The 115,343-nt window shown below is 54.2% G+C and carries 95 protein-coding genes, 1 tRNA gene and 1 pseudogene (2 of these 97 only partly in view); 33 read left to right on the top strand and 64 right to left on the bottom strand.

Translation table 11 applies throughout. The annotated features are described in order from the left end of the window. The 9 genes and pseudogenes from ACNT1W_RS11030 to ACNT1W_RS10990 all read right to left on the bottom strand — a co-directional run. On the bottom strand, positions 1–409 hold the start of the coding sequence (locus tag ACNT1W_RS11030) for a type VI secretion system Vgr family protein (protein WP_419246768.1). The gene continues 1,967 nt to the left of window position 1, outside the view; the window shows 409 of its 2,376 coding nt (coding positions 1–409); it begins with the start codon at positions 407–409; the stop codon falls past the left edge of the window. Further along, positions 406–3,075 (bottom strand): type VI secretion system ATPase TssH, encoded by a 2,670-nt coding sequence (tssH, locus tag ACNT1W_RS11025; protein ID WP_419246767.1) that lies wholly within the window; start codon positions 3,073–3,075, stop codon positions 406–408. Before tssH ends, ACNT1W_RS11030 begins: the two co-directional genes overlap by 4 nt. A gap of 172 nt (positions 3,076–3,247) precedes the next feature. Next, the gene (gene hcp, locus ACNT1W_RS11020) at positions 3,248–3,739 is read right to left on the bottom strand and encodes a type VI secretion system effector Hcp (RefSeq protein ID WP_419246766.1); all 492 of its coding nucleotides are present in this window, start codon (positions 3,737–3,739) and stop codon (positions 3,248–3,250) included. Positions 3,740–3,742: 3 nt separating this feature from the next. Next, positions 3,743–5,451: pseudogene (locus ACNT1W_RS11015) on the bottom strand (OmpA family protein). Then, positions 5,448–6,137: a type VI secretion system protein TssL, short form gene (tssL, locus tag ACNT1W_RS11010; protein WP_419246765.1), complete on the bottom strand. Its 690-nt coding sequence runs from the start codon at positions 6,135–6,137 to the stop codon at positions 5,448–5,450. Before tssL ends, ACNT1W_RS11015 begins: the two are co-directional and overlap by 4 nt. After that, positions 6,134–7,474 carry a type VI secretion system baseplate subunit TssK gene (gene tssK / locus ACNT1W_RS11005; RefSeq protein WP_419246764.1) on the bottom strand — a complete coding sequence of 447 codons (1,341 nt, stop codon included), beginning with the start codon at positions 7,472–7,474 and terminating at the stop codon, positions 6,134–6,136. The genes tssL and tssK overlap by 4 nt, the downstream gene beginning before the upstream one ends. Positions 7,475–7,490: 16 nt before the next feature. After that, positions 7,491–9,038 carry a type VI secretion system contractile sheath large subunit gene (tssC, locus tag ACNT1W_RS11000; protein WP_112362720.1) on the bottom strand — a complete coding sequence of 516 codons (1,548 nt, stop codon included), beginning with the start codon at positions 9,036–9,038 and terminating at the stop codon, positions 7,491–7,493. 34 nt (positions 9,039–9,072) lie between these two features. Further along, positions 9,073–9,570, bottom strand: a complete 498-nt coding sequence (gene tssB / locus ACNT1W_RS10995; RefSeq protein WP_017892319.1) for a type VI secretion system contractile sheath small subunit — start codon at positions 9,568–9,570, stop codon at positions 9,073–9,075. A gap of 820 nt (positions 9,571–10,390) precedes the next feature. Beyond that, positions 10,391–10,478 (bottom strand) — tRNA-Ser (locus tag ACNT1W_RS10990). Between the two features lie 228 nt (positions 10,479–10,706). Here ACNT1W_RS10990 and yccA point away from each other — a divergent pair. Both yccA and tusE read left to right on the top strand, forming a co-directional pair. Further along, positions 10,707–11,366, top strand: coding sequence for an FtsH protease modulator YccA (gene yccA / locus ACNT1W_RS10985; RefSeq protein ID WP_004942825.1), 660 nt, complete (start codon positions 10,707–10,709; stop codon positions 11,364–11,366). Between the two features lie 111 nt (positions 11,367–11,477). After that, complete coding sequence (gene tusE, locus ACNT1W_RS10980; RefSeq protein ID WP_012006193.1) at positions 11,478–11,807, top strand: sulfurtransferase TusE; 330 nt, start codon at positions 11,478–11,480, stop codon at positions 11,805–11,807. 4 nt (positions 11,808–11,811) lie between these two features. Here the strand turns inward: tusE and yccX are convergent, their stop codons facing one another. Continuing rightward, on the bottom strand, positions 11,812–12,090 hold the full coding sequence (yccX, locus tag ACNT1W_RS10975) for an acylphosphatase (RefSeq protein ID WP_012006192.1): 279 nt from the start codon (positions 12,088–12,090) through the stop codon (positions 11,812–11,814). Between the two features lie 92 nt (positions 12,091–12,182). On the opposite strand from yccX, the gene rlmI reads away from it, so the two are divergent. Next, positions 12,183–13,373, top strand: a complete 1,191-nt coding sequence (gene rlmI, locus ACNT1W_RS10970) for a 23S rRNA (cytosine(1962)-C(5))-methyltransferase RlmI (protein WP_012006191.1) — start codon at positions 12,183–12,185, stop codon at positions 13,371–13,373. A 61-nt stretch (positions 13,374–13,434) separates the two neighbouring features. Next, entirely contained in the window at positions 13,435–13,752 is a 318-nt protein-coding gene (hspQ, locus tag ACNT1W_RS10965) for a heat shock protein HspQ (RefSeq protein ID WP_012006190.1), read from the top strand. Positions 13,753–13,808: 56 nt separating this feature from the next. Here hspQ and ACNT1W_RS10960 read toward each other — a convergent pair whose 3' ends face one another. Continuing rightward, positions 13,809–14,222, bottom strand: a complete 414-nt coding sequence (locus ACNT1W_RS10960; RefSeq protein WP_017892316.1) for a CoA-binding protein — start codon at positions 14,220–14,222, stop codon at positions 13,809–13,811. A gap of 261 nt (positions 14,223–14,483) precedes the next feature. Between ACNT1W_RS10960 and ACNT1W_RS10955 the strand changes: the two genes are divergently transcribed. Together ACNT1W_RS10955 and ACNT1W_RS10950 are read left to right on the top strand one after the other, a co-directional pair. Further along, entirely contained in the window at positions 14,484–15,155 is a 672-nt protein-coding gene (locus tag ACNT1W_RS10955) for a DUF2057 family protein (protein ID WP_419246763.1), read from the top strand. A gap of 125 nt (positions 15,156–15,280) precedes the next feature. Continuing rightward, on the top strand, positions 15,281–15,739 hold the full coding sequence (locus ACNT1W_RS10950; protein ID WP_012006187.1) for a methylglyoxal synthase: 459 nt from the start codon (positions 15,281–15,283) through the stop codon (positions 15,737–15,739). Positions 15,740–15,772: 33 nt separating this feature from the next. Here the strand turns inward: ACNT1W_RS10950 and helD are convergent, their stop codons facing one another. Continuing rightward, complete coding sequence (gene helD / locus ACNT1W_RS10945; protein WP_419246762.1) at positions 15,773–17,827, bottom strand: DNA helicase IV; 2,055 nt, start codon at positions 17,825–17,827, stop codon at positions 15,773–15,775. A gap of 165 nt (positions 17,828–17,992) precedes the next feature. On the opposite strand from helD, the gene ACNT1W_RS10940 reads away from it, so the two are divergent. Together ACNT1W_RS10940 and yccS are read left to right on the top strand one after the other, a co-directional pair. Then, positions 17,993–18,445 carry a YccF domain-containing protein gene (locus tag ACNT1W_RS10940; RefSeq protein WP_017892313.1) on the top strand — a complete coding sequence of 151 codons (453 nt, stop codon included), beginning with the start codon at positions 17,993–17,995 and terminating at the stop codon, positions 18,443–18,445. A gap of 26 nt (positions 18,446–18,471) precedes the next feature. After that, the gene (gene yccS, locus ACNT1W_RS10935; protein WP_419246761.1) at positions 18,472–20,607 is read left to right on the top strand and encodes a YccS family putative transporter; all 2,136 of its coding nucleotides are present in this window, start codon (positions 18,472–18,474) and stop codon (positions 20,605–20,607) included. Here the strand turns inward: yccS and ACNT1W_RS10930 are convergent, their stop codons facing one another. Further along, positions 20,608–21,267 (bottom strand): TfoX/Sxy family DNA transformation protein, encoded by a 660-nt coding sequence (locus ACNT1W_RS10930; RefSeq protein WP_012006183.1) that lies wholly within the window; start codon positions 21,265–21,267, stop codon positions 20,608–20,610. Positions 21,268–21,499: 232 nt separating this feature from the next. On the opposite strand from ACNT1W_RS10930, the gene sulA reads away from it, so the two are divergent. Together sulA and ompA are read left to right on the top strand one after the other, a co-directional pair. Further along, entirely contained in the window at positions 21,500–22,006 is a 507-nt protein-coding gene (gene sulA, locus ACNT1W_RS10925; RefSeq protein ID WP_017892311.1) for an SOS-induced cell division inhibitor SulA, read from the top strand. Between the two features lie 358 nt (positions 22,007–22,364). Then, positions 22,365–23,441, top strand: a complete 1,077-nt coding sequence (gene ompA / locus ACNT1W_RS10920; protein WP_012006181.1) for a porin OmpA — start codon at positions 22,365–22,367, stop codon at positions 23,439–23,441. Positions 23,442–23,553: 112 nt separating this feature from the next. Here ompA and matP read toward each other — a convergent pair whose 3' ends face one another. Beyond that, a complete protein-coding gene (gene matP, locus ACNT1W_RS10915; RefSeq protein ID WP_419246760.1) occupies positions 23,554–24,012 on the bottom strand; it encodes a macrodomain Ter protein MatP in 459 nt (152 codons plus the stop codon). A gap of 209 nt (positions 24,013–24,221) precedes the next feature. Between matP and ACNT1W_RS10910 the strand changes: the two genes are divergently transcribed. From ACNT1W_RS10910 to fabF, 4 genes are all read left to right on the top strand, one after another. Further along, on the top strand, positions 24,222–25,973 hold the full coding sequence (locus tag ACNT1W_RS10910) for an AAA family ATPase (protein ID WP_172491118.1): 1,752 nt from the start codon (positions 24,222–24,224) through the stop codon (positions 25,971–25,973). 68 nt (positions 25,974–26,041) lie between these two features. After that, positions 26,042–26,560: a bifunctional 3-hydroxydecanoyl-ACP dehydratase/trans-2-decenoyl-ACP isomerase gene (gene fabA, locus ACNT1W_RS10905; RefSeq protein ID WP_012006178.1), complete on the top strand. Its 519-nt coding sequence runs from the start codon at positions 26,042–26,044 to the stop codon at positions 26,558–26,560. Between the two features lie 116 nt (positions 26,561–26,676). Then, positions 26,677–27,204 carry a winged helix-turn-helix transcriptional regulator gene (locus ACNT1W_RS10900; protein WP_012006177.1) on the top strand — a complete coding sequence of 176 codons (528 nt, stop codon included), beginning with the start codon at positions 26,677–26,679 and terminating at the stop codon, positions 27,202–27,204. After that, complete coding sequence (gene fabF, locus ACNT1W_RS10895) at positions 27,201–28,475, top strand: beta-ketoacyl-ACP synthase II (protein WP_012006176.1); 1,275 nt, start codon at positions 27,201–27,203, stop codon at positions 28,473–28,475. Before ACNT1W_RS10900 ends, fabF begins: the two co-directional genes overlap by 4 nt. Positions 28,476–28,539: 64 nt before the next feature. Here fabF and rmf read toward each other — a convergent pair whose 3' ends face one another. The 6 genes from rmf to rlmKL all read right to left on the bottom strand — a co-directional run bounded on the left by rmf (position 28,540) and on the right by rlmKL (position 36,590). Further along, complete coding sequence (gene rmf / locus ACNT1W_RS10890; RefSeq protein ID WP_012006175.1) at positions 28,540–28,710, bottom strand: ribosome modulation factor; 171 nt, start codon at positions 28,708–28,710, stop codon at positions 28,540–28,542. Positions 28,711–28,981: 271 nt separating this feature from the next. After that, entirely contained in the window at positions 28,982–29,539 is a 558-nt protein-coding gene (gene pqiC / locus ACNT1W_RS10885; protein ID WP_012006174.1) for a membrane integrity-associated transporter subunit PqiC, read from the bottom strand. Then, positions 29,536–31,182 (bottom strand): intermembrane transport protein PqiB, encoded by a 1,647-nt coding sequence (gene pqiB / locus ACNT1W_RS10880; protein ID WP_012006173.1) that lies wholly within the window; start codon positions 31,180–31,182, stop codon positions 29,536–29,538. Before pqiB ends, pqiC begins: the two co-directional genes overlap by 4 nt. Continuing rightward, the gene (gene pqiA / locus ACNT1W_RS10875) at positions 31,169–32,482 is read right to left on the bottom strand and encodes a membrane integrity-associated transporter subunit PqiA (RefSeq protein WP_419246866.1); all 1,314 of its coding nucleotides are present in this window, start codon (positions 32,480–32,482) and stop codon (positions 31,169–31,171) included. The genes pqiB and pqiA overlap by 14 nt, the downstream gene beginning before the upstream one ends. Positions 32,483–32,559: 77 nt before the next feature. After that, on the bottom strand, positions 32,560–34,464 hold the full coding sequence (locus ACNT1W_RS10870) for an ABC transporter ATP-binding protein (RefSeq protein WP_012006171.1): 1,905 nt from the start codon (positions 34,462–34,464) through the stop codon (positions 32,560–32,562). 5 nt (positions 34,465–34,469) lie between these two features. Continuing rightward, a complete protein-coding gene (rlmKL, locus tag ACNT1W_RS10865; RefSeq protein WP_012006170.1) occupies positions 34,470–36,590 on the bottom strand; it encodes a bifunctional 23S rRNA (guanine(2069)-N(7))-methyltransferase RlmK/23S rRNA (guanine(2445)-N(2))-methyltransferase RlmL in 2,121 nt (706 codons plus the stop codon). Between the two features lie 103 nt (positions 36,591–36,693). Here rlmKL and ACNT1W_RS10860 point away from each other — a divergent pair, with 103 nt between their 5' ends. Then, positions 36,694–37,797, top strand: a complete 1,104-nt coding sequence (locus ACNT1W_RS10860; RefSeq protein WP_419246759.1) for a YcbX family protein — start codon at positions 36,694–36,696, stop codon at positions 37,795–37,797. Positions 37,798–37,803: 6 nt separating this feature from the next. On the opposite strand, the gene ACNT1W_RS10855 is transcribed toward ACNT1W_RS10860, so the two are convergent. After that, entirely contained in the window at positions 37,804–38,352 is a 549-nt protein-coding gene (locus ACNT1W_RS10855) for a cell division protein ZapC (RefSeq protein ID WP_012006168.1), read from the bottom strand. Positions 38,353–38,527: 175 nt separating this feature from the next. Then, positions 38,528–39,538, bottom strand: a complete 1,011-nt coding sequence (gene pyrD, locus ACNT1W_RS10850; RefSeq protein ID WP_012006167.1) for a quinone-dependent dihydroorotate dehydrogenase — start codon at positions 39,536–39,538, stop codon at positions 38,528–38,530. A 259-nt stretch (positions 39,539–39,797) separates the two neighbouring features. Between pyrD and ssuE the strand changes: the two genes are divergently transcribed. The 5 genes from ssuE to ssuB are packed head-to-tail and all read left to right on the top strand — an operon-like array spanning position 39,798 to position 44,108. Further along, the gene (gene ssuE / locus ACNT1W_RS10845) at positions 39,798–40,376 is read left to right on the top strand and encodes an NADPH-dependent FMN reductase (protein ID WP_115182819.1); all 579 of its coding nucleotides are present in this window, start codon (positions 39,798–39,800) and stop codon (positions 40,374–40,376) included. A 25-nt stretch (positions 40,377–40,401) separates the two neighbouring features. Continuing rightward, a complete protein-coding gene (locus ACNT1W_RS10840) occupies positions 40,402–41,367 on the top strand; it encodes a sulfonate ABC transporter substrate-binding protein (protein ID WP_112364536.1) in 966 nt (321 codons plus the stop codon). A 16-nt stretch (positions 41,368–41,383) separates the two neighbouring features. Then, the gene (gene ssuD, locus ACNT1W_RS10835; RefSeq protein ID WP_017892296.1) at positions 41,384–42,532 is read left to right on the top strand and encodes an FMNH2-dependent alkanesulfonate monooxygenase; all 1,149 of its coding nucleotides are present in this window, start codon (positions 41,384–41,386) and stop codon (positions 42,530–42,532) included. An 11-nt stretch (positions 42,533–42,543) separates the two neighbouring features. After that, on the top strand, positions 42,544–43,338 hold the full coding sequence (gene ssuC / locus ACNT1W_RS10830) for an aliphatic sulfonate ABC transporter permease SsuC (RefSeq protein WP_012006163.1): 795 nt from the start codon (positions 42,544–42,546) through the stop codon (positions 43,336–43,338). Continuing rightward, the gene (ssuB, locus tag ACNT1W_RS10825) at positions 43,335–44,108 is read left to right on the top strand and encodes an aliphatic sulfonates ABC transporter ATP-binding protein (RefSeq protein ID WP_012006162.1); all 774 of its coding nucleotides are present in this window, start codon (positions 43,335–43,337) and stop codon (positions 44,106–44,108) included. The genes ssuC and ssuB overlap by 4 nt, the downstream gene beginning before the upstream one ends. Positions 44,109–44,139: 31 nt before the next feature. Here the strand turns inward: ssuB and pepN are convergent, their stop codons facing one another. Then, positions 44,140–46,755 carry an aminopeptidase N gene (gene pepN, locus ACNT1W_RS10820; protein ID WP_419246758.1) on the bottom strand — a complete coding sequence of 872 codons (2,616 nt, stop codon included), beginning with the start codon at positions 46,753–46,755 and terminating at the stop codon, positions 44,140–44,142. A 221-nt stretch (positions 46,756–46,976) separates the two neighbouring features. Between pepN and ACNT1W_RS10815 the strand changes: the two genes are divergently transcribed. From ACNT1W_RS10815 to ACNT1W_RS10790, 6 genes are all read left to right on the top strand, one after another. Next, positions 46,977–47,165, top strand: a complete 189-nt coding sequence (locus ACNT1W_RS10815) for a hypothetical protein (protein WP_419246757.1) — start codon at positions 46,977–46,979, stop codon at positions 47,163–47,165. 38 nt (positions 47,166–47,203) lie between these two features. Then, positions 47,204–48,910 carry a GGDEF domain-containing protein gene (locus ACNT1W_RS10810; protein WP_261129803.1) on the top strand — a complete coding sequence of 569 codons (1,707 nt, stop codon included), beginning with the start codon at positions 47,204–47,206 and terminating at the stop codon, positions 48,908–48,910. Between the two features lie 254 nt (positions 48,911–49,164). Next, on the top strand, positions 49,165–50,370 hold the full coding sequence (pncB, locus tag ACNT1W_RS10805; RefSeq protein ID WP_012006159.1) for a nicotinate phosphoribosyltransferase: 1,206 nt from the start codon (positions 49,165–49,167) through the stop codon (positions 50,368–50,370). A gap of 225 nt (positions 50,371–50,595) precedes the next feature. After that, positions 50,596–51,996, top strand: coding sequence for an asparagine--tRNA ligase (gene asnS, locus ACNT1W_RS10800; RefSeq protein WP_115182825.1), 1,401 nt, complete (start codon positions 50,596–50,598; stop codon positions 51,994–51,996). A 303-nt stretch (positions 51,997–52,299) separates the two neighbouring features. Beyond that, complete coding sequence (ompC, locus tag ACNT1W_RS10795; RefSeq protein ID WP_269149482.1) at positions 52,300–53,409, top strand: porin OmpC; 1,110 nt, start codon at positions 52,300–52,302, stop codon at positions 53,407–53,409. Positions 53,410–53,653: 244 nt separating this feature from the next. After that, entirely contained in the window at positions 53,654–54,844 is a 1,191-nt protein-coding gene (locus ACNT1W_RS10790) for an amino acid aminotransferase (protein ID WP_041418517.1), read from the top strand. Positions 54,845–54,912: 68 nt separating this feature from the next. On the opposite strand, the gene ACNT1W_RS10785 is transcribed toward ACNT1W_RS10790, so the two are convergent. From ACNT1W_RS10785 to cmoM, 7 genes are all read right to left on the bottom strand, one after another. After that, entirely contained in the window at positions 54,913–55,560 is a 648-nt protein-coding gene (locus ACNT1W_RS10785; protein WP_012006155.1) for an MBL fold metallo-hydrolase, read from the bottom strand. 66 nt (positions 55,561–55,626) lie between these two features. Beyond that, complete coding sequence (locus ACNT1W_RS10780; RefSeq protein WP_012006154.1) at positions 55,627–56,175, bottom strand: YcbK family protein; 549 nt, start codon at positions 56,173–56,175, stop codon at positions 55,627–55,629. A gap of 181 nt (positions 56,176–56,356) precedes the next feature. Then, on the bottom strand, positions 56,357–58,198 hold the full coding sequence (gene ldtD / locus ACNT1W_RS10775) for a L,D-transpeptidase (RefSeq protein WP_012006153.1): 1,842 nt from the start codon (positions 58,196–58,198) through the stop codon (positions 56,357–56,359). 224 nt (positions 58,199–58,422) lie between these two features. After that, complete coding sequence (mukB, locus tag ACNT1W_RS10770; RefSeq protein ID WP_012006152.1) at positions 58,423–62,871, bottom strand: chromosome partition protein MukB; 4,449 nt, start codon at positions 62,869–62,871, stop codon at positions 58,423–58,425. Further along, positions 62,868–63,596, bottom strand: coding sequence for a chromosome partition protein MukE (gene mukE, locus ACNT1W_RS10765; RefSeq protein WP_012006151.1), 729 nt, complete (start codon positions 63,594–63,596; stop codon positions 62,868–62,870). Before mukE ends, mukB begins: the two co-directional genes overlap by 4 nt. Then, the gene (mukF, locus tag ACNT1W_RS10760) at positions 63,577–64,899 is read right to left on the bottom strand and encodes a chromosome partition protein MukF (protein ID WP_012006150.1); all 1,323 of its coding nucleotides are present in this window, start codon (positions 64,897–64,899) and stop codon (positions 63,577–63,579) included. The genes mukE and mukF overlap by 20 nt, the downstream gene beginning before the upstream one ends. After that, positions 64,896–65,681: a tRNA uridine 5-oxyacetic acid(34) methyltransferase CmoM gene (gene cmoM, locus ACNT1W_RS10755; protein ID WP_012006149.1), complete on the bottom strand. Its 786-nt coding sequence runs from the start codon at positions 65,679–65,681 to the stop codon at positions 64,896–64,898. The genes mukF and cmoM overlap by 4 nt, the downstream gene beginning before the upstream one ends. A gap of 151 nt (positions 65,682–65,832) precedes the next feature. On the opposite strand from cmoM, the gene elyC reads away from it, so the two are divergent. Beyond that, on the top strand, positions 65,833–66,606 hold the full coding sequence (gene elyC / locus ACNT1W_RS10750) for an envelope biogenesis factor ElyC (protein WP_017892283.1): 774 nt from the start codon (positions 65,833–65,835) through the stop codon (positions 66,604–66,606). A 6-nt stretch (positions 66,607–66,612) separates the two neighbouring features. On the opposite strand, the gene ACNT1W_RS10745 is transcribed toward elyC, so the two are convergent. The 6 genes from ACNT1W_RS10745 to ACNT1W_RS10720 all read right to left on the bottom strand — a co-directional run bounded on the left by ACNT1W_RS10745 (position 66,613) and on the right by ACNT1W_RS10720 (position 70,864). Continuing rightward, the gene (locus ACNT1W_RS10745) at positions 66,613–67,509 is read right to left on the bottom strand and encodes a YcbJ family phosphotransferase (protein ID WP_419246756.1); all 897 of its coding nucleotides are present in this window, start codon (positions 67,507–67,509) and stop codon (positions 66,613–66,615) included. A gap of 148 nt (positions 67,510–67,657) precedes the next feature. Further along, the gene (kdsB, locus tag ACNT1W_RS10740) at positions 67,658–68,407 is read right to left on the bottom strand and encodes a 3-deoxy-manno-octulosonate cytidylyltransferase (RefSeq protein ID WP_012006146.1); all 750 of its coding nucleotides are present in this window, start codon (positions 68,405–68,407) and stop codon (positions 67,658–67,660) included. Further along, positions 68,404–68,586, bottom strand: coding sequence for a Trm112 family protein (locus ACNT1W_RS10735; RefSeq protein ID WP_012006145.1), 183 nt, complete (start codon positions 68,584–68,586; stop codon positions 68,404–68,406). The genes kdsB and ACNT1W_RS10735 overlap by 4 nt, the downstream gene beginning before the upstream one ends. 288 nt (positions 68,587–68,874) lie before the next feature. Then, the gene (locus ACNT1W_RS10730; protein WP_126501476.1) at positions 68,875–70,101 is read right to left on the bottom strand and encodes a winged helix-turn-helix domain-containing protein; all 1,227 of its coding nucleotides are present in this window, start codon (positions 70,099–70,101) and stop codon (positions 68,875–68,877) included. Between the two features lie 110 nt (positions 70,102–70,211). Further along, the gene (locus ACNT1W_RS10725) at positions 70,212–70,433 is read right to left on the bottom strand and encodes a cold-shock protein (protein ID WP_006320799.1); all 222 of its coding nucleotides are present in this window, start codon (positions 70,431–70,433) and stop codon (positions 70,212–70,214) included. 221 nt (positions 70,434–70,654) lie between these two features. Beyond that, positions 70,655–70,864 (bottom strand): cold-shock protein, encoded by a 210-nt coding sequence (locus ACNT1W_RS10720; RefSeq protein WP_419246755.1) that lies wholly within the window; start codon positions 70,862–70,864, stop codon positions 70,655–70,657. A gap of 525 nt (positions 70,865–71,389) precedes the next feature. On the opposite strand from ACNT1W_RS10720, the gene ACNT1W_RS10715 reads away from it, so the two are divergent. Next, complete coding sequence (locus ACNT1W_RS10715) at positions 71,390–72,796, top strand: VOC family protein (protein ID WP_115182827.1); 1,407 nt, start codon at positions 71,390–71,392, stop codon at positions 72,794–72,796. Position 72,797: 1 nt separating this feature from the next. Here the strand turns inward: ACNT1W_RS10715 and lpxK are convergent, their stop codons facing one another. The 9 genes from lpxK to ansB all read right to left on the bottom strand — a co-directional run bounded on the left by lpxK (position 72,798) and on the right by ansB (position 85,097). Next, positions 72,798–73,778 carry a tetraacyldisaccharide 4'-kinase gene (lpxK, locus tag ACNT1W_RS10710; protein ID WP_411227474.1) on the bottom strand — a complete coding sequence of 327 codons (981 nt, stop codon included), beginning with the start codon at positions 73,776–73,778 and terminating at the stop codon, positions 72,798–72,800. Further along, positions 73,778–75,526 carry a lipid A ABC transporter ATP-binding protein/permease MsbA gene (msbA, locus tag ACNT1W_RS10705; protein WP_135344437.1) on the bottom strand — a complete coding sequence of 583 codons (1,749 nt, stop codon included), beginning with the start codon at positions 75,524–75,526 and terminating at the stop codon, positions 73,778–73,780. The genes lpxK and msbA overlap by 1 nt, the downstream gene beginning before the upstream one ends. Before the next feature lie 35 nt (positions 75,527–75,561). After that, the gene (locus ACNT1W_RS10700; protein WP_419246865.1) at positions 75,562–77,826 is read right to left on the bottom strand and encodes a ComEC family protein; all 2,265 of its coding nucleotides are present in this window, start codon (positions 77,824–77,826) and stop codon (positions 75,562–75,564) included. Positions 77,827–78,106: 280 nt separating this feature from the next. Then, positions 78,107–78,391, bottom strand: coding sequence for an integration host factor subunit beta (gene ihfB, locus ACNT1W_RS10695; protein ID WP_004942652.1), 285 nt, complete (start codon positions 78,389–78,391; stop codon positions 78,107–78,109). A gap of 62 nt (positions 78,392–78,453) precedes the next feature. Continuing rightward, a complete protein-coding gene (gene rpsA / locus ACNT1W_RS10690) occupies positions 78,454–80,133 on the bottom strand; it encodes a 30S ribosomal protein S1 (protein ID WP_012006139.1) in 1,680 nt (559 codons plus the stop codon). Positions 80,134–80,314: 181 nt separating this feature from the next. Next, complete coding sequence (gene cmk / locus ACNT1W_RS10685; RefSeq protein ID WP_012006138.1) at positions 80,315–81,004, bottom strand: (d)CMP kinase; 690 nt, start codon at positions 81,002–81,004, stop codon at positions 80,315–80,317. 276 nt (positions 81,005–81,280) lie between these two features. Then, positions 81,281–82,567, bottom strand: coding sequence for a 3-phosphoshikimate 1-carboxyvinyltransferase (gene aroA / locus ACNT1W_RS10680; protein ID WP_012006137.1), 1,287 nt, complete (start codon positions 82,565–82,567; stop codon positions 81,281–81,283). A 115-nt stretch (positions 82,568–82,682) separates the two neighbouring features. Further along, positions 82,683–83,768, bottom strand: coding sequence for a 3-phosphoserine/phosphohydroxythreonine transaminase (serC, locus tag ACNT1W_RS10675; protein WP_017892275.1), 1,086 nt, complete (start codon positions 83,766–83,768; stop codon positions 82,683–82,685). 282 nt (positions 83,769–84,050) lie between these two features. Beyond that, complete coding sequence (ansB, locus tag ACNT1W_RS10670; protein ID WP_012006135.1) at positions 84,051–85,097, bottom strand: L-asparaginase 2; 1,047 nt, start codon at positions 85,095–85,097, stop codon at positions 84,051–84,053. Positions 85,098–85,245: 148 nt separating this feature from the next. On the opposite strand from ansB, the gene ycaO reads away from it, so the two are divergent. The 4 genes from ycaO to pflA all read left to right on the top strand — a co-directional run bounded on the left by ycaO (position 85,246) and on the right by pflA (position 91,710). Then, positions 85,246–87,009, top strand: coding sequence for a 30S ribosomal protein S12 methylthiotransferase accessory factor YcaO (gene ycaO, locus ACNT1W_RS10665; RefSeq protein WP_017892273.1), 1,764 nt, complete (start codon positions 85,246–85,248; stop codon positions 87,007–87,009). Positions 87,010–87,471: 462 nt separating this feature from the next. Then, positions 87,472–88,332 carry a formate transporter FocA gene (gene focA / locus ACNT1W_RS10660; protein ID WP_012006133.1) on the top strand — a complete coding sequence of 287 codons (861 nt, stop codon included), beginning with the start codon at positions 87,472–87,474 and terminating at the stop codon, positions 88,330–88,332. 54 nt (positions 88,333–88,386) lie between these two features. Beyond that, positions 88,387–90,669 (top strand): formate C-acetyltransferase, encoded by a 2,283-nt coding sequence (gene pflB / locus ACNT1W_RS10655; RefSeq protein WP_017892272.1) that lies wholly within the window; start codon positions 88,387–88,389, stop codon positions 90,667–90,669. Between the two features lie 300 nt (positions 90,670–90,969). Beyond that, positions 90,970–91,710 carry a pyruvate formate lyase 1-activating protein gene (pflA, locus tag ACNT1W_RS10650; protein WP_012006131.1) on the top strand — a complete coding sequence of 247 codons (741 nt, stop codon included), beginning with the start codon at positions 90,970–90,972 and terminating at the stop codon, positions 91,708–91,710. Positions 91,711–91,760: 50 nt separating this feature from the next. Here pflA and ACNT1W_RS10645 read toward each other — a convergent pair whose 3' ends face one another. From ACNT1W_RS10645 to ACNT1W_RS10635, 3 genes are all read right to left on the bottom strand, one after another. Beyond that, on the bottom strand, positions 91,761–92,906 hold the full coding sequence (locus ACNT1W_RS10645; protein ID WP_112362573.1) for an MFS transporter: 1,146 nt from the start codon (positions 92,904–92,906) through the stop codon (positions 91,761–91,763). Positions 92,907–93,121: 215 nt separating this feature from the next. Beyond that, positions 93,122–94,048 (bottom strand): pseudouridine-5'-phosphate glycosidase, encoded by a 927-nt coding sequence (locus ACNT1W_RS10640; RefSeq protein WP_419246754.1) that lies wholly within the window; start codon positions 94,046–94,048, stop codon positions 93,122–93,124. Then, on the bottom strand, positions 94,045–97,881 hold the full coding sequence (locus ACNT1W_RS10635; RefSeq protein ID WP_419246753.1) for an amino acid adenylation domain-containing protein: 3,837 nt from the start codon (positions 97,879–97,881) through the stop codon (positions 94,045–94,047). The genes ACNT1W_RS10640 and ACNT1W_RS10635 overlap by 4 nt, the downstream gene beginning before the upstream one ends. 122 nt (positions 97,882–98,003) lie before the next feature. Here ACNT1W_RS10635 and ACNT1W_RS10630 point away from each other — a divergent pair, with 122 nt between their 5' ends. After that, positions 98,004–98,252 carry a hypothetical protein gene (locus tag ACNT1W_RS10630; protein ID WP_156816645.1) on the top strand — a complete coding sequence of 83 codons (249 nt, stop codon included), beginning with the start codon at positions 98,004–98,006 and terminating at the stop codon, positions 98,250–98,252. A 21-nt stretch (positions 98,253–98,273) separates the two neighbouring features. On the opposite strand, the gene ACNT1W_RS10625 is transcribed toward ACNT1W_RS10630, so the two are convergent. The 16 genes from ACNT1W_RS10625 to lrp all read right to left on the bottom strand — a co-directional run. Continuing rightward, on the bottom strand, positions 98,274–98,969 hold the full coding sequence (locus tag ACNT1W_RS10625; RefSeq protein WP_261434700.1) for an HAD family hydrolase: 696 nt from the start codon (positions 98,967–98,969) through the stop codon (positions 98,274–98,276). Positions 98,970–98,989: 20 nt separating this feature from the next. Next, positions 98,990–99,214 (bottom strand): tautomerase family protein, encoded by a 225-nt coding sequence (locus ACNT1W_RS10620; protein WP_135344442.1) that lies wholly within the window; start codon positions 99,212–99,214, stop codon positions 98,990–98,992. Between the two features lie 24 nt (positions 99,215–99,238). Continuing rightward, positions 99,239–99,889, bottom strand: coding sequence for a uracil phosphoribosyltransferase (upp, locus tag ACNT1W_RS10615; protein ID WP_012006125.1), 651 nt, complete (start codon positions 99,887–99,889; stop codon positions 99,239–99,241). Between the two features lie 127 nt (positions 99,890–100,016). Further along, positions 100,017–100,433, bottom strand: coding sequence for an NUDIX hydrolase (locus tag ACNT1W_RS10610; RefSeq protein WP_012006124.1), 417 nt, complete (start codon positions 100,431–100,433; stop codon positions 100,017–100,019). A 12-nt stretch (positions 100,434–100,445) separates the two neighbouring features. After that, a complete protein-coding gene (locus tag ACNT1W_RS10605; protein WP_419246752.1) occupies positions 100,446–101,627 on the bottom strand; it encodes a questin oxidase family protein in 1,182 nt (393 codons plus the stop codon). Further along, the gene (locus ACNT1W_RS10600) at positions 101,617–102,060 is read right to left on the bottom strand and encodes a DMT family transporter (protein ID WP_012006122.1); all 444 of its coding nucleotides are present in this window, start codon (positions 102,058–102,060) and stop codon (positions 101,617–101,619) included. The genes ACNT1W_RS10605 and ACNT1W_RS10600 overlap by 11 nt, the downstream gene beginning before the upstream one ends. A gap of 11 nt (positions 102,061–102,071) precedes the next feature. Next, positions 102,072–102,530: a DMT family transporter gene (locus tag ACNT1W_RS10595; RefSeq protein WP_012006121.1), complete on the bottom strand. Its 459-nt coding sequence runs from the start codon at positions 102,528–102,530 to the stop codon at positions 102,072–102,074. A 297-nt stretch (positions 102,531–102,827) separates the two neighbouring features. Continuing rightward, entirely contained in the window at positions 102,828–103,445 is a 618-nt protein-coding gene (gene dmsD / locus ACNT1W_RS10590; protein ID WP_419246751.1) for a Tat proofreading chaperone DmsD, read from the bottom strand. A 49-nt stretch (positions 103,446–103,494) separates the two neighbouring features. Next, positions 103,495–104,355 (bottom strand): dimethyl sulfoxide reductase anchor subunit family protein, encoded by an 861-nt coding sequence (locus tag ACNT1W_RS10585; protein WP_012006119.1) that lies wholly within the window; start codon positions 104,353–104,355, stop codon positions 103,495–103,497. Position 104,356: 1 nt separating this feature from the next. After that, on the bottom strand, positions 104,357–104,974 hold the full coding sequence (locus ACNT1W_RS10580; protein WP_012006118.1) for a DMSO/selenate family reductase complex B subunit: 618 nt from the start codon (positions 104,972–104,974) through the stop codon (positions 104,357–104,359). A gap of 10 nt (positions 104,975–104,984) precedes the next feature. Further along, positions 104,985–107,438 carry a selenate/tellurate reductase subunit YnfE gene (gene ynfE, locus ACNT1W_RS10575; protein ID WP_419246750.1) on the bottom strand — a complete coding sequence of 818 codons (2,454 nt, stop codon included), beginning with the start codon at positions 107,436–107,438 and terminating at the stop codon, positions 104,985–104,987. A gap of 270 nt (positions 107,439–107,708) precedes the next feature. Next, positions 107,709–109,001: a serine--tRNA ligase gene (gene serS / locus ACNT1W_RS10570; RefSeq protein ID WP_017892260.1), complete on the bottom strand. Its 1,293-nt coding sequence runs from the start codon at positions 108,999–109,001 to the stop codon at positions 107,709–107,711. Positions 109,002–109,111: 110 nt separating this feature from the next. After that, a complete protein-coding gene (locus ACNT1W_RS10565; protein WP_419246749.1) occupies positions 109,112–110,455 on the bottom strand; it encodes a replication-associated recombination protein A in 1,344 nt (447 codons plus the stop codon). Positions 110,456–110,462: 7 nt separating this feature from the next. Next, complete coding sequence (gene lolA / locus ACNT1W_RS10560; RefSeq protein ID WP_037421903.1) at positions 110,463–111,074, bottom strand: outer membrane lipoprotein chaperone LolA; 612 nt, start codon at positions 111,072–111,074, stop codon at positions 110,463–110,465. A gap of 198 nt (positions 111,075–111,272) precedes the next feature. Next, on the bottom strand, positions 111,273–114,851 hold the full coding sequence (locus ACNT1W_RS10555; RefSeq protein ID WP_419246748.1) for a DNA translocase FtsK 4TM domain-containing protein: 3,579 nt from the start codon (positions 114,849–114,851) through the stop codon (positions 111,273–111,275). 120 nt (positions 114,852–114,971) lie between these two features. Then, positions 114,972–115,343 carry the 3' portion of a leucine-responsive transcriptional regulator Lrp gene (gene lrp / locus ACNT1W_RS10550; protein WP_004928318.1) on the bottom strand. Its footprint extends 123 nt past the window's final position, so 372 of the gene's 495 nt are visible here — the last part of the coding sequence; its start codon lies off the right edge, out of view; the stop codon is at positions 114,972–114,974.

The following is a 115,343-nucleotide window of genomic DNA, read 5'->3' as shown; positions in this document are numbered from 1 at the left end:
TTTTTTCCACAATCTGCGGCACCGACATATCCTGATAAACCGCGTTCTGACGCGAGCGGTCGAGCAATGCCAGACGCGGCTGTAGCGTCAGGGCGTAATGGGTTTCATCTTTTGAGGTGCTGAGGCGTTCAAAGCCACTCACCACGCCCTGGAGAACCCGAAGCGGCTGCTGAATTTTAATGCCGTAGCCCTGGTCGACAGGTGCCTGCAACGTCAGAGCCCCTGTTTTCATCAGCATCATTTCCTTGCTGATGGCGTGGTCGTTACTGGTGAACTCAATGCGGTAGCTGAACGGCTTGCTCAGGGCCTCGTTGCCTTCAAACGCCAGCACATCAAGTTCTGACTCACCTCCTTTTATCGCCAGCAGGTGGTGGTTATGGCTGAATCTTATCGGGAGACTGGTGCTCATACGCGCTCTCCTTGTGTAGGGTCAAACTCCAGCCCTATGCCCTCTTCCTCACTCCAGCCAAGACGTAACGACCGCGGTTTCTGTTTTGCAGCCATGCGAGTCAGCAACTGCTGGCTCAGCACCGGTAAAATTTGCTGGTTGAGCAGGCTATCGACATTACGCGCGCCGGTATCCGGCAGCAGGCAGGCGGCGGTAAGGGCGTCGAAAAGACTTTCATCGATATGCGTGGTCAGGCCGTAGTGACGGTGCAGGCGTTTGCTGACCTGTCCGAGTTTCATTTCAACAATGATGCGCATCGCGGGCTCACTCAGCGGGCGGTAAATCACGGTCTGGAAGCGGGCCAGCAGCGCGGGCTGGAAGTGGTCACGCAATATTGGGTGCAGCAGTTCGTGCAAATCGCCTTCGGTGGCTTCTGGCTGTTGATCCAGCCGTTGCATGATGGGGTCGCTGCCGAGGTTGGAGGTCATCAGAATAACCGTGTTGCGAAAGTCGATTTCGCGGCCTTCGCCGTCGCGCATAAAGCCACGGTCAAACACCTGGTAGAACAGATTCATGACATCGCGGTGTGCTTTTTCCACTTCATCGAGCAGCACCACGCTGTAGGGGCGTTTACGCACCGCTTCGGTCAGAATGCCGCCCTGACCGTAACCGACGTAGCCCGGTGGCGAGCCCTTCAACTGGGAAACGGTATGCGGCTCCTGGTATTCGGACAGATTGATAGTGACAAGCGATTTCTCACCGCCGTACAGCACATCGGCCAGCGTGAGTGCGGTTTCGGTTTTACCCGTGCCGCTCGGGCCGACCAGCAGGAACACGCCCTGCGGACCATTCTCCGAGGTCAGGCCGGTTTTGGCGGCGCGCAGGCGCTGCGCAATCGCGCTGAGCGCCACATCCTGGCCTACAACGCGTTTGCCGATTTCCGCTTCCAGACCCAACAGTTCAGTCTGCTCGTCTTTCATCAATGAAGAGAGCGGGACACCGGTCCAGTCGGCAATCACGTTGGCCACGGTGCGAGAGTCCACATCCACCTGAATCAGCGCCTCATCCCGTTGCAGGTTTTTCAGCTGTTGCTGCAGGTTGTGGACGTCCGCCTGGCGGCGGCAGCCCTCTGAGTGAGAAGCCTGACGACAAACCATCAGTTGCTCTGCCAGTGCTTTCTCTTCGCTAAAGCGTTGATCTAGCGTGCCGATATCCGCATCCAGCGCAAGGCACAATTTTTCAATCCCGGCCAACCGCTCACCATGGGAATGACCGCCGACAGCGATATCTTCCAGTAAGGCCTGCTCTTCCAGAACCAGTGCAATCCGCTGCGCTTTCAGACGGGTAATTTCTTCAGGCACGGTTTCGAGGCTCATGCGCACGCGGGCGCTTGCGGTGTCGAGCAGGTCAACCGCCTTGTCCGGCAATTGACGGCCGGTCAGGTAACGGCGAGAGAGCGTGACTGCGGCCTTAACTGCGTCATCGGTGATATGCACGCCGTGATGTTCGGCATAACGAGATTTCAGGCCTCTGAGCATTAAACAGGCTGTGTCGTCATCCGGCTCGTCGACCTTAACCATCTGAAAGCGGCGCTCCAGCGCGGCATCGCGTTCAAAATACTGTTTGTATTCGCTCCAGGTGGTGGCGGCGATAGTTCTGAGTTCGCCACGCGCCAACGCGGGTTTCAGCAGGTTAGCCGCATCTGCCCCGCCTGCCTGGTTACCCGCCCCGATAATGGTGTGTGCTTCGTCGATAAACAACAGAATAGGGGTCGGAGACTGCTGCACGGCGTCGATAACGTTTTTCAGGCGCTGCTCAAACTCACCTTTCACACCGGCACCGGCCTGCAGCAGGCCCAGGTCGAGGGTGCGCAGACTGACGGTTTTCAGTGATTCCGGAACATTTCCTTCGGCAATGCGCAGCGCCAGGCCTTCCACCAGCGCCGTTTTACCCACACCCGGTTCGCCGACCAGAATCGGGTTGTTCTTGCGACGTCTTGAGAGAATATCCACCATCTGGCGGATTTCGGTATCGCGGCCAAAGACCGGGTCAATGTTGCCCTCTTTCGCTTTAGCGGTGACATCAAGCGTGAACTTATCCAGTGCGTTCTGGAGCGCAGGATTGAGTTCACCTTCTTTTATCTCTGCACCGACCGGACGGCCGACGAATTCAACGTCTCCACCGTGCGTCTGTGCCAGCGCTTCTTCCTGCTGAACGTCCTCACGCTCGTCCGATTGTGCGTCCAGCAACGGGCGCAGACGCTCAAGCTGGCTCTGCCCCAGCGTCAGCAGCGGCCACACGCCATCACAGCGCAACATTTTGGGCATTTCTATCATTGCGGCCAACAAATGCACACTACGGATGTGTTCGCTGCCTTCAAGCGAGGCAAACATCCACGCCTGTTTCAACAAGGATTCAATGGCGCCTGACAACTGAGGACGGCTGCGCACGGAACGCGGCAGGTTATCCAGCCAGCCGAGTAAATCCTGCCACAGAGCGTCCATATCCCACTCATAACGGCGCGCCAGCACCGTCAGGTCACCTTCGCCCTGCTCCAGCAATTTCAGCAGCCAGTGTTCGGGTAAAATTTCGGCGTGGGCGCGGGTCTGACACAGGCATGCTGCACCTTCTAACGCACGGGCACAGTAAGGATTAAGTCGGCGTAACAAGGCGGCTGAATTTTCCATAATTCTCTCTCTTTATCGGTTCCCTGGCACGCTACCGCCCATCGCTATTTCCTGTAAAAGGAACCTAAAGCGCATAAGGTCAGGCGGGCAGATTGTGTTTTTCTTTGCTGAGTGCCCGCACGGCAGACACTCAGCAAAAAACTGCGGACAGGAAAACCTGCCCGCATCAGGCTTACCCCGTGGCGCGTTCGTTCCAGGAATCGGAATGAATGATGTTGCCGTCTTTGTAGGTCCAGGTGATTTTTTCGTAACGCAGCTCAAGCTGTTCGAGGTGATTGTGTTTCTCGTAAGCCGGGTCTTTCACGTCATGCATGACCGGATTCACCTTCACCACCTTCACGTTTTCCAGCTTGGTGTTGAAGTACTCCACTTCCTGACCGGCGTCGTTGATTTTGTACCACTTGAATTCAGCTGATTTCAGGGTCTGGCCGGTGGTCACTGCCTTGTACAAATACGGGCTGGAAGAGTCGATTTCCTTGGTGAACAGGAACGGGGTATGGATACGGGTGCCGGTCAGCTTGCCGGTGTTGTTATCGGTCGGGATATACAGGTTGTGTTGCTGCGCCACCACTTCAATGCTGCCTTCGCGGTCTTTAACATCTACAGATCCTTTAATGTCCGCGCCGCCGTCGTCTTTCAGCCAAAGATAAACTGGAATTGCCATGGTTTACTTCTCCATTTCGTTTTTTGATACGTCACCATCCAGTGATGACGTCGGGGTGTTGCCCGGTATCCGGCAGGCATCTGCCTGAGGTACCAGACTGATTTCGACACGCCGGTTAAGCGCACGGCCTTCCGGAGTGTCATTGGTGGCAACCGGCCGACTTTCGCCATAGCCCTGCACCGCAAAACAACTTTCCGGCACATCGCCGGTATCACGCATCCAGTCGCGTACTGCTGCGGCACGTTTCTGGGAAAGCGTCTGATTGAGTGGTGGATTGCCGGTGTTATCCGTGTGGCCTGCCACCACAATCAGCCAGCCCGGCTTGGCTTTGATGCCCACCAGGGAGTTAATGAGCATTTTGGTGGAGCCCGCCTTCAGCGCGTATTTACCGGAATCGAACAGCGACATGCTGTCGAGCCGCACAATTTTCGGGGCCGGCTTCGGTTGAGGTTTGGACGGCGGTGGCGGCGGAACATACGAGCGGACCGCATCCAACACCGGCATACGCAGACGCTCGCCCTGATACAGGCCGAGGCTCATCCGGGCCGGTACGCCATTACGCGCCTGGTCATCCAGCTGCGCGGCATCCTCTCGCAGGACCGCGACGGCATCGGTTTTCGGACCGTAATCATCTATCGTGATACGGTCATACCGGGCAATATCGAAGCTTACGCGGTGCAGCAGCTGGCGATTGTTCCAGCCACTGCTGAGCAGCGCCGCAATGGCCGCCAGTGTGAAGATCCCGAGTGCACAGCGCCAGGCACGACCCCGCGAGGTTAATCCTCGCCCTTCCGGCAGCAGCGGCAGGACGAAATCCGGGAGTGGTGATATCACCGTACTGTCCGTCCCCACCGGCTGCCAACCCGTCACCTGCTGCATGGCGGTGTGACGCGACAACCACGCAGTCCAGGCCGATGACGCCAGGCTCCCGGCAAGGATAGGCCCCATTCCCCACAGCACCGCTGTAGGTGCAATGGCCTGAACATCGGGGTTCTCATCCCAAAAGACGGCGTTGACGTGCTGATGGAACCAGCTCATCAGGCTGTTCATCAGCACCTGTTGCTGCATTGCTGGCGTTCCGCCGGTAGTGACCCATGCGGCGATAGAGCTCGGTGCTGAAGACTCCCGCCAGACCCTCACCCCTTCCACCGGGATCGCCGCCTGCCAGAGCAGCTCATTCGTTATCGCGCTGCCGACCTGACCATTCAGTATCAGCGGCACGGAATGCCCGGTATCCTTACGCAACTGGTTGATTTGCCAGCGCAGAGTCAGCAGGCGCCTGGTCAGTGCTTCGCAGTCAGCGTGCTTCTGCGGGCAGACACTGACCATCACCGACAGCTGACGCCCCCAGTCAGGGCGCTGCCACAGTACCCGTCGGGCCACCTGCTCCAGGCTCTGGTGGTCTTCCACCCGGATCCAACACCCTGAGTGACGGTCAGCACCGGTAACGGTTCCGGCCAGGCCAACGACAGATCGCCACAGACCAACACCACCGGCTGGCGATATGCCGCCTCCGGGAGACCTTGCAGACGCAGGGTGACGTCGTGCTGAACACGACGGCTGGCGACGTACCAGGACGCCGCAATCAGCCCCAGAACAACCAGAAAAACAAGAACGGACACCAGCCGGGATGCAGGCAGAAAAACCAGGCAGACCACTGCACTCAGCAGGACGGCCCACAGCGCAAGCCCACGCTGTTGTGCAGGACTCATTTCACGGCTCCCGGCAACAGGGTCAACAGCATCTGATCGAGCCAGTTGTTCAGCCCCCACCACAGGGCGGCGACCACAATCACGCTCAGGCCAATCCGCACCGGCCATGACGCCAGCCATCCCCCCATTCCCCGCCCGGCACGGCTTTCCGCCAGGACAGGATGGGCTTGTGGATAGCTGAAGGTCGGGACATGTTCACTGAGTGCGCTGACGAGTTTCTGGCGCTCCGGGTCGTTCAGTGAGCGGAAACTGCCGAGGAATCCCAGCATCATGACCCGCTGAAAGCAGGTCACGACAGCCTGGTCTGGAGCCGGTTCACGCAGCACATCGCGCATCCGATCGCACAGGGTGTCACCGGCATCCATGGTGCCGAGGAAATGCCCCTGCAGCGGAATGTCATACCACTGTACGCAGGCATCATCTTCCACACCGCGACCTTTGACCGCCTCGTCGAGCAGCGCACACTGTGCAGTGAGAATATGCTGACAGCTGGCCTCATCGAGCTCGCTCGCTTTCAACTCACGCTGTACACGCTCGACATCAGTAATGCAGTGCTCCCACAGTTTGCGTCCTTCCCCGTCCTGGAATTTCGGGCCGTGGCGCAGGCTGACGACCTGTAGCCAGGTGTCTTGCAGCAGGGCATCGATATCAATGGACGCGGCTGTCCCGCGTTGACGTTCACTCATGTTCTCAGCACCGCAAAGAGTTCAAGCTCCGGCTCACCAAGCATACCCGGGACATAAAACATGCAGTTGCCGCTGTCGAGCATGTCAGTTGCCAGGGGATGGGAGACATCGAGGCTGAAATATTGGTTCTCCAGACGCAGTGGAATGGCCGCCGGCACATGGCGCAGCGGTGTCAGCGGAACCCCGACGCGTGAGGAATTCACGATACCCCTGACATGATCCGGGCTTCCCACTTTGCACTGACGCGGGAACTGCTCCTGCAACTGCGCCACCGGCATCGGGGAGCGTACCGACAGGTAGTAGTCGGCACCTTCACGCAGACGGGGATCGTGCAGACGTGCCTGCCAGAAGTGCAGCCGCTTATCGTGCTCAAGCTCAATTGACACCACCCGTGACGGCAGGCTCGCTTCCAGCAAATCGCTCAGTAGATCAAACAGCGGTGGGAAAACGGCATTCAGTTGCTCGTGCTGATAGGCCGGTATCGCACTCACCTGATGTTCCAGGGAGAAGGTCAGCAAACTGCCGGCCAGACGGGACAGTTCGGTATGAAGGCGTTCTGCCGGGCTCTGCAGATTGCGCTGGAACTGGCCCAGCACCGGCTCAGCACTGTTGAGGGCATTCAGCAGCCAGAACAGGGATACGTCAGCCACCGCAAAATCCGCCATCCGCTCATTGCTTTCGCGGCGCATGGCCATCAAACGGATCAGACGGGCGCGCAGTTGGGTCATCAGCTGTTCGAGTTGGGTCGCCAACCAGCGGCTGCTCTGTACGGTCAGCAGCGGCGGGAGAAAACTGTCATCAAGCCGCCAGACGCCCTGCAAATCCTGCTGCAGGCGGGCCACCGGGCAGGTCAGATAATCACCGTTATTCTGATGGGCAAAGCGCAGCGTCAGTTCCGGCTGCATCACCGCTATCTGGCGGGTGTCCTCACCAAACTGGTTACGCACGTCCCGCCAACGCTGACGGAAACGCACCGGACGATCGGCCACCTCGTCAGGTTGCAGGCAGTTGCCGCCATTCGCCCGCAGCAGGGGCAGCGCCAGTAGCACCACCACATCATGCGATTCGCTGTCCAGTGACAGAACCGGCGGCAACGCATCGGCATTATCTGTATCGATAAGTGTCCCATCCGGGAAACGGACATGCAGCTTACGGGCCTGCAGACGACCGAGTTTCAGTGCGTCCGGTTCAAAGGCAGACTCAATCATTCCCCAGGGGTGATTGAGTCCCATTCGGGCAATGCATTCCGCAGACCAGGCCGCATACGCAGCCTGTTGCTGGAAATGCTGGGGAGAGACCATGATGCCCCTGCCCCATAACGGTTGTTCCGTTTTCATCGGCTTCCTGCCTTATTTAGGCTTTTGCTTTTGGCATCTGGGAAACCAGCGAAAGATTCACGTCCATCCCTTCCACCTGGAAGTGCGGCACGGCATACAGCTTCACGCGGAAGAAGCCCGGGTTATCCTCGATATCTTCTACCGTCACTTTCGCATCACGCAGCGGGTGAGACGCCTGCAGGTCATCGCCCGGATCGGTCATTTCTGTCACCAGGCTACGCACCCAGGTATTGAGTTCCAGTTCCAGCAAGCGGCGGTCCTTGGTGGTGCCGATATTTTCACGCTGAATAAGCTTCAGGTAATGCGCTATACGCGACAGCAGGAAGATATACGGCAAGCGCGAATTGATGCGGCTGTTGGCCGTCGCATCGGCTGTGTCATACAGCGCCGGTTTCTGGGTGGAGTTGGCGGAGAAGAAACAGGAATAATCTCGATTCTTGTAGTACGACAGCGGGATAAAGCCGAGGTTGGCGAATTCAAATTCGCGGGTTTCCGGGATCATCACCTCACTCGGGATCTTCACCTGATTGCCGGTGCCCAGATCGTACAGATGGATAGGCAGATCCTGAACGGCACCACCGGCCTGCGGGCCACGGATTTGTACACACCAGCCGTTGTTGATGAAGCTGCGCACCATGTTGGCGGCAAACGCAAACGAGGCGTTGGTCCACAGATATTTGTCGTGATCCGGGCCTTTCACTTCTTCGACGTAGTTGAAGCTGCGCACCGGCACGGTGTCCGGACCGTACGGCAGGCGGCCCAGTACACGCGGCATCACCAGGCCGATATAACGGGAGTCATCCGTCTCGCGGAAGGATTTCCACTTGATGTATTCGGCACGATCGAAGTAGTTGCCAATATCTTTAATCGCCGCCACGTCTTCCATATTGTCTTTGAGGAAGAATTTCGGGCCAGCAGAGCCGATAAACGGCATATGTGCTGCAGCAGACACTTTCGAAATGTTGCGCAACAGGGCAACGTCCTGCGCAGAGGCATCAAACTCGTAGGCAGAAATCAGCGCGGCAATCGGCTCTCCACCCGGAGAATCGTATTCTGCGGTATATGTGTGCTGGTATAATCCGCTCTGAATAATCTCCGGCGCGTCTTCAAAATCCTGACGCAGGTCGTCTTTCGACAGATCAAGCAGCTCGATTTTGACGTTCTGACGGAAGTCGGTTTTGTCGACCAGCGACTTCACTCCGCGCCACAGGGATTCTACCGACTGGAATGCCTCATGGTGCATGACCGCATCCAGTTGGCGGCTAATCTGATAATCCAGCTCCGCGATGTGGTGGTCAATCAGGGTTCTGTCCAGCTTTTCGACCCTGGAGCCAGCCTTGCTCAGGCACTCCAGAAAGACCTGCATCCCGGCAGTCAGACGCTCGTCTGCCGTGGCATCGGACATTGCCTGGTTATCCTGCCAGATATCCAGCGCACTCAGTTCAGAGACCGGACTCAGATTGATTTTTTCAAACAGGGAAGCATACACGCTGCTCGCTTCCGGACGCTCCAGCACCACGCTCTCACCGCCAGCGGTATTCTCATTTTTTACAGACATCAGCATTTTCTCTTCGTTAATCCGTTAAACATCGCGACCGTTATGCTTGCTTCGGTGCCAGAGCAGACAGCTCACTACGCAGTTCAGCGCTAAGCGCCGGGTCGAGCAGGATTTTTTCCAGCTCTTTGCGGAAAGCCTGGTTATCCAACAGGTTGGCCTTGAGGTCGCGAAGGAGATTGCGCATGGCAAGCATGGCTTTAAGCTGGGGGATCTGGCGGGCTACCTGCTCCGGTGTGAAATCGTTCATCTCACGGAAAGTCAGGCTGACGTTCTCTTCGCTACTGTCACCGGCCAGGGTGTTTTCAACGGAAAGATTTATGGAGGGAGAGAATTCTGCCAACACGCTGTCAAAATTGTTTTTATTAACGTTGACCTTTTCACGCTCAGACAGCGGGCGTTGCTCGGCACCATTGCTGTAATCCCCCACCACCATCAGCTTAAGGGGCAATTCGGTTTTCTTCTGAGCACCACCGGTGTGCAGATCGAGTTTTATGTTGACGCGAGCTTTGGGGATCTCGGACTGATAGGAGTTAGACATGGCTGTCCCTGTTCTATGGAATGATAGAAATGGTCAATGCCACTGAGAAATTAATAAGAAATGCTTATCTTGCCAAAACAACATCCCTGCTCGTGCCATCCGGCACAAATCAAAACTGGGGTCAAAAGCGAGCGCATTCCATTCACTAGCGAGCATGACACAGTACTTTCAGGTCTTGATCTGAAAAGTGATAATTTCAGAATATTACCTATTGATTGGAGTTTAAAAATGTTAACGGTATGATTGGAAATTTAATTTTGTAACAAATAATTACAGCCTGGGGATTTAGCAATAAAAGATCATCAAATTGATTTATAAGAACTTTCGCAGAAAGATATCACAAACCGCATGGGATAAGGGTGTGCGGTAAATGATCAATTAGACTTAAGGTCAGCATTGGGTGAATTTCAACCGCCTTGCGAGAAAAGTCTGATTTTATAATTTTTTAAAAAAATGCGAGGCCGCGCATGACTGAACAAGCAAAAAGATAACGGCCCGCCTCGCTAGCAAGACCTTTGCCTTTCACTTAAATGATGTTTACTTATTTTCGCAGAGTGGAGTTCGAGAAGAAATCATTGGTTGTACAACCCGGAGGACGTTGTCTGTTTCAGTTGATGGCAGTGAACCGATCGCCTTCAATGATGTGCTCTCGTGGGTTGGGGTAGGCAACGTGCGCGTTACCAGGGAGAAGCTGCGTAACCTGTCCGATGTATTCTCAGGGCTGGCAGCGCGAGCCAGAGGGATTGGCATGCTGAATGGCATGCCGAGGGAAAAACAAAATAAAAAACCCCGCGCTCAGAGAGCACGGGGTCATAATTTATGGCGGAGGAGCAGAGATTCGAACTCTGGAACGGTTTCCCGTCGACGGTTTTCAAGACCGTTGCCTTCAGCCACTCGGCCACCCCTCCGCAACGAGCCGAACTATAAACATAGCCGATCTGCTTGTAAAGCCCATTACCGTTCAACCGAGCGAAAAAACAGCATTTGGCGTGTGAGCGTTGAATAAAGCGCCAACTCCGGCTCAAGGTTGCAACAATGATAACTAAGGGTAAAGATTGGTAAACAAACTTTAATCAAACGCTTGCGCTGCCTATCATCGTCACTAATTTTGTGATGACCTGATAAGAGAGATCATTATGGACCGCATTGTCGTCTCATCCTCCTCACGCGACTCGTTACTGAGCACGCATAAGGTTCTGCGTAACACCTACTTTCTGCTTTCGCTGACGCTGGCATTCTCGGCACTTACCGCTACCGCCAGCACCATGCTGGGGCTACCGGCACCGGGCCTGTTGCTGATGTTGGTCGGTTTCTATGGGCTGATGTTCCTGACCCATAAGCTGGCAAACAGCCCGGCCGGTATTCTGGCGGCCTTCGCACTGACCGGTTTTATGGGCTATGCCCTGGGGCCGATCCTCAGTTCATTCATTAATACCGGAGCCGGTGACCTGATCATGCTGGCGCTGGGTGGCACCGCGGTGGTGTTCTTCTGCTGTTCAGCCTACGTGCTGACTACCCGCAAGGATATGTCGTTCCTGTCCGGGATGATGATGGCCGGTTTTGTGGTACTGCTGGTTGCGGTCATCGCCAACCTGTTCCTGCAGATCCCTGCCCTGCATCTGGCCATTAGCGCGCTGTTTATCCTGTTCTCCGCCGGTGCCATCCTGTGGGAAACCAGCAATATTATCCACGGCGGTGAAACCAACTACATCCGCGCTACCGTTAGCCTGTATGTATCGCTGTACAACATGTTCATCAGCCTGTTGAGCATTCTGGGTTTCGCGCGCAGCAACTGATTTAACGCCTGAGAAAGACCCAAGGCCCCGCTCCGGCGGGGCTTTATTTTTTGCAGCGACAAAAGTTTGCTAAACTGACGGCCGTTCTGAATTATCCATTACCGAGGCAGTATGTTGGAGTATCAAGGTCAGGTTATTGAAACTGACGCACAAGGTTACCTGAAAAACAGCGCCGATTGGCATGAAGCCCTGGCACCACTGCTAGCCGCACAGGAAGAGATAACGCTGACCGAAGCACATTGGGAAGTGGTGCGTTTCGTACGCGGCTTTTACCTGGAATTTAATACTTCCCCGGCGATCCGCATGCTGGTCAAGGCCATGGCACAGAAGTACGGCGAAGAGAAAGGCAACAGCCGCTATCTCTACCGTTTATTCCCCAAAGGCCCGGCCAAACAGGCAACCAAAATAGCCGGGCTGCCGAAACCGGTAAAATGTATCTGAAACGCTAATAGCGAATGCTGAAGCCTTGAAAATCGGCCGCGCCTCGCGGCTCCACCAGCACGCGATCGACCCGTGCACTGCGCGGGCCACCATTTTTCAGCCATTCCACCAGCTTGTCCACCTGCGGTTGTTCGCCGCAGGCCAGTACTTCAACGCTACCGTCATCAAGATTACGCGCGTAGCCGCTTAACCCCAACGCCGTCGCCTGATGCTGAGTGTTGTAACGAAACCCCACCCCTTGCACCACGCCATAGACATACGCAGCAATGCAAACTTGTGTCATAATCGGCCCCTTATCGACTTTCGTATATGGTATTGCCTGTGCATCTGCACGGCAACGCCACTCATTTTATCTAGCTGGCAGCATTCTTAATTATGACCGTACGCCTGTTTCTCGCCAAAGGACGTGAAAAGTCCTTACTCCGTCGCCACCCATGGGTGTTTTCCGGCGCTGTTCAACGTGTCGAAGGTAAAGCCCTGTCTGGCGAAACCATCGATATTCACGACGCCCAGGGCAAATGGCTTGCACGCGGTGCCTATTCACCGGAGTCGCAAATCCGCGCCCGCGTCTGGACCTTTTTGCCGGACGAAGAGATTAACATCGAATTCTTCATCCGCCGTTTACAACAGGCGCAAAACTGGCGTGATTGGGTTGCCAAACGTGATGGGCTGGACGGTTACCGCCTTATCGCCGGCGAATCCGACGGTATGCCAGGCATTACTATCGATCGCTTCCAGAACTTCCTGGTGTTGCAGTTGCTGTCCGCCGGCGCAGAATATCAGCGTGCCGCGTTGATTACCGCTTTGCAGCATTGTTACCCGGAATGTGCCATCTACGATCGTTCAGACGTCGCGGTACGTAAAAAAGAAGGTTTACCCTTGGCTCAGGGTCAGGTCGTGGGCGATCTGCCCCCTGCTCTGCTGCCTATCACCGAACATGGCATGAAGCTGCTGGTGGATATTCAGCAAGGCCATAAGACCGGTTTTTACCTCGACCAGCGCGACAGCCGTCTGGCCGCACGTAACTATTCCGCCGGCCGCCGCGTGCTTAACTGCTTCTCCTATACCGGTGCCTTCGCCGTGTCGGCCCTGATGGGCGGTTGTACTCAGGTGATCAGCGTTGATACGTCGCAAGCCGCATTGGATATCGCCAAACAGAACGTCGAGCTAAACCAGTTAGACCTGAGCAAAGCAGAATTTGTCCGTGACGACGTGTTCCAACTGCTGCGCGCTTACCGCACTCAGGGTGAAAAATTCGACCTGATCATTATGGATCCGCCGAAGTTCGTCGAAAACAAGAACCAACTGGCCGGTGCTTGCCGCGGTTACAAAGATATCAATATGTTGGCGCTGCAGCTGCTGAACCCAGGCGGCATTTTGCTCAGCTTCTCCTGTTCCGGTCTGATGCCAACCGATTTATTCCAGAAAATTTTGGCCGATGCCGCTGTAGATGCCGGGCGTGATGTACAATTTATAGAGCAGTATCGTCAGGCTGCCGATCACCCGGTTATCGCGACTTATCCTGAAGGGCTGTATTTGAAAGGGTTTGCGTGTCGGGTGATGTAACTTGAAATACGCTGTTTTGCCCTCATATAGAGAGCAAGGCATTGTTTCTCAGGAGGTCATCATGATTGCCAGCAAATTCGGTATCGGACAACAGGTTCGGCATAAGCTGCTGGGGTACTTAGGGGTGGTGATTGATATCGACCCTGAATACTCTATGGAACAGCCTAAGGCTGATGAAATAGCGGCGAATACCGATTTACGTTTCGCCCCTTGGTACCACGTGGTGATGGAAGACGAAGAAGGCCAGCCGGTGCATACCTATCTTGCAGAAGCGCAGTTAGATGGGGAAGCCCAGGAAGCTCATCCTGAACAACCTTCGCTGGACGAGTTGGCGGAGTCTATTCGCCACCAGCTACAAGCTCCACGCCTGCGCAACTGATGCGCCAGGCCTGAGAAACACCTGATAAAAGCCTGGCACCATGCCAGGCTTTTTACTCAGTGCTCCAGCCCCAAACGCGGAATTTCGATTTTAGGGCAGCGATCCATCACTACCTTCAGCCCCGCCTCGTTTGCCAATGCCGCGGCCTGCTCATTAATGACGCCGATTTGCAGCCACAATACTTTGGCACCAATCGCAATGGCCTCTTGCGCTACCGCATATGCAGCCTCTGAATTACGGAACACGTCAACCATGTCCACCGGGTGCGGGATATCCTTCAACGTGGCATAGGCCTGCTGGCCCAGCAAGGTTTGCCCCGCCAGTTTTGGGCTGACCGGCGTAACCTGATATCCCTGAGCAAGCAGATAGGCCATCACACCAAAACTCGGCCGCGCCGGATTATCACTGGCGCCCACCAGCGCAATGGTTTTCACCTGCTGCAGCAGGCCGGCAATATCGATGTCTTGCATTTTCCGCTCCCAATTATCGACGGGGGATTTCCCTGTTTCGAGTGTAACCCACGGACCTTAAATCGGCTAAACCCAGAGTCACGGAAACTCCCGGCGACTTTTGCGGTCTGATGCTGTCACTGCCAGCCTCTGCCGGGTTAAATAGTGTCAAAATAAATATAAATGTGTATATTTGTAACCAAAAAACGTAATGCTGAAAAACTTTGACACAATCTATGGCGTATTCAACACTAATAGCGATGCGCTTATAAGGAGATAACAATGAAATTTGGTCTGATGGTTACGGCGCTGCTCAGCATCGGTATCAGCATGCCTGCCGTGGCTACGACCCTGAAACTCTCTCCTGACATCGACCTGTTGGTGGTCGACGGCAAGAAAATGACAGGTTCGTTGTTAAAAGGCGCTGACAGCCTGGAGCTGGATGGCGGACAACATCAATTACTATTTAAAGTGGCCAAGTCTGTACGCTCAGGGCAAAACGAACAAACTGTCTATACTTCACCTCCGCTGATCGCCACCTTCAATACGCAAAAAGTCAGTTCCGTAGCCATTGAGCTGCCGCGTATTGAAAATGTCCGGGATGGCCAGCGTTTTGATAAAACATTCAATTATCAGGTAATTGATAAGAACGGCAATGCGTTGGCCATGAAACACGACGTATTACGCCCCGACGACATCACGCTTAACATCGATCTGGAAAAGCTGATGGCGGATTACAACAGTCAGAAGCACCCGGCTTCCGTACCGGCGTTCACCCATGTTCGCGCCTCCACACCCGGCTCACCGCTGGCGAATGCCGCGTTAAACTCCCCCACGGTGACACTGAAAGGTGAAAACGTTTCCGAGCAAATGCTGCAATACTGGTTCCAGCAGGCAGACAAAGAAACGCAGAAACGTTTTCTTCATTGGGCAAATAAACAGGCAGTGCGTTAAGCAAGAATGATGACGCCTTTTATTTAAAGGCGCGTTTTCTTCGCATTTTCAGGTGTAAACGCTAGGCAGTGAAAAACAGTTTCAGTAATCTGTCGCACATCACCCGATTAGCGAAGGAACTCCAGATGGAATTTACTACCCGCACTATCGCCGCGCGCAAACACATTGCGCTGGTGGCGCACGATCACCGTAAACAAGCCCTGCTGGCATGGGTTGAAGACAATAAGTCCGTGCTGGAACAACACCAACTTTATGCCACCGGAACCACCGGCAACCTGATCCAGCAAGCCAGCGGTATTCCGGTAAACAGCATGCTGAGCGGACCTATGGGGGGCGACCAACAGGTGGGGGCGCTGATCGCCGAGGGCAAAATCGATATGTTGATCTTCTTCTGGGATCCATTGAACGCGGTGCCCCACGATCCGGATGTGAAAGCCCTGCTGCGCCTGGCGACGGTATGGAATATTCCCGTCGCCACCAACCGCTCCACCGCAGACTTCCTGATTGACTCTTCGCTGTTCAAAAGCGAAGTAGAAATCGCCATCCCTGACTACCAGCGCTACTTGCAGGACCGACTGAAGTAACCATCACGGCCTGGTTTCCGCCAGGCATTGGGTTTAGGGTTTCTTCTGCGAGGGTACGCCGAGATCCTGCAGTTGTTCAACGAACACCGACGGGCGCTCGCGATCCTGCAATAACCACACCTGATGCTTGGCGCGAGTTAACGCCACATACAGCAGTCGCCGCTCCTCGGCATCCGGGAAGTCTTCCGGCTGCGGCAACAGAACGTCTTCTAATATCGACTCACGCGCGACCGCAGGAAAACCGTCGTTTCCCTGGTGCAAACCGGCGATAATCACGTACTCGGCCTGCTGCCCTTTGCTGGCGTGGATGGTCATAAACTCGATGGTCAGTTTAGGCCAGCGGGTTGCCGCTTTTGACAACGCCTGCGGCTTCAGATGATGGTAACGTGCCAACACCAGAATCCGCTCTTCGGGCTTGGCATAGCCACTGAGCTTATCCAACAAATTTTCGAGTTGTTCATGCGGCAACAGAACCACCGATTTCTTGTTGCCTTTGCTCAGGCTGTTCAGCGGTTTCTTCAACTGGTGCGGGTTCTGCTGTACAAAGCGGTTTGCCACCTCACCAATGCGTTCATTGAAACGGTAAGTGGTGTCGAGCGCACATTGTGCCCCTTCGCCAAAGTTCTCGGCAAATGCTGTGGTCAGCGTCAGTTCGGCCCCGCTGAAACGGTAAATGGCCTGCCAGTCATCACCCACGGCAAACAGGCAAGTCTGTTTGTTTTGTTTACGTAACGCCGCCAGCAGTTGCGCTCGTTGCGGTGAGATATCCTGAAATTCATCAACCAGAATATGTTTCCACGGGCTGACAAAACGCCCTTTCTCCAGAATATTGACCGCCTGATGGATCAGGCCAGAGAAGTCTACTGCCCCCTCATCTTTCAGCGCACCTTTCCATGCCTTGAGCAACGGTGCCATCAGCCGGATACGTTTTGAAAACAGGTCACGGACCTCTTCATCTGCCTGTTCGATCATTTCCGCCTGGCTACCGCCGTGCATTCGCATCAACCCCAGCCAACGTTCCAGTCGGCCAGCCAGCCGTTCTGCCAGGCGTTTATCCTGCCAAAAATCACCTTCCGGCACTTCCCATTCCAGTTCTTCGAGCAACCACTGGCGCCACCCTTTAGCCTGTGCTTTTTTTTCTGCACATTGCTGCTGCCAATGGGTTATCAACAAAGCTCTTCGAGCCTTACTGTCGGTTTCCAGCTTACTGATCGCCGGTACCTTGCGGTTGCCCTGCTGAATAATCTGCAGTGCCAATGCGTGGAAGGTTTTGGCCTGGATCGCCACGCTGCCCAGGCGATCCTGAATTCGCTCGTTCATCTCTTCCGCCGCCTGACGGCCAAACGCCAACAACAGTATTTGCCCCGGTTCAGCCTCCTGGCGACGCAGCAGCCAACCGGCTCGCGCCACCAACACCGAGGTTTTCCCACTGCCGGCCCCGGCCAGGACCAACACTGAATCTTCGCCATTAACTACTGCGCGGCTTTGTGAGTCGTTCAGGGGGGAAGTTTCGATGTTCTGGAAGAAGTCGTGGTAGCTCTCCAGCATACGTTCGGTCCACTGCTGATTACGCTGCCCGACACTTTGCAACCCATGCTGCAGCCATTGCTGACAAAGGAGATAATCATCCCGACAATTGTCAAATTGCTCCAGTCGCGCCACCGGCATAGGTAAGGCACCGAAAGACTCGCGAATTTGTTGCTGCAGCTTGCCCAGTTCGGATTTTTTAAACCACTTATCCTGCTGTTCAATACGCTGGATATGTTCAACCTGTTGCTGCAACACACCGGCGCTAACTTCGCTCATTTCGGCGCTCCACTGTTGCCAGGCCTGCTGGAGATAGTGATAGAAGCGCTGGGTTTCCTGCCATTCGGTACCATGCAGGCGCACCACTTTCTCCTCCGGCAGCTCAAACTCCAGCTCGCCCCAGACAATGCCCCGCTTACACCGGACATGAATCAACTGATTGAAAGGAATAAGATATTCATGCTTCTCACCGCTCACCTCGACACCGGCGTGCAGCAACCGCACACGGTTGTAAGGATGCTGAGCCAGGTGTTTCCCCAGCGATGTCGCTTTAAGTTCCATATCGTCGCGCCATGACTATGTTGAGATTAAATAACGGATATCTGCCAGTTTACCTGCGATAAGCAGTGGCACTCTAGCGCTAAAAAAAGGGTAGAATAGATTTTGCGTTTTGATAGCAAACGCACCGCATCGCGGTTTGGCCATCATTAGAGCAGAATGACGACTATGCGTACTGTACTGAATATTCTTAATTTTGTGTTAGGCGGTTTTTTCACCACCCTTGGCTGGCTGGTCGCAACGGTGTTTAGCGTGGTGCTGATCATCACCCTGCCGCTAACCCGTTCCTGCTGGGAAATCACCAAGCTGTCGTTACTACCATTCGGTAACGAAGCCATTCACGTTAATGAACTGTACCCGGAAAAAAGCAATGCACTGCTTTCCGCCAGTGGTTCACTGCTGAACATTATCTGGCTGATCCTGTTCGGCTGGTGGCTGTGCCTGTCGCATATTGCCGCCGGGATTGTGCAGTGTGTAACGATTATTGGCATCCCGGTGGGTATAGCCAATTTCAAAATCGCCGCCATTGCCCTGTGGCCGGTCGGGCGACGAGTGGTATCCGTTGAAATGGCGCAACAGGCCAGAACTGAAAATGCCCGACGTCAGTATCAGCAGCGTTAATTTTTTCTCCGCCTGAGGAGTTTTTCGTGCTCTCTTTTGCACCAGCAATACGCCGTTATGCCTACAACAGCAATCTGCTTTATGATCTGCGCATCTTCATTGCACTGGCTGGTGCGGCAGCCGTACCCTGGTGGTTAGCCATTCCCAAGCTCACCATTCCCCTGACTCTGGGGGTGGTGGCAGCGGCGTTGACCGATCTGGATGATCGCCTGGCTGGCAGGCTACGCAATCTGTTGATCACACTGGTGTGTTTTTTTGTTGCTTCCGCCTCCATTGAGCTGCTGTTTCCTTATCCGTGGCTGTTCGCTCTTGGCCTCACCGCCTCCACCTGCGGTTTTATTTTGCTGGGTGCCCTGGGGCAACGTTACGCCACCATTGCATTTGGTGCCTTGCTGATCGCGGTCTATACCATGCTCGGCACCTCAATGTATGACGCCTGGTATCAACAGCCGACGCTGCTGATCCTTGGTGCCCTGTGGTACAACCTGCTGACGCTGATTGGCCACCTGATCTTTCCTATCCGACCTCTGCAGGAAAATCTGGCGCGTTGTTACAATCAATTGGCAAGTTATCTGGATGCCAAAGCCAACCTGTTTGACCCCGACGTCGAGCATGATGCCGACCTGCCGTGGATGGACGTTGCCATGGCCAACAGCGCTCTGGTGACCATTCTTAACCAGACCAAAGTTTCATTGCTGACGCGGCTAAAAGGCGATCGAGGTCAACGCGGTACCCGCCGCACGCTGCATTATTATTTCGTCGCCCAGGATATCCATGAGCGCGCCAGTTCCTCCCACGTTCAATATCAGGCACTGAGTCGACAGTTTCGTCACAGTGATATTCTGTTTCGTTTCCAACGCTTGCTCAGCATGCAGGCTCGCGCCTGTCAGCAGTTGGCGCAGTCGATTTTGCTGCGGCAAAAGTATCAGCACAATCTTCGTTTCGAACCGGCCTTTGGCCGTATTGAAGAAGCACTGACTCGCATTGCCATCACACCGGAAAACCGTGAGCTGACCAAAGCACTCTCGCACCTGTTGAAAAATTTGCGCGCGATTGACGCCCAACTGGCAAATATTGAGTCCGAGCAGGCACTGGCCAGTGGCCTGGCGGAAGAGAATAGTCTGTCGGATGACCGGCTCACCGGCTGGAGCGATATCCGCCTGCGTATCAGCCGCCATCTGACACCTCAGTCTGCCTTGTTCCGTCATGCCATCCGTATGTCAGTGGTACTGTGCGTGGGCTACGCCTTTATTCAGTTTACCGGCATGCAGCACGGTTATTGGATCCTGTTAACCAGCCTGTTTGTCTGCCAACCCAATTATAATGCCACGCGTCGCAGGCTGGCGCTTCGAATCATCGGCACGCTGGCCGGCATTCTTGTTGGCCTGCCGATCCTCTATTTTGTGCCCTCTCTGGAAGGCCAGATGGTGCTGATCGTCATCAGCGGCGTTCTGTTCTTCGCCTTTCGAACCGTGCAATACGCACATGCCACCATGTTTATCACCCTGCTGGTATTGCTGTGCTTTAACTTGCTGGGTGAGGGTTTTGAAGTGGCCGCGCCTAGGGTTTATGACACGATTCTGGGATGTGCCATCGCCTGGGCGGCAGTCAGTTTTATCTGGCCAGACTGGAAATTCCGCCAATTACCGGCAGTTGTCAGTAAAACGCTGAATGCCAACTGCCGTTATCTGGATGCCATTTTGGTGCAATATCATCAGGGTAAAGACAACGGCCTTCCTTATCGTATCGCTCGCCGGGATGCACACAACAGTGATGCGGAGCTGGCTTCGGTGATATCAAATATGTCTGCCGATCCAAAAGCAAATAAAGAAGTTCAGGAAGCCGCCTTCCGCCTGTTGTGTTTAAACCACACCTTGTTGAGTTATATCTCTGCGTTGGGTGCACATCGTGAGCGTCTGAATAACCCCGCTACGCTGGACCTGTTAAATGATGCAGTTTGTTATGTCGATGGTGCCCTGCACCAGGAAGAACTCGACGACCGGCGCATCACTCAGGCGTTGGAAAGCCTGGCTGAACGAATTGTGCACGCTGCGCCGGAGCCGGAAAGCAAAGATCAATTGGTGTTGCAGCAAATTGGGCTGGTCATCGAGTTGCTGCCGGAGCTTACTATGCTGAATGCGCAAATCGGCAAATCGGCTTGATCACCCGGGGCCTTTTATCAGGCCCCGGACTCCCGGATTATGTCCGTGACTAAGTAACGACATGGTACGTTCAAACCAATTCGTCAGCTCACTGCGCATTTCCGAGGGTAAAGCGGCATGATGATAGCCGGCGATAGCCCCTCCCAGAGAAAGCAGTACCCGCAATCCTAAATTGCGTTGCTGTTGCAACATTCGAAGATAACTGCGTTTGGCACCGTTCAGGCGCAAATCATAAACATTATGAATGCCCGCCCGCCAAAGTAACCGTTCCATATTGATGTCGATGTTCGGCAAGGTTTTCAGCCGTCCCTGGTTATCCGTTTTAACCTTGAGTTCCCGGCGCGCTTCCCGAATAGCCTGCCAGGCTAACCCCACAAGTTCCCTCCTGTCGCGCCACAGCGTTTCATCAACCCAGTAATAACGCATGGTAATAGGTACCCCTCGTTTGGAGTACACCATATTAACCATTCCGCGAGACCGAAAAGTAGGCTCCAGGCTATCCGTCGCACGAAGATACAGCTCCCCTTCTGCAATCACAGCGAACATGACGCCATCGGCCAGCAGCCCATAACCGCCAAATTGCGAGCGTGTAGTAATGCCGCCTAATGCGTAAAAATACGCTTTGGCCTGCACGATCCTTCCACTTGATGTCCCTTTCATAGCGTTCTCCTTGTGTAGATTAGTGTTCTATCATTCCCCACATCAATGAAATAAAAGTAACGTGAACAAGTAATTAGAAAAATACGCACTATCTGCAGTCATGCCAATCACAAACGTCCGGTGTATGAAAAATGATCGCAATTATGCGAGGTACTACGAAGATTTGAGTTGATCTTAATCACAACTGGATGTACTGTATAAACATACAGTGACACTACGGGCGGGATACTTTATGCGTACTCAATCACTCTACAATACCCATTTCAGCCACACCTCTTTTGCGGTGAGTAATGCTGCAGAGAGCACGAATGCCGGCAAAGAGAATGGCCTTATCAGTGAACTTGTTTACAACGAGCATCAGCCCGCAGTGGTACAATTATTGTTGCCTCTGCTGCAGCAGTTGGGTATGCAGTCACGCTGGTTGTTATGGCTGACGCCTCAGCAAAAACTAAGTAAGTTATGGCTACAACAATCCGGCTTGCCGGTTGGAAAAGTGGTGCAGCTGAGCCAAATTAACTCGCTGGACACGGTTGAAGCGATGGAAAAAGCGCTGCTGACGGGTAACTACAGTGTAGTACTTGGATGGCTGCCCGATCTTACAGAAGAAGATCGTCTAAAATTAAGGCGTGCGGCAGAATTAGGTAACGCTTATGGGTTCATTATGCGTCCTCAACGTGACATAAACCCGGTTCACGGACACTGTTCCACCCTAAAAATTCACTCTTCTTTGTATCATTAAGTAAATTTAGGATTTTTCCCATCATTTTCATCTCCCTGCAAGGGAACCTTTATGGGATCAGGGACAAAGCGAGTGTGGCTGCGGTTCCGCGGCCCAAAACCAGGGTTAAAATGTTCGTTTTTTTCCCGGTTAATGTTAGTAAATATGTATATTTCTGCGTTTTTTTTTAGAGCTTTATCACATCACACTTGTAACTTTCGCGCCACGTTGTAGACTTTACATCGCCAAGGTTGCTCTATAACGCCAGATAAACTGGCAGAGTAACAAACGAGGGCTCAAACCTTGGCGAAGGAATTTAACCAAGGGCTTAAAACAGCTTTAAAGCTCATTGCCTATTTGGATGATAACGAGGCGCAAAATGAAAAAGACAGCTATCGCATTAGCAGTGGCACTGGCTGGTTTCGCTACCGTAGCGCAAGCCGCCCCAAAAGATAATACCTGGTACACTGGTGCTAAACTGGGCTGGTCCCAGTACCATGACACTGGTTTCTACGGCAACGGTTACCAGAATGGTATCGGCAATGGTCCGACCCATAAAGATCAACTGGGTGCTGGCGCGTTCCTGGGTTACCAGGCGAACCAATACCTGGGCTTCGAGCTGGGCTATGACTGGCTTGGCCGTATGCCTTACAAAGGCAGCGTGAACAACGGTGCTTTCAAAGCGCAGGGCGTTCAACTGGCCGCTAAACTGAGCTACCCAATCATGGACGATCTGGACATCTACACTCGTCTGGGCGGCATGGTATGGCGTGCAGATTCCAAAGCTAACTACGGTAACGGCACTCGTCTGAGCGATCACGACACTGGCGTTTCTCCGTTGGCAGCAGTTGGTGTTGAATACGCACTGACCAAAAACTGGGCTACCCGCCTGGACTACCAATTCGTTAGCAACATCGGTGATGCAGGTACTGTCGGCGCACGTCCAGACAACACCATGCTGAGCCTGGGTGTTTCTTACCGTTTCGGTCAGGATGATGTTGTTGCTCCAGCACCAGCTCCAGCTCCGGCTCCAGTTGTTGAAACCAAGCGTTTCACTCTGAAGTCTGACGTGCTGTTCAACTTCAACAAATCTACCCTGAAAGCAGAAGGCCAACAGGCTCTTGACCAGCTGTACACTCAGCTGAGCGCAATGGATCCTAAAGATGGTTCTGCTGTAGTTCTGGGTTACACCGACGCCGTTGGTTCTGACCAGTACAACCAGAAACTGTCTGAAAAACGCGCACAAAGCGTTGTTGATTACCTGGTATCTAAAGGTATCCCTTCAGAAAAAATCTCTGCACGTGGTATGGGCGAAGCTGATTCCGTCACTGGCAACACCTGTGGCTACAAAGCTGGTCGTGCTACCAAAGCACAGATCGCTTGCCTGGCACCAGATCGTCGCGTAGAGATCGAAGTTAAAGGTATCAAAGACGTTGTAACTCAGCCACAAGGCTAAGCTACCACTCTTAGTAAAAAACCCCGCAATGCGGGGTTTTTTTTCGACTAAATCAAATGGTGTAAGCAACAAAGAGCCGCTTCCCTTGCAGGTAACTGGCTGGCTAGCGGGTTTATTCTTTGTCTTTACCGAGAATAGCTTTTAAATCTTGCTTCAATGATGACATCTGGCTGGCATACTTCTCTTTACGTTCCGCATCTTCGATCAACTGCACCACTGTTTCTGATAGAGTCACCCCACGGCGACGGGCCAGCGCGGCCAAACGCTGCCAAACCAGAAACTCCAGATCGATAGATTTTTTACGCGTATGTTGGTGTTCTGCGTTAAAATGACGTTTACGCCGTGCGCGGATAGTTTGCTTCATCCGGTTATCCAGTTCCGGATTCATATGGTGGCTAATCCACGTCAGCACTTTTACCGGCTCATTTTCCTGCTTCAGCAGCTCGTCTATGGCTTCCTGAGCAACGCTGTTTTCAATGTGGCGGGTAATAGCTTCCCCTTCCCGGTGCTTTTTCACCAGGTACTTCCATTTCCAACCGCTCTCCAGATTTTCCAGTTGCTGATATTTCATCGTGAGCTCTTCAGTGACCGCGTAACTTTATTAAGCATAACAGCTTTACGCCGAATTTCCCCGGCAATTACACCTCGTTTTAGACTGTTTTTTGCACAGTCATCGCTCGATGTCAAACTCCCTGACATCAACTGTAACTCTGCATCTATCAAGCTGCCGTTATTCTTGTATAATCGCCCTTTCCCTTTTTGACGATTGCATCTAACACTTTGACCAATAACCGACTTGAATGGCAATCACTGTTGCCGGACGTTACGCCTTATCAAGCGATATTTGATACCGCCGCGCAGTTGGCCCCCGTGTCCTTTGCCTCTATTCAGCCTAGGCTGGAAAACGCACTGACGCTGTTTTGCCATCCACAGTCACCACCGCGTTTCATGTTGTTGAAAGCGCAAGAAACGCGTGAGTATCTGGCGCTGATCGCCCAGGCAGTTGAACAACTGCAGCCGCAGAACACCGCGTTCAAGGGCAGTCACTATGTGATCCAGGGCAGCAAGGTCAGCGTAGAACCCGCCAGCCAGGGTGATGAACCCTTTGCCGCCGGTGGTGCCTGCGTGTATCAAGAGTGGGTTGAACCTGAACAGCTGTTTGGCTGCGTCCGGATCCACAATGGTGAAATCAACCTGCAGCCCGGCCTGGTGCATCAGGCCAACGGTGGTGTACTGATCCTGTCTGCGCGTTCTCTGCTGGCTCAGCCGCTGCTGTGGCTGCGTTTGAAGCAGATGATCACCCAACGTCAGTTCCACTGGGTTTCCCCGGATGAGACACGCCCATTGCCAATTACCATTCCAGCCATGCCGCTGGAATTGCGGTTAATTGTGGTAGGCGACCGTCACGGCCTTGCAGATTTCCATGATATTGAACCGGAGCTGAGTGAGCAGTCAGTCTACGGTGAATACGAGGAAGATCTGCAACTCACCGAAATCGATGACATGGTGCAATGGTGTGGCTACGTCAATAGCCTTATCGAAGAGCAGCAACTGCCGCCGCTGGCAGCCGATGCCTGGTACCCGCTGATGATACAGGCAGTACGTCACAGCGGCGATCAGGGCAACCTGCCGCTGTCCCCACTGTGGCTCGGCCAACAACTTTCCGAAGCCGCACTGTACGTCGAAGAAGAAAGCATCACTGCCAAAGCATTTGAAGCCGCGCTGAATGCGCGCGAGTGGCGTGAAAGCTATCTTGCCGAACGGATGCAGGATGAAATTGAGCTGGGCCAAATCCTGATTGAAACCGAAGGCGAAGTCGTCGGCCAGATCAATGGCCTGTCGGTGCTGGAATACCCTGGCCATCCGCGCAGTTTCGGTGAACCCTCCCGTATCAGCTGTGTCGTACATCTTGGCGATGGTGAATTCACCGACGTTGAGCGCAAGGCCGAGCTTGGCGGCAATCTGCATGCCAAGGGCATGATGATTATGCAGGCGTTCCTGATTTCTGAACTGGAGCTGGACCAACCGCTGCCCTTCTCTGCTTCGATCGTGTTTGAACAATCTTATGGCGAAGTGGACGGTGACAGCGCCTCATTGGCTGAGCTGTGTGCGCTCATCAGCGCACTGTCACTACAGCCAATTACCCAGCAGATTGCAGTAACCGGTTCTGTCGACCAATTCGGTAATGTGCAGCCGATTGGCGGCGTTAACGAAAAAATCGAAGGCTTTTTTGAAGTTTGCCAACGTCGGGGTTTGACCGGCAAACAGGGCATTATTCTGCCCGCCACCAATGTGCGCCATCTGTGTCTGCATCAGGACGTGGTCGATGCGGTGCGCGAGGGGCAGTTCCATCTGTGGGCCGTCAATAGCGCTGCGGAAGCCTTGCCATTACTCACCGGTTACCCCTACTCTGATGAACAGCAACCGAACCTGTTAGCTGCCATTCAGGAACGGATAGCACAGGTGAATCCGCAGGAACGCCGGCGCTGGCCATGGCCGCTTCGTTGGCTCAACTGGTTCAACCACGGCTGATCGGACTTGTTCAGCGTACACGTGTAAGCTAATCTGCGCCCTTCAATAAAATAAGGTTTACTGAGAACATGGTAGAAAAACGCGACTCCTATACGAAAGAAGACCTCGAAGCATCCGGCCGTGGCGAACTGTTTGGCGCTGGTGGCCCGCCGTTGCCGGCAGGTAACATGTTGATGATGGACCGCGTGGTCAAAATGACCGAAGACGGTGGTACCCACAACAAGGGTTATGTGGAAGCGGAACTGGATATTAATCCAGACCTATGGTTCTTTGGTTGCCACTTTATCGGCGATCCGGTGATGCCAGGCTGCCTGGGTCTGGATGCCATGTGGCAGTTGGTAGGTTTCTACCTCGGCTGGCTGGGCGGCGAAGGTAAAGGTCGTGCGCTGGGCGTGGGTGAAGTTAAATTCACCGGCCAGGTTCTACCTACCGCGAAGAAAGTCACCTACCGCATTAACTTCAAGCGTGTGATCATCCGTAAACTGATTATGGGTGTGGCTGATGGTGAAGTCCTGGTCGATGGTCAGGTCATTTACACCGCCAGCGATCTGAAAGTGGGCCTGTTCAAGGACACTGCGGCGTTCTAACCGCAATCACGGCGGCCTTCCGGGTCGCCGTTTATTTCCCTTAGTTATCTTTTAATCGTTGCGTCCATAGCGACTAAACAGTAACTACAATAATTGTAGTAACCAGGAGGTATGCCATGCAAAAAACTCGTTTTGATAACATGCCATGCCCGGTAGCTCGCTCACTGGACCGCGTCGGGGAATGGTGGAGCATCCTGATACTTCGCGATGCGTTCCATGGTTTGTCCCGGTTTGATGAGTTCCAGCAGAGCCTTGGACTTTCGCCCACCATATTGACCCGTCGCCTGAAGTATCTGGTAGAAAGCGGCATACTGCATAAACAACGCTATCAAACACGACCGGTACGCTACCAGTACTTACTCACTGAGCGCGGCAAAGATTTTTTCCCGGTGCTTGCAGCCCTGTTTCACTGGGGGAATACCCACCTGGCCGATGACGGCATCAGTGCCGAACTGGTCGATCGTCGTACCGGGCAACCCATACGCGTGCAACTGATCGACAGCATTACCCAGCAGCCCATTGCGCTGCATAATATTACTTTAGCCCCAGGGCCGGCAGCGACCGACGGCATGCGCCAGCGCGCGGCCCTGATGCTGCAGAACCTTTCTGAATTTCCCCCTGAATCATCCAAGGAGTCACTATGAACACTCGTCGTATAGTCATTACCGGCATGGGCGCCGTTTCGCCACTGGGATGCGGCGTAGAGGCTATCTGGCAGCGTCTGTTGAACGGCCAGTCCGGCATTCGTCCGCTGCCAGAAGAGATCGTCGCAGACCTGCAGGTGAAAATCGGTGGTCAGGTGCCCACTTTGGAACAGGATCCCGAGGCGGGCTTCGACCCCGACCTTTCGGTTGCACCAAAAGACCAGAAGAAAATGGACCGCTTTATCCTGCTCGCCATGGCAGCGGCCGATGAGGCTATCCGCCAGGCAGGTTGGGTAGCAGACACTGAAGACAAGCAGGAACGCACCGCAACCGTGATCGCTTCCGGCATTGGCGGCTTCCCGGCTATCGCCCATGCGGTACGCACCACCGACAGCCGTGGTGCCAAACGCCTGTCGCCTTTCACCATCCCTTCGTTCCTGGTTAATCTGGCTGCCGGTCACGTATCGATTAAACATCAGTTCAAGGGCCCTATTGGCGCCCCCGTGACGGCCTGTGCCGCAGGCGTACAGGCCATTGGCGATGCCGTACGTATGATTCGTAACGATGAAGCGGATATCGCGCTGTGTGGCGGTACGGAAGCGGCTATCGACACCGTCAGCCTTGGGGGTTTTGCAGCGGCGCGTGCCATGTCCACAACGCCTGCAGACGCCGCCGCAACAGCCTCACGGCCTTTTGACAGTGCACGCAACGGGTTTGTTATGGGTGAAGGTGCCGGCATGCTGGTGATTGAGACACTGGAGCATGCGCTGGCCCGTGGGGCAACACCGCTGGCTGAAATTGTCGGTTATGGCACCAGCGCAGATGCCTACCACATGACTTCGGGGGCCGAGGATGGTGACGGTGCCTACCGTGCCATGAAAATTGCCCTCAAACAGGCTGGCGTAGCACCGGAGCAGGTTCAACACCTGAACGCGCATGCGACATCCACACCGGTAGGGGATTTGGGCGAAATTAACGCCATTAAGCATCTGTTCGGCACGAACGGCAGCGTAGCGGTTACCTCAACCAAATCAGCAACCGGTCATCTGCTCGGTGCCGCCGGCGGGCTGGAAACCATCTTTACCGCACTGGCGCTGCGTGACCAGATTGCACCCGCCACGCTGAATTTGGAAAGTCCGGATCCGGCTGCAGAGGGGCTGCACCTGGTTGCGAATAAAGCGGAACCCATGGCCATAAGCTACGCACTGTCGAACGGCTTTGGTTTTGGTGGTGTGAATGCGAGTATCTTGTTGAAACGCTGGCAGGGGTAATCCCCATTAAACACAAACCTCCGCGCTGGGCGGAGGTTGTTCCTTTTATTTGACAGGGAGCCGCTTAAGCGGTCACAGCCCTGTCTTCCATGGCTTCTCGCCAACCTCCCAGCCATTGAGACCGGCTTTCCACAGTCGTTTTATAGGGACAATAATCCTTCGGATGTCCTAAAATACCTGCCTGATAACCTTTCGAATGCGCCCTTTCCAGACGATCGCGTTTCTGTCTCTTCATGCCTCGTTTCCCTCACTTTTTGGTCAGTTGGAAAGAAAACAATGGCTGCTTTTTGTGCAGCCACGTTTAAGCAATAGCGCTAAATGGAGCGAAGATCAATGCGCAAAATTCACGCCAATGTCATATTTGTGAGCTACGCACGCAGAATTTGCTAAGTGGCTGATAGATAGGAAAGAAGCTAACTTATTGAAATAAAATAAAAACCCCTTGCGACGAGAAATCCCAATATTCCTCGCCGCAAGGGGTTAGACCGATTTAATACAAATTATTTCTAAAAACGACCGGCTTGCGCAGCAATATCCTGGGCTTCTTGTTGCCAGCCCTGAGCCAACGTCCGCACCAAGGCATCGTAGCCGTCTTCACCCTGTTTAAGCTCCAGGCTGAATGGACGTTTGGTCAGATTGCCCTGATGGTTCAGCACCCACTCGCCGCGAATGATCGCCTTGCCGTCAAAGCGGCCGTGGAAACCACTGATGGTGACGTTGAGCACATCCTGTTCGCTGCTCATCGGCTGCGAGGACACCACCCAACCCGGCAGCGCGCTGCTCAGGTTAGTGACCAGCGTCTGCTGCAACTGTTGATCCAGCGGGCTGGCCCACAGGTTGTTCTGGGCAATCACATACTGCACGTCATTGGTCTGGTAAACCACACCGCTCTGCGCCAGATAATCCGCCACGCTAACGTGCTCCAGCCAAAGCTGGCGCGACGTCGTGCTACCGCTGACCTGTGCCGGCGAGCCCAATGCCGGCAATTGATAGTAGGTCTTCTGTGGAGTACTGCTACAGGCGCTGAGTAACAGCGCCAGGGCTACCGGGATCCATTTCATCATTTATTGGCCTTCTTCGGCTGAGGATCGTTACTGCCCGCGGCTTCAAATACCAGCGCGTTGCTCTTTTCGTTCAGGGTGCGCAGCACCGGCTGCAGTTCACGCAAGACCTGATCAAGACGTTGCATATCGCCGACCATCTTGTTGTAGGCCGGAGAACCAGGCTGGAACCCTTTCATGCTGCGGTTCAGTTCCTGCAAGGTTTTTTGCATATCCTGCGGCAACGCCTTCATCTCTTTGCTGGCGATGATGTCATTCAACGATTGCATGGTCTGCTGTGTCGACTTCATCGTTTTCTGACTTTCAGCCAACGTTTTGGTCGCTTCGTTGATCATCGGATTCAGCGGCATCGAGTTGATTTTATCCAGCGTCTGCATCAGTTTCTGCTGGATCTGCGCCAGGCCACCGCTGGTGGTTGGCATCAGTCGGTAACCAAACAGCTCACGTGGCCCTTTATAAGGTTTCTCTTGCGGATAGAAATCCAGATCGATATACAGCGAACCCGTTAGCAGGTTAGCGGATTTCAAAGAGGCACGCATGCCACGCGACTCAGCGTCTTTCAAATGGCTCTCAAAGTCGAAGTTGCCACCCAACTGTTTCTGGAAGCGATCCGGTTCGATGCGGATCAGCACCGGGATCCGGTAGTCGTTGTCCAGACGCTGTATCATGCCTTTTTTGTAGAACGGTACCTGGCCAACGGTACCCAGACGAATGCCGCGGAACTCCACCGGCGCACCAGGCTGCAGCCCGCGAACCGAATCGGCGAAGAACAGCAGGTAGTCTTTATGCACGGTATACAGCGAATCCTGAATGCTGCGCTGGTTGTCGAACAGGTGGTACTCCGCTTTCGGTTGCGCCAGTTCACCGCGATCCCAGCCGTCCGGCACGTCGAAGCTGACGCCGCCGCTGAACAAGGTCGCCAACGAACCCATTTCCACCCTCATCCCCTGCGCCGACATATCGAACGCCACACCGCTGTCTTTCCAGAAGCGTACGTTACTGGTCACCAACTGATCGTAAGGTGCGGAGATAAATAATTGGTAACGCATGGCACGCATCTTGGGATCAAAATAACTGGTCTCCACCGAGCCAACGCGATAGCCGCGGAACAACACCGGATCGCCGGCATTTAACTGTCCGGATCTTTCACTGTCCAGCACAATGCGTAACCCTTTAGCGTCCGGAGAGGCCAGCGGCGGTGCGTCCAGCAGTTGGTAGTCGCCCTTGCCTGCCTTGCCTTTGTTGCCCGGCTGCAGTTCGATATAGGCACCGGAAAGCAGCGTCCCCAATCCGGAAACGCCGCCGCGGCCAATCTGCGGCTTCACTACCCAGAAGGCTGAATCCTGACGCAACAGCTTCTCCATGCCGGTGTTAAGGCGCGCCTCGACCACCACCTTGCTCAAGTCTTCGCTCAGGGTCACCGTTTCCACGACCCCGACGTCAACGCTACGGCTTTTGATTTTGGTTTTACCCGCCTCCAGCCCTTCTGCAGTAGTGGTAACCAAAGTGACCACCGGCCCCTGATGGCTGAAATGGTAAAACAGGATCCAGGCGCCGATCAGTGCGGTGACAATCGGGATGATCCACACTGGTGACCAGCGCTTGATCTTCTCGACGTCCGCGACGCTATGATTATTTTCCGTCACCTTGCGGCTCCTTTTTTATTGTTTCGTTTACGCGATCCCAGGTTAACCGGGGATCAAACGTCATGGCTGCAAACATAGTGAGGATCACCACCATGGCGAACAGCAGTGCGCCAATGTCAGGATAAATGCTCATCAATTGTCCCATCCGTACCAATGCCGAAAGCACGGCAATCACAAACACGTCAATCATTGACCAGCGGCCAACAAATTCAACCACTTCATAAATCAGATGCATTCGCTCGCTGTCGGCCCGTGCCTTGCCGGTCCCGTTAGCGTCCCAACACAGCCAGCCGATCGCCAACATTTTTAGCGAAGGCACCATAATACTGGCGATGAAGATCACCATCGCCACCGGGTAAGATCCTTCTCCCCACAGCAGGATCACCCCGGCCATGATAGTAGAAGTGAGCTTGTTGCCCAATGCCTCGGTAACCATAATCGGCATCAGGTTTGCCGGAATATACAGCAGGATAGAGGTGAGCAGCAGCGCCATCGTCCATTGCAGACTGTGCCGGCGGCGCACGTAGCCACGGGAATGGCAGCGCGGGCACTGGGTCAGTTCCGCCGGTAAAATGGCCGTGCAACACTGGCAGGAACGCAGCCCCTGACGCAGCCCGGTACGCCCGACTTCCATCGGACGATCAAGGCGCGGTGCGGGTTTAATGTCATTCCACAGCCAGCGACGATCGACACACTGGAAAGCGCGCACCTGTAGCAGGCAAAACAGGCAGTACGGCACAAAGCTGCTGCCGACGCCAATATCACCATAAGTCATCAGCTTAACGAAGCTGACCAGCACCCCGGCCAGGAAAATCTCCACCATGCACCAGGTTTTAAACTGGAACAGCATTTTGGCCATCCACTCTTTCAAACCGGTGGGGATAGGGACTTTGGCGCACAGCAAAATGATCGCCACCATGCAAAATGCCGGGATCAGTTGAACAAACACCATAAACAGCGTGGCCATGCTGGCATAGTCTTCTGCCACCATCACCTGCGGGATTTGGATCAGTTTGATTTCGTTACCAAGGCCGGCAACGCGCATATTGATAAACGGGAAAATATTCGCCAGCACCAGCATAAACAAGGCGCTGAGGGCGTAGCCGATCGGCCGCTTGCGCGGTTCCTCCCAGCGGGAACTGAGGGTAGTCTTACAACGCGGGCATACCGCTTTTGAACCATATGCCAGCGGCGGCAATGCCACCAGCATGTCGCACTGCGGGCACAGCATCAGATTGTCCTGTTGCTGCTTCGCGTGCGTTGCATGGCTGTGCTGCTCGTGATTCTCGTGGGAACACACCATATTCCTCCTTAACAACGTTGCTCACCGGTACGGCAATACCGCCCGCAGCAGCGCGCGGGCGGTATTCTCAACGGTTAGCCGTTTTTCATCGCTTCCAACTCTTCCCAACGGGCGAAGGCTTCTTCCAGTGCCCCTTCGGCCGTAGCCAGCGCCGTCAGCACCTGTTGCGTTTCGCTGTGAGGACGCGTGAAGAAATCAGCATCGCTCATTTGTGCCTGCAGCGCAGTAATTTCCGCTTCCAGTTGTTCCAGGCGTTGCGGCAACTGCTCCAGCTCACGTAGCAGGTTATAGCTCAGTTTAGCCGCTGTTTTCTTTGGCTGTTCAGCCTTTTTTTCTGCTACGGGCTTGTTCTGTTCAGCCGTAACCTGGCGGATCGGTTTAGCCGTCGCGCGTTGATGATGCGCGTCGTAATAACCGCCAACGAAGGTGCTGATCTCACCGTTGCCTTCAAAGATCCAGCATTCGGTCACCGAGTTATCAACGAACTGACGATCGTGGCTGACCAACATCACGGTGCCCTGGTAGCCGTCGATCAGCTCTTCCAGCAACTCCAGCGTTTCAACATCCAGGTCGTTGGTAGGTTCATCGAGGATCAATAAGTTACTAGGCTTCAGGAACAGTTTGGCCAGCAACAGACGGTTACGCTCACCGCCCGACAAGGCTTTCACCGGCGTCATCGCCCGTTTAGGGTGGAACAGGAAGTCCTGCAGATACCCCAATACGTGGCGTGAACGGCCGTTGACCAATACTTCCTGCTTACCTTCCGCCAGGTTGTCCATGACCGTGCGCTCCGGATCCAGATCCGCACGGTGCTGGTCGAAGTAGGCCACTTCCAGCTTGGTCCCGCAGTGCACACGGCCGCTGTCGGCTTTCAACTGGCTGAGCATCAGTTTCAGCAGCGTAGTCTTGCCGCAGCCGTTCGGACCAACCAACGCAATTTTGTCGCCACGCTGTACCTGGGCGGAGAAATTACGTACCAACACTTTGCCGCCAACCTGATAGTTAACGTCTTCCATCTCAAACACGATCTTGCCGGAGCGTACCGCTTCTTCCACCTGCATCTTGGCGGTGCCCATCACTTCACGGCGTTCGGAACGCTCGTTACGCAACGCCTTCAGCGCACGAACGCGGCCTTCGTTACGGGTACGACGCGCCTTGATGCCCTGACGGATCCACACTTCTTCCTGCGCCAGCTTGCGGTCAAATTCGGCATTTTGCAGCTCTTCCACCCGCAGCGCTTCTTCTTTGCTCAGCAGGTATAAATCGTAGTTGCCCGGCCAGGACACCAGCTTGCCGCGATCGAGATCGACAATGCGCGTCGCCATATTGCGGATAAAGGAACGGTCGTGGGAAATAAACACGATGCTGCCCTGGAACTCTTTCAGGAAGCCTTCCAGCCAATCGATGGTTGAAATATCCAGGTGGTTGGTCGGTTCGTCGAGCAACAGTACGCGCGGAGAACTGACCAGCGCTCGGCCCAGTGCCGCTTTACGCAGCCAGCCGCCGGAGAGCGAGGAAAGTTCCGCATCCCCATTCAGGCCCAACTGCAACAGCACTTCGCTGATGCGGCTATCGAGCTGCCACAGGCCCTGATGATCGAGGATCTCCATAATCTGCGCCATGCGCGTCAGGTTTCTTTCGCTTGGGTCGGTTTCCACCAGGTGCGAAATCGCGTGGTAGGCTTTCAGGTGTTCCGCCTGCTCGGCGACGCCTTCGGCCACGAAATCAAACACCGTACCGCCGATATTGCGCGGGGGATCCTGTTGCAGACGCGCCACAATCAGATCCTGCTCGTAAATCACCCGGCCATCATCCAATGGAATTTCTTTGCCGAGGATCTTCAACAGCGTGGATTTACCGGCGCCATTGCGCCCAACCAGACAAACGCGTTCGTTGTCTTCAATATGAATTTCGGTGTTGTCTAAAAGTGGTGCATCGCTGAAGGACAGCCAGGCACCGGACATGCTAATTAACGACATAGTAATTATTTTCCTTCGCCGGCATGGGTAAGCAGCCAGCAGTTATGAATTTGACGGTTACGGGCAAAGTCCTGCGACTGTGTCTGGGCGGTAATTTCTTTCGCCTCCAGACCCAATGCGCTCAGGCCGGCCATATCCATCTGGAAACCGCGCTTGTTGTTCGAGAACATGATGGTCCCGTTACGACGCAGTAACCGTTTCAAATCTTGCATCAGCGCCAGGTGATCGCGCTGAACGTCAAAAGTGTTCTCCATCCGCTTGGAGTTGGAGAAGGTCGGCGGATCGATAAAGATCACATCGAATTGTTCGTCGGCATTTTGCATCCATGACAGGCAATCCGCATGGATCAATCTGTGCTGTTTGCCGGTCAGGCCGTTAACCCGCAGGTTTTTCTCCGCCCATTCCAGATAGGTGCGCGACATATCCACCGTCGTGGTGCTACGCGCCCCACCCAGCCCGGCATGCACGCTGGCGGTGCCGGTATAGGCAAACAGGTTGAGGAAGTCTTTGCCTTTGCTCATCTCCCCCAACATGCGGCGGGCAATACGGTGGTCGAGGAACAGACCGGTATCGAGATAGTCAGTCAGGTTAACCCACAGCTTGGCGTTGAACTCTTCCACCAGCAGGAATTCGCCCTTCTGCGCCAGTTTTTCGTACTGGTTTTTACCTTTCTGGCGTTCGCGGGTTTTCAGGATCAACTGGTTGGACGGCAATTCCAGCACCGCCAACGTGGCGTTGATCACGTCGAACAGGCGTTGACGAGCCTTCTGCGCATCAATGGTTTTCGGCGGCGCATATTCCTGCACCACGACTTTGCTGCCGTAGCGATCCACCGCCACGTTATATTCCGGCAGGTCAGCATCGTACAGTCGGTAGCACTCAATGCCCTGCTGTTTGGCCCACTTGTCGAGCTTCTTCAGGTTTTTGCGCAGACGGTTGGCAAAATCTTCCGCCACTTGTACGCCACCAGCACCCAGCGGGTTTTCTGCCAGTTGGTAATTTTTCTGCACGCAGTCCAACGGACCATTTTTTGCCTTGAACTGGCGCTCGGCACGCAGTTGCAGGCAGCTCAACAGCTCCGGTGAGGCGCTGAACAGTGACAACTGCCAGCCACCAAAAGCGCTTTTCATGATACGACCCAGCATATTATGCAAGGCAATCAACGCCGGTTCGCTTTCCAGACGCTCGCCGTATGGCGGGTTGCAGACTACGGTTCCCGTCGGGCCTTCCGGCAGCGGGTTGGTCAGTTTGGCTACGTCGTTGACGTTAAAGGTAATCAGTTCGGCGACGCCGGCACGACGGGCGTTGCCGCGCGCCATTTCAATCACCCGGCGATCGATATCGGAGCCGAAGAAACGCGAGGTGGTTTCCTGCAGGCCACGACGGGCGCGTACCTGCGCTTCGGTGATCACTTCACGCCACAGATCGACGTTGTGACCATTCCAGGCGGTAAAGCCCCAGTGTTGACGATGCAGGCCAGGTGCGCGATCGGAAGCAATCATCGCCGCTTCGATCAGCAGGGTACCCGAACCACACATTGGATCCAGCATTGGCGTGCCCGGCTGCCAGCCAGAACGCTGTACAATCGCCGCTGCCAGGCTTTCTTTCAGCGGTGCCTGTCCGGTCAGATCACGATAACCACGCTGGTGCAGACCTTCACCGCTCAGATCCAGCGCTACGCTGGCCATATCGCGCTGCAGGAAGACATTGACGCGAATGTCCGGCTGCTGCTTCGCTACCGTCGGGCGTTGTTCAATCTTGCGGGTAAAACTGTCGACAATGGCGTCCTTGACCTTTAGTGCGCCATACTGGCTGTTGCGGATCTCTTCGTTAACGCCACTGAAGTGAACGGCGAAAGTTTTATCCACACCAAAAATGCTCGTCCAGTCGATCGCCTGTACGCCCAGGTACAAATCCAGATCGCTGTGTACGCGGAATTCATTCAACGGCAGCAAAATACGTGAGGCCAAACGGCTCCACAGCAAGCTTTGGTACAGAAGACGATCGTCACCCTGAAAATGTACCCCACCCTGTACGACTTTACAGGCGTGAGCGCCCAGCGCTTCGAGTTCGCTTTTTAACAATTCTTCCAGTCCACGCGCCGTGCTGGCAAACAGAGAGTTCATATCGTACTTATCACCAAAAAGAAAATTGTTGCGCATTATAGCTAATCCAGACCGCTTGTCATAAAGTTGCTCCCTTCTATTTACTAATCGCGCGGAGACAAGGGTGATTACGCTAGCCAAACTTTACGTTCATCCGGTTAAATCGCTTCGGGGTTTGCAGCTTTCTCACGCCCAGGTTTCCGGTAGTGGCCTGGCTTTCGATCGCACTTTTATGATCACCGAGCCGGATGGCACCTTTATTACTGCACGGCAATATCCGCAGATGGTGTTATTCACTCCGGCACTGTTGGCAGATGGCCTGTTCCTGACCGCACCGGACGGAGAAAGTGCCGCCATCCGCTTTAGCGATTTCGCCGCCGAAGCGCAACCGACCGAAGTCTGGGGTAACCATTTCACCGCCCTGATTGCACCGCAGGCAATTAATAGCTGGCTGAGCGGCTATTTCCAGCGTGACGTGCAATTGCGTTGGCTCGGCCCGGAGCTGACCCGTCGCGTTAAAAAACACCCGGAAATCCCCCTGTCCTTCGCCGACGGTTATCCCTACCTGCTAATTAACGAAGCCTCGTTCAACGACCTGCAACAGCGTTGCCCCGGCAGCATCAAACTGGAGCAGTTTCGCCCGAATCTGGTGGTGACCGGCGCCAGCGCCTGGGCAGAAGATGGCTGGCAGGTGATCCGCGTCGGTGACGTGATGTTTGACCTGGTGAAACCTTGCAGCCGCTGCGTGCTGACCACCGTCAGTATCGAACGTGGGCGCAAACACCCGAGCGGCGAACCGCTGAGTACCCTGCAGAAATTCCGCACCGCCGATAATGGCGATGTCGATTTTGGCCAGAATATGGTGGCGCGCAATAGCGGCATTATCCGCGTTGGCGATGCAGTTGAAGTGTTATCCACCAAGCCGCCACGCCCTTATGGCGCAGGTAAAGTGGTGGAAAGCGTGCAGGCACCGCAGGACAGTGCGCAGAACGTCACTATTGACTACGCGGGAACGGTGTTTACCGGCAACAATCAGCAGATCTTGCTGGAGCAGTTGGAACAGCAAGGGCTCCGGGTGCCTTATTCATGCCGTGCGGGGATTTGCGGGAGTTGTCGCATAACCTTGGTCAATGGCGAAGTGGCGCCGCTGAAGAAAAGTGCGGTGGCCAACAATGGCACCATTCTTTGCTGCAGCTGTATTCCCAAAAGCGATTTAACGCTGGCGTAATCGGCCTTACATCGCCCTGTCGTAAGCCGGGGCTGAGGCTTCATCCTGCGCGCAGGGTTTTAGGCGATCGTGCATCACTTTGATGGCATCGCCCAGCACCATGGTACGGCCGGCCAGTGAAAGCTGGTTCTGCGCCAGCAGGCACAGGCTGGCGTTATCACCGGCTTCCACCACCAGCAGGCGGGCTTCAATGCCGCTTTCCATCACCTTAACCGCCGCCAGTTCGCCGTTCTTCGGTTGCAACGGGTAATGCTGCTGCGAGAAATGCCAGCTCTTCGGCATCAGCGGTTTCAGAAAGCGATAAGCCACCAGGGCATTTAATACCAGTTCCGCACGCTGCTCGTGGCTGAGCTTTATCTGTTTGCACTGCTCTTCATAATTAAAATAAAGCGCGGCGTCATCGACACAGAAAGAGCATTCATCGAAGGCATCCGGGGTTAACATTTTGGCCGGGAAACGCGAGCGAAAGATCATCCCATTGGCTAAATCCAGCATTAGCCGATCGTGTTCAGCGTCAAAATACCAACGCCAATTATCGTCAGGTTTTATCTTCATCTCTTATCCTTCTCGCTGCCCATGCCACGCAATATTTACCCCAAAAGGTGATTTTATCACCACTAAAGTCGCTTAAACATCGGATAATTCCGCGAACGATATTTATGCTAGTGGACAAAATATAGACGAGCCGGGGGAATAAATAAACCCCCGGCGGAAAATGAAAGGAAAAATATTAGATGTAGTTAACGATATCTTTAATCAGGCGTGGACCCTTGAAGATAAATCCGGAATAAATTTGCACCAGTGAAGCCCCTGCCGCCATTTTTTCCCGCGCCGCCATCAGGGAATCAATTCCGCCAACGCCGATAATCGGCAAGCGCCCTTGCAGCTCAAGTGACAAACGACGGATCACTTCGGTGCTGCTCGCCTGCAGCGGACGACCACTCAGGCCCCCCATTTGCTCACAATAATTCAGCCCCTGGATCAATTTACGATCCAGCGTGGTATTGGTCGCGATCACGCCATCTATATTATGACGCACCAGGCTGTCGGCTATTTGGATCAATTCTTCTTCAGAAAGATCCGGTGCGATCTTTACTGCTACCGGTACATATTTGTGATGACGCTCATGTAATTCCTGCTGCTTATTTTTAATCGCGGCCAGCAGATCGTCCAACGCTTCGCCATACTGTAAGGATCGTAATCCTGGGGTATTAGGTGACGAAATGTTAATCGCGATATAACCGGCATACGGATAAACTTTATCCATGCAGATTAGATAATCGTCTTTTCCTTGCTCAACCGGGGTGTCTTTATTCTTGCCGATATTAATCCCCAGAATACCGCCGAAATGGGATTTCTTAACGTTTTCAACCAGATTATCAACGCCCTGGTTATTAAAACCCATGCGGTTGATCAGGCCTTCGGCTTCCACAATACGGAACAGGCGCGGTTTGTCATTGCCCGACTGCGGGCGCGGCGTCACGGTGCCGACTTCGACAAAACCAAAACCCATAGCGCCAAACGCATCGATACACTCGCCGTCTTTATCCAGACCGGCAGCCAAGCCCAATGGGTTTTTAAAAGAGAGCCCCATGCAGCTTACCGGTTTGGTCGGCACAGACTGACGAATAAGGAATTCTAACGGGGTGCCGGTGACACGGCGAAGCTGTTGAAAAGTCAATTCATGCGCACGCTCGGGATCGAGCTGGAACAACGCTTTTCTGATGAGGGGGTAGTACATGTACTCTCCTGATTTCCCGGTTGCAAACCGGGGGCGTATTATCCGGTATCCCCTGACCAATTGGAATTGATTAAAAGCAAAAAAAACGTTTTTTACGCAATCGTTTTCCCCCTTCTGAGCCAAAACCGCCGCCAATCCGCATTTGCGCATAACAAAATCGAAAAATGAGATTTAAGTAACTCCCCTTATTACTGATAGGTTTAAAACACTTCTCGACAATTTCATGATTAAACCTAACTTTTAGTTATAAGGAGTGGTAATGCGCGTTATATCACTGGCCGGCAGCCCTCGCATCCCATCACGCTCGGCGGCACTGCTTTCTGTGAGTAAAAACTGGTTGCAGCAGCAAGGCGTGGAGGTGATCTCCTATACCCTGCATGATTTTGATGCCGAAGATTTACTGTATGCCAATTTTAACAGCCCGGCGATCAAAGCCTTTACCGAGCAGCTGGCACAGGCAGATGGCCTGCTGGTCTCGACACCGGTGTATAAGGCTTCGTTTTCCGGCGCGCTGAAGACCCTGCTGGATCTGCTGCCAGAGCGTGCGCTGGATCATAAGGTGGTATTGCCGCTGGCCACCGGCGGCTCCATTGGCCATATGTTGGCAGTGGACTACGCCCTCAAGCCGGTTCTGGCGGCGCTGAAAGCGCAGGAAGTGCTGCACGGGGTATTTGCCGATGACAGTCAGGTGGTGCTGGACGGGGAAGAGGTCACCCTGGCCGAAAATCTGGCTGTCCGGCTGGAAGAAGCCCTGGAAAGCTTTTATCTGGCGTTGGGCCGCCGCAAGCCGCCGAGAGCCAGGCTCTCCCCTTCCCTGTTGGCCCGCCAAACCGCCTGACGGCACAGCATATAAGGAAATAAACATGAAACGACTTTCTTCACTGGGCCGTTGGCTGGGCACCAGCGCATTGGCAGGCATCCTCTCATTGGCCTGGACCAATGCCGCCAGCGCACAGGATCCGGCGCAGTTTCGCATTGGCTACCAAAAGGGATCGGTCAGTCTGGTACTGGCAAAAACCCATCGGCTGTTGGAACAGCGTTTTCCCAACACCAAAATCAGTTGGATCGAATTCCCCGCCGGCCCGCAAATGCTTGAAGCGCTGAACGTCGGCAGTATCGATCTGGGCAGTACCGGCGATATTCCGCCGATCTTCGCCCAGGCTGCCGGAGCGGACCTGCTGTATGTTGGCGTAGAGCCACCAAAACCCAAGGCGGAAGTGATCCTGGTGCCAGAAAACAGCCCGATCAAAACCGTCGCGGAGCTAAAGGGCCACAAGGTGGCCTTCCAGAAGGGCTCCAGCTCCCACAATCTGCTGCTGCGCTCATTGCAAAAAGCCGGGCTGAAATTCACCGATATTCAGCCCGTCTATCTGACCCCGGCCGATGCCCGCGCCGCCTTCCAGCAGGGCAATGTCGATGCCTGGACAATTTGGGATCCCTACTATTCCGCGGCCTTGTTGCAGGGCGGCGTGCGGGTACTGGGTGACGGTACCGATTTGAATCAAACCGGCTCCTTCTATCTGGCGGTGCGAACTTATACCGAGGCCAATGGACCCTTTATTCAACAGGTACTCGATACACTGACCCAGGCTGATGCACTGACCCTAAGCGACCGTGCGCAAAGCGTCACGCTGCTGGCCAATGCCATGGGCCTGCCGGAGAAAGTGATTTCGACCTATCTGGATCACCGCCCGCCCACCGCCATCAAACCTCTGGATGCGCACACCATAGCCGCTCAGCAGCAAACGGCCGATCTGTTTTATGCCAACCGCCTGCTGCCGGTAAAAGTCGATATTTCGCAACGCATCTGGCACCCAAGCGCACAATAATTTAGGAGAACTGACGATGAGCCTGAACGTATTTTGGTTTTTACCCACCCACGGTGACGGTCACTATCTTGGCAGTACTGAAGGTGCCCGCAGCGTCGATTACGGTTATTTGCAGCAAATCGCCCAGGCTGCCGATCGATTGGGTTTTGGTGGCGTGCTGATCCCTACCGGCCGCTCATGTGAAGACTCCTGGCTGGTGGCCGCTTCGCTGATCCCGGTCACCCAACGACTGAAATTCCTGGTAGCCCTGCGCCCCGGCATTATTTCGCCCACTCTGGCGGCACGCCAGGCAGCGACGCTGGATCGTCTTTCCAATGGCCGGGCACTGTTTAATCTGGTCACCGGCGGCGATCCTGATGAATTGGCGGCGGAAGGTCTGCACCTGAATCACGAAGAACGCTACGAGGCCTCGGCGGAGTTCACCCATATCTGGCGCAAGGTGCTGGAAGGAGAAACCGTCGATTTTAACGGTAAACATATTCAGGTAAAGGGCGCAAAACTGCTGTACCCACCGGTGCAACAGCCGCGCCCACCGCTCTACTTTGGCGGATCCTCCGCCGCTGCGCAGGATCTGGCAGCCGATCAGGTTGAAATGTACCTCACCTGGGGCGAGCCGCCGGCGCAGGTAAAAGAAAAAATTGCCGAGGTACGCGCCAAGGCCGCAGCCAAAGGTCGCCAGGTGCGTTTCGGTATCCGCCTGCACGTCATCGTGCGCGAAACCACCGAGGAAGCCTGGCGAGCTGCCGACCGGTTGATTGCCAATCTGGATGAAAAGACCATCGCCGATGCCCAGCAGGCCTTCGCCCGGTTTGACTCCGTAGGGCAACAACGGATGGCGGCATTGCACGGCGGCAAGAAAGACAATCTGGAGATCAGCCCCAATCTTTGGGCCGGGGTGGGTTTGGTGCGTGGCGGTGCCGGAACCGCGCTGGTGGGCGATGGCCCGACGGTGGCAGCGCGTATGCAGGAATACGCCGATCTGGGCATCGACACCTTTATTTTGTCCGGTTACCCGCATCTGGAAGAAGCCTATCGCGTTGGCGAGCTGCTGTTCCCACATCTTGATCTGGTGGAAAACCAAGCGCCCGCGCCACGCCGACCCACCAAAGCACAGGGCGAAGTGGTGGCCAATATTTATATTCCACAAAAAGCATCGCAAAGCTGAGGAGCCGCACTATGGCAAACGGCACACAACGAATCTTGTACCGGTTGGCCCCCTGGGCATTGCCGGTAGCGCTGGTGGCAGTCTGGCAAATATCCGTGGAAGCGGGCTGGCTGTCGAACCGCATTCTGCCGGCACCGAGCGCCGTAGTGACCGCTTTCTGGACCCTGACCAAGAGCGGCGAGCTGTGGCAACACCTGACCATCAGCAGTTGGCGCGCGTTGATCGGTTTTAGCATTGGCGGCAGCATCGGGCTGGCGCTGGGCTTTATCACCGGCCTGTCACGCTGGGGCGAACGCCTGCTGGACAGTTCCGTACAGATGATCCGTAACGTACCGCATCTGGCATTAATCCCGCTGGTGATCCTGTGGTTTGGTATCGATGAGTCCGCCAAGATTTTTCTGGTGGCATTGGGCACCCTGTTCCCTATCTATCTCAATACCTATCACGGTATCAAGAATATCGATCGGGGCCTGCTTGAAATGGCACGCAGCTACGGCCTGAGCGGTTTCCAGTTATTCGCCCAGGTGGTTTTACCGGGCGCCCTGCCCTCGATCATGGTCGGCGTGCGTTTTGCATTGGGCTTTATGTGGCTGACACTGATCGTCGCCGAAACCATTTCCGCCAATTCGGGGATTGGCTACCTGGCGATGAACGCCCGTGAATTCCTGCAGACCGACGTGGTGGTGGTGGCCATTGTGTTGTACGCCCTGCTCGGCAAGCTGGCGGACGTCAGCGCCCAATTGCTGGAGCGCGTCTGGCTGCGCTGGCATCCGGCCTATCAACTCAAGCAAGGAGAAGCGCTATGACAACTCCCGCACGTATTCCCCAGGGGACTCCAGTCACGCTGGAATCCATTGCCAAGCAATACGGTAACCGCAGGGTACTCGACAATATCCAGTTACGCATCAGCGCCGGCCAGTTCGTCGCCGTGGTTGGCCGCAGCGGTTGCGGCAAAAGCACGCTGCTGCGTTTGATGGCCGGGCTGGAGAATGCCAGCAGCGGCGCGTTATTAAGCGGCAATGCGCCACTCGCCAATGCCAGGAACGAGACTCGCCTGATGTTTCAGGACGCCCGCCTGCTGCCGTGGAAAAAGGTGATCGACAATGTCGGCCTCGGCCTGCGGGGTAATTGGCGAGCCGATGCATTGCAAGCGCTGGAAACCGTTGGGTTGGCCGATCGCGCCAATGAGTGGCCGGCAGCCTTGTCCGGCGGGCAAAAGCAGCGGGTAGCACTGGCTCGCGCACTGATCCACCGTCCACGCCTGTTGCTGCTGGATGAGCCCTTGGGCGCGCTGGACGCGTTAACGCGGATTGAAATGCAGGGCCTTATCGAAGGGCTATGGCAACAGCATGGTTTTACCGTATTGCTGGTGACGCACGACGTCAGTGAAGCCATTGCGCTGGCGGATCGGGTGATTTTGATTGAGGAAGGGCGTATCGGGTTGGATTTGACCATTGACCTGCCGCGTCCACGCCGTAAGGGATCGGCCAGGCTGGCAGAGCTGGAAGCCGAAGTGCTGGACCGGGTACTGTCACCGCCGCCGTTGGCTGAAACTTCGCGCCGGGTCGCGAATTAAAAAAGGGACGGCATGCCGTCCCTTGTTCGGTTTACGCGTCGAGCGCTTTGGTGATCTTCTCGAACAGGTCGCCGGACAGGTTCTCCAGCCCCTTCAACTGCTCAAGTGCTTTGCGCATCAACGCCTGACGTGAAGCATCATAGCGTTTCAAACGGATCAGCGGCTCAATCAGGCGTGCGGCAATTTGCGGATTGCGCTGGTTCAGATCGCTGAGGATCTCCGCCAGGAACTGATAACCACTGCCGTCCGCCGCGTGGAACGCCGCCGGGTTGGCAGAAGCGAAACCGCCGATCAACGAACGAGTGCGGTTGGGATTGCTCAGGCTGAATGAACGGTGTTTCAGCAAGCTACGCACCTTGGTCAACACGTCCGCCGCCGGGCTGGTCGCCTGCAACACGAACCACTTGTCCATCACCAAACCATCCTGATGCCAGCGCTCATCGAATGCCGTTAACAGCGCATCGCGGCAAGGCAACTGTGCCGCTACCGCCGCCGCCAGAGCCGCCAGTGAGTCGGTCATATTGTCTGCCTGGCGATACTGCTCGGACACCAATCGGTCGGCCAAGGCCACGTCACCAAAGGCCAGATAGCCCAGGCACACATTGCGCAGCGAACGTTTGGCGATGTCAGCGTGTTCCACCCGGTAACCGTCGGTTTTATTGGCGTTATAAACCGCCAGCCACTCGTCGGCCATTTCCTTAGCCAGGCAACGGACGATCGCTTCGTGCACCGCAGCGATCGCTTCGGGATCGATGGTCGCGAACAGTTCGGCAATTTCACCTTCCGATGGCAACGTCAGGATTTGCGCGGCTAATGCCGGATCCAGCGTTTCGTCCAACAGCACGGCGCGGAACGCATCAGCAACGTGTAGTGGCAGCGACAACGGTTGTTTCTGCTGATGTTTGGCAACGTTCAGTTTGATATAGGTGGCCAGCAGGCTCTGTGCCGCATCCCAGCGGGCAAATTCATTGCGCGCATGCTTCATCAGGAAGGTCAATTGCTGATCGCTGTACGGATAATCCAGCTTCACCGGCGCGGAGAATTCGCGCAGCAGGGACGGTACCGGCTTGTGCGCCACGCCGTCGAACACGAAAGTCTGCTCCGCTTCGGTAACGTTCAAGACGTTATTGACCGCTGAGCCGTCTTTCTGCAGAGCAATCACATTGCCTTGTGCGTCGTACAGTTCGATATCCAGCGGAATATGCAGTGGCAATTTCTGCAGCTGATCGGCGGTCGGTTCGGTCTTCTGGCTAACGTGCAGGCGATACTGCTGCTGCTCGGCATCGTATTCATCGCGCACGGTGAGCAATGGCGTGCCGGACTGGCTGTACCAGCGGCGGAACAACGACAAATCAACGTTGGATGCATCCTCCATCGCCTGAACGAAATCATCGCAGGTGGCCGCGCTACCGTCATGACGCTCGAAATACAGCTGGATGCCTTTCTGGAACTGCTCTTCACCCAGCAGCGTGTGCAGCATGCGGATCACTTCGGATCCTTTCTCATACACCGTCAGGGTGTAGAAGTTGTTCATTTCGATCACTTTGTCCGGACGAATGGCGTGCGCCATCGGGCTGGCGTCTTCGGCGAACTGCGCACCGCGCATCACGCGCACGTTATCGATGCGGTTAACCGGACGTGAACCCAGATCAGAACTGAACTCCTGATCGCGGAACACCGTCAGCCCTTCTTTCAGGCTGAGCTGGAACCAGTCGCGGCAGGTCACGCGGTTACCGGTCCAGTTGTGGAAGTATTCGTGGCCAATCACCGCTTCAATATTCAGATAATCTTTGTCGGTGGCGGTTTCGGCTTTTGCCAGCACGTATTTGGAGTTAAAAATATTTAACCCTTTATTCTCCATCGCCCCCATGTTGAAGAAGTCGACCGCGACGATCATATAAATGTCGAGATCGTACTCAAGTCCGAAACGGGTTTCGTCCCATTTCATCGAGTTCTTCAGTGAGGTCATCGCCCAATCGGCGCGATCCAGGTTGCCACGGTCAACGAACAGCTCCAGCGCCACTTCACGCCCGGAGCGGGTGGTGAAACTGTCGCGCAGCACGTCAAAATCACCGGCCACCAGCGCAAACAGGTAACAAGGTTTTGGGAACGGATCTTGCCACTGCACCCAGTGACGTCCGTCTTCCAGCTCTCCCTGGCCTACGCGGTTACCGTTTGACAACAGGAACGGGTAACGAGCCTTGTCAGCCACAATGCGGGTGCTAAAGCGGGCCAGTACGTCCGGGCGATCCAGATAATAGGTAATATGGCGGAAACCTTCGGCCTCACATTGAGTACACAGCGCCTCACCGGACAGGTACAACCCTTCCAGCGCGGTGTTTTTCGCCGGGTGAATATCATTGACGATGGTCATGGTAAATTGTGCTGGCAATTTCTCGATAACCAGCTTGTTATCCTGCAACTGATAGGCAGTCCATGGCTGGCCGTCGATCTCAATACTCACCAGCGTAAGGTCTTCACCGTTCAGTACCAGTGCCGCGTCGGCTGCGCCCTGGCGTTTAATCTTGCTGACGGCAGTGACGCGAGTGGTCTCTGAGTCCAGCTCAAAATCCAGGTCAATGTCAGTGATGGTGTAATCTGGTGCACGATAATCGTGGCGATATTTCGCCTGTGGCTGTTGTGTCATAAAAACCCTTTGACGTCTCAGTGAGTTACAGGTGCCAGGCTTTCATCTTGAGGTTATTTCGCCGTGGGGAAAGAGCAGAAATTTCGATGAGCCTGATTGTAAATAAACTGTATCACAGCTACAAAAAAAACCCAGAGATGCCGGGCCACCAGTGCGGAGAAATCGGAGGTGGATCCTAATATTGTCGACGAATTGCCCACCCAGTCAGGTGCCTTGACCTGATGCAGCATAAAAATCAGCATTTAATGCTAAAAAACTCCCTTCGGGTTACACGCCTGCCCAAGCTTCAGAAAGCGGGTGAAAAGTACGGTTTTTTCAGCGCTCATGGGCAAACAGCGGCGGCACAGCAGCACTTTTCTGCCCGCAGCCGCTCGCTGGGTATAGTTAAGACAGCCTGGGAGACTCAATGATATAATTAGCAAATCTGGCTCAAGGACGCGCGGTGCGTATGAAAGTAAAATATCTGATCTATTTTTTTACCTTTGCCCTGATGTCCTCTTTCGCCCTGTTCATTTCCGACGAGTTGGTCGAGGCCGAAACCGGCTATCGCGACAACCAGCTTAACCTGTACAAAATTACCCGCGCCAAACAGATTTCAGAGGCTTTTCAGGCCACCTTATTGGCGCACCGTCTGAAACGCCTGAGCCTGGTCGATCCTCATATTACTTCGCAGCAATGGCAGGAAGCGGATCGAATAGCTCGGGAGAAAATTGCCCGCTTTCGCCCCCATATTGACAGTGATATCTCGCAACAGCTTGGCATTCGGCAAAAAATCGCTGCACTCTCCATGCTCAACCTGATGGAACAATTGCTCAATAGTGACAATCTGCAGCTTTCGCTCGTTACCGATGCCAATGCCAACGCCAACCTGTTTAATATCAACAGCGCCTACTACATTTCTCAGGCCAGCAAAAGCTATTACCGCTATAGCTACGACAACCGCATGGTCGATGCCGATTCCTTTCTGTTTCTGGAAGCCGTACGGCTGAATAACCGGCTGAACCTGTCCGTCACCGAACTTATCGATCAGGTTATCGATGTCAATATCAACCCGTTGGAGCGTAAAGTCGCTTATTTGAAAGCCGTTCAGCTCACCGGGGTATTAAGTTCATTAAGCGCCCGGCTGATATTTATGAAGCTGAGCTATAACGATGTGCAAACCACGTTCCTGGTGAATGATATTCTTGAACAAATATCGACCAAAAAGATCGGCCAGATTACCAACGGACTCTATACTGCCGTCGATACTCACAGTCTCTATCCCACCAGTTCAATTTATCAGTACGTTAAAAACCTGACAGAGCTTTCACAACGGCTTTTCCAGCGTAGTTTTGAAATGGAGATCGCCGCCTCTCAGCATAAGATCTATAACAGCCAGACAGCCATTTACGGCATGATTTCCCTGGGTGGCCTGATCGCCCTGTTTATTTTTCTGCCAACGCTGGTTTACTGTTCAAATATCAGCCGCTGGTTAACGAAAACGCATAATAATATTTTTCGGCTGTCGCGCGGGAATATGAACATAGTGCCTAATGAGGTGTTTTACGGCCAGGAGTTAATGGCCATCAGCGATGCCATTAAACAACTCAAACAGTATCAGTTGGAAAAGGTCACGCTGGAAAACGAAAAACACCTGCTGATCAAAGAGCTGGAAGCCTCTTCATTCCTTGACCCCTTGACCAACATCTATAACCGGCGCAAATTTTTCCGCGAGTGCGAATCGCTGGCCGCCAGCAGCTACCCGCTGGCCTTCTGCCTGATTGATATTGATAACTTCAAAAATCTCAATGACAGCTACGGCCACCATGTCGGCGATCTGGTGTTGGTCGCCTTCGGTAAACTGCTGCAGAGCACCTTCCGCTCCAGTGATATTTTCTGTCGCTATGGCGGTGAGGAATTCGCCGTGATCCTCGGGAACTGTACGCTGGAGAATGCACGCGAAGTGATGTCCAAGCTACGCGAGCGAACCCACCAATTAACCCTGACAATAGCCGATGGGCAAAAGGTTTGCTTCACCACCAGCTGTGGCATTGCCCAGGTGAGCGACATCCGGCTGTTGCCAACGGCGATCAAACAGGCGGATGAAGCGCTCTATTTCAGTAAAAATAACGGTAAGGACCGGATCGGCATTTACACCCCGACCGGTTTTATCTGAATTGTTGTTTAAAATAATTAACATTATAATTTTTATGACTAATTAGCCTAAGTCATTCACCTTACAGGCTTATCTGGCTTTTCTGCCGCCATCCTGATGGCAAGCCAGCATAAAGGCACGTTTAATCCTCGACCCGCTCCGATGAATTGTGGTGTGATGCAGCTTCAATAACAGGATAATCCGGGTATACTCCCCCCACTTTTTTTGATTATCCGGATTTGGACACGCGCCTGACGAGGATGCAGTAACGCGCTATGACTCAATACGCCTCCCCGATTTTGACATCACTGCTTGATACTGATGCCTACAAGCTTCATATGCAGCAAGCAGTGTTTCATCGCTATCCCGCTATCAGCGTGGCGGCGGAATTCCGCTGCCGTGGTGACGAGCTGCTTGGCGAATATGCCGACGAAATTGGTGCGCAAATCGCACTGATGAGCCAGTTGGCGCTGACAGACGCTGAGTTCGACTATCTCTCAGGGCTGCCCTTCTTCCGTGAGGATTACCTGAACTGGCTGCGCGATTTCCGCTACGATCCGCAACAGGTCCAGATCGAGAACCACGCGGGCAAACTGCATATTCGCATTGCCGGCCCGTGGCGCGAAGTGATCATGTGGGAAGTCCCACTGCTGGCGGTAATCAGCGAAGTGGTACATCGCCATCGCTCACCGGATGTCACGCCAGAGATGGCGGTAGCTCATTTGCGCAACAAGCTCGCACAGTTTAAAGCCATGAGTAGCGATGTAGATATTTCTCGCTTCAAGCTGATGGACTTCGGCACCCGCCGCCGTTTTTCACAGGCTGTGCAGCAGGCGATCGTCGGCACGCTGAAAAACGAATTCCCGTATCTGGTGGGGACCAGCAACTACGATCTGGCGCACCAGCTTGATCTTGCACCAGTTGGTACCCAGGCCCATGAATGGTTCCAGGCTCATCAGCAGATCAGCCCGGTGTTGGCCAACAGCCAGCGGGCGGCACTGCAGGCCTGGCTGGATGAATACCCGGATCAGCTTGGTATTGCACTGACCGACTGCATCACCATGGATGCCTTCCTGCGTGATTTCGGCCCGCAGTTTGCCCAACGCTATCAGGGCCTGCGCCATGACTCAGGCGATCCGTTCGAATGGGGCGAAAAAGCCATCGCGCATTTCCAGAAGCTGGGGATTGATCCGATGAGCAAAACTCTGGTGTTCTCCGATAACCTGGATCTGGACAAAGCACTGGCGCTTTACCGCCACTTCTACCAACGCGTCAACCTGGTGTTCGGTATAGGTACGCGTCTGACCTGCGATATTCCCGGGGTTAAACCGCTGAATATCGTTATCAAATTGGTCGAATGCAAAGGCAAACCAGTGGCTAAACTCTCCGACAGCCCGGGTAAAACCATCTGTCAGGATCAGGCCTTTGTAAAAGCGTTACGCAAAGCCTTCGATCTGCCGCTGGTAAAAAAAGCGAGCTAGCCCCCCAGCCCAATGAACGTTAAAAAGCCGGCTGAAGACCTCACGCCGGCTTTTCCTTCTTTATATAGTCCTTCCCGTTGTTCCCTTTTCGCCCAGCCCCAAGAAATGTTGCACCAATCCGGCGATTTCTACTTGTGCTCTGCACCGCGGCAAGTAACATAGCAACATCCCCATATTCTTGGGTTATAAGCTATTTCTAAACCAAATTATTAAAGAGAGAAATCTATGAGCGTAGTGCCTGTAGTCGACGTACTGCAAGGCCGTGCTGCGGTTGACAGTGAAGTCACCGTACGCGGTTGGGTGCGTACCCGGAGAGATTCTAAAGCTGGTATCTCCTTCCTGGCCGTCTATGACGGTTCCTGCTTTGATCCGTTACAGGCCGTCGTTAATAATTCTCTGCCGAATTATCAGGATGAAGTGCTGCATCTGACCACGGGCTGTTCCATTGAAGTCACCGGTATTGTGGTGGCATCTCCGGGCGAAGGTCAGAGTTTCGAACTGCAGGCAACCGCGATTAAAGTGGTTGGCTGGGTTGACGATCCGGACACCTACCCGATGGCGGCCAAACGTCACAGCATCGAATACCTGCGCGAAGTGGCTCACCTGCGCCCACGCACCAATCTGATCGGTGCCGTTGCCCGCGTACGTCATACGCTGGCACAGGCCATTCACCGTTTCTATCACGAGAACGGCTTCTTCTGGGTTTCCACCCCGCTGATCACCGCCTCCGATACCGAAGGTGCCGGTGAAATGTTCCGCGTTTCAACTCTGGATCTGGAAAATCTGCCGCGTACCGATAAAGGTGCGGTCGATTTCAGCCAGGACTTTTTCGGCAAAGAAGCCTTCCTGACCGTTTCCGGCCAGTTGAACGGCGAGACCTATGCCTGCGCGCTGTCGAAAATTTACACTTTCGGCCCCACTTTCCGCGCCGAGAACTCCAACACCAGCCGCCACCTGGCGGAGTTTTGGATGATCGAACCGGAAGTGGCGTTTGCCGATCTCGAAGACATCGCCGAGTTGGCGGAAAAAATGCTGAAGTATGTATTCCAGGCCGTATTGAACGAGCGTATGGATGACATGCAGTTCTTCGCCGAGCGCGTAGACAAAGATGCTATCGATCGCCTGCAGCGTTTTGTTACTTCTGACTTTGCTCAGGTTGATTACACCGAAGCGGTGGAAATCCTGATCGCCTCAGGTCAGACTTTCGAAAACCCGGTTTCCTGGGGTATCGACCTGTCTTCCGAACATGAGCGTTATTTGGCCGAGAAACACTTCAAAGCGCCGGTAGTAGTGAAAAACTACCCGAAAGACATCAAAGCTTTCTATATGCGTATGAACGATGACGGTAAAACCGTTGCCGCAATGGACGTTCTGGCTCCGGGCATTGGTGAAATCATCGGCGGTGCTCAGCGTGAAGAACGTCTGGACGTACTGGATCAGCGTCTGGAAGCCATGGGGCTGAATAAAGAAGACTACTGGTGGTATCGCGATCTTCGTCGTTACGGCACCGTTCCTCATGCCGGTTTCGGTTTGGGCTTTGAGCGTTTAATCGCCTATGTCACCGGCGTGCAAAACGTGCGTGATGTCATTCCGTTCCCGCGGACTCCACGTAATGCAACCTTTTAATTAATCAGATAATACATTTTCTAATTAATTTAGTTACAAAACCAAGGCCAGCTTTGCTGGCCTTTCGCATTTTTTAATATTGACGCGCGTCACAAAGTTCCCTGAATATTACTTTTTGTTACAAATGCTTTCATTCTGATACCTCATTGCGACATTGGTAGCATTTTCGTTCTAGATTAACCCGCCCGTGAATGGAACACTGCGTGCAGACACAGGACGACACCAATCTATCAACAATAGTTCCAAAAGAATTATTGGCGGCAGTGGCAAAGGTGTCCGAATAACACCAATGAGGGTAATATAATGATGAAGCGCAACATTCTTGCAGTGGTAATCCCGGCTCTGTTAGCAGCTGGTGCAGCAAACGCTGCTGAAATCTACAACAAAGACGGCAACAAACTGGATCTGTACGGTAAAGTTGACGGTCTGCACTACTTCTCAGACGACAAAGGTAATGATGGCGATCAGACCTATGTGCGTTTCGGCTTCAAAGGTGAAACCCAGATTACTGACCAACTGACCGGTTACGGCCAGTGGGAATACAACGTTCAGGCTAACCACGCTGAATCTCAAGGCACCGAAGGCACCAAGACTCGTCTGGGCTTCGCGGGTCTGAAATTTGCTGACTACGGTTCATTCGACTACGGCCGTAACTACGGCGTACTGTACGACGTGGAAGGCTGGACAGATATGCTGCCAGAGTTCGGTGGCGATACTTACACCTACACCGACAACTTCATGACTGGCCGTACCAACGGCGTTGCTACTTACCGTAACAACAACTTCTTCGGTCTGGTTGACGGTCTGAACTTCGCTGTTCAGTACCAGGGTAAGAACGAAAACGACGGCCGTGCTCTGAAGAAACAAAACGGCGACGGTTGGGGCCTGTCTTCTACTTATGACATCGGCGAAGGCATCAGCTTCGGTGCTGCATACGCATCATCTGACCGTACCGACGACCAGACTCAGCTGTCTACCGCTAAAGGCGACAAGGCTGATGCGTGGACCGTGGGTGCTAAATACGACGCGAACAACGTCTACCTGGCAACCATGTACTCAGAAACCCGTAACATGACTCCATACGGCGAATCTGACTTCACCATCGCTGACAAAACTCAGAACTTCGAAGTGACTGCACAGTACCAGTTCGACTTCGGTCTGCGTCCAGAAGTTTCTTACCTGCAGTCTAAAGGTAAAAACCTGTCTAGCCGTACCGCAAACGGCTCTAGCTTCGGCGGCGGCGATGCCGACCTGGTTAAATATGTTTCTGTTGGTACCACTTACTACTTCAACAAAAACATGTCTACCTACGTTGATTACAAAATCAACCTGCTGGACGAGAACGAATTCACCAAAGCTAACGCCATCGCTACCGACGACATCGTTGGTGTTGGCCTGGTTTACCAGTTCTAAGTTGTCTCACTTAACGGCGGTTCACCGTCGACTAAGTTAAAAAACAGGGCTTCGGCCCTGTTTTTGTTTTTGCGTCCCCCTAAATTTTTATCCTGCCAAATCCCCCTTCCCCCTCATTTTTTATGCTGAATATGCGTCCTTCACAAGATCGAGGTGTTTTTCTCGCAAACGGTTGGCAAAGGGCATAACTGGCGCTACCCTGATGCTTCTGTCTGCTTAACTCCGAGCCATGGAAGCACCTGACATGTTTGAAAAAATCACTGCTGCACCTGCCGATCCGATCCTGGGTCTGACCGACATTTTCCGCGCTGACGCCCGCCCTAACAAAATCAACCTGGGGATTGGCGTTTATAAGGATGAAACCGGTAAAACTCCGGTGCTGACCAGCGTTAAAAAAGCTGAGCAGTATCTGCTGGAAAATGAGACCACCAAAAACTATCTCGGCATTGAAGGTATTCCGGCGTTCGCCAACTGTACGCAAGAGCTGCTGTTCGGCAAACAAAGCCCAATTATTGCCGACAAGCGTGCGCGCACTGCACAAACTCCTGGTGGCACCGGCGGCCTGCGTGTTGCAGCTGACTTCATCGCCAACCAGACCAGCGCGAAACGCATCTGGATCAGCAACCCAAGCTGGCCGAACCACAACAACGTGTTTGGTGCAGTCGGTCTGGAAGTGTTGGAATACGCTTACTACGACGCCGCCAATCATGCGCTGGACTTCGATGGTCTGCTCCGCAGCCTGCAACAGGCTCAGGCCGGCGATGTGGTGCTGTTCCACGGTTGTTGCCATAACCCAACCGGCATCGACCCAACGGCTGAGCAGTGGGCACAATTGGCCGAGCTGTCTGTGGCTAACGGTTGGTTGCCACTGTTTGACTTCGCATACCAGGGCTTTGCGAAAGGATTGGAAGAAGATGCTCAGGGCCTGCGTATTTTTGCCGCCAAGCATCAGGAACTGATCGTCGCCAGTTCTTACTCGAAGAACTTCGGTCTTTACAACGAACGCGTGGGTGCCTGTACCGTCGTTGCTGCTGATGCAGAAACCGCCGATCGTGCCTTCAGCCAGGTGAAAGCGGCTATCCGCGCCAACTACTCCAACCCGCCGTCACACGGTGCTGCCATTGTGGCAACCATCTTGGGCGACGATGCGTTGCGTGCGCTGTGGGAGCAGGAACTGACTGACATGCGTCAACGTATTCACCGCATGCGTCAGCTGTTTGTGAATACCCTGCAGGAGAAAGGCGCTGAGCAGGACTTCAGCTTTATCATCAATCAGAACGGCATGTTCTCATTCAGCGGGCTGACCAAAGAACAGGTTCTGCGTCTGCGTGAGGAATTTGGCGTCTACGCCGTTAACTCCGGCCGCGTTAACGTTGCCGGCATGACACCAGACAATATGGCGCCGCTGTGCGAAGCCATCGTCGCCGTGCTGTAAAACCGTCGCGCGACACATAGCAAAAGGGGCGCTCAAAGCGCCCCTTAGTTATTTCTGCCGGAAATAACTTACCAGATGGCCGGCTCTTCACGCAGGAACGGGTTGGTTTCACGTTCTTGACCGAAGGTCGACATTGGCCCATGACCTGGAATAAACGCCATGTCATCACCCTGCGGCAATAACTTGGTGCGGATAGAGTTAATCAACGCCTGATGATCGCCTTGTGGAAAATCACTGCGCCCGACGCCGCCGTTAAACAGCACGTCGCCCACCAGCGCCAATCGCGCCTGATCATTAATAAACACGATATGGCCAGGAGTGTGGCCAGGGCAATGCAGCACCTTGAGCGTCATTTCGCCCACCTGCACACTGTCCCCTTCTTCCAGCCACTGGGTTGGCGTCAGCGGTGCGCACTCTTCCAGCCCAAACATGCGGCTCTGCGCAGGCAGGCCATCGAGCCAGAAAGCATCCCTCTTATCCGGGCCGTAGATCGGCACCTGATAAAACTCTGCCAACTCAGCGGCCGCGCCAACGTGATCGAGATGACCATGCGTCAGCAGGATCTGCGTAACGGTTACGCCCTGCCTGGCTATTTCGGCCTTCAGTTTTTCAGGTTCACCGCCGGGATCGACCAACGCCGCCTGCTGGGTGCTCTCACACCAGATCAGGCTGCAGTTCTGACTAAAAGCGGTAACGGGAATAATGTGGTATTTCATAAGGCTCCAACGACAACGGCGCCACACCCTGCCGGGCTGGCGCTACTCACTTGTGGTGCACAGCGATTACCAGGTCCGCACCGGGCCGGTATCGATGTGTACGAAGTTGCTACGTGGGTAATATCCTACACCACCGGCGCTCATTTTTAACGCCGCTTTACGGATATTACTCAGTTGGATGCCTTCGATATGGAAGTCCATCGCCTGGCCTTTGGTGTGGTAGCTGTGCTTGGCCACACCGCGACTGCGTGCACGCAGCTCATTGTTGGTATCCAGGGAACGATAACCTGAAACCAACTGCACCGGCTTGTTGGTGCCCAACAGACCTTGCAGACGGTAGAGATGATCGAACAGACGAGGATCGATCGACTTGACCTTATTGGCACGATAATCACGGAAGAGATGATTAAGACGGACTAATTCGTCTTTATTATATCCCTTACCGTCGAAGAATTCGGCTTTAAGCGATTCGCCCGTATGCATATTATTTACAACCAGAATACGCGGGCGCGAAGTAGAAAGACTGGCAAAGGCTTGCCCAGGGAGCAGCGCTATGCCCACAGCGGCGCTACCTAACGCCAGCCATTTACGGCGATGATGATCAATTTTGTCCATGTTTCTGTTAAACCCGGCAAGAATATCAAAATATATGCACAAAACAGCGCACTGCCCGAACCATAACCGCCCACACTGGCTGAGTCAACCCGTGATGTCCCGCGGTTTGCAGGCACTCACGCAATGAGTGCCTGCAACATGGCCCGATATTCTGACCGTTATTTATTTATAATTACTGCATTTATTGCATTAATTTTTCGGCCTGAGCCAAAATTTGTGCGCCCGATCTCACCGTGTCATCATAATTGTAAATATCTGTGCGGAATTGTGGTTTTCCATCATCAGAGACCCAGGCGGTTAAATAATACAATTTAACCGGAATATGCTGGCGGATATTTACGAAGGTGGTATTACCCTGTTTCAAGGTGGAAGAAACACGGGTGTTGTTCCAACCGGCATCCTGCAGCAGCATATTCGCCAAATCCGATGCCTTGTTGACCCGAACACAGCCGGAACTTAAGGCGCGGATGTCCTTCTGGAACAGATTATGGTTGGGCGTGTCGTGCAGATAGATAGCGTCCGAACTCGGCATGTTGAATTTAAAACGCCCCAATGAGTTGGTCGCTCCCGGAGCCTGACGGATCCGATACGGGAAATTACGAGGCGAAATCATACTCCAGTCGATCATTGCCGGATTAATCACCTCGGCATCGTTGCTCCACCCCGAGAGCACGGTATAGCCATGCTTCTGGAAGTAGCTGCCGTCACGCATCGCCTTCGGCACGATATCTTCACGCACCAGCGTAGTCGGTACGTTCCACGGCGGGTTCACCACCACATTATTCAATGCGCTGCTCATCAACGGCGTCTTGCGGCTAGGCCGACCCACGATCACCCGAGAGGAAAGCACTTCATTGCCGTTTTGGTAGTAGGTCAACGAGTAGTTAGGAATATTAACCATAATACCGGTATCGACATGGCCGGGTAGTATGCGTAACCGCTGGATATTCAGCGCCAACAACGAGGCTCGTATTTGCGGCGTTACGTTAAGCCACTCGCGAGTGCGCACGCCAATGACGCCGTCAGCACTCAGACCCTGCCATTTCTGGAAACGCTTAACGCCCTCCACCAGGTCGGGAGTATAGCGATTATCGGTAACGGTCACCGGGCTTTCTGACTGCTGCGAAAAAGGCGATTGCGGCGTTGGGACGAGATCTTTGACCGGGGCGGCGGCCGGGCTGACAACGGCACTCTGACTGTCACGACTTTTTTCTTCATCTACTGACAGGCCGCCGTCGTCAGGCTCATTACGCGAACCGGTCAATACCGCAGGGGGATCCTGCACTTCCACCGGTGCCGTAGAAGGCGTCAGCATGCCGTTACGCGCCAGGATCTCACGCAAGGCAGGAATATCACTACTCAGTTGATCCGGACGCAGGCTTGGGCCATTGGCCATTTGTGGCCACGGACGACCATCGGCCAGCATATCCCGCAGGGCCTGATGCATCTTGGCGTATTGCGGATGCTGCGGCGCCAGCGTATTGACATAAGCCAGCGTCTTACCCTGACGCAGCGCCAATTGCCACTGGTTAATCACCGTATTGGGTGGCAGACCAAGCTTGTAAGGAATGTTGCTGTACAGCCAATTATTGCCGTTGGCACCGATGGACGAAACAAACTGTAAATAGCCCAGCATCGCATCAGACAGCACCACATCGCGCGCCACGTCGGTAATCGCCGGGTTGGTCAACAGCTTCACCCATTGGGTAAACTGCGGCTGTACGCCGGACATCGCCAATTCGGCCAGTTGCTGCTGAAATTGCTGAACCGCTTCCCGATCCTGCCACATCAATTGCATCCGGTTCGCCGCGTACAAAGGAGCCAGCGTCGAAAGATAATAGGGTGTAATGCCCTTCGGCAATGCCGCAAGCAGTTCCGAACGGCTTTGCGCAACTGACATGCCGGATGACGCCACCGGAAACGCAGGAACGGTTGCCCATACGGGTAACGACGACGCAAGACCACATGCGATTGCGCAACTTAACGCCAGACGCCGCACAGTGTTTCCATTTCTAAGCAACATCCATTGCCCCCTGTATGCTCACAAAAAATATAACCAAGACAACTTATTAGTTTCAGTATACGAATAGAAAAGCCATTTTGCCCTTTGCTGCCTATGAATAACTGTTATTTCATTAGGCTACCCGGTTTTCGGCACAGAAAAAAGCAGGACTATCATCCTCCCGCACAAAAAAATAGCCACCCCAGGGCGGCTATTTTCAGATTATTAGCGGGCTTTTTTTGCGTTTACGGCGTTTCTGCCGCAGTAACACCCAGAACCGGCGGCTCATTGGCAAAACCGCGCAGCCCCACTACGTGTACATGTTCATGATTCTGGAACACTTTACGCACCAGCTTATAAGTCGTGCCTTTTTCCGGGCTGATATTTTCCGGTGCCGCGATGATCAGCTGCATTTCCAGACGATCGCACAGCTCGAACAGCGTGGCGATGGATTTGGCATCCAGTCGCGCCGCTTCATCGAGGAACAGCAGGCGGCATGGGGAAATATCTTTACCGCGCAGGCGGCGAGACTCTTCTTCCCAGCTCTGTACCACCATAACCAGAATCGACATCCCGGTACCGATCGCTTCCCCGGTAGACAACGCGCCACTCTCGGCACGCAGCCAACCGTCGGAGCCGCGGAAGACTTCCACTTCCAGCTCCAGGTAGTTGCGGTAATCCAGCAGCTCTTCGCCGATGGTCTGTGGCGTACGCTGCCCCATGTCAATCTGCGGGTTCAGACGCTGATACAGCTTGGCCAAGGCCTCCGAGAAGGTCAGTCGGTTGCTGTTGAACAGGTCCTGATGCTGTTCCTGTTGCTCGGAAAGCACGTCCAGCAGCGTCGCATGCGCTTCACGCACGTTGACGTTCAATCGCACGCTCTTCACCTGCCCGAAGGAAACCGCCTGCAGGCCCTGGTTGAGCATGCGAATACGGTTCTGTTCACGCTGGATGGTTTTGCGAATGATGTTCGCCACGCTCTTGGAACTGATTGCCAGTTTCTGCTCACGCGCGGTCAACTCTTCGGTCAGGCGGCCCAGTTCGATCTCCATCTGTTCGATGGCCTCAACCGGGTCGTCGGTACGAATGATATCCTGACGAATACGCTCGCGCAGATGCTGATAGACCGCAATATAGAACTGAATTTTGCGTTCCGGGCGCTTGGGATCTTCCGACAGGCGCAGCACATCGCGCAGATGTTCGTTATCCGACACCGCCAGACGCAGCGCACCGAGTGCCTTATCCGACATTGAGCGCAGCTCGTCACCGTCCATATAGGCCAGTTCGCGGCGGTGCAGACGACGTTCAACGCCATTGTCTTTCACCAGGCGCATCACGGCGCACCAACCTGCTTTGGCGGTGACCACCTGCTCACGCAGCTGATAATAGTCGCGCTCCAGCTTGCGCAGTTTCTTCTGCAGGCTGTCCATTTCCGCTTCGCAGAAGGTCAGCTGTTTTTCCAGTTGGTTACGACGTGCGCGGTTGGTGCTCAGGCCCGCATGCAATTCATCACGACGAGTGCGCGCACGGGCTTCGGCATTGGCATCCGCCTGCACACCGATATCTACCAGTTCCTGACTCAGCTCTTTGAGCATGTCGCGCTTCGCGTCATACGAGCTTTTCAGCGATGCCAGCACCTGGCTGTACTGGGTAAACTGGGTCTGATACTGGCGCAACTGCTCACGGGCACGGGTACGTTCCGCTTCCGCATGCTCCAGACGCTGGCGCAGCTTGTCGTTGAGATCGTTATTGGCATTTTGCATACCGGCAGAGTCGGTATAGCTGAAGTGCGCGCGACGCTGCACCACTTCAATCAGGGCAAACGCCTGCTGCTTGGCCTGACGCTGCACGCTCTGCGCCTGAGTGTAATCCTGTTGCAACTGCTCGTGCTGCTGCGGATCGCTCTGCAGCACCGACAGCAGCGGCTCCAGCTTGGTCAGGGAAACGCCGTGCTGCTGAATATGACGCGCGGCATCCTGCGCCTCTTCCAGCTCCTCACGGATTTCTTCCACCCGATCCTGCAGGGTTTCATCGTTTAACAATGAAACCAGCGGTGTCAGACGGTTAAGTGCAGAAATGCCCTCTTTCGCCTGATCGTATTGCTGACGCTGCTGCTGGTTCTGCGCTTCATGGTTATTCAGCGCACGCTCGATTTCACCACGGCGGGTATTGAGGCCACGGATCTCGGCTTCCGGATCGGCGTCAAAGGCTACCGCCAGATGGTTACCGATAAAGCGGCTGAAGGCCTGGTGCGAACGCTGGGTTTTCTGCACGTCGAACGACAAGGTGGCATAACGCTCTGCCAACTTTTCCCGCTCGGCATGCAATATTTCCAGGCGATTCTCACGTGCGGCACGGCCAAACAACGGCACAGCCGGGTAACGTGAGTAACGCCACTGGCGTTCGGCAGTTTTAACCAACACCGCGCGGTCTTGTTCTTCGACGGCGAATACGCTGTCATCGAACGACTGCGGATCCCCCTCGATCAGATAGAGATCTTCCGGACAGTCTTCCAACCCTTCCAGCATCTCGCGTACCAGCGACAGATCCGGCACCACAATGGCGTGGCGCGACGGGCCGTACAAGGCGGAGAAGTACGGTGCATCGTCGATGGTGACGTCGTCGTAGATTTCAGACAGCAGCACGCCACCAAAACGTTCGGCCAGCGTGACCAGACGCTGATCTTCGGCGCCGCCAGGCTGGCTGAGACGTTCAATTTGCGCTTCAACGGCACGTTTACCGGCAGCCACTTCGTCACGCTCAACGGTAGTTTCACGTTCGCGCTCCAGCAGTTGCTGCATGTACTCCGTCACCTGCTGGCTGCTTTCAAGCGCTTCGCCACTCTGCTCGCCAAGCTGGCTCAGAGCATCCTGCGCTGCCAACCAAATAGGGGCGCGGGTAGTCAGTTCGCGGATGCGTTGCTGAATTTGCTCCAGCTCCTGGCGCATTTCCATCCGACGCTCGCCGGCATCGCTAACACCCTGCGACAGCGATTCCAGACGCTCTTCCAGCTCTTGTTGCAGGGCATCAAGTTCGTCCGGCTGATACTGCTGGCCATGGCGCTTACAGAATTCCTGCAACAGACGCTCAGCATCCTGCTGGGAGCGCAGACGCTGTTCCAGCTCGCTCAGGCGCATACGCAAAGGTTGCACGCGTTCGGCAAGGTGTTGCTGTGATGGCCAGTCGCGCAGCAATTCGCGCGCGCACTGCCAGGCTTCACTGCGGCTGACCTGACCGGCGATTTTACCCACCAGCTGATATGCCTGTTCAAACTGGCCGTGCGCGGCGTCGGCCACGCTCAGTTTTTGCTCGAGCATCAGCAGTGCTTCTGTCGCTTCCTGCTCGCGCGCCTGGAAAGTATCCAGCCAGTGTTCGGCATTTTCGGCGGTCAGTTCTGGCAGTTGGCACAACGTGCGTGCGCGATCCAGTGCCTGCAACGCCTGCTGATATTGAATGGCGCGGGTCTGCTGCACGTCGAGCGCCTGCTGGTAGTCGGCGAGTTGGCTTTTCAGCTCATCCACTTCCAGTTCGGCTGCCTCGGCACGCGCTTCGTTTTCGGCCTGCTGTTCGCTGGCCTCCGCAACCACTTCATTCTGTTCTTCCAGTCGGTAGGTCAGCTCTTCCAGATCGCCTTCATAACGCTCGATCTTTTCCTGCTGACGCATCGCCGTTTGAACCAGATTCAGGTGATCGCTGGCGGCCTGATAATCGGTTTCCAGATCGGATTCCGCACCGCTCTGCTCCGCCAGTTCGCGCGCCATTTCCACATGACGGTATTGCTCGGCGGCCAACTGTTTGCGGCTGCCCAGCAGATCGTTGCGCAGCGCCAGTGCCCCGTCCAGATGAATGCGCCGCTCATTGGCATGACGCATGTAGTCCGCCGCCACGTAAGAGGTGGCCTCGGAAATCAAATGTTTGAACAGGTCGCGGTCGGATTGGGTCACGCGGATCGCTTCGAGCGTCATGCGGTTTTCACGCAGCGCCGCTTCCATATCCTGGAATGCCTTGCGCACGCCGCTGTTTTCCGGCAACAGGTAGTCGCGCAGCGAGCGGGTGATGGCGCTGGAAATACCGCCGTACAGCGAGGCTTCAATCAGACGATAGAACTTGCTGCGATCGGACGATGAACGCAGGCGTTTCGGGATCACGCCCAGATCGAACATTAATGAGTGGTAATCGGTGATGGAGTTAAACTGCTTGAACTGCACCCCTTCCATCTCTTCGACGCGATCTTTCAGTTCCTGCAGCGACAGCACGCGCGCCTGACGCTCGCCCACCGTTTGGGTCAGCAGTTCCGTCGGCTGCACCGCCGTCGGCAGGCCCTGAATAACGAACGGCTTAATGTCCACCTTGCGGTCACGGCCGGCAACCTGCTGCAGACGGACACCAACGACCACGCGTTGGTGGCGCGAGTTGAGCACGTCGAGGGTCGAATAACACACCCCGGCGCGCAGTTTACCGTGCAGGCCCTTGTCGCGAGAGCCACTGGTGGCACCGGCTTCGGTGGTGTTACGAAAGTGCAACAGCGTCAAATCGGGGATCAGCGCAGTGACGAAGGCCGCCATGGTGGTGGATTTCCCTGCCCCGTTACCGCCGGACAGCGTGGTCACCAGTTCATCGAGATCAAAGGTGCGGGCAAAGAAGCCGTTCCAGTTAACCAACGTCAGCGAGCGAAATTTACCGCGTTCAATCATTCCTGTTCATCCTCTGCACTGTCCGGTGTGGTATCAAGCGGCGAGTCTTCCGCATCGCTCTCATCATTCAGCAACAGGCTGTTTTCAACCGGCATTGCTTCGCCGTCGCGGATCATACGCAACTGAGCTTCACGCGGATCGTCACCACTGCGCACATCGGCGCCAAAGCGGAACACCGCCTCGGTAATACGGAACTTGCTGCTGTCGTTGCCCATGAAATAGACCATGCCCAAACGACGCAGACGGTTCAGTGAAGTACGTACTTTTTCATGCAGCTTCTGGCGATCGAGATCCGAGCCGGTAGAACGCTGATTAACGAACTTCAGCAATTTGCTCTCGTCCGCCAGGCTCAGCAGCTCGTCGTACAGCTCCTGATGGCTGAAAATGCCCTCATGCGCCAGACGTTCCGGGCTGAGATACAGATAGCACAGGATTTTCCCCACCATCATATCCAGCTCGGACAGCACCGAACGCGGGATCAGAGTGGTAGAGCGGGGACGCAGGTAGAAGAATCCTTCCGGCGCGCGGATCAGCTCTACGCTGTAACGGGTGTAGAATTCTTCCAGTTCATCCTGGAAATCCATTAAGAAGGCGTGGTTGTCCAGTTCATCGATACCGATGTGACGACCCGCACGCAGTTGGCTGTCCAGCGCCGGGAACAGCGCGTTAGACAATGCCTTGGCCAGCTTGACTGGCATTATTTGTTCAATATTTGTCGATGACATGGGCCTGGACCTTGGCTCCGTAATCATTGATTGCCTGCCACTGTGCCGGCAACCCTGAAAAATCTGCTTCAGCCACACCAAGGCGCACTGCCTGGTCGACCACTAAACGTGCCACATCGAAATGACGAGCACGCGGATATTGCGCCAGATAATCGCGCATTACCGCCCCTAAATTGAGCGGCATCTGTTGTTCCTGATAAATCTTCAGTGCCTGTTCGATCATTGCCGCCAGTTGCTCACGGATTTCGCTGAACTCTTCGAACTCCAGATCCGGCGGCAGTTCCCCGGTCACTTCCTCGCTGCGTAGCGCCAGTTCTTCGTCTCGCATATCCAGCAGACGGTCGGCATTGGCATGGGTCAGTGTCCATGGGTTGTCGAAATAGTTTTGCACCGACTGACGCAAACGCTGGGCGAACACCCGGTTCTTGTCCATGTCGATCGCGGTACGGATAAATTTATGCACGTGGCGGTCGTAGCCAATCCACAGGTCAATCGCCTGCTGGCCCCAACTGATAATGCGGTCGAGCTTGCTTTGCAGATCGAACACCAGTTTGTCGATAAAGCCCAGTTCCGCGCCACCCAATGTGGCATCCTGAATTCGCAACAGGTTGGCCTGCAGTTTATCGCCCGCCGCCTCCAGCGTATCCTGCAGTTCGCGCAGGGTGCCCGAGGTTTCGGACAGCAGCATCTCACAGCTGGAGATCGCCGCACGCCAGTCTTTATTCAGCAGCGCTGCGATGTCGTCCTTCACGCCCTGCTGCTGTTCATCCATAATTCGCTGGGTCAAATCGATACTGTCGAAGATTTCCGCCACCGAATATTTCAGCGGTGCAAACACGTTGCGGTGCCAGTGGAAATCGTCACCGCCTTCATCGGCAGCGTCGGCGGCGCGTTTGAGCTCCTGCGCCACAATTGACAACTGCATCGACAAACGCAGCGTGGAGAATTCGCGCTGACGGATATAGTAATCGGTAATACCGATGCCCAGCGGCGTCAGACGGTAAATCGCGTTACCGTCCGCCAGTTCGCTGATAAAACGGTTTAACAGGCGCTGGCGCACCATGTCGTTAATCGCATTGTTGGCGCGCACGGCCACCGTTTCATGCGTCTGTTCGAAACCCTTGCTGACATGGCGAAATGCATCAACCAGCTCACCTTCGCTCATCTCGCCGTCCAGCCGCTCGCCGTTCAAAGTGGCGATAGCAAGCAAAAAAGCGAGACGCTCCGTAGGGAGCGAAATAGAGAAATCATTTTTCCGTGCCCAGGCGACCAGTTCGGGTACTGTCTGGGAAAATTCACTCATAGTTCGTCCTTCAGGTTTGGTTTATGCGCCATGACGTGAATATAGCGCCCCAAACTCACGTACGGCTCCTGCCGGCAATAGTGCTGTTCAAGCGCCAGTAACTCTTCAAATTTTTGTGTCTGTAACTGCCTGCTCTGCAGATAATCGTGGAACACCCGCACGCCGGTTTTCCCGCTGATGCGCATGCCCAACTGTTCCAGCCAGCCGTACACCTGCGGTGGACTATGCGGGTACTGCGGCGACAGCGAACGCTTTCTGCGTCTTCTGACCTCTGGGTTCACCAGTTGGAAATTACCCAACACCACGTTACGCATCAAGAGGCCATTGGCGTTAAAGAACATCAATGACAGTGCGCCACCCGGCAACAGGCAATTAAATAACGCCTGCAGCGCAGCCTCAGGTTCGGCGATCCATTCAAGCACCGCATGGAACAATATCAGATCAACCGGCTGTTCCAAGTGTTGACCAATATCCTGGGCTGAACTTTGTATGAATTGCATGTTCTGGCTCACACCTTTCTGCTCAGCCAGCAACGCGGCGCGTTGGATCATCTCACCAGAAAGATCGCACAACAACACCTGATGTCCTAATTCTGCCAATTGGCAGGCCATATGGCCTTCGCCACCGCCGGCATCCAGAATGCGCAGCGGCCGCTGCGGCAACTGGGCCAACAGCGTGGTCAGATCCTGCCAAACCACAGCCTGGCGGATTTTCCCTTTGGTGGTGCCGTAAATATTACGCGCAAACTTTTCAGCAATATCGTCAAAATTGCGATCCTGCATGGACAACGGCTCCGCTGATCTTATCCGGCTGGGGGCAAAGTACCAGCCCATTCAAACCTGCTATTTTGGCACAGACTGGCTTAGAATGAATCTTCTTGCGGCCTGATTGTGCCCGGATGTCGTTTTTTCGCCCAAAAGGACCTGATTTTTGATGCTGTTTAACCTGAAAAAGTTCATTGGTGCCATTTTAATGCCGTTGCCCGCGCTGTTGCTGCTGATGGGACTGGCGCTGTTACTGCTGTGGTTCACCCGTTGGCAAAAAAGCGGCAAGGTCATTTTCACGCTGAGCTGGCTGTTTTTACTGCTTTTCAGCCTGCAGCCGGTGGCCGACAGATTACTGCGCCCGATAGAATCTGAGTATGTCACCTATCGTGGCAATGACCCGGTGAATTATATCGTGGTGCTGGGCGGCGGCTATACCTTTAATCCGGATTGGGCGCCCAGTTCCAATCTGATCGGCAATAGCCTGCCGCGAGTCACGGAAGGTGTGCGCTTATATCTCGCCCATCCAGGGGCGAAAATGGTGTTTACCGGCGCCGGGAGTCCCAAAACCCTGAGTAACGCGGCAACCGCGGCGCAGGTGGCGGAAAGCCTGGGAGTCCCCCGCAGTGATATCGTGCTGTTGGATCGCCCGTTGGATACCGAGCAGGAGGCATTGCAGGTGTCGAAGCTGGTCGGCCAGCAGCCGTTTATTCTGGTGACTTCAGCCAACCATTTACCGCGCGCCATGCGCTTCTTTGAAGCCAAGGGGCTGCACCCGATCCCGGCGCCGGCCAATCAGTTGGCCATCAGTTCACGATTGAATATCTGGGATCGGGTGGTGCCTTCGGCGATGTTCCTCGGCCACAGCGAGCGGGCCTGGTATGAAACGCTGGGCAGCCTGTGGCAACGGCTGAAAGGCTCCGATGAAGTATCTGTCGACTGATCGGCGTTAACCGGTAATCCAGGGCAGCAGTTGTTTGGACGCATAATCAAACGGCTGCCGCTCCAGTTTACCGGTATGAATCAACCGCCCTACCGCTTCCCATACCACATACAACCAACGCCGCATCAGGAAGGATTCCGCTACCGGCGCACGTTGCAAATAATAAAACAGCAACTGGCTCGGCATTCCCGCTTCACATAACCTGAATAACTCATATTCACGCGGTGCCCACAGCATCATTCCGGGGTTGAGCATCGCCAAGAGTTGATCGCTTTTCGGATCTTTCAACATACTGCGCAGCGACAAGTTACCGTGCACCAATACGCAAGGATCGTCGAAGCCGACAAAAAAGTGGGTCAATGCTTCACGGGTGCGATACAACAAGCGGCGATCATCCATCGTCAGCAGCGGCGAGTTGAGATTACCCAAGGTTGACCATAGCACTTCGACCCGCTGTTGATACCAACAGAACCAGTCGTTCTCCTGGGTGCTGTCTACCGTGCCCACGCAGCCATGACTGTCAATGCGGTGCCAGGCCAATACGCCATCGACAATCTGCTCCATCAACGTATTCCAACGATTCGGCGTGCGCGTCGGCGCCTCTACGGACACTCCACGCAAGCGCTCGATCAACAAGATTTCTTTATAGGGTGCCTGGTGCGTATAGACCACGCCATACACCGTCGGCAGGCGAATATCCCCTTCACGTGACAGCATCGACAGCTTGTAAGCTTCTTGTTGGGCGATGCCCTGGCAGACAAAGCTTTTCGCCATCAGCGGGATCGCGTGGCCCTGTTGGTCATACAGTGAATACATGTGGGCATAAGGTTGTTCGCTGATGCGTTCCAACCGGCTGATGGACTCACCCAGCACAATACTCAGTTCGGCGCGTAACTGCTCCATAAGGAAATGGCCTCAAGAGGAAAAGAAGAGACGCTGACATCATCGAACGCTGAACAGAAAAATTCTTCAACGCAGATCAACAAAATGGGGATATTAAGAAGGGAAATCATATTGCCGGCGCGTTGCGTGACGCGCCGGCATTCAATGCTCAGCCTTTGATACTGTCGCGCACGCGCTGCAAATCTTCCTGCGTATCGACACCCACGGTCGGCATTGCCTTGGCAACCGCCACGTGGATTTTTTCGCCGTACCACAGCACCCGCAACTGTTCCAGCAGCTCAATTTGCTCCAGCTGACTTGGCGCCCAGGTAACGTAACGGCGAACAAAACCGGCGCGATAGGCGTAAATACCTATGTGGCGCAACAGGCTGTCGCCGATGCTTTCTTTGGATTGGGCAAAGCGTTCGCGATCCCATGGAATGGTGGCGCGTGAGAAATAGAGCGCATAACCCTGTGCATCCATCACCACTTTGACCGCATTGGGGTTAAAAGCTTCTTCTGCGCTTTCGATAGGCACCGCCAGGGTGGCCATTCCGGCCTGACTGCCCGCCAGATTTTCAGCCACCTGACGCACAATCACCGGTGGGATCAGTGGCTCATCACCCTGAACGTTAACGATGATTTCGTCATCAGCGAACCCATAATGCTCGATCACCTCTGCCAAGCGCTCGGTGCCGGAATTGTGATCGGCCCGGGTCATGCAGACTTCACCGCCTGCCGCTTTGACCGCTTCGGCTACTGCCGGGTGATCGGTCGCGACAATGACGCGGCTGGCGCCCGACTCACGTGCGCGTTCCATTACATGCACCACCATCGGCTTGCCGTGGATATCGGCCAGCGGTTTACCCGGTAAACGGGTTGATGCATAACGGGCTGGAATAATAGCGATAAAACTCATGCGTGTTTCTCATCCAATGACAGCGCTCGCGCTTCATTTTCCAACAGCACGGGAATGCCGTCACGCAACGGATAGGCCAGGCCATCCACTTTGCAGACCAATTCCTGGTTTTCTTTATTGAAATAAAGCTTACCGGTGCAGACCGGGCAGGCAACGATTTCGAGTAAACGGTGATCCATGCTTCCTCCAGGGTGGAGATTTAACGTCAGGAAAGTGCGTGAGGATAGCATAACGCTATGCGCCAGGTTAATCACCGGCTGTTTTGTCGCGGCATTTTTATCTGCCAGGGGGATTGAATTGCCCCCGGCGCAGGCGTAGAATTTTGTGATGAAAGTCACAAAAAAGACATTATCATGATCAAACGTCTTCATAAAATCATCGCCCTGTTTGCCAACTACAGCAACTGAGCCCCCCTTGTAACGAGCGGCGCTGAACATTCGTTTTACCCAAGCCGACAACGCCGTTCGTTATTCCACTTGCCAGCCATTGCCCCACTCAAGGGCCAGCACCGCCGGAATATCCCCCAAAATAACCTGTGACGCACCGTGCCATTTTGCACTGCGGGTTATTGCCTGCCGAATATCCTGCACACGTTGTTTACCAAAGCGAACCTTGGCCTGTGGGTGGAAACTGATGATTTCGAAAATACCCTGCCGACGATGCATTTTTGCATCGATGCGGCCAATCAACTCACCGCGTTGCAACACCGGCAGCGTAAAGTAACCATACTGCCGTTTTTCTTTCGGCGTGTAGCATTCCAACCGGTAATCAAAATTGAATAATTCCAACGCACGGCGACGATCCCAAACCACCGGATCGAACGGAGAAAGCAAAGTGGTCACTCTGGATTTTAACGCCCCTTGTTCTGCCAGTTGCAACTCTGCCGCCAGCGAATGGTGCACGTAAAATTCCCCGTCCAGACCGTCGATCCGCACGGGCAGCACTTCGCCCTGCTGTTGTAACGACGTCAGTAGCGCTTTCGGCGCCACTCGCTTCAAACGGTAGTAATCCGCCAGCCATTCGGCTCTGAAGATCCCCAGGAAACAACAGCTGCGCCTTAGCATTTCCTGTCGGGCATCATCGACAGATAATACATCCCGGCTATCATCCCAGTGAGGTAATAATCTTTCCGTCAGATCGTAAACGCGATGGAAATTGCGCCGTTCGGCTACCATCAATTTACCAGCGGTGAACAGGATTTCGAGATGGCGTTTTTCCGGCTTCCAATCCCACCAGCCGCTGTTGCCCTTCTTCTCGGCGCTAAAATCCGCCGAGCGCACCGGCCCAGCAGTTTCAATATGCTGCAATAGGGCATTTATCGCCGCCTGATGTTCCTGCATCCACTCTTCGGAGTACTTCCAACCCATACCCTGCGGTTGCAGCATTCGGTGACGCAGCAGGCCAAAATCCTCAATGGGTAAAAAGCAGGCCTCGTGCGCCCAGTACTCGAACAGCCGGCGGCCAGCCAGTGCCTGTTCCAGCCATTCCGGCTGGTAGTCGCCCAGACGGCTGAACAGAACCAGGTAGGGGCTGCGCGCAACCACGCTGATGGTATCGATTTGCAGTAAACCCATACGTCCAATGGCGGCAACCACATCGTCGGGCCTGGCTTTGCGTTTCATCGGGGATAGCAGCCCCTGTGCGGCAAGGTGGATCGCACGGGCGGCAGTAAGAGAAATAACCGGGGTGTTCATCCTGATATCCGAAGTGATTGAGCAATCGCTTGATAATAGTGGATATCGGGGAATTTATCTTCGCCAGTGCTTGGGGTGGCGGCACCGGCACTGGCGAGGAAGGGGGTGGGTCAGAACGCGATAACGTCTGCCGCTGACAGCCCGTGGGAGCTGCGATAGATCGAGAACTCAACGTTCTGACCTTCGTTTAACGATTTATTTTTAGTATTGGCGATAGAACGACGGCTTACATAAATTTCGTCGCTACCATCTACCGGTGAAATAAAACCATAGCCTGCAGCCTGATCAAACCATTTCACACGGCCCATTTGTAACACAGTATTTTTAAACATAACTTATATCCTTTTACTTGAGCATCCTTAACAACGTCATTTTTATTATTGTTGGACGCTACCAGCCCATCCTAAAGTTTTTCGTAACAAACCTCTCGTGAGCAAAAAATAAAAAACCCGCACTATGGCGGGCTTGTTGAACTTAATATCTTCCGCAATGATTCAGCGTAAACGCTTCATCATGGTTGTATTAAGTTCTCTTTACGTTATTCCCTGTTTATTTACAGAGCAACAACGTTGGCGGCAGCCGGCCCGCGCGGGCTGTCTTCTACGGTGTACTCAACACATTGGCCTTCAGCCAAAGTTTTGAAACCGTCGGTCGCGATTGCGGAGAAGTGTACGAATACATCTTTACCACCGTCGTTCTGTTCAATAAAACCAAAACCTTTGCTTTCATTGAACCACTTCACTTGACCCGTTTTCTTAGACATTACTTATTTACCTTTTAAATATATACAAAACCTGCCATAAGGCAATTTTGGCCGTTCTTGGAAACATTACTTATGGGAGGTACTTAGAAGGTTCGTCTTTGAAGCGGAATCAGATGATAACGTTTTTGGAGGAACTGCTTAATTCTAAACTCGAACATAAATAGGTCTGCATCACAGGCCGACTTGCATTTACTCATAAATCTGTCTTTTGCACAAGAGGTTTATTGCCATGTTTTTACCATTTCGCCACATTTACTTTTATATCCATGATTGCTAATGAATTAATTTATCTTTTTTTACGTAAACCTCTTAGCGGCATTGCCTTCTGGATGGCCGTATTTTCCGTTATCCGCTGTTCAAATGAGAGCTAACGCATAAAAATCTAATATGCTTGGCCTGGCTATAACAAAACCTAATCGACCTAGCTAAACTTGAGGTGAAAACAAGGCGAATGGCCTCTCAACCAGCACGTTTGCCGCCAAAAATGATATTTTTCAGATAATACTGAATAAAGGAGCTATGCGCATGACCGCCCAGCAGTTCGTCTCACCGAATGAAATCCGCGCCAGATTCTCCCACGCCATGTCAGATATGTACCAGAAAGAGGTACCTCTGTATGGCGATTTGCTCGAACTGGTGGCGGAAACCAACCGACAGGTCCTGCGCGAAGATGCCGCATTGGCTCATCAATTACAAATTACCGGCGAAGTCGAACGACTGGCCATGGAGCGCCACGGAGCCATTCGGGTGGGCACCGCAGAGGAACTGTCCACTCTGCGACGGCTGTTTAACGTGATGGGTATGTCACCGGTGGGCTATTACGATCTGGCCGTGGCCGGGGTTCCGGTTCACTCTACCGCATTTCGGGCAGAGCATGAGGATGCGCTGCAAATCAGTCCATTCCGAGTATTCACCTCTTTATTGCGGCTGGAGCTGATTGAAAACCCGGAGCTGCGTGAGCTGGCGCAACGCCTGTTGGCTCGTCGCCGCATCTTTACTGAGCGGGCACTTGAACTGATCGTACTGCAAGAAGCTCAGGGCGGACTGGACGACAGTCAGGCTGATGAATTTGTCGAACAGGCGCTGGAAACCTTCCGCTGGCACAGTCGGGCGACGGTTAGCGCAGCCGAATATCAGCAGTTGCACGACCAGCACCGTCTGATCGCCGACGTAGTGGCCTTTAAAGGCCCGCATATCAACCATCTGACGCCACGCACTCTCGATATCGACCGTGTCCAAAAGGCCATGCCCGGCCGGGGTATCACGCCCAAAGCCGTGATTGAAGGCCCGCCGCCACGCCGTCGCCCCATTCTGCTGCGCCAGACCAGTTTCAAAGCGCTGGAAGAAAACGTCGACTTTGTTGAGCATGACGGTAGCGCCGTTGCCGGGCACCACACTGCACGCTTCGGCGAAATTGAACAGCGCGGTGTCGCGCTGACAACCAAAGGCCGTGCACTGTACGATCGCCTGCTACAGGCTACCAACGACGCATTGCAGGCACCGCCGAGCGAGAAAAATGCTGACCGCTACAATCAGTTGCTGGCGGAAAACTTCCAAGAGTTTCCAGATGACTATGCCACCCTGCGTGAGCAACAGTTGGCTTGGTTCCGCTATTTTCCGACCGAGTGTGGGCTGGCGGCTAAAGAAACCCTGGATCAACACAGCACGCTGGAACAGCTGATCGCCCAGGAATACATCCGCTTTCAGCCGCTGGTCTATGAGGACTTCCTGCCGGTCAGTGCCGCAGGCATTTTCCAATCGAATTTGGGCGACAGCGGTCACACGCAGTACAACGCAACCTCAAGCAGAGCGGCATTTGAACTGGCGTTGGGAGCAGAAGTGATCGATGAATTGGCGTTGTATCAGCAAACGCAGCAGCGCTCGATAGACGCCTGCGCGCAAGCACTGGGGCTTCACGCGCTGGCAGTCTGAATTATTTTGTCAGCAGCGCTTCAATATTGTGCAGCAACTGCTCAGCCTGATCGGGGGGAAGTACCGCATCAACGGGTAAATACCACCAGTTGGGCTGAGCAAAAGCGCGGCATTTAACCGCATCTTTCTCGGTCATCAACAACGTTTGCTCTGAAGATACCAGCGCCGCCAATGGGCCATGCTGATACTCCTGATGGTCGGCAAACGCCACTTCCTTTTCGACCGCTACACCCAGTTTTTCCAATGTAGCGAAGAAGCGCGGGGGATGGCCTATACCGGCCATTGCCACCACATGAGGCAGTTCGACTGCCGGCCGACGCTCACCGCTGGCAACATTTACCGCGTCGCGCGCCTGCAACCGCATGGCGATTTCACCAGGCTGAGCCACACCCCCGTTGGCAATCAGGGCGTCAACGCTATTCAGCCGCGAAGCACGTTCGCGCATCGGCCCTGCCGGCAGCCACCAGCCATTGCCAAAGCGGCGAACGCCGTCGATCACCACCAGTTCAAAATCACGCTGTAAAGCGTAATGCTGCAGGCCGTCATCGGTAATCACCACGTCAAGTGGCTGCTGCTGAAGCAGCGCTTGTACCGCTTCAGAACGCTTTGGTGAGATAGCCACTGGCGCAGCGGTACGCTGATAAATCAGCACCGGCTCATCACCTGCCTGCTGGGTGGTAGTGTCAGCGTTTAGTAACAGTGGATAAGCCTCTGCTTTACCACCATAACCGCGAGAAACCACGCCCACCCGGTATCCACGCTGCTGCAACTGTTCCACCAGCCAGATCACCATCGGGGTTTTGCCGTTGCCACCGGCAGTGAGGTTCCCCACCACCACGACCGGTACCGGTGCGCGCCAGCTTTTACGCAGGCCGCAACGGTAGCTGAGCCGAATCAGGCCGCTGACCAGGCCATACAACCAGGACAGCGGTAACAACAGCAAATAAACCAGCGAACTGCCTGACCAGATGCGCTCGATCATTATTGACCAAACTGCATGCGATGGAGCTGGGCATAAGCCCCCTGCTTTTCGAGCAATGCAGCATGTTCGCCACGCTCAACGATACGACCATCCTCAACCACCAGGATTTCATCAGCCTTCTCAATGGTCGACAGACGGTGCGCAATCACCAGGGAAGTACGGTTTTTCTGTAATTCATCCAGCGCCGCCTGAATCGCACGCTCCGATTCGGTGTCCAGTGCCGAGGTGGCTTCATCGAGGATCAGTATCGGGCAGTCACGCAGCAAGGCGCGAGCAATAGCGATACGCTGGCGTTGACCACCGGACAGCATCACCCCGTTCTCACCGATCACCGTATCCAGGCCGTTCTCCATTTTTTCAATGAAGTCCATGGCATAGGCCATGCGCGCAGCCTTCTCTATCTCTTCGCGGCTATAGCGTTCTTCACGCGCGTAAGCGATGTTGTTGGCGATAGTGTCATTGAACAAATGCACGTTTTGCGAAACCAGGGCCACCTGATCACGCAGTGACGCCAGTGTGTATTCGCGCAGATCGTGACCATCCATCAGGATCTCGCCTTCCTGGACATCATAGAAACGGGTCAGCAGATTGGCGATGGTTGACTTGCCCGAGCCGGAACGCCCCACCAGCGCCACCGTTTTACCTTCTGAAATACTCAGATTGATATCACGCAGCGCAGGCGTTTCTTTCCCTGGGTAGTAGAAAGTGACGTTACGGAATTCGATATCGCCCTTGGCTCGTGCAACTTCACGGGTCCCGGTATCTTTTTCCTGCTCCATATCCAGGATCGAGAACAGAGTCTGGCACGCCGCCATCCCACGCTGGAACTGGGCATTAACGTTGGTCAGTGATTTCAGCGGACGCATCAGGGCGATCATCGACGAGAACACCACGGTGATGGTACCGGCGGTGAGAGTAGCCATCACGCTTGGGAAGCTGGCGGCATACAGCACGAAAGCCAGTGCCAGCGAAGCGATAAGCTGAATAATAGGGTCAGAGATTGAGGATGCGGAAACCAGTTTCATGCCCTGTTGGCGCATGCGGTTGCTGACTGAATTGAAGCGATCGGTTTCAACCTGCTGGCCACCAAAAATCAGCACTTCCTTATGGCCTTTCAGCATCTGCTCTGCGCTGGTCGTCACCTGCCCCATGGTGTTCTGCATGTTTTTGCTGATATTACGGAAGCGTTTGGAAACAATGCGGATAGCAATAGAGACAATAGGTGCCAGTACGATCAGGATCACCGACAGTTGCCAGCTGTAGTAGAACATCATGGTGAACAACGCGATTATCGACGCCCCTTCACGCACCACGGTCACCAGCGCGCTGGAAGACGATGAAGCGACCTGTTCGGAATCATAGGTGATTCGTGACAGCAAGGTGCCGGTAGACTGCTGATCGAAGAACGATACCGGCATTCTCATCATGTGGCCGAACAGCCGGCGACGCATATGCATCACTACCATGCCGGATACCCATGAAATGCAGTAGCTGGAGACAAAGCCAGTCGCGCCACGCACCACCATCAGGCCAATTACCGCCAATGGCATCCACAGCAGAATGCTGCTTTGCGTTTTCCCAAAACCGTCATCCAATAAAGGTTTAAGCAAAGACAACATAAAGGCGTCGCTGGCCGCGTTCAGTACCAACGCAATAGCCGCCACGATCAGCCCGGTCTTAAAAGGTGTGATCATCGGCCAGAGGCGACGGAAAGTCTGCCAGGTGGAGAGATCTTTATCATTCATCATGCAAATACCAGCATCGGAAGAAATAGCGGCCTATTTTACTCATTATCACCCTCTACGCCAAACCGCTGATGGTACCAACGGGGCATTAATTGTTCACGAAAGCCATTAATTTGCCAATCGTTGTCGAAAAAAAGTACAGATAACTGACCGGAGCGCGAAGTATCGTGCCAAAGGATGTCATTTACCAGATATCTGGCGACCACTTTAACCGCAGGTAATCGCCATTTATTGTAACGTGATGCCGAAGCTATTGCCGCTTTCGGCGCTACCGCACGCAAAAAAGGCGGGGTAGACGAGGTTTTACTGCCATGATGCGGCACCTGTAACACAGTAGCGTTCAATGAAGGGCGTTGATATCTAACCAACTGTGCCTCCGTCCTTTTTTCTGCATCCCCCGTCAGCAACAAACTATATTTACCATCATCGATACGGATGACGCATGAATCATCATTCCCCGCCAATTTTACCGCCTTTGGCGGCCACAGCACTTGAAACTGAAGCGATTGCCATTGCCAACGCTCTCCCGCCACGCAGGGTAAGTGGCCGGCATTTAGACGTGGACTCCTTACCCTGGTTTGTGGGAATGCGCGCTGTATCTCTTCAATACCACCGATATGATCCAGATGATCGTGACTGAGAATAATTTCTTCCACAGGTAATCCTCGCCAGTTAAGAAATGGCAAAATATTCCGACCGGCAGCACTACCGGTGCCCCAGCGGGGGCCGGTGTCATACAAGATTGCCCGGCCGTTCTTTTCGATCACCATAGCCAGGCCATGCCCAACGTCAAGCATGTCTACACGCCAACGGTATTGGGCTTCTCTTTCACGCCACAGAACGCAACACAGTGCCAAAGTGACCAGCGCCGTGGCATAACGCAGCCACCAGTAGAAACGCCAAAAAATCACCAGTAACCACCCGAAAAGACTGACAGCCAACGACGCGGCACCGAGATCGACCCAACCGATTTGCAGATAGTGTAATGGGGCAAAAACCCCTGCCAATGTAAAATCCGCCAACCGCCATAGTCCCGCACTTAACACAGGGAAAATACCAGCCACCACCGCCAGCAGGATTAACGGCACTGTTATCAATGAAACCAGGGGCACCGCCCAAAGATTGGCCGGTATGGAGCCAAGTGTCAGGCCATGAAACAGTCCGGCCTGCATGGGCACCAATAGCAGCGTAATGCCAAGCTGGATATGCAGCCAGCGCAATGGCGCCCAGTGCCATCCCGAACGAAAACGGGGATTTAACGGCACCCATTCAAACCAGAAAATCAGGCAGAATACTGCAGTGGCCGAGAGCCAGAAGCTGTCGGATAGTACCGCCAGGGGATCGCAAACCAGAATTAAGCCAACGCACCACAACCAGATTTGCCAGGAGGAGCAATGGATGCCGCGTATACGTAACAGCATCCACAATGTCAGCGCCAACCCCGTTCTTAGCGCCGGTGGATGAGCGCCAGCCAACCAAACGTACCCTAAGGCACCGAGCCAACTGACGATCAGCGGAAAGCGGTGGTCAATCAGCCTTGCCGGTAAAAAAAATTGCATCGCCCGCAGCACACCCCAAATCAAAATGGCTACCATCGCCACATGCAGCCCAGAAATAGCCATCAGGTGAGCAATACCGGTTTTCAACATCAAGGTTCTTAACGCCGGTTCCAGCGCGGCTCTCTCACCAAATGCCAACGCGAGCAGCACCGTTTTATAGCGAAGAGTGCCAATATTATTCTCGGCATGCGCGATCATCCTCTGCCGCCAACCACAGTTTTGTTCCAGGATTACAGCGCTCTTCACCTGCGCCGTTAGCGGTTGACGCTGCGACATGGCCCAACGCTGGCGGTCAAAACCCCCTTCATTAAGATTGCCGTGTATCGGCCTCAAGCGCAGTTGCAACTGCCAACGTTGCCCGGCACACAAGGCGCGATCTTTGGGCTTCCAGAGAGTCGAGAAAGCGATGGAAGGTACCAGCCATCGACCATTGAGCCGTTCGATACGCATAACCGTCTGCTTTCGCGTCGCACCAGCCAGTGCAATACTGCTAACCTGAACCACGGCGCTCACCACCGGGCCCTGGCTCAGACGATTGATTTGATTCACCAGGGTCCCGGCAGAGAATACCGCCCAAAGAAAACCCAAAGCCCCCCACGCCATAAATCGGCCTGCGCAGCCCCTCCCCCACAGGCAGAGACAAACGGGTAAGATCACCCACAGAGCGATGCGCACATCGGGTAAGTACGGCATGATGAGCAACGGGGAAATGCCGCAGATAACCGCACTTGCCGCCAAATCCAACGAGGTTTTGATAGGTGTTCTCCCGCTATAAGGCAGCAATCCAGGCTGCCAACTTCACGGGATTGTTTACGCATTGGCCAATACTCACCATCTGCAATCTGACAGTACGCGATCCTCTTCGCACAATAATAGCGGTCGTTACCGCGGCCAGCCGCATGCTGCGGCGTAGCTCGCAAGAAGCGCCGAGGCAGCCGCCAGTAAATAACAGGCAAAAAAAACGGCGCCCTAAGGCACCGTTTTATATTTCTTTACAAGCAACAACTCTATGGGTAGTCAGTGACTAGCCATAGATATTGGCACGGTCACGCAGCTCTTTGCCTGGCTTGAAGTGAGGAACGTACTTGCCGTCCAACTCAACTTTATCACCAGTTTTCGGGTTGCGGCCCACACGCGGAGCACGGTAGTGAAGAGAAAAACTGCCGAATCCGCGGATCTCGATGCGTTCCCCATCGGCTAACGTAGCAGCCATATGTTCTAGCATCTCTTTCACTGCATCCTCAACGGCTTTCGCCGGTACATGAGATTGCTGGCCAGCAAGTCTTTCAATAAGTTCAGACTTGGTCATAGTTCCTCCAAGCTTTGCAGCTAAACTACCGTATCGGGGCGGTCAAAAACCGCCCCCCGTCATTACTCGCCTTTAGCCGCTTTGAAAGCTTCAGCCATTGCGTTAGAGAAGTTGCTTTCTTCTTGCTTGCTGCTGCTGTTAACAGTAGCGATTGCATCTTTCTCGTCAGCTTCGTCCTTAGCACGTACGGACAGGCTTACTACGCGGTTCTTACGGTCAACGCCGGTGAATTTAGCTTCAACGTCGTCACCCACATTCAGAACCAGAGTTGCATCTTCAATGCGGTCGCGAGAGGCTTCAGAAGCACGCAGGTAACCTTCTACGCCGCCTGCTAATTCAACTGTAGCACCTTTGGCGTCAACTGCAGTGACTTTACCAGTAACAATAGTACCTTTCTTGTTCATAGACAGGTAGTTATTGAACGGGTCTTCAGCCAGTTGCTTCACGCCCAGGGAGATACGCTCGCGCTCTGCGTCAACCTGCAGAACAACCGCTGCGATTTCGTCGCCTTTCTTGTATTCACGAACTGCTTCTTCGCCTGCAACGTTCCAGGAGATGTCAGACAGGTGAACCAGGCCGTCGATGCCGCCGTCCAGGCCGATGAAGATACCGAAGTCAGTGATAGACTTGATTTTACCTTCAACGCGGTCGCCCTTGTTGTGGGTTTCTGCAAACTGCTGCCATGGGTTGTTTTTGCACTGCTTCAGACCCAGGGAGATACGACGACGTTCTTCATCGATGTCCAGAACCATAACTTCCACTACATCGCCCACGTTAACAACTTTGGACGGATGGATGTTTTTGTTGGTCCAATCCATTTCAGAAACGTGTACCAGACCTTCAACGCCTTCTTCGATTTCCACGAAGCAGCCGTAATCAGTCAGGTTGGTTACACGACCAGTCAGCTTGGTGCCTTCTGGGTAACGTTTCGCGATAGCAACCCATGGATCTTCGCCCAGTTGCTTCAGGCCCAGGGAAACACGAGTACGCTCGCGGTCGAACTTCAGCACTTTAACAGTGATTTCGTCGCCAACGTTGACGATTTCGCTCGGATGCTTAACGCGTTTCCAAGCCATGTCAGTGATGTGCAGCAGGCCGTCTACGCCGCCCAGATCAACGAATGCACCGTAGTCAGTGAGGTTCTTAACGATACCTTTAACTTCCATGCCTTCCTGCAGGTTTTCCAGCAGTTGATCACGTTCTGCGCTGTTCTCTGATTCGATAACCGCACGGCGAGAAACTACAACGTTGTTGCGTTTCTGGTCCAGCTTGATGACTTTGAACTCAAGCTCTTTGCCTTCCAGGTGCAGAGTGTCACGTACTGGACGCACGTCAACCAGGGAGCCTGGCAGGAACGCACGAATACCATTCAGCTCTACAGTGAAGCCACCCTTAACTTTGCCGTTGATAACACCGACGACAGTTTCAGCTTCTTCGTAAGCTTTTTCCAGCGTGATCCAAGCTTCGTGACGCTTAGCTTTCTCACGGGACAGCAGAGTTTCACCGAAGCCATCTTCAACAGCGTCCAGCGCAACATCAACTTCGTCGCCTACCTGGATTTCCAGCTCGCCCTGTGCGTTTTTGAATTGCTCAGCCGGGATGGCAGACTCAGATTTCAGACCGGCGTCAACCAGTACTACGTCTTTGTCGATAGCAACTACAACGCCACGAACGATGGAACCCGGACGGGTTTCGATTGTTTTCAGGGATTCTTCAAAGAGTTGAGCGAAAGATTCAGTCATGTTTAATCTTCAGGGTTCTATAGTTTAACGTCCATTTAGCATCCCGCCGAATGGGGTTGTTTCACATACCCCGCCATTGGCTCCATGCCGACAGGGTTTAGGTTACAGGGGTAAAATTTTACCCGATATAGTTCGATACTACCATGACAAATATGACAAAAAGCCAATAACGCCGCCGCGCTTATTGCTGCGGCAACGCTAAAACTTCATGTGCATAAGTCAACGCACGCTGGATGACTTCGTCAATCGACATGCTGGTTGAATCCAGCACGAGGGCGTCAGAAGCAGGCACCAGTGGCGCGATAGGCCGATTACGGTCACGGTCATCCCGTTCCTTTATCTCGGCTAAAAGACGTTCAAAGTTAACATTAAAGCCCTTTTCCTGCAACTGTAGCATGCGGCGGTGCGCACGCTCCTCAGAACTGGCGTCCAGGAAAATCTTGACCGGCGCATCGGGGAACACCACCGTGCCCATGTCGCGGCCATCGGCAATCAGGCCAGGGGCCTCACGGAATGCCCGCTGGCGGCGCAACAGGGCTTCACGCACACGCGGGAAAGCCGCAGCCTGTGAAGCGGTATTGCCGACGGTTTCAGTGCGGATTTCATTGCTGACATCCTCACCTTCCAAAATAACCTGCAGTTTGCCATCCTGGGCAATAAAGCGAACATCGAGATGTGCGGCCAGTGGAACCAGCGCCTCCTCAGACGTGATATCAACCTGATGATGCAGCGCTGCCAACGCCAGTACGCGATAAATCGCTCCTGAGTCAAGCAAACGCCAACCAAGGGATTCGGCGAGCGCCTTGCACAAGGTGCCTTTGCCTGCGCCACTTGGTCCATCAACGGTTATCACTGGGGCTGTAGCCGTCATTTCTCTCTCCTTCAGGTAGAAAACCTTACAGGGACATAACCTGCCGCCAGCACAATGCGAAAGCATAATTAAAACCGTCCCTGCCGCCCGCCCAATCGGGGCAGTCACGGTGGCGCATTATACGCTGCCAAACGACGAACTGTTACCCTGGAACTGTCTGGTTGTTGAAAATAAGCGTATGACCGCGCAAAAGTATAGCGGACGGATCCAGGCTCCGGGCGTTAAAAACAATAAAGGCCCAATCAAGGGCCTTAAAAGAAAGTATCTGACTGCGGATCACGCCAATTGACTGATGCGCGCCAACTGTTCGAAATAGTCCGGGAAGGTTTTCGCGGTACATTTAGGATCGAGAATGGTCACCGGTGTATCAGACAACGCCACCAGCGAGAAGCACATCGCCATACGGTGATCGTTGTAGGTACCTATATCGGCAAACTTCAGCTTGGCCGGTGGGACTACGTGAATATAGTCCTCGCCTTCATCTACCTCAGCGCCCACTTTACGCAACTCTGTCGCCATCGCAGCCAGCCGATCGGTCTCTTTCACCCGCCAGTTATAAATGTTGCGAATGGTCGTTGGGCCTTCGGCAAACAGGGCCGCGGTCGCAATGGTCATCGCCGCATCAGGAATATGGTTCATATCCATGTCGATGCCGCGCAATTCACCGCGGCTGCATTCGATATAATCATCACCCCAGGTAATGCGCGCGCCCATTTTCTCCAGAACATCGGCGAACTTGGTATCGCCCTGAACACTTTTCTTGCCGATGCCGGTTACGCGCACGGTGCCACCTTTAATCGCGGCTGCCGCCAAGAAGTAAGAGGCGGAAGAAGCATCGCCCTCGACCAGGTAGTCGCCCGGAGAACGGTAGGTCTGGCGACCATTAATGTGGAACACGCGGTAGTTGTCGTGGCTAACCTCGACGCCGAAAGTACGCATCAGGTGCAACGTGATATCAATGTACGGCTTGGAAACCAGTTCGCCCTTGATATGGATATGGGTGTCCTGTTCTGCCAAAGGGGCCGTCATCAGCAATGCGGTCAGAAACTGGCTGGAAACGCTGCCATCGACGGTGACATCGCCGCCGCGGAAACCGCCGCGCAGACGCAATGGCGGATAATCAGTCTGTTCCAGATAATCAATCTGTGCGCCGCCCTGACGCAGAGCATCGACCAGATGACCGATCGGACGCTCTTTCATGCGCGGTTCGCCGGTCAGCACCACATCGTTGCTGCCCAGGCACAGAGCGGCTGCCAATGGGCGCATCGCGGTACCGGCATTGCCGAGGAACAGTTCAAGCGGCTTGCTGGCCACCAGCGGGCCGCCAACACCGTCCACTTTACAGGTGGTGCGATCGTCTGACAGCTGATAGCTCACGCCCAGCGCCTGCAGCGCATTTAACATATGGCGCACATCGTCGCTGTCCAGCAGGTTAGTCAGCGTTGTCGTTCCCTCCGCCAGCGCAGCCAGCAACAGAGCACGGTTGGATACGCTCTTGGAGCCGGGTAAGTTGACGGTGCCATTGACCAGGGCAACCGGTTGTAACGTCAGGGAATCCACCATGTGAACAAAAATCTCCAAAATCTGATAAACGAAACGGCCCCGGGAAAATGCCGGAGCCGCTTTAATTCAAAAAGGACAACAGCGAAGGTTGCCCGCTCAAGGCAGGCTACCCGGCTTAACCGTGACGACGTTCGAAGTCGACCATAAAGTCGGTTAATGTCTTCACGCCAGCCAACGGCATGGCATTGTAAATAGAAGCGCGCATACCGCCAACCACTCGATGGCCTTTCAACGCCTGCAAGCCAATGGCTTCAGCTTCGCTGAGAAACACCTTGTCCAGCGCGGGATCCGCCAACTGGAAAGGTACGTTCATCCAGGAACGGTTGGCAAGCGCCACCCGGCTGCGGTAAAAATCAGACTTATCGATAGTCGCATACAGCAGTTCGGCCTTGGCCTGATTGCGTTTGTGCATCTCTACCAGACCACCCTGCTCTTTCAGCCATTTGAACACCAGCCCGGACAGATACCAGGCAAAGGTCGGCGGCGTGTTGAACATCGAGTCGTTTTCGGCCAGCACGGTGTAATCGAGGATCGACGGCACTTCGCGGCGCGCCTTACCCAGCAGATCTTCACGCACAATCACCAGCGTCAGGCCGGCCGGGCCAATGTTTTTCTGGGCGCCAGCATAAATCACGCCAAAACGACTGACGTCCAGCGGACCAGATAAAATGGTAGAAGAGTAATCGCCGATCACGACTTTATCGCCAAAATCCGGTAATTCATCGATAGCCACGCCGTCGATGGTTTCATTAGGGCAATAGTGCACGTAGGCCGCGTCGTCGCTCAACTGCCACTCTTTCATCGGTTTGATGCCGAGCAGGCCGTCGACGGAAGTTTTCACGTCGATGGCGTTTGGCGTGCAGTATTTTTGCGCTTCGGTGATAGCGCTGTGCGCCCAATAACCGCCGTCGATATAGTCCGCGGTAGTTTTGTCACCCAGCAGGTTCAGCGGCAGCGCGGCAAACTGTGCGCGGGCACCGCCGTGGCAGAACAGGACTTTATAATTGGAGGGGATTTTCAGCAGATCGCGCAGGTCCTGTTCGGACTGCTGAGCAACTTCGATAAACTCTTTACTGCGATGGCTGATTTCCATCACCGAGGTGCCAAGACCGTGCCAGTTGCACAGCTCCTGTTCCGCACGACGCAAAACTTCAACCGGCAGCATGGCCGGACCAGAGCTAAAATTATAAACCTGAGTCATTTCCCCTCACCACATTCACTATTCGCCAATGAAACTGGCCTACCGAAATACGCCCGAATTAACCCATCGGTTTTATCACTCGCGCCCCCTGCCTGCAATGGTTATTCGCCCGCCGCCGGGAAACGCGTTATCCCTGCAATAACAGGCTCTGCCAAATCACCGGTAATTTTTGCAATAAAACGCTGTGACAGCGGCCAATTCAGTGGGTTAACGCGGTTTTTTATGCTGTATTCAGCCGACATGGCTGGGGGCCGCGCAGGCCCCCGAAAGAAGAAAAGGCACTCAGTATTGATTAAACATCTGCTGAATTTGTTTGGCGTCTTTGGTCTGCGTCAGCGCCAATTGCAGCAGGATCCGCGCTTTCTGCGGGTTTAACGTACCTGCGGCAACAAAACCAAATTTGGCGTCATCCACTTCGGCATCCTCGGTAGTCGCCCCGGTGGGCACTCTGGAAGAACGCACCACGGCGACGCCGTTATGGGCAGCCGTCGCCAGCGTGTCAAACACCGTTTTGTACAGGTTACCGTTACCGACTCCGGCACTGACGATGCCCTGATAACCTTCGGCAATCAACGCCTTGGCAGGCGCATCGGAGGCGTTGGCATAATTATAGATAATGCCGACTTTGGGCAACTCAGTCAGACCGGAGACGTCAAACGGCGTATCCGTGGTGTGCTTGCGCTGCGGTGAACGCTGATAGTCAACCTTGCCATTATGGATATAGCCAAGCGGGCCAAAGTTGGGCGACTGGAAAGTCTGTACCGATGTGGTGTTGGTTTTTGTCACATCACGCCCGTCCAGCACGCTGTCGTTCATCGCCACCAGCACCCCGCGTTTGGCCGATTGCGAATCTGCCGCCGTCACTACGGCGTTATACAGATTAAACGGGCCGTCGGCGCTCATCGCCGTGGCCGGGCGCATGGCCCCGACAATCACCACCGGTTTGTCACATTTAACCGTCAGATCAAGAAAGTAGGCGGTTTCTTCCAGCGTGTCGGTGCCATGGGTGATAACAAAACCGTCCGTTTTAGCGCAGTCGGCGTTGATTTTCTTCGCCAGCTTCAGCCAAACCTCATCATTCATATCCTGCGAACCGATGTTTACCACCTGCTCACCCTGGATATTGGCGACGTTTTTCAGCTCTGGTACGGCATTCACCAGAGCATCAACGCCCAGTTTGCCCGCCGTATAGTTGGATTTTGTCGCCGACTCGCCGCCACCGGCAATGGTGCCGCCGGTCGCCAACAGGGTAATGGTGGGCAATGCCAACGCAGAACCGCTTGCCCCCGCCAGCAGTAACGCTACAACGCTGAGTTTCACTGATTTCATTAGGTTTCTCCATGATAGATAACCCGCTGAATTATGGCCCTTATCCTCAAAAAAACTGTGACTTTGCCACCGATTTAGGAATACGTGGAGCTTGGGCGTAAAACCCCGTATCATTGCGCGTTTTTAGTACGCTCAAAAAGTGAAGACAATGACGCAAACTTTTATCCCTGGCAAAGATGCCGCGCTGGAAGACTCTATCGCCCGTTTCCAACAGAAATTAAGCGATCTGGGTTTTAATATCGAAGAGGCCTCCTGGCTGAACCCGGTGCCGCACGTATGGTCGGTTCACATCCGCGATCGCGATTGCCCGCTGTGCTTCACCAACGGTAAAGGCGCCAGCAAGAAAGCTGCGCTGGCTTCCGCTTTGGGCGAATACTTCGAACGCCTTTCTACCAACTATTTCTTTGCCGACTTCTATCTGGGCAAGCAGATTGCCGAAGGCGATTTCGTGCATTACCCGAACGAGAAATGGTTCCCGATCCCGGCCGATGATTCGCTGCCGGCCGGTATTCTCGATGAACGTCTGCATGCATTCTACAATCCGGATCAGGATGTTAACGCCAGCGATCTGATCGATCTGCAGTCCGGTAATGGCGATCGTGGCATTTGCGCCCTGCCGTTTTCCCGTCAGTCAGACCAGCAGACGGTTTATATCCCGATGAACATCATCGGTAACCTTTATGTGTCCAATGGCATGTCTGCCGGCAACACCGCCAACGAAGCTCGCGTGCAGGGTTTGTCTGAGGTGTTCGAGCGCTATGTGAAAAACCGCATCATCGCCGAATCCATCAGCCTGCCGGAGATCCCGGCGGAAGTATTGAACCGCTATCCGGGCGTGGTGGAAGCCATCGCCAAGCTGGAAGAAGAAGGTTTCCCTATCCTGTCCTACGACGCCTCACTGGGCGGCAATTATCCGGTGATCTGCGTTGTGCTGTTCAACCCGGCTAACGGCACCTGTTTCGCCTCGTTTGGTGCCCACCCTGATTTTGGCGTGGCGCTTGAGCGTACCGTGACTGAACTGCTGCAGGGCCGCAGTCTGAAGGATCTGGACGTGTTCACCGCGCCAACCTTCGACGACGAAGAAGTGGCGGAGCACACCAACCTGGAAACCCACTTTATCGATTCCAGCGGTTTGATCTCCTGGGATATGTTCAAGCAGGATGCGGATTACCCGTTTGTCGACTGGAGCTTCAGCGGCAGCACTCAGGAAGAGTTCGCCACGTTGATGAGCATCTTCGATAAAGAAGGCGCGGAAGTGTACATCGCCGACTACGAGCATCTGGACGTGTACGCCTGCCGTATCATAGTACCGGGCATGTCAGACATCTATCCTGCGGAAGACCTGCTGCTGGCTAACAACAGCATGGGCGCACATCTGCGAGATCTTCTGCTGGCGCTGCCGGGCAGTGAGTGGGAGCCACAAGAATATCTGGCGCTGATTGAACGCTTTGACGACGAAGGCCTGGACGATTTCACCCGCGTGCGTGAGCTGTTGGGGATTGCCACCGGTAAAGACAACGCCTGGAATACCCTGCGCGTGGGCGAGCTGAAATCAATGCTGGCGCTGGCCGGCGGCGATATGGATCAGGCGCTGATCTGGGCCGAATGGACGCAGGACTTCAACGCATCGGTGTTGAGCCCGGCACGCAGCAACTACTACCGTTGCCTGCAAACCCTGCTGTTGCTGACGCAAGAGCCAGAACGCGATCCGGCGCAGTACTACGCGGCCTTCGTGAAAATGTACGGTCAGGAAGCGGTGGATGCTGCCTCTGCGGCCATCAGCGGCGAAGAGCGCTTTAACGGCCTGTTCGCGGTCGATAGCAGTCTGAAAGCCTTGCCGGCTCATCAGGCTCTGTTAGCGGCCTACGAAAAACTGCAGAACGCCAAGCGCCGTTATTGGGCACAGGCATAATCTCAGTACCTTTTGCGCCGGTGGATCTCTGCCGGCGCTAAACCTCAAAGTCTCTGCTCAAAAATACCACCCTCTTATTTTGGCGGTTAAATAAGCGAGTTTTCTGTTTATTTTTTTCGACTCATTACGCACTTATCGGCAAACAAGACAAATAAAACGGCAATTGTTACTGGCTGGTGAAATAATAATTAACCGATAATTAAACCCTACCACCTGAAAAGTGACAAAATGCGTTAAAATTTAACCTTATCGAGGCTACCACAACCGTCTTTTCAAAATTATTTGCAAACATTAAAAAATAGTTTTATCATTAAATTCAATAATTTAACTCAATAAACCTTGCGATTTATCTGGTTTTTGGCTGCTTTAGTTTCTCGCCTTATGATCCAAATCAATTTTTACCCTATACTGCTTTGTTAGTATCTTATTGCGTTGTTTTAACCCTTAAAAGCGAGAGTTAGTGTGAAAGCTGACAACCCCTTCGATCTGATATTACCTGCAGCAACGGCGAAAATCGCTGAAGATGCAGGTGTGTATAAAGCCACCAAGCATCCGCTGAAAACGTTTTATTTGGCGATCACTGCCGGCGTCTTTATTTCAATCGCATTCGTGTTTTATATCACTGCGACTACCGGCACTGCCGGTGTGCCTTTCGGCCTGGCAAAACTGGTCGGCGGCATCTGTTTCTCTCTGGGGTTAATGCTGGTGGTGGTTTCGGGCGCCGACCTGTTCACCTCCACCGTGCTGATTGTCATTGCCAAGGCCAGCGGCCGCATCAGCTGGTGCCAACTGGGCGCCAACTGGCTGAATGTCTATATTGGCAACCTGATTGGCGCACTGTTCTTTGTGGCACTCATCTGGTTCTCTGGCGAGCACATGGTCGCCAACGGTCAGTGGGGCCTGAACGTCCTGCAAACCGCGGATCACAAGCTGCATCACACCTTTGTTGAGGCCGTCTGCCTCGGCATCCTGGCTAACCTGATGGTCTGCCTGGCGGTGTGGATGAGCTACTCCGGCCGCAGCCTGATGGACAAAATGTTCGCCATGATCCTGCCAGTCGGTATGTTTGTCGCCAGCGGTTTTGAACACAGCATCGCCAACATGTTTATGATCCCTATGGGTATCGTGGTTAAAAACTTCGCCACGCCAGAATTCTGGCAAGCCGTAGGGGCAACACCTGAGCAGTTTGCTCATCTGACCGTAAGCAACTTTATCATCGACAACCTGATCCCGGTCACCATTGGCAACATCATTGGTGGCGGCCTGCTGGTTGGGTTGACTTACTGGGTAATTTATCTGCGTGGTGGTGAACAACAGCACTAAGCTGTTAGTTACCGCGCGCCGAGTTAGAACTCCACAAATAAAGGTAGGTGTATAATGACCGAACTTAACGAGAAGTTAGCCAAAGCTTGGGAAGGTTTCAGTAAGGGTGACTGGCAGAATGAAGTCAACGTTCGTGACTTCATCCAGAAAAACTACACTCCTTACGAGGGTGACGAATCCTTCCTGGCCGGCGCAACTCAGGCCACTTCCACCCTGTGGGACAAGGTTATGGAAGGGATCAAACTGGAAAACCGCACCCATGCGCCAGTTGATTTCGACACCAACGTTGCAGCTACCATCACTTCGCACGACGCAGGCTACATTGCCAAAGAGCTGGAAACCATCGTTGGTTTGCAGACTGATGCACCACTGAAACGCGCGCTGATCCCATTCGGCGGCATCAAAATGGTGGAAGGTTCTTGTAAGGTCTATGGCCGCGAACTGGATCCACAGCTGAAAAAAGTGTTCACCGAATACCGCAAAACCCACAACCAGGGCGTATTCGATGTTTACACCAAAGACATTCTGAACTGCCGTAAATCCGGCGTGCTGACCGGTCTGCCAGATGCATACGGCCGTGGCCGCATCATCGGTGACTACCGTCGCGTAGCCCTGTACGGCATCGATTTCCTGATGGCCGACAAGCTGAACCAGTTCAAGTCACTGCAGACCAAGCTGGAAAACGGCGAAGATCTGGAAATGACCATCCAGCTGCGTGAAGAAATTGCTGAACAGCATCGCGCTCTGGGTCAAATCAAAGAAATGGCGGCCAAATACGGCTGCGATATCTCTGGCCCGGCTACCACCGCGCAAGAAGCCGTACAGTGGACCTACTTCGGCTACCTGGCTGCAGTGAAATCCCAGAACGGCGCAGCCATGTCCTTCGGCCGCGTGTCCACCTTCCTTGACGTGTTTATCCAACGCGACATCGAAGCGGGCAAACTGAACGAAGAACAGGCGCAGGAACTGATTGACCACCTGGTGATGAAACTGCGTATGGTTCGCTTCCTGCGTACCCCTGAGTATGATGAACTGTTCTCCGGTGACCCAATCTGGGCGACTGAGTCCCTGGCAGGTATGGGCGTTGACGGCCGTACCCTGGTCACCAAAAACAGCTTCCGTTTCCTGAACACCCTGTACACCATGGGGCCGTCTCCGGAACCGAACATGACCATCCTGTGGTCTGAAAAACTGCCGTTGAACTTCAAAAAATACGCTGCGAAAGTGTCTATCGACACCTCCTCCGTACAGTATGAAAACGACGACCTGATGCGTCCTGACTTCAACAACGATGACTATGCCATCGCCTGTTGCGTCAGCCCGATGATTGTCGGCAAACAAATGCAGTTCTTCGGTGCCCGTGCCAACCTGGCGAAAACCATGTTGTACGCCATCAACGGCGGCGTTGATGAAAAAATGAAAATCCAGGTTGGCCCGAAAGAAGCGCCAATGATGGATACCGTGCTGGACTATGACAAAGTCATGGAACGCATGGACCACTTTATGGATTGGCTGGCCAAGCAGTACGTGACCGCGCTGAACATCATTCACTACATGCACGACAAGTACAGCTATGAAGCTGCACTGATGGCGCTGCATGACCGTGACGTTTATCGCACCATGGCTTGCGGCATCGCCGGTCTGTCTGTGGCGGCTGACTCCCTGTCTGCTATCAAGTACGCTAAAGTGTCCACCATCCGTGACGAAGACGGTCTGGCCGTTGACTTCAAAATCGAAGGTGAATACCCGCAGTTCGGTAACAACGATGCTCGCGTAGATGACATCGCCTGTGACCTGGTAGAACGTTTCATGAAGAAAATTCAGAAACTGCGCACCTACCGTAATGCAGTAGCGACTCAGTCTGTACTGACCATCACCTCTAACGTGGTTTACGGCAAGAAAACCGGTAACACCCCAGATGGCCGCCGTGCAGGCGCTCCATTCGGTCCAGGTGCCAACCCAATGCACGGCCGTGACCAGAAAGGTGCCGTAGCGTCCCTGACCTCCGTAGCCAAACTGCCGTTTGCCTATGCGAAAGACGGGATCTCCTACACCTTCTCCATCGTGCCAAACGCGCTGGGTAAAGATGACGACGTGCGTAAAGCCAACCTGGCAGGTCTGATGGACGGTTACTTCCACCACGAAGCCTCTATCGAAGGTGGCCAGCACCTGAACGTTAACGTGATGAACCGTGAAATGCTGCTGGACGCGATGGAAAACCCTGAGAAATATCCTCAGCTGACCATCCGCGTATCCGGTTATGCCGTTCGCTTCAACTCGCTGACCAAAGAACAACAGCAAGACGTAATTACCCGTACTTTCACTCAGTCGATGTAATTGCCCCATCCGGGCGGGGTTTCCCGCCCGGTGGTTAAGCTGAAACCCGGGGCCGGATCTTTCCGGCCTTTTTAATAAATGCACTCCCCTGACTCAGCGCGAGTCTGTTTTGCCAGATGGCTATACTCAATAGAATGGCTATCCGGCAAAACAGTTAACCGGCGTAATAACCGGCCAACAGGAATCGTTCCACCCCAGTCGCCGGGCCCTGCCCGCTTGCTGCATCGCTGATCCCTGTCTGGCGGTTACAAGCCTACTTTTAGACTGCGTTTGACAGTCAATATTGGAGAAAACCCCGCAATGTCAGTGAAAGGTCGCATCCACTCCTTCGAATCCTGTGGCACCGTAGACGGCCCAGGGATCCGCTTTATCGTTTTCTTCCAGGGCTGCCTGATGCGCTGCCTGTATTGCCACAACCGTGATACCTGGGATACCCACGGCGGGAAAGAAGTCACCGTGGAAGAGCTGATGAAAGACGCCGTCTCTTATCGCCACTTTATGAACGCTTCCGGCGGCGGCGTTACCGCTTCCGGCGGCGAGGCGATTTTGCAGGCCGAGTTCGTCCGCGACTGGTTCCGCGCCTGCCACGAAGAAGGTATCAACACCTGTCTGGACACCAACGGTTTTGTCCGCCGTTACGATCCGGTGATCGACGAACTGCTGGATGCCACCGATCTGGTCATGCTGGATCTCAAACAGATGAACGACGACATTCACCAAAATCTGGTCGGCGTTTCCAACCACCGCACGCTGGAGTTCGCTCGCTATCTGGCGAAACGTAATCAGCGCACCTGGATCCGTTACGTCGTGGTGCCGGGTTGGTCAGATGATGACAAGTCGACGCACCTGTTGGGCGAATTCACCAAGGATATGACCAACATCGAGAAAATCGAACTGCTGCCTTATCACGAACTGGGCAAGCATAAGTGGGTGGCGATGGGGGAAGAGTACAAGCTGGACGGCGTCCATCCGCCGAAAGCGGACACCATGGAACGCGTCAAAGGCATTCTGGAAAGCTACGGCCACAAAGTGATGTACTGAGGCCTTGGCTACAAAAAAAACCCGGCGCGCTATGGCCGGGTTTTTTATGCTCAGGCGGCAGCCAGCGGGGTGTGTTGCGGGTCCGGCTTTTTCAGCAGCATCATCAGATAGACCAGGGCGACTGCGGCGATCATCACAAACAGCGATTGGTCGGAATAATTTTGCATCAGCAGCGCCGTCATCGACGGGCCGAGCAGGCTGCCGATGGTGTAACTCATCAACAGTGCCTGATTCATCGCCACCAGCTCATGAGGCATCGCTTTCTCACAGGCCCAGGACATCGCGACCGGGTACAGGGTAAACCCGGCACAGCCGAGAATGAATAGCGCCGGTGCCATGGCAGAGTGACTGAGCATCGCCACGCTGGCGAGGATCACCACGAATACCTGAATACGCAACACCAGCAGGCGCCCATAGCGATCAGCCAGTCGCCCTACCGGCCACTGGCCAACAATGCCTGAACTGACCAGTAATGCCATCCAGTAACCGACGTTGGCGTCGCTCATCCCCTGATGGGATAAATACAGCGGCATCAGGCCATACAACGAGCCGAGAACAATACCGGAGATAATACAGCCATTGATGCCCAACCGCGCACTGCGGCGTTTCAGCATCGGCCAAACCGCGGCGTGCTGAGGTTCGTCGTGCTGGCTGTTAATCCGGGCAAACAACATCGGCAACATGGCGCTAATCACAATGGCCGTCACCCAGGGCACCACGTTCAACAGTTCGGTAGACACCATACTCAGCAGCAGTTGGCCGACCACCGTTCCCAGGTAGTAAACCATCATATAGGCCGCCAGCAGTTGGCCACGGTTGGTAAGATTTCCGCTACGCAATAAGGCGCTCTCAACAATCACCCAAATCCAGGCGCAGCCGATACCGGCAAAGAAACGCCAGCCCATCCAACTCCAGAAATCGAGCGACAACGCCATACCGGCGGTCGCCACGGCGAACACCACGCAGGCAAGGTGATAACTGCGGGTAAACCCAATGCGCTGGATCAGTTTGCCCGCCATCAGCGTGCCAAACAGATTGCCGGTAAAGTAAGAGGAACTTACCATTCCCACCTGCCCGGTTGACAACTGAGCATGGGTTAACCAAAGAGGAACTAACGTATTCAATACGGCAATAGAAACCGTGAGCAACAACAGGCCACAGAGCAGCAGGAGCACTGGCCGGGAATATGCGGACATAGTGAGATTGAAACCGAACGCGCAATGAGAGTGCGCGCATCATGCCACTGGCGATAAAAAAGTCAATCAGCTCTTATCAGTGGATCGCACGATTTGTTTTTTGTCATCCTAGTGCAGGGTAACATCATCAGGAAAGTGCCCCCCAATGACCGCTTAAGGCATGCGCCAATCGGGTTCCGGCGCCGCCCCTTCCCTGAGGGCAACGCCGGCTTTTCTTAGCGCGACCGGTGATAAACCATAGCCAACTGACCCGCAATTTCGGCGGTGTTCACCAATACTGCCGCATTGGCCATGGCCGAACGCCCATGGGTCGCCTGCTCAACCGCTTTCATAATGAATTTGGTTACCTGGCTGCCAGTTACGCCTTCGGCGGCCGCATTCTCGATGGCGGCCTGGATCGCTGCCTGAACGTCACGGCTGTCAATCGCATCCTCCGGTTTGGTCGGTGCTGCCACCACCATCGCCGCACTGCCCGGCAATGCGTGGTTAATATCAATCGCCTGAGCAATCGCCTCCAGACTGTCCAGCCGTTGCGGACTGCGATAGCCGCTACTGCGACAATAGAAGGCCGGGAAATCGTCCGTCTGATAGGTCACCACGGGAACGCACTGGGTTTCCAGAAACTCCAGCGTACGCCCGATATCGAGGATATTTTTGGCTCCTGCGCACACCACCGTCACGTTAGTGCGGGTAAATTGGATCAAATCGGAAGAGATATCCATGCTGTCTTCTCCCCCGCGATGCACACCACCAATGCCCGCAGAGGCAAAGAAACCAATACCGGCCAGTTCGGCCAACATCAGCGACGAAGCCACCGTGGTGGCTCCCATGCTTTTTTGCGCCAGCACAAAAGGCAAATTGTTGCTGGATACTTTCGCAATGCCAGGCGTGGTGGCGAAACGTTCGATCTGTTCGCGATGCATGCCCACCAAAATTTCGCCATCGCAGATACCAATGGTCGCAGGAACCGCGCCGCTGCGGCGGACTGCCGCCTCCACCGCCAGCGCAGTCTCCACATTGGCAGGATAGTTCAGCCCGTGGGTAATGACGTTTGACTCCAGTGCAACCACCGCGTGGCGACTTTCCAGGGCGGCCTTCACTTCAGGATGAATAACCAAAGGCAGTAAATTAGCTTGCATCATGACTCACTTATCACATTAACGGAAACAGAGGGAAACAGGGCCGCTTGCAGTTGCGCGACACCTTCAGGCAGCAGCAGTTGGTAATGGTCCACCGCCAGCGAGATCACCCGCGGTGGATTGGCCTGCAGGGCCGGTGAATTTTCAAGTTGGGAATAATGGTCACCGGCCGCTTTAATAACGGTCACCGGCGCCCGAACCTGGCGTTGCTGCAGTTCCTCGAAGTTATAGCCGAAGGCATAGGTTTGCTTGACGATCTCAATGATCCGCACCACCAGTTCCACCTGAAGCTGTGGGAAACAGCGGCAAATAAAACGCACAAAGTCCCCCTCTTCACGGCACTCTGCCAGACAGCGTTCAAGCAATGGCCCTTCCACCTGGCGGGCAAAAACGGAAAATAAAATCGCCACAAACACCGGATTGGTGAAGTTGACCTGCTGGTTACCCTCTTGCTCTCGGTCAAATTGCGTTTTCGGCGAACCGGGAGCAATCAGGTACAGCTCCTCCACCACCTGCCCCTCGGCCTCCAGCTGGTAGGCAGCCTCGAAAGCCACGCGTGCGCCGAAGGAATATCCCCACAACGTATAGGGCCCCTGGGGTTGCAAGCGTCGGATTTGCGCGATATCTGCCGCCGCCATCTGCTGAATGGACTCTAGTGGCAGCTCCCCTTCGTTAATGCCCAGCGCCTGCACGCCATAAAAGGCACGCGCCTGGCTCAGACTCTCTCCCAGCGCTTTCAGACTTAGCGGATAGCCTCCCAGACCTGGCCAGCAAAAAATCGCCGGTGCCTGCTGTCGATTAAAGGGCACCAAGCGCGACAACTGTGGCGCGAGATAGGCATTGCGTTCTATCCAGTCGGCCAAAGCAACGATGTTCGGCGTTTGGAACAGGATCTGCATCGGCAATTTAATATCGAGCGCTTTATTGACCTGGTTGATAAACATGACTGCGGTGAGTGAGTTACCCCCGCTCTCAAAGAAATCATCGTCCGCAGAGACCCTTTCCCACTTCATGACCCGGCACCAGATTTCGGCCAAACGCTGTTGTAATTCGCCCTCCGGTACCACGATTGGCTTTTCGGTATTCAGTTGGCAAGCATACATACGATTAAGCGTTTGTTGGTCGACCTTACCGTTGGCCATCAGCGGTAGCTTGTCCATGACCAGCACGCGGTTCGGGATCATGTATTGTGGCAACTGCGCGGCTAAATCGGCTTTCAGCATTTCAGTTGGCCCTTGCATATGCACCCGATCCTCATCCATGCCGTCATGGCACAGCTGCGACTGGCTGAGCGGGCCGCCGATACAGAAATAACAGCTCTGCATCGGCAACCCGTGGCGGGTCAATAGCGTCCGCATCGCCTTTGCAGCAGGCAAGTCGTGCCCGCTTTTCGAACTATAGCCGGCCGACATCATCCCCAGCCCCAGCGGATTGGCTTGCAGACGATGCAGCGCACGCCCCAGCATAATGTAATGCCCCAGAGCATCGGCATGGTTGTTCACCAGCATGATGCCAAAACCTGCACGCTGATAGACTTGCTGATTGATAGCGATAACGTGATGACGTGCCAGGATCTCCTCATCCATAAAATGCAGCGAGCCCTGGCGATAGTGGTACAGCCCAGGAGACATATCGGCGACGCCCTGCGCATGAACCTGGACAAAAAATTCCGGGTGGTCGACAACGGCCTCCATATTGGCGGGCTGAATGCGAAAATCGCCGAAATAATAGTCAGTTGCGGCTCCGTCATACCACTGTGGCAACGCCCCCGGCTGGGCGCCGGAGGCTGCCTGCAGACCATATTCTGGCAGTAGTTCATCGAACAGCCCCAACATATGACCGGCCTCCATCTCCAGAACCTCCTGAATATTGTTCTGATAAACCTGATCGATAGCCGCGCGTTTGCCGATAAAGTGGATTTCAAGGCTGCCCGTTGCCTGTTCAGGCAGTTCGCATACGCAATACAGACGGTGGTTTACCGGGTGGTAATAGTAGATCCCCGCCGGCCAGCCAAACATTCGGTGTAGCTCGAGATACATCTGAACCGAATACAGCGCCCCCGGCGATGCGTAGGCATATTTGGGCAACAATCGTTTTTCACTGGCGAACTGGCCAAAGTTACGCAGCAGCGCGCCAAAATCCTCCACCGACAGCGTTTGCAGGTCGCTCGCCAACATGGCACGCGGGCTGCGCCCCAGAATTGACAATAATTGCGCCTCGGTAACCCGCGTCGTCCCTTCAAAGAAACGGTAACTTTTGCGGCTGAAAGCCCGATAGTTTTGCTGCGCCGTAGCCTGTGCGCCGGCAAGCGCGATCGCTGGCAATGCCCGGCACTCGTCCTCGCTGCGGCACCCCGCATTGGACAGCTGCGCCTTGACCTGTTGCCTGCTGGCCTTCGACTGATGATGCTCGCCGTGGACCCCCTGATCCATCAACGCCGCATGCTGTGAGTCCAACTCGACGCAGGCGATCAGGTTTTGATAATGCGTTCGCTCGTCTTCATTGACCATTACCGCCGCCCTTTTCACCCAGAGGTGACGCTCAATCGCCAGGCGAATTTCATCGAGTTCGATACGGTAACCGCGCAGTTTAATCTGGTTATCTGCCCGGCCGGCAAAGTGATAGCAGCCGAGACTATCCCGGTAAACCACATCGCCAGTGCGATACATGCGCGCATGTTCCGCAGCAGAGTTAAATGGATTCGTCAGAAACCGTTCAGCCGTTAACTCAGGACGCAGCAAATAGCCATTGGCCACCTGCACACCGGAGATGTACAGCTCGCCTTTTTCACCCTCGGCCACCGGCTGACGGTGCGCATCAAGCACATAAAACGCGGTATCCTCCACCGGCCGACCTATCGAAACGGCGTCAGGTGACTGTTCCAGACTCTCTTTCTCAACCTCGTGCACCGACGCATTGATGGTACATTCCGTTGGGCCATACAGGTTGATCAGGCGAGCTTGCGGCAGGCACTGAAAGAATTGCTTTGCCAGGTTGCGCGTCAATATTTCGCCACCGCAAAAGACCTGCGTTAACGCCTGGCAATCCTGCAACAGTGGCTGCTCGACCAGCGCTTGCAGCAGCGTCGGTACGCATTGCAGGCTGGTGATTTGATGACGCAGCAAGGTCGCCACCATCATATCCGGATCGCGGTAGCAGTCCTTCGGTGCTATCACCAGCGAACATCCCATCGCCGGCGCCAGGATCTCCCACTGCGCCGCATCAAAACTCATGGGCGTTTTCTGCAAAATCTTACTCTGTGCGCCAAAAGCAAAACGATGGGACAGGTAATGCATATGACGAGAAATATTAGGGTAACTGACCATTACGCCTTTCGGTTTGCCCGAACTACCTGAGGTGTAAATCACATAAGCCAGCCGCGCGGCATCGGAAGAATCAGCAATGTCAAAAACCGCTTTGGGCAAATCAGAAAGATAAGGGATATCATTGTCGGTAATAATCGTGACATCTGGCCCGATCAGCGTTTGCAATTTTTCTTTGAGATGATATTGGCAAAGAATAACTTTTACCTCTGAGTCGGTAATCATATAACGCAACCGCTCATCGGGATATTCTGGCGCCAACGGCAAATAAGCATAACCGCTGGCCAAAATACCCCAGGCACCGCTTACCAGAGTAGTGGAAGGCTCGCAGAATAAACCGATACAGACTCTGTCAGTGTTAATCCACTGCCGCAAACAGGAGGAAATACTAAAAACATGATGGCAGAAGTCGCGATAACTCAGTACGCTGTCCGCGTCTTGTACCGCAATGGCTTCGGGTTGCTGGCTGTAGTGTTGAGCCAACTGTTCAAATAGTCCCGCCGAAATATCCATTTTTACTCTATGAACGCCTCACATTTGCCAGGATCCCGGTAGGGTTGTAATGACGACATGCTTTAGCAACACTCCCCATTCAGGGAAAATGCCGGCCTTATACAATTAGGGGATATCTGTCGTTGTCATTACTGTCGTTATCCATGCAGCTTTTCGGCATTCACCCTCTTTCAGAGTTAATAGTTGCCAGTTGGCAGATGACAACTGACGTCATTTTTTTCGCAGGCATGAGCCTGAGCGACTTTTGCCCATATCCTTTGGATCTATTTATTTGTCATGGCGCTAATGGCGTTATCGGCGTAAGCATGGCGATATTTATCGCCCGTAAACTTTCACCATTAAGAAATAGCGCTGTCTGCGGCCCTGAATAACCCGTAATGCTTTTGCTGTTGCTAGCCTGCTGCTGCGCGACTAACGTCTCTGTGACGGCACCAGTCAACCACGGCGGCAAAAGAGCTTACAATAATGCTGGGCTCGGCCGCGGCCAGTACCTGACGATTTTGAATACCATAATCCACCGCGATCACCTGACAGCCAACCTGATGAGCCATCAATATGTCGTGCGTAGTATCCCCCACCATCACCGCATCGATCGCCCTGACCTGATAGTGATCCAGGATTTTGTTGCCAGACTCCGGCGCCGGTTTTTTCTCCGTTACCTGGTCAGCACAAACCACCACATCAAACAACGGGGCAATGCCCGCCGCCGCCAATAGCGAATTTGCACTGCGTGCGAACTTATTGGTGGTCACCGCCAGATGAAAACCCGCTCCTTTCAACTGTTGCAGGCCCGCAGCGACGCCAGGAAATAACAGTGATGCCGCCATGGGTAAAATCAGCGTCTGAAACTGCCGTTGATACTCCGCCACGCAGTCGGTTACTGTCTGGCTATCGGCCTCCTGAGACAGCAATTGGGCAAAGGCACGCTCCAACGGCAGGCCTATCGTTTCACGAATCAGCTCATCCTCGGCCGGCTGCGGTAATTGCAGTTGTTGAAAGGTGGCACGAAAGGCAGAGACTATCGCTCTCGCCGTATCAAACAGGGTGCCGTCAAGGTCAAACATAATGACTCTGAGTTCAGATTTCATAGATGTCACCTTCTTGAGGGTCAGTAATTAGGGACTTTAATTAAGCAGTCTTTTTTATTTTCTATTTCCGGGCGATAAACCTGCGCCTGCCAATCCTCGGCAGATACCGGCTCTATTGCAATGGAGACGACGCCGGCATCGCACTGTAATGCTTGCGTAATAGCCCGCGTTATCTCCTCTGCCAGTGCATTCTTGGCAGTTTGGGAAAGTACCTGCGGAAAGTGCTGAATTTTCACGTGCGGCATGTCTTTTTCCTTTGTAGAGTTTAATTACCCGTGCCGGGTACCAAAATATCGGTCACCAAAGTCGCCGATCCCCGGTTTCATAAAGGCCTGATCCGAGAGTCCCTGTTCAATGGATGAGGTCACCAGTTGGATGTCAGGGAAACGGGCAAACAAACGTTCGACCCCCACCGGCGATGCCAATACATTAACAACATAGATATTTTCCAGCGGCACGCCTTGCTCCAACAGCGTTTCGATTGCCATGATCAGCGAACCGCCCGTGGCCAGCATAGGTTCAAATAACAACACGGCGCGTTCGGCAATATCGTCGGGGAAATGTGAGTAGAAGTATTTGGGTAGCTTGCTTTGCGGATTGCGTTGAATAAGTATTTTGCCTATCGGCTGGCCGCTAAACATTCTGCGATACTCGCCCTCAAAACTTTCCCCGGCACGGATAACCGAAACGCCGCAAATACCGCGGGCAAGTTTTAGCCCCGCATAGGTTTCGCCAATGGGCGTAATCACCTCATTTTTTTCATACGGCAGTAAGGCGGCAACCTGCACCAGCAGTTGGCGCAACAGTTGATCGCTATAATATTCGAAGCAGGCGTGCTCCGCCTGCTTATTACGGATTTGGGTGTGTAAATAAGTAAGATAATGACTTGGGGCTAGCAGATGAATATTAGAAAGTTTCATAACCTTGTTCTTTTAACAGAGTAATGGATGCATAAGCACCGCCCTTCACCGGGTTAGGTGAAAGGAAGGCTTATATCGATTAAAAATAAAAGTCAGTCTGTAACTTATCAATATCAACAGGGAATAATCAGTCGATAAGATGCCTTTCCTTTAGCTCGCTCAATACTTTTACCGCCGCTTCGGAACAGAGATGGCAGTCCGCATGGGTCAACCAGGAAACTTCTTCTATTTCGGCACTGGCTTTGACTTCACCAATAAAGTCGGCAGTAAAACAATGTATTTTCACCATTACGTCAGCGGGTTTACCATCGGCCTGCCCATGGAATTCGCCCAATGAAATAATACTGTCATTAATTAAATCAACGGAAAGTTCTTCTTTAATTTCTCGGGTAAGAGCCTCGCGATCGCTCTCTCCGATTTCCCGCTTGCCGCCAGGAATATAAAACGTCGTCTTGTTATACGAACGAGCCATCAGGACTTTTTTATCCTGAATATATACCCAGCCTAATTTATCAATAAATTTTGTAGCAGGACGGTTATTCACTCTGTTGACCTCTCACTCCAGGTTAGGTGCATGCTCAAACGACGGCGGCAATTGGGGAGTTGTGGTGAACTGGTGTGCGGTGGCGCGGTACAAGGTGCATTTGGTGCGCAACCATAGCAGTTTCATCACATAAACCAGTTTTGGATTATGCTCCTCTTCCTCCTCCACGGCTCGCGCGGTGAGCTGCTGCCACTCGCGTTCCCATAGCGGATCGCGGATATCGTCATATTCATCGGCATAAAGATGCTGGAGAGATTGTAACTTATCGGGGTGAGCCAAACTATCGGTAGCAAACAACATGCACTGCATCCCGACCCAGTAGCTGCAAAGCACGTCGCGCGCCTCTTGCTCGGGTAAATGCCTGGCGATTTGTTCCATGGCCAACAAAGACGTCAACAGGTGCAGCAGCAGAAAATTCCCCGGCGTGGTCAGGTAGATTAATGTGACCGTCTGATAGAATTGCGCCCACACCTGCTCGAGGCTCTGTTGTGTCAGCCACTCCGGCTGGCGATAAATCTCTTCATGGCCCTGTTCCAATACGCAGGCGATGCGATATTGCAGCCCGGAACGCTGTAATTCAGGATGGATACGCGCCTTGATTTCCTCAGCCGGCGTTTCAATAACCGCGCTCTGCCAGGCCAGCATCTCTTCCCGCCGTTGCTGCCAGCAGTTCGCCAAACGTAGCACAGAGTCAAAGACCCTTGGCTCCCCAAGACGTGAGTCGTATTGGGAGCGTCGATGATGGCAGGGTACGTACGAATAGGCCATATAGGCCAAGCCTTCGACGATCATCACCTCATGCTCGGCCAGCAACGCCCAACCCAGATGAATGGTGCCATGCGTCAACGAGCCCACCCAACCGTCAATCAGTTCCGGCAGGTAGCTGGCAAGCACCTGTTCACGTCCCTGCTCACGTATCTGCTGCCGGAAAAAGTCGCAATAGGCGCTAAAGCTGCTTCGTTTGCCCCGCAGGCTACGCCAGTTCGCGCTATCAATCTGGTACCTGGCTTTTCTTGGTGGCTCCAACCCCATACCGTAAGGCGTCATGGCGGCATAGCGCCGGTAATACCAGGCGATACGCTCCTCAGGCACGCCCAACCCAGACAAGGCGATAACGGCATGTTTAACATGATTGGTGAGATGCCCGTTAAACTCTATGTCGTATCGCTGATCATCTAACAGTTCATTTATCATGATGATATTTCTCGAGTGTCGATAGGATGATCCCAATGGTGATCAATGCCACTCCCAATAGCTGAATGAGATGACTGCGCCCACCTTGATTAATCACATCAAACAGCACGGCCGAGAACATCTGACCGCCAATAATTAATACCGAAGTATTTAGCGCCCCCATTTTGGGGAACACGTAGCTGCTGGTTGCCACGAACAGTGCGCCACACCCGCCACCAACCCAGGCATAGGCCGGAACTTGAGCCCAATGGAACTGCCCTAGCTGTTGCCAGTAAAACGCCGCCACCAACAGGGTCAGAAATAAGAACCCCACCGAGTGATTCCATAAGGAGGTGCGAAATGCGCCAATAGAGGCACTCAGTTGGCCATTAATAACCCTGGCAGAGCTAATAATCATCCCGTTTAACAGGGCAATAAAAATAAGCGTATCCACGTCATCGCTCCCTAAAGGCTATAGATAATAAGAAAACAGCCGGAAATAATCAGAGCAGAGATATAAAGGCTACTGCGAGTCATTTTTCGTTTTTGTGAGCCGAATAAACCAAAGTGATCTGAGACAAACCCGAATAATAATTGCCCAACCAGGCCAAGAGAAATTGTGCTGGAGAGAGGAATGCCACCGTTAATTGCCATCGTAGCCAAAATGACGGTAAAGGCTCCGGGAATGCCGCCAAGATAGAGCCACCAGGATCGTTTCTGTGGTTTATTATTCGATTCCTGAGGATTTTTTTTAACAAATAATAGAATAAGCAGCAATGAACTCAACATGCCAATACCGTGAGCCACCCAAGAGGCGACGACAGAAGAGGTTTGTTCAGACAGAGCGCTGTTGGCTTGAAACATTAAGGTAAGAAAAAAACCGCTAAGTATAGCGATAAAAATATTTTTAAAATTGCCTATCATAATGTGTAACCTGCGCATTAAAAAACCACTAAGGTGATTTTACAATCCTTGTACAGCAAAGCCTAAGAACGATGCCAAGAAGCTTTTACTCATATAATCCGCAAAAAAAACTACACCCATCGATAAAGCATGTCAATGGAATGTTAAGATTGATTTAATAATTCATTAAACTTAAACATTCGGGGAATTGATGATGGAACAGAGGGGGTGAGGCACTGGCGATAACCAGCCCTTTTATGGCTCGATGTAGAGGGTAAACCAGGAACGGCCGCCAGCTTTGGCGGCCGTTCCTTTGTATCAGAAATGCAGTTCTAAAGATTCAACTTCAGCAGAGCATTCGGCAGCCCAGGCGCTCAGAGTGATCTGCGCCAATTGCGCCAGCCCCTGATAGAAAGGATGTTGCGCATTCGCCTGCAGCAATTCCAGATAGCGCGGTGCCCAAGGCAGCAAATGTTTGGTCAGCAATTGCTCCACCAACCCGCCCTGACGCTCTTCGGCTAACCATGCCACCATCATCAACAAAGTACCGATGTGATCTTCCGGCTCATTGCGATCGTGTTGCGCGTCGATACCATTGGAACGCAACCACCTGCGCAGACGCAAAGTGGAATTGCCAAACAGCACGTTCTCTTTGTCCAGATACACCGAACCCCATAACGGAGCCGGTAAGGTGTCAGGCCCGACAAACAGACGTTGGTAAGCCTCTGCCAACGACTCCTCTTGTTTATCTTCAATGCCGGTGGAAATCAGTGCTGCCGCCGTCTGCAACTGCTCGGCGTCGCCATACGGCCACTCTTTGACCCACTCAGATTCAGACAAGGTTGCCAACAGCTGTTGACCGTCTTCACTTTCTGGCGGTGCATACAACAACACACCCAGCACCCGGCCCGTTAAAGCGATATTTTCAAGCGTCATAAATCAAGGATCCTATTAAGGGCACAGCGAACTGTGCCTGACTACAATATTAACCGGCTACCGCCATGCCAACGGTCATATGCAGGCCGTAGAACACACCACGGCCTACCAACTCACCGGCGATAACCAAAATCAAACCTAAAACCATCCCCATCACGCTCGCGTTACCCCGGCGCAACAGTGGGCAAATCCAACAGCCTAAACCTGACACCACCAACACCAGCCGCCCAACCATTAACTGGCCATATTGCGGGATCAGCGTGGAGGCCTGCTGTACCGAGCTATTGATACTGGCCAACTCATAGCCTTGCATCATCACCGCACACAGGCTTGCCAACAGTGCCACCACGCTAAGAATAGCCAGTGAATAGCGGGCTGATACCGCTAATCCAGCCGCACGCAGCAATAAAACGCCCAGCAACGGCCCGCAGATCAGCGTCGTCAGGAAAAAGTTCAGCGTAGTGTAACCGTTATGCCAGGTTGGCACAGTATCGATTTGATACACCCGCGTCATGGCGTAAACAAAGACCACGCCCAGCGCCATGGTCACCCACAGCCACACTTTACCCAACGCCGGTGGCATTCTGCCCAGTATCGCCAGCAGCCAATAAAAACCACCGACGGCAAAGAACAACGCGCCACTGGCAATTTCGTTGCTCAACGCCGAAGCGCCAATGCGGTTTAACGAGTTGAACGCGCGTAACGGTGACCCAAGATGTAGCGTAGAAGCGACAAAAGCGATGCCCATCAGCAACCACAAACAGAACATTGAGCGATGAACTGCCCGGCCCTGCTGTTCGTTCAGATTGCCACCGATCACCGCCCCCGCCATGACCAAGGTCGCTCCCACCACTGATTGCCCCAATACGGTAAACAGCATCAGCGGCCATTCATGCCATCCCATGCCCATATTAAACCTCCTTCGGATTGGCCAAATAGCCCGTGGTATCGCCACATGGCCGGCTATTGGCATTGGGTTTCAGCACTATGCTCGGCCGGGTAAAATGCGCCGCCGGCAGCGGAGCCATCTGTGCCAGGGTGCCATGCTGCTGCCGTAATTGTTCGATTGGGCCAAAGTCCAGTGCCCGTAGCGGACAGGACTCCACGCAAATAGGCTTGTTGCCCTCCGCCACCCGTTCATGGCAACCATCACATTTGGTCATGTGTCCTTTGGCTGCATTGTATTGTGGTGCGCCGTACGGGCAGGCCATATGGCAATAGCGGCATCCAATGCACACCTCTTCATTCACCACCACAAAACCGTCTTCCCGTTTGTGCATCGCACCGGTCGGGCACACTTTGGTACAGGCTGGATCTTCACAATGGTTGCAGGCGATCGACAAGTAATAGGCAAACACGTTTTGTTGCCAGCCTTCGCCATCCTGTTGCCAATCACCTCCGGCATATTCGTAGACGCGGCGGAAGCTGACGTCCGGCGTCAGGTTTTTATAGTCTTTGCAGGCCAGTTCGCAGGTTTTGCAGCCGGTGCAACGACTTGAATCGATAAAGAATCCATATTGCTGAGTCATTGGCTACCCCTTATACCTTTTCGATTTGGATCAGATTGGTATGCTGCGGATTCCCCTTGGCCAACGGCGAAGGCCGGTGGGTGGTCAGGGTATTCATGCAGGCGCCGTGGTCGACCCGATCGCCACTCATATTGGCCTGATGCCAGGCTCCCTGCCCCATAGCGACCACACCCGGCATGATGCGCGGCGTCACCTTGGCTTCGACACGGACCTCACCACGTCCATTGAATACCCGCACCTGGTCGCCGGCGATGATGCCCCGAGAGTGAGCATCCAATGGATTGATCCACACCTCCTGGCGGCAAGCCGCCTGCAGAACATCGATATTGCCGTACGAGGAATGGGTGCGGGCCTTGTAGTGGAAACCAAACATTTGCAGCGGGTAGGTGTTACGCAGCGGATCGTCCCAACCTTCAAAGGTCGAGGCATAAACCGGTAACGGACTGATGGTTTCGTCTTTCTCCAGCTGCCAGTCGTTGGCGATCTCGGCCAACCTGCTGGAATAGATCTCTATCTTGCCGGACGGCGTTTTTAACGGGTTCGCTTCGGGATCCTGACGGAAATTTTTATAAGCCACGAAATGGCCATTGGGATCTTTACGCTTGTAGATCCCCATGCTACGCAACGCTTCATAGCCCGGCAGCAGCGGATCCCGCGCCTGCATTTTGGCGTATAAATGCTGCAGCCACTGCGCCTGGGTACGCCCTTCGGTGAATTTCTGATGTACTTCTGGCCCTAAACGGCGCGCCACTTCACTCAGCACTTCATAAATGCCCTTACGTTCAAATTTGGCGGCGGTGGCGGGTTGAATAAAGATCAGATACCCCATGTTGCCGGCATAGTCGTTGGGAATGATATCTTCCTGTTCAACGGTCATCAGGTCCGGCAGCAGAATATCGGCATATTTCGCCGACGAGGTCATAAAGTTCTCAATCACCACGATCATTTCGCACTGAGAATCGTCCTGCAAAATATCGTGGGTTTTATTGATGTCAGAGTGCTGATTGGTGATGGTGTTACCGGCATAGTTCCAGATGAACTTGATCGGCACGTTCAGTTTTTCCTGGCCACGCACCCCATCACGCCTGGCGGTCATCTCCGGGCCCCGTACAATGGCATCGGTCCAGCTAAAGCAGGAGATCTGCGCTTTGACCGGGTTGGTCAATACCGGCATACGCTCAATGGTAATGGTATAGGTTGATTCACGCGCGCCGCTGTTGCCGCCATTAATGCCGACATTGCCGGTCAGGATCGGCAGCATGGCGATGGCACGCGAGGTCAGTTCACCATTGGCCTGCCGCTGAGGCCCCCAGCCCTGGCAGATATAGGCCGGTTTGGCGCTGCCGATTTCGCGCGCCAGTTTGATAATGCGCGCTGCCGGAATACCGGTAATTTTCGCCGCCCACTGCGGCGTTTTCTCGACGCCATCGTCACCCAACCCAAGAATGTAAGCCTTGTAGTGGCCATTTGTCGGGGCGTCGGCGGGTAAGGTTTTTTCGTCGTAGCCAACGCAATACCGATCCAGAAACGGCTGGTCGACCAAATTCTCGTTGATCAACACATGTGCCAGTCCGGCGACCAATGCCGCATCCGTGCCTGGGCGAATCGGGATCCATTCATCCTCACGCCCGGCGGCGGTATCGGTATAACGTGGATCGATAACAATCATCCGCGCATTGGAGCGTTCGCGTGCCTGCTCCAGATAATAGGTGATGCCGCCCCCGCTCATTCGCGTCTCGGCCGGGTTGTTACCGAACATCACCACCAATTTGCTGTTTTCAATATCCGAAGTACTGTTGCCCAGATTGCTGCCATAGGTGTAAGGCATGGCGCAGGCAATTTGCGCAGTGCTGTAAGTACCGTATTGGCTAAGGTAACCGCCATAGCAATTCATCAGACGGGCGACCAGCGAGGCATTTGGCGATGAGCGGGTGATATTGCCGCCGACAATACCTGAGGTGTAATTGATATATACCGCTTCGTTGCCGTACTGTTCGACAATACGCTTCAGATTGTTGGCGATGGCGTCATAAGCTTCGTCCCAACTGATACGTTTGAAATTGCCTTCACCACGCTTACCGACGCGTTTCATGGGATAATTCAAGCGGTCAGGATGGTTCATACGGCGACGAATAGAGCGGCCGCGTAAACAGGCTCGAACCTGATGGTCGCCGTATTCATCCAGACCGGTGTTATCGGTTTCGACCCAATACACTTCGTCGTCGCGGACGTGTAAACGCAAGGCACAGCGACTGCCACAGTTAACTGAACAGGCGCCCCAGACCACTTTGTCCTGCGAGGCTTGCAGCACACTTTCGCTAATTGAAACCGCTAATGCGCGGCGACTAAATGGCAATGCTATGCCACCGACGGCCAGCGCCAGCCCGACGATACCGCTGGATTTTACCAACGTGCGGCGACTGAATCCCCCAGACTCCTGACGGTTTGTTTTGTTTTCCGACATAACTCACTCCACGTTTTACCCTGGTATTGATAAACGTCATGCCCTTCACTCAAGGCGGCGAACAGAGGAGACAGATGCGGTGTCTGCTGATGAGCCTGAACAAAAACCCTCCTCTCTGAGTGGATATTACTCAGAAGTGAGTAGTGAACTTTGTCTGCTATCAATAAAGCGGGGGAAGTATCTGAAAGAAAAAAGGCTTTCGAACAAAGGGGTAATAATTTTCTTATAAAAAAAGCGCCCGCAGGCGCTTTTCGTAACATAACTAAATCGTTAACCGATGTATTCCAGGCCACCCATATATGGGCGTAATACTTCCGGAACCTGAATACGGCCATCAGCCTGCTGGTAGTTTTCCAGCACTGCGACCAGCGTACGACCTACTGCCAGACCAGAACCGTTCAGCGTATGCACCAGGCGCGGCTTCTTCTCGGTTTTGCTGCGGCAACGGGCCTGCATGCGGCGTGCCTGGTAATCCCACATGTTGGAGCAGGATGAGATCTCACGGTAAGTGTCCTGCGCCGGCAGCCACACTTCCAGATCATAGGTCTTGCACGAGCCTGCGCCCATGTCACCGGTACACAGCAACATTTTGCGGTATGGCAGGTTCAGCAACTGCAGCACTTTCTCTGCATGACCGGTCAGCTCTTCCAGCGTAGCCATCGAGTCTTCCGGACGGACGATCTGCACCATCTCAACTTTGTCGAACTGGTGCATGCGGATCAAACCACGGGTGTCACGGCCATAAGAACCGGCTTCGGCACGGAAACAAGGCGTATGCGCAGTCATCTTCAGCGGCAGAGATTCCTCTTCCAGGATCTCGTCGCGCACCAGGTTGGTCAATGGCACTTCTGCGGTTGGGATCAGTGCGTAGTTGCTGCTGTCGGATTCTTCTTCCAGCGGTTTGGTGTGGAACAAGTCTTCACCAAATTTCGGCAACTGGCCGGTACCGAACAGTGTGGCATGGTTAACCAGGTAAGGAACGTAAGTTTCCTGGTAGCCGTGTTGTTCGGTATGCAGATCCAGCATGAACTGGGACAACGCGCGGTGCATACGGGCAATTTGCCCTTTCATCACCACAAAGCGTGAACCGGTCAGTTTTACCGCAGCGGCAAAGTCCAGACCACCGGCCATTTCGCCCAGATCGACGTGATCGCGTACCGCGAAATCATACTGGCGCGGCTCGCCCCAGCGGCTGACTTCCAGGTTATCGCTGTCGTCTTTACCGTCTGGTACTTCATCGTCAGGCAGGTTCGGGATCGCCAACGCATAGTCACGGATTTCAGCCTGCAGCTGATCCAGCGCGGCCTTGGCCGTGTCCAGCTTGTCACCCAGTTCGTTTACTTCGCGACGCAGCGGCTCAATGTCTTCCCCGCGCGCTTTAGCCGCGCCGATGGATTTCGATCGGGAGTTACGTTCTGCCTGCAGCGTTTCGGTTTCTACCTGCAGAACTTTGCGACGCTCTTCTTGAGAACGCAGCAGATCCAGATCGAGTTTAAAGCCTCGGCGAGCCAGTTTGACGGCGACTGCGTCTAGCTCATTACGCAGCAGATTGGGATCGAGCATGCTAATCCTGTGCTTATTGTTATTGAAAGAAAATTTGATGTTTTATTCGGCTGAATTTATAGCCGTATAAAGGAAGAGTGATACCCGCTAACCTTACCGCAACGGCAACGCTAGCGGTAGCGTTTTGTCTGGCTATTTTGATCCTGCTCAGCCAGCCATGCCAGCTTTTCACCGATTTTACCTTCCAGCCCGCGCGTGGTTGGATGATAGTAACGCGTCCTGGCCATTTCGGATGGGAAGTAATCCTCGCCGGCGGCATAGGCATTGGGCTCATCGTGAGCGTAACGATATTCTGCACCCAGCCCCATTTCCTTCATCAGCTTGGTTGGCGCATTGCGCAGATGCTCGGGTACATCATAATCAGCCATCTCTTTGGCATCACGTATTGCCGCTTTGAAGGCCGTGTAAACCGCGTTGCTTTTTGGCGCGCAGGCCAAATAGACGATAGCCTGAGCAATCGCCCTTTCGCCCTCCGCCGGGCCGACGCGGGTAAAGCAGTCCCAGGCCGCAATGGCTACCTGCATGCCACGCGGGTCGGCATTACCCACATCTTCAGAAGCAATCGCCAGCAACCGGCGCGCCACATACAGTGGATCGCCCCCGGCGGTAATAATACGTGCATACCAGTACAACGCAGCATCCGGCGCTGAACCACGCACCGATTTATGCAGCGCCGAGATCAGATCGTAAAAGCGGTCGCCTTTATTATCGAAACGCGCACTGCGTTCGCCAGAGACCTCTTTCAGTAATTCCGGCGTCAACACGCGAATGCCTTTGGCGTTGATCTCCGCCATGTCCGCCATCATCTCCAGGCTGTTCAGCGCCCGACGAGCGTCGCCGCCAACCAGCTCCGACAACATGCGGCGCGTCTCTTCCGGCAATTCGATATTCTGGCCGCCAAAGCCCCGGCTGCTGTCCTGCATCGCCTGATCCAGCACCTGGCTGATATCTTCGGCGGTCAGTGCCTTCAGCAAATAAACACGGGCTCGTGACAACAGCGCCGAGTTAAGCTCAAAAGACGGGTTTTCGGTGGTGGCGCCGATAAAGGTGATGGTGCCGTCTTCAATGTGCGGCAGGAAGGCATCCTGCTGGCTTTTGTTGAAGCGATGGACCTCATCGACAAACAGGATAGTGCGGCGACCGGCGTCACGGTTTTGGCGTGCACGCTCGATCGCCTCGCGGATCTCTTTGATCCCGGACGTGACGGCAGAAATACGCTCGACGTCCGCCTGACCATAACGACCGATCAATTCTGCCAGCGTCGTTTTCCCGGTGCCCGGTGGCCCCCACAGAATCATCGAGTGCAGTTGCCCCGCCTCGATTGCACGCGGCAAAGGCTTGCCGGCGGCCAGCAGATGTTGCTGGCCGATATACTGTGCCAGCGTGGTCGGCCGCATCCGCGCGGCCAACGGCTGGAATTCATTCTGGGAAAAATCGAGCGACATATTACTCACGCGGACCTCACTGGCGCTGGTCGTCCAGCGTCACCCCCTTCGGCGGGGTAAATTTAAATTTGCTGGCATCGGCAGCAACATTCTGCTGGCTTTTCAGCGTGTAAGAGCTGCGCTGGCCGTCCTGCTCAACCGCGGCAAAACTGCGGATAGTGCCGCTGTTATCCACGCTGATGGCGAACTGTTTCAGGTTACCGCTGCTGGATTTTGGCGTCAGCTCGAAATCATTACCCTTCTGTTTAACGTTGTACTGTTTCCAGTCATTGGCGTTATTGCGGGTGATCAGCATAAACGGCGTATTGCCGGTGGCATTTTTCAGCCAGGTGGCGGTCACCTGCTCAACAAAGGGGTTGTAGAACCACAGGGTCTGACCGTCTGATACCAGCACGCTCTCATCCGGCGAGGTCATGTGCCAGTTAAACAGGTTGGGACGCTTCACCCAAAGTTCACCTTCACCCTGCTGTACCGCAGCGCCATCGCTGCTGGTCACGGTCTGGGAGAAGCTGGCGTGGAAACTGTTCACTTTCGCCAGGCGACTTTGCAAATCCTGCGCGGCGTCGGCCAGCACGGAGGTGGAAGCGAATCCCGAAAGCAGACAACAGGCAACTAACAGTTTTTTCATTATTCCAGATACCTTATGAAATGCGTTAACCGCAAGGCGGTGCCGTGCGGGTCAAATGAACCCCAACACCTTCACTCTACCCGAAGCCATTCGCCGGCAGATAGGCCAATGTTCCGAGAAGCCGATGGGTTTACGCTTCTTTGCACAAGGGCCGCTAAGCGGCCCTTTTATGATTATATAACAACGATTAAAACTTCATCAGTCATGCCGTGGCGGTGCCAGCACCTCGCGGTTGCCGTTGTGCCCCTGCTCGCTGACGATGCCCTGCGCTTCCATCTGTTCGATGATACGCGCGGCGCGGTTATAACCGATGCGGAACTGGCGCTGTACGCCGGAGATAGAGGCACGGCGTTTATCCACCACAAACTCCACCGCCTGATCAAACAGCGGATCCAGCTCTTCGTCACCGTCCAGACCGCCGCCAGTTCCACCCTCACCGTCGTCACCGGCGCTGAGGATACCCTCTTTATATTGAGGTCGCTCACGCGCTTTCCAATCCTTAACCACCGCATGCACTTCCTGATCGCGCACAAATGCACCATGCACACGGACCGGAATCGAGGAGTTAGGGGCCAGATACAGCATGTCACCCATCCCCAACAGGGATTCAGCGCCGCCCTGATCGAGGATAGTACGGGAGTCAATCTTGCTGGACACGGTAAAGGCGATACGGGTCGGGATGTTGGCCTTGATCAGGCCAGTGATCACATCCACCGACGGACGCTGGGTTGCCAGCACCAGGTGGATCCCCGCCGCACGCGCTTTCTGCGCCAGACGAGCGATCAATTCCTCAACCTTTTTACCGACCGTCATGATGAGATCGGCAAACTCGTCGACCATCACCACGATATAAGGCTCTTTCTCCAGTACCGGCGGCGTCATGTCCATGCTGTCGGTCGGTTTCCAGAACGGATCCGGGATCGGACGCCCCATGGCTTCCGCCTGATCGACGCGCTCGTTATAACCGGCCAAATTACGCACGCCCAGTGCAGACATCAGCTTGTAGCGACGCTCCATCTCGGCGACACACCAACGCAGGGCGTTAGCGGCGTCTTTCATGTCGGTTACCACATCCGTCAACAGGTGCGGAATGCCTTCATACACCGACAGTTCCAGCATTTTCGGGTCGATCATGATAAAGCGCACTTCTTTCGGCGTGGCCTTATACAAGATGCTCAGGATCATGGCATTGACCCCAACCGATTTACCGGAACCGGTGGTCCCCGCTACCAGCAAGTGTGGCATTTTCGCCAAATCGGCCACCACCGGCTCGCCGGAAATGTCTTTACCCAGGACGATCGCCAATGGTGACGGATTATCGCGGAACGCCGGGCAGTCCAGCACTTCGCGCAGATACACCGTCTGACGTTTGACGTTAGGCAGTTCCAACCCGACGTAAGGCTTGCCGGGGATCACTTCAACCACACGTACCGCCGAGGTTGACAGTGAACGCGCCAGGTCGCGCGACAGGTTGGAAATACGCGCAGCCTTGACGCCCGGAGCCAAATCCAGCTCGAAGCGGGTGATGACCGGGCCTGGCAAAATATCGACCACGTCGGCTTTCACCCGGTAATCGGCCAGGCTGGCTTCCACCAAACGCGCCTTTTGTTCCAACGCGAAGGAATCCACCGGCTCCACCTCTTTCGGGGCTTCGGTCAGCAAATCCAGCGTCGGCAACGGCGTGGTCGGTTTTTGCAACGGCATTTCGTTACGCATCAGGAACGGGTGGATCAGGCTGTCCATCGCCGGCTGCTGCACAGCGGCAGGCTCCGGTTGCGCCACTGGTTGCTGATAGGCAGGCGGCTGTTGCTGCACGACCGGTTGCTGCTGCGGTTGTTGATAAGCAGGCTGCGCAGGTTGATAAGGTTGTTGTACCGGTGGGGTCTGAGGCTGCGACGGATAAACCGGCGCGGCTGGCTCAAACTGACCGAACGGCACATCATCTTCACGCTCGCTTTGCAGCTCAATACGTTCTTCCATCTGCGGCGACAGGGTGAATAGTGGCTCAACCGGGCCATCATCAACCAAATCATCCATCGGCGAGAAGCCGAACGCATTGCGGGTATCTACCGGCGTAGTTGGCGCCACCGATGGCGCGGCGGCTGGCTGGCCATAGCGCTGGCTTTGCTGGTCGGCAAATGCCTGACGCAGCGCGGCCTCCTGCAGAGCAGCTTCATCATCCAGATTATCTGCCTCAGGCTCCCCGCCGTAACGCTGGCTTTGCTGCTCGGCAAACGCCTGGCGCAAGGCTGCTTCCTGCAGGGCTTCATCATCTTGCGAAAGATTATCAGCCTGTTGCAATGGCTCGTCGTCCTCACGGGTGCGTTGTTCCTGTTCGGCCATACGCTGCGAAGGCAGCTTGATGCCGTAGGAAGCCAGCTCACGCCGGGTCGGAATACGCACCGGGTTCGGGCGCGGCAATTCAGGGCCGAGGCCTTGTTTCACCTGCGAGTTCGCGTCACTGGTGGCGGTAAAGGCCGGCATAAAGGTATTGGCGGCAACAGCACCGGCAATTGCCGTCGCTGCGGCGGGTGCCTGAGGCTTCGCGCTGCCAAACGGTGAAACGGCAGGCTCGGCGGCACTGAAACCGGCCGGAGCACTGACATCAACATGATCACGTTGTGCGGCAGAGAAATCAAATGGAGAGCGGTCGTGCGACGGCGATACGGCCGGAGCATCCCAATTCCCCATACGAGGCTCATCGTCATCCCGGTAAGGGTCGACCGGGCGCGTCGTCTTCGGCGTTGGTGTCTCTTCAGGGATTTCAAACGAGTACAGCGGCGGCGCGGTGTTTTCCGCTACCGCGCTCATCGGATGCTGGTTCACCGAGGCCGGAGCCGCCGGTGCCGCAGTAACCGACGGTGCCTGAGCGACAACAGGTGCCGCTGTGGCAGGTGCGCTGGCTGGCGCTGGCGCAACCGGTACGATATCCGCATCTTCGTCATCATGAGCCCGCAGGCCGCTGAGCAACGGATCTTCGGCATCTTCCGCCGCCATTTTCGCGGTTTCCGTGACCGAAGGCGCTGAGAACAATACGTCATCTTCCGCTGCATTGGCCGCCGTCGCTGTGGTAGCCGCAGCAAGCGCGGCTTCCTTGTCTGCAGATTCGGGTTGCTCTTCGACGTAACGGTCGTCATCGTCGTGATAACGGTCTTCACGGCGTGAACGGTTGGTCATAAAGGTCGCCGTCCCCAGCACCACGCCGCCGATACGCTCGGCGATCACCAGCCAGGACCAGCCGGTAAACAGTGTCAGCCCCGCAGCCCAAACGCACAGCAGCCCCAGGGTGGCACCAATACCGTTGAACCACGGCAACATGGCGTTGCTCAGCAAACTGCCGATCACACCGCCGGAGGCGAAGTAATAGAGATCGTCGACATTCAATGCCGCCAGGCCACACGAAGTGAGCACCAGCGCCAACGTGCCGATCAGGCGCAGTGAAAGCGCAAAATAATCGATGTATTCGCCGCCGCTGCGCTGACGATAAGCCGCCCAGCACAACACCAGCATGATCGGCGGTATCGCATAGGCGAGTACCCCGAAGGTGAAGAACAATGTGTCGGCCATCCAGGCCCCGACGCCACCGCCCAGGTTATGAATTGGCTCATGCCACGCGGTCTGCGACCAGCTTGGGTCAGATGGATTGAAACTGACCAAGGCAGCCATGAGGTAAATGGCAAAAATGGCTACCACAATCAACACAGCTTCGAGCAAACGGCGGCCGCTGCTGAGTTTTCTCAAGGTAACTTCTTTATCTTCTGTATATTCCTGGCTCAAGAAAGGCTCTCCAGGTTCCTGTTAGCTGACATAGCAACAGCGCCGAGAAGCTTCCCCGGCGCCGAAACTGTATGAATAAACAGGAGTGTAACCAATTTAATCAGGTTTTGCACCTGCACCCTACCGTGTTTTGATAACCAGACGGTTACTCTGTTTCACTTCTTCCATTACCACGTACGTACGGGTGTCGTTAACCCCCGGCAGACGCAGCAAGGTTTCACCGAGCAACTTACGGTAAGCCGACATATCCGGCACGCGGGTTTTCAACAGATAGTCGAAATCACCGGACACCAGATGACACTCCTGAATTTCTTCAAGTTTCTGTACTGCCGAGTTGAATTGCTCAAACACATCCGGCGCACCGCGGTTCAACGTGATTTCTACGAAGACCAGCAGGGACGCATCCAGATAATGCGGGTTGAGCAAAGCGGTATAACCATGAATAAAACCCTGGCGCTCGAGGCGGCGCACACGTTCTAAACATGGGGTTGG

Source organism: Serratia sp. NFX21 (genome assembly GCF_048517035.1).
Taxonomy (GTDB): Bacteria; Pseudomonadota; Gammaproteobacteria; order Enterobacterales; family Enterobacteriaceae; genus Serratia; species Serratia quinivorans.
Note: the sequence above shows the minus strand (reverse complement) of the source record. Positions and strands in the feature narration are given on the sequence as shown.

What these genes read in the sequence shown, in the direction of transcription:
- ssuD (WP_017892296.1), top strand. Translation starts at nt 41,384, where the DNA reads ATGAGCCTGAACGTATTTTGGTTTTTACCCACCCACGGTGACGGTCAC.
- ssuC (WP_012006163.1), top strand. Translation starts at nt 42,544, where the DNA reads ATGGCAAACGGCACACAACGAATCTTGTACCGGTTGGCCCCCTGGGCA.
- pyrD (WP_012006167.1), bottom strand. Translation starts at nt 39,538, where the DNA reads ATGTACTACCCCCTCATCAGAAAAGCGTTGTTCCAGCTCGATCCCGAG.
- sulA (WP_017892311.1), top strand. Translation starts at nt 21,500, where the DNA reads ATGCGTACTCAATCACTCTACAATACCCATTTCAGCCACACCTCTTTT.
- kdsB (WP_012006146.1), bottom strand. Translation starts at nt 68,407, where the DNA reads ATGAGTTTTATCGCTATTATTCCAGCCCGTTATGCATCAACCCGTTTA.
- ACNT1W_RS10815 (WP_419246757.1), top strand. Translation starts at nt 46,977, where the DNA reads ATGCAGCATAAAAATCAGCATTTAATGCTAAAAAACTCCCTTCGGGTT.
- matP (WP_419246760.1), bottom strand. Translation starts at nt 24,012, where the DNA reads ATGAAATATCAGCAACTGGAAAATCTGGAGAGCGGTTGGAAATGGAAG.
- ACNT1W_RS10620 (WP_135344442.1), bottom strand. Translation starts at nt 99,214, where the DNA reads ATGCCGCACGTGAAAATTCAGCACTTTCCGCAGGTACTTTCCCAAACT.
- ansB (WP_012006135.1), bottom strand. Translation starts at nt 85,097, where the DNA reads ATGAAATCAGTGAAACTCAGCGTTGTAGCGTTACTGCTGGCGGGGGCA.
- ACNT1W_RS10625 (WP_261434700.1), bottom strand. Translation starts at nt 98,969, where the DNA reads ATGAAATCTGAACTCAGAGTCATTATGTTTGACCTTGACGGCACCCTG.
- ACNT1W_RS10635 (WP_419246753.1), bottom strand. Translation starts at nt 97,881, where the DNA reads ATGGATATTTCGGCGGGACTATTTGAACAGTTGGCTCAACACTACAGC.
- ACNT1W_RS10725 (WP_006320799.1), bottom strand. Translation starts at nt 70,433, where the DNA reads ATGTTTAAAAATACTGTGTTACAAATGGGCCGTGTGAAATGGTTTGAT.
- ACNT1W_RS10640 (WP_419246754.1), bottom strand. Translation starts at nt 94,048, where the DNA reads ATGATGCAAGCTAATTTACTGCCTTTGGTTATTCATCCTGAAGTGAAG.
- tssK (WP_419246764.1), bottom strand. Translation starts at nt 7,474, where the DNA reads ATGAAAACGGAACAACCGTTATGGGGCAGGGGCATCATGGTCTCTCCC.
- rlmKL (WP_012006170.1), bottom strand. Translation starts at nt 36,590, where the DNA reads ATGAACTCTCTGTTTGCCAGCACGGCGCGTGGACTGGAAGAATTGTTA.
- rmf (WP_012006175.1), bottom strand. Translation starts at nt 28,710, where the DNA reads ATGAAGAGACAGAAACGCGATCGTCTGGAAAGGGCGCATTCGAAAGGT.
- ompA (WP_012006181.1), top strand. Translation starts at nt 22,365, where the DNA reads ATGAAAAAGACAGCTATCGCATTAGCAGTGGCACTGGCTGGTTTCGCT.
- ACNT1W_RS10730 (WP_126501476.1), bottom strand. Translation starts at nt 70,101, where the DNA reads ATGAACACCCCGGTTATTTCTCTTACTGCCGCCCGTGCGATCCACCTT.
- pflA (WP_012006131.1), top strand. Translation starts at nt 90,970, where the DNA reads ATGTCAGTGAAAGGTCGCATCCACTCCTTCGAATCCTGTGGCACCGTA.
- ycaO (WP_017892273.1), top strand. Translation starts at nt 85,246, where the DNA reads ATGACGCAAACTTTTATCCCTGGCAAAGATGCCGCGCTGGAAGACTCT.
- ACNT1W_RS10780 (WP_012006154.1), bottom strand. Translation starts at nt 56,175, where the DNA reads ATGGACAAAATTGATCATCATCGCCGTAAATGGCTGGCGTTAGGTAGC.
- ACNT1W_RS10790 (WP_041418517.1), top strand. Translation starts at nt 53,654, where the DNA reads ATGTTTGAAAAAATCACTGCTGCACCTGCCGATCCGATCCTGGGTCTG.
- asnS (WP_115182825.1), top strand. Translation starts at nt 50,596, where the DNA reads ATGAGCGTAGTGCCTGTAGTCGACGTACTGCAAGGCCGTGCTGCGGTT.
- ACNT1W_RS10580 (WP_012006118.1), bottom strand. Translation starts at nt 104,974, where the DNA reads ATGACTCAGCAATATGGATTCTTTATCGATTCAAGTCGTTGCACCGGC.
- ACNT1W_RS10950 (WP_012006187.1), top strand. Translation starts at nt 15,281, where the DNA reads ATGGAATTTACTACCCGCACTATCGCCGCGCGCAAACACATTGCGCTG.
- pqiC (WP_012006174.1), bottom strand. Translation starts at nt 29,539, where the DNA reads ATGATGAAATGGATCCCGGTAGCCCTGGCGCTGTTACTCAGCGCCTGT.
- dmsD (WP_419246751.1), bottom strand. Translation starts at nt 103,445, where the DNA reads ATGACGCTTGAAAATATCGCTTTAACGGGCCGGGTGCTGGGTGTGTTG.
- tssB (WP_017892319.1), bottom strand. Translation starts at nt 9,570, where the DNA reads ATGTCTAACTCCTATCAGTCCGAGATCCCCAAAGCTCGCGTCAACATA.
- ACNT1W_RS10595 (WP_012006121.1), bottom strand. Translation starts at nt 102,530, where the DNA reads ATGATAGGCAATTTTAAAAATATTTTTATCGCTATACTTAGCGGTTTT.
- pflB (WP_017892272.1), top strand. Translation starts at nt 88,387, where the DNA reads ATGACCGAACTTAACGAGAAGTTAGCCAAAGCTTGGGAAGGTTTCAGT.
- ACNT1W_RS10955 (WP_419246763.1), top strand. Translation starts at nt 14,484, where the DNA reads ATGAAATTTGGTCTGATGGTTACGGCGCTGCTCAGCATCGGTATCAGC.
- mukF (WP_012006150.1), bottom strand. Translation starts at nt 64,899, where the DNA reads ATGAGTGAATTTTCCCAGACAGTACCCGAACTGGTCGCCTGGGCACGG.
- pepN (WP_419246758.1), bottom strand. Translation starts at nt 46,755, where the DNA reads ATGACACAACAGCCACAGGCGAAATATCGCCACGATTATCGTGCACCA.
- rlmI (WP_012006191.1), top strand. Translation starts at nt 12,183, where the DNA reads ATGACCGTACGCCTGTTTCTCGCCAAAGGACGTGAAAAGTCCTTACTC.
- ACNT1W_RS10585 (WP_012006119.1), bottom strand. Translation starts at nt 104,355, where the DNA reads ATGGGCATGGGATGGCATGAATGGCCGCTGATGCTGTTTACCGTATTG.
- yccX (WP_012006192.1), bottom strand. Translation starts at nt 12,090, where the DNA reads ATGACACAAGTTTGCATTGCTGCGTATGTCTATGGCGTGGTGCAAGGG.
- tssC (WP_112362720.1), bottom strand. Translation starts at nt 9,038, where the DNA reads ATGCTGATGTCTGTAAAAAATGAGAATACCGCTGGCGGTGAGAGCGTG.
- mukB (WP_012006152.1), bottom strand. Translation starts at nt 62,871, where the DNA reads ATGATTGAACGCGGTAAATTTCGCTCGCTGACGTTGGTTAACTGGAAC.
- hspQ (WP_012006190.1), top strand. Translation starts at nt 13,435, where the DNA reads ATGATTGCCAGCAAATTCGGTATCGGACAACAGGTTCGGCATAAGCTG.
- pncB (WP_012006159.1), top strand. Translation starts at nt 49,165, where the DNA reads ATGACTCAATACGCCTCCCCGATTTTGACATCACTGCTTGATACTGAT.
- aroA (WP_012006137.1), bottom strand. Translation starts at nt 82,567, where the DNA reads ATGGTGGATTCCCTGACGTTACAACCGGTTGCCCTGGTCAATGGCACC.
- fabA (WP_012006178.1), top strand. Translation starts at nt 26,042, where the DNA reads ATGGTAGAAAAACGCGACTCCTATACGAAAGAAGACCTCGAAGCATCC.
- ACNT1W_RS10870 (WP_012006171.1), bottom strand. Translation starts at nt 34,464, where the DNA reads ATGTCGTTAATTAGCATGTCCGGTGCCTGGCTGTCCTTCAGCGATGCA.
- ACNT1W_RS10930 (WP_012006183.1), bottom strand. Translation starts at nt 21,267, where the DNA reads ATGAAAGGGACATCAAGTGGAAGGATCGTGCAGGCCAAAGCGTATTTT.
- ACNT1W_RS10940 (WP_017892313.1), top strand. Translation starts at nt 17,993, where the DNA reads ATGCGTACTGTACTGAATATTCTTAATTTTGTGTTAGGCGGTTTTTTC.
- ACNT1W_RS10960 (WP_017892316.1), bottom strand. Translation starts at nt 14,222, where the DNA reads ATGCAAGACATCGATATTGCCGGCCTGCTGCAGCAGGTGAAAACCATT.
- ACNT1W_RS10855 (WP_012006168.1), bottom strand. Translation starts at nt 38,352, where the DNA reads ATGAAGATAAAACCTGACGATAATTGGCGTTGGTATTTTGACGCTGAA.
- tssH (WP_419246767.1), bottom strand. Translation starts at nt 3,075, where the DNA reads ATGGAAAATTCAGCCGCCTTGTTACGCCGACTTAATCCTTACTGTGCC.
- ssuB (WP_012006162.1), top strand. Translation starts at nt 43,335, where the DNA reads ATGACAACTCCCGCACGTATTCCCCAGGGGACTCCAGTCACGCTGGAA.
- lolA (WP_037421903.1), bottom strand. Translation starts at nt 111,074, where the DNA reads ATGAAAAAACTGTTAGTTGCCTGTTGTCTGCTTTCGGGATTCGCTTCC.
- tssL (WP_419246765.1), bottom strand. Translation starts at nt 6,137, where the DNA reads ATGAGTGAACGTCAACGCGGGACAGCCGCGTCCATTGATATCGATGCC.
- cmoM (WP_012006149.1), bottom strand. Translation starts at nt 65,681, where the DNA reads ATGCAGGATCGCAATTTTGACGATATTGCTGAAAAGTTTGCGCGTAAT.
- ynfE (WP_419246750.1), bottom strand. Translation starts at nt 107,438, where the DNA reads ATGTCGGAAAACAAAACAAACCGTCAGGAGTCTGGGGGATTCAGTCGC.
- ssuE (WP_115182819.1), top strand. Translation starts at nt 39,798, where the DNA reads ATGCGCGTTATATCACTGGCCGGCAGCCCTCGCATCCCATCACGCTCG.
- upp (WP_012006125.1), bottom strand. Translation starts at nt 99,889, where the DNA reads ATGAAACTTTCTAATATTCATCTGCTAGCCCCAAGTCATTATCTTACT.
- serS (WP_017892260.1), bottom strand. Translation starts at nt 109,001, where the DNA reads ATGCTCGATCCCAATCTGCTGCGTAATGAGCTAGACGCAGTCGCCGTC.
- ACNT1W_RS10720 (WP_419246755.1), bottom strand. Translation starts at nt 70,864, where the DNA reads ATGTCTAAGAAAACGGGTCAAGTGAAGTGGTTCAATGAAAGCAAAGGT.
- hcp (WP_419246766.1), bottom strand. Translation starts at nt 3,739, where the DNA reads ATGGCAATTCCAGTTTATCTTTGGCTGAAAGACGACGGCGGCGCGGAC.
- mukE (WP_012006151.1), bottom strand. Translation starts at nt 63,596, where the DNA reads ATGTCATCGACAAATATTGAACAAATAATGCCAGTCAAGCTGGCCAAG.
- ACNT1W_RS10840 (WP_112364536.1), top strand. Translation starts at nt 40,402, where the DNA reads ATGAAACGACTTTCTTCACTGGGCCGTTGGCTGGGCACCAGCGCATTG.
- ldtD (WP_012006153.1), bottom strand. Translation starts at nt 58,198, where the DNA reads ATGTTGCTTAGAAATGGAAACACTGTGCGGCGTCTGGCGTTAAGTTGC.
- cmk (WP_012006138.1), bottom strand. Translation starts at nt 81,004, where the DNA reads ATGACGGCTACAGCCCCAGTGATAACCGTTGATGGACCAAGTGGCGCA.
- ACNT1W_RS10810 (WP_261129803.1), top strand. Translation starts at nt 47,204, where the DNA reads ATGAAAGTAAAATATCTGATCTATTTTTTTACCTTTGCCCTGATGTCC.
- helD (WP_419246762.1), bottom strand. Translation starts at nt 17,827, where the DNA reads ATGGAACTTAAAGCGACATCGCTGGGGAAACACCTGGCTCAGCATCCT.
- ompC (WP_269149482.1), top strand. Translation starts at nt 52,300, where the DNA reads ATGATGAAGCGCAACATTCTTGCAGTGGTAATCCCGGCTCTGTTAGCA.
- ACNT1W_RS10745 (WP_419246756.1), bottom strand. Translation starts at nt 67,509, where the DNA reads ATGGAGCAGTTACGCGCCGAACTGAGTATTGTGCTGGGTGAGTCCATC.
- ACNT1W_RS10645 (WP_112362573.1), bottom strand. Translation starts at nt 92,906, where the DNA reads ATGTCCGCATATTCCCGGCCAGTGCTCCTGCTGCTCTGTGGCCTGTTG.
- ACNT1W_RS10715 (WP_115182827.1), top strand. Translation starts at nt 71,390, where the DNA reads ATGACCGCCCAGCAGTTCGTCTCACCGAATGAAATCCGCGCCAGATTC.
- ACNT1W_RS10735 (WP_012006145.1), bottom strand. Translation starts at nt 68,586, where the DNA reads ATGGATCACCGTTTACTCGAAATCGTTGCCTGCCCGGTCTGCACCGGT.
- ACNT1W_RS10900 (WP_012006177.1), top strand. Translation starts at nt 26,677, where the DNA reads ATGCAAAAAACTCGTTTTGATAACATGCCATGCCCGGTAGCTCGCTCA.
- ihfB (WP_004942652.1), bottom strand. Translation starts at nt 78,391, where the DNA reads ATGACCAAGTCTGAACTTATTGAAAGACTTGCTGGCCAGCAATCTCAT.
- elyC (WP_017892283.1), top strand. Translation starts at nt 65,833, where the DNA reads ATGCTGTTTAACCTGAAAAAGTTCATTGGTGCCATTTTAATGCCGTTG.
- lpxK (WP_411227474.1), bottom strand. Translation starts at nt 73,778, where the DNA reads ATGATCGAGCGCATCTGGTCAGGCAGTTCGCTGGTTTATTTGCTGTTG.
- fabF (WP_012006176.1), top strand. Translation starts at nt 27,201, where the DNA reads ATGAACACTCGTCGTATAGTCATTACCGGCATGGGCGCCGTTTCGCCA.
- msbA (WP_135344437.1), bottom strand. Translation starts at nt 75,526, where the DNA reads ATGATGAATGATAAAGATCTCTCCACCTGGCAGACTTTCCGTCGCCTC.
- ACNT1W_RS10605 (WP_419246752.1), bottom strand. Translation starts at nt 101,627, where the DNA reads ATGATAAATGAACTGTTAGATGATCAGCGATACGACATAGAGTTTAAC.
- tusE (WP_012006193.1), top strand. Translation starts at nt 11,478, where the DNA reads ATGTTGGAGTATCAAGGTCAGGTTATTGAAACTGACGCACAAGGTTAC.
- yccA (WP_004942825.1), top strand. Translation starts at nt 10,707, where the DNA reads ATGGACCGCATTGTCGTCTCATCCTCCTCACGCGACTCGTTACTGAGC.
- serC (WP_017892275.1), bottom strand. Translation starts at nt 83,768, where the DNA reads ATGACTCAGGTTTATAATTTTAGCTCTGGTCCGGCCATGCTGCCGGTT.
- ACNT1W_RS10785 (WP_012006155.1), bottom strand. Translation starts at nt 55,560, where the DNA reads ATGAAATACCACATTATTCCCGTTACCGCTTTTAGTCAGAACTGCAGC.
- rpsA (WP_012006139.1), bottom strand. Translation starts at nt 80,133, where the DNA reads ATGACTGAATCTTTCGCTCAACTCTTTGAAGAATCCCTGAAAACAATC.